Genomic DNA, 115343 nt, shown 5'->3' on the forward strand with positions numbered 1-115343 from the left:
AGCAGCACTCAGAGCATCCTCCCGGTTCATCTTGCGTGTATCCATTCCCGCTTCTCTAAGCACAGCTGACAAGGTAACTCCCCACTTGGGTGGCAAAGGCTCACTGCCATGCAGTGTAACCGGCAATCCGGCTGCAGCCAGCACAAATGCCACAGGATATGTGGCCATAAATGATTTCGTCCGCCCGTCGTAAGGCCCCGCACAATCCAAACTACCCTGAAATACAGAGAAACGCTCCGCACTATTCCGGCATGCATGAACAAAGGCCTCCAATTCTTCGACATTCTCCATCTTCATCCGCTCAGCCATAAGAAATGCAGCCGTCTGGGCAGGAGAAACTTGCTGTTTCAATATATTTTCAGCTACAGCCAGTGCCTCTCCATAATCCAGATCACGTGAACCTCGCTTCCCACGCCCAACCTCTCTGAGGATCTGAGTCATATCCATAGAGCATCCTCCTTCCAATTATGACTGGAGCAGTTGATGTGCTTTCACAATCGCTGTAGCTACATCAACCATCCGTTTACGTTCATCCATCGCTTTTTTACGTAACAGATCATATGCTTCCGATTCAGAAATTTGCTTCAGATCACACAAGATGGCCTTCGCCATATCAATCCACTTCCGATCCTCCAGTCTGGATTGCAATTGCTTCCGTTCTTGCTCCCACTGCTTGCGTTCCATATAACGCCGCGCAGCAAAGTGTAGTGTCCAGTGAATTTCCGGCCCAGCCATGGACGGTGTAAGAATGCCATCAAACGAGGTATCTACCTCGCAATCCTCGGCAGAGGATGAAGCTGTATCAGGAGCACACCACCAAAGCAGTGGAGTATCCGATTTCCCCTCTCCCAAGCGGTCCACCCAATGAGCCACTTCCGCAAGAGACAGGTGCAAGATGGAGGCATCTACCTCACGAGCGAGCTTCATCACCTCATCCTCACTGTTCGAGACCTGTACATGGTAACCAACCGTCCCCAGCAGCTCCTCTGGTGTCAAAGGGATTGCTTCGGACACGTCGGCCGGAATGGGTTGTACACGGATGACCAATATGGATCGCATGATGGATCAATCCCTCCTTATTTTAGTACACATACGTTTTCTCGCTTTTAACACTTTAACACACGAAAGCGATATATATATGTCATGTTACCTAACAAAAAAATAAGATATAAACATGTTTTTTTGAAATCCTGAAGTACTCGGAGTTTTTTTTGAGGAGGGTCTTCGCAGAGATGTTATTTCTCGTTATTTATCGTCCGACGTTATATGGATGAAAATGGATTAAACAATGAATGAGGGGTTTCGCCATGGCACCTTTCCTACATTATATTATGTTTTAAGTGCATTAAATGACGCAAATCACTTATTTATATGATGGATTACAACTTTTCCTCATTGCCGATTCAACTTTTCTTTAAACTCATGTAAACATAATTAACTTCAAATTTCAAATACTTTTTTATGTTAACTATATTGACATGAACAGATCGTTCTTTTATAGTTAAGCCATAAGAACTCCATAAACGAAGGATCACTCACAGTTACAATGGCGTAGCTGGTTGAAACGGCAATGAAGCCTGTTTTGCAAATTCGGAGCAAAGGGATGCGTACTTGTATACGCAGTCCTCCGAGGCATGACAGGCTTTTTCGATTTTTTAGGATAAGGCGAAGACAGAGCAAGGAGCAGAATACAGAAATGGATCTGAGGGGGCTAACCACAATGAGTACAACGAAAAAACTGGTGCTAGTCGGCAATGGGATGGCGGGAATCCGTACAATTGAGCATATTCTGAAGCTTGCTCCACATGCGTACGACATTACTGTCTTTGGCGCAGAGCCGCATCCAAACTACAACCGAATCATGCTGTCTTCTGTTCTGGCGGGCGGAACATCGATTGAAGATATCGTGATTAACGACTGGAGCTGGTACGAAGATAACGGTATCCATGTCTATCCGGGTGATTCTGTCGTGCAGATTAACACTGTACGCAAGGAAGTTGTATCGCAGAACGGGGTTCACGCCTCCTACGATGAGCTGATTATGGCGACAGGTTCACAAGCATTCATTCTGCCGCTTCCAGGTGCGAACAAAGAAGGGGTCATCGGTTTCCGTGACATCAAAGACTGTGAAACGATGATGGATGCCTCGAAAAAGTATCGCAAAGCAGCTGTAATCGGCGGCGGACTACTCGGTCTTGAAGCTGCTCGCGGACTATTGAATCTGGGCATGGACGTAACCGTTATTCATATTAACGGACACCTGATGGATCGAAATCTCGATCTCCCTGCAGGATTAATGCTTCAGCGTGAGCTGGAGGAGCAAGGCATGAAGTTCCTTTTGAACAAACATACGGAAGAGATTACAGGCAAAGGCCGGGTTAAGGCGCTGCGGTTCACCGATCAAACGGTGCTTGAGACAGACCTGGTTGTCATGGCGGTCGGTATTCGTCCACAGATTGAACTGGCTCGAAACAGCGGACTGGACGTTAATCGCGGGGTCATCGTAGATGACTATATGCGTACCAGCATTCCTGGCATCTCGGCTGTAGGAGAATGTGTGGAACATCGCGGTATTGCATATGGACTCGTTGCTCCGTTATATGAACAAGGTATGGTTCTGGCCAAAAGACTCGCGGGTGCAGCAACGGATGGATACGCAGGATCGGTCACTTCAACCAAGCTAAAGGTTTCGGGAGTCGATGTATTCTCAGCAGGACAATTCAAAGACTCGCCAGATACACGTAGCATTCGCATCCAGGATGATGTAGACGGTGTGTACAAAAAAATGGTGATCAAAGACGGTCAGCTCATTGGTGCTGTACTGTTCGGCGATACGAGCGATGGCGCATCCCTGTTCTCCTTGATTAAAAGCGGTGAGAATATCAGCGGTCGAGAAAAAGAAATTCTGCTCGGCGTGCCTTCTGGCGGTTCCGGTTCCGGCCCTTCTGTAGCCGAGCGCATGGCTGCCATGCCAGATGATGATATCATCTGTGGCTGTAACGGTGTAACGAAAGCTGCCATCGGTGATGCTGTTCTCAATAAAGGATGTAACACTGTCGGTGCTATCAAATCCTGCACGAAAGCTTCCGCTTCCTGTGGTGGATGTAAACCAATCGTGGAGTCGCTGCTCACCTATTATGCAGGGGACAATGTAGGCGAGCAAACCAAAGAAGGTATCTGCGGCTGTACTACGTATGACCGGGATGAAATTGTAGCACAAATCAAGGAGATGGGCCTGAAAACCGTCAAAGAAGTCATGAACGTGCTTGGCTGGGATGAGCCAGAAGGTTGCTCCAAATGCCGCCCTTCCCTTAACTACTACCTTGGCATGATCTGGCCTACGGAATATGAGGATGAGCGGGTATCCAAATTCACGAACGAACGTTACCATGCCAATATCCAGAAGGACGGCACGTATTCCGTTATTCCGCGGATTTACGGTGGCGTAACGTCCCCGGCAGAACTGATCAAGATCGCAACGGTTGCAGAGAAATATGACGTACCGATGGTCAAATTTACTGGCGGACAACGACTCGATTTGCTTGGCGTACAGAAGGAAAATCTGCCGAAGATTTGGGAAGAGCTCGATATGCCTTCCGGCTTCGGTTACGGTAAAGCTTTACGAACAGTAAAAACATGTGTCGGTAATACGTTCTGTCGTTTCGGTACACAGGATTCGATTGAGATGGGCATTCGTCTGGAGAAAAAACTCGACAAGATGGTCGCTCCAGCGAAAGTAAAACTGGCGGTCTCCGGATGCCCGCGGAACTGTGCAGAAGCCACCATTAAGGATCTTGGTGTCGTAGCCATTGATGGAGCTTGGGAGCTTCATGTCGGCGGCAATGGCGGTGTGAAGGTTCGGGCAGCCGAGCTGTTATGTACGGTGAAAACAGATGCTGAAGTCGAAGAGTGGACTTACGCTTACCTGCAATACTATAGAGAGAACGCAAGATGGAATGAGAGAACAGCGGCCTGGATTGAACGGATAGGTCTGGATCATGTGAAGGAGGCTCTGGCAGATCCAGATGTACGTCTCGCACTGGTTGAACGTCTGGAAGTGACACTGGGTCACACGGTAGATCCTTGGAAAGAGATTATTGAAGATGAGAAATTGCGTAAAAACTTCACCCCACTGTCCGGTGCAGAACCGGTAGCTCACTAGAAGAGGAGGATCAGCGATGAGTAAATTCCGAATTGGACATCTGGCTGATATTGATGAAAAAGGGGCTCGTACCTTTCTGGTCGAAGATACCGAAATTGCAGTCTTCAAACTGAGTGACGGCAGCCTGCATGCCGTGGAAAACCGCTGCCCTCACAAGGGCGGCAAGCTATCGGAGGGCATGGTCTGCGGTACAGCCGTTCACTGCCCGCTGCATGACTGGAAGATTGACTTACGAAGCGGTAAGGTACATGAACCGGACGATGGCTGCTTGAACACGTACAAAACGGAAGTGGACGGAGATAGCGGAGATATCTATATTACGATTGCAGGTTAACAAAATGGTTGGCGTGACAAGGAAATACGTACAGAAGGAGGGGGGCACGATGGATTTTGTTAAACCTGTAGAAGTATTGCAAGCCATGGTTGACGTTGGTGAACAGAAAGCCAAAATGAACCGGGTACAGATGTTGATCCGCGGTTTCTTGGCGGGGGCCATCCTTGCCTTTGCCACTACACTGGCGTACACTGCCGTGTCTCAAACTTCGCTTGGTTTGGCAGGTGCACTTATCTTCCCGGCAGGATTCGCCATCATTATTCTGCTCGGTCTTGAACTGGTGACAGGAAACTTTGCCCTGATTCCGCTCGCAGTGATGATGCGCAGAGTTAGGCTTGTTGATATGTTTCGTAATTACTTTTGGGTGATTATCGGTCACCTGATCGGATGTGCATTTTACGCGCTATTATACGGCCTGACGATTACCAAAATGGGAACGGATATGAGTCACCCACTGGTTCAGACACTGATTCAGACCAGTGAAACGAAAACACTGGGATATCAGCATCTCGGCGGAGCAGGGATTATGCTTGTCATCATTAAAGCCATTCTGTGTAACTGGATGGTTACACTCGGAGCTGTGATGGCGATGACATCCACGTCCACACTGGGTAAAATCGTGGCGATGTGGCTGCCCATTACGATCTTTTTTGCCCAAGGCTTTGAACACGCCGTTGTGAATATGTTTGTGATCCCGGCTGGTATGATGCTCGGTGCTCATGTCACTATTACAGACTGGTTGCTGTGGAATCAGATTCCGGTGCTGGCGGGCAACCTCTTGGGTGGCGCTGTATTTACGGGTTTCGGTTTGTATTTTGCACATCACTGGGGAAGCTCTCCGAAGCTCTCATCTGCACTCGCTACCATTCAGGGTGGTGGCTCCGGATTGATGAGTTCGGATGCTGCGCCAAAACTGGGGACACGGTCATGAGCCGGGGGATGGTAAGTATCATTGGTGCCGGCCCTGGCGATCCTGAACTGATCACAGTCAAAGCCCTGAAACGTATTCAGTCCGCTGATGTCATTATGTATGATCGACTTGTCACAGATGAATTACTTGCCGAGGCGCGGGATAGCGCTCTCCGCATTTACTGTGGCAAAGCTCCGGGTCTTCACTCCATGAGCCAGGAGATGATTGGACGTATGCTCGCATCACATGCGGCAGAAGGCAAGCAAGTCGTTCGCCTCAAAGGCGGTGACCCATTCATCTTCGGCCGCGGCGGTGAGGAAGCGCTGGTGCTGGCAGAGTCAGGCATTCCGTATGAGATCATCCCGGGTATCACTTCGGCAGTAGGCACCTCTGCTTCTTCGCTCATTCCACTAACCCATCGCGGGGTCGCTTCTTCTTTTGCCTGCGTAACGGGAACTGGCAGTGATGGAGGTGTATCCTCTGTTCGCTGGGACCTGCTTGCACATAGTGTAGATACGCTGGTGATCTACATGGGAATCAGTCAGTTGCCACAGATTCAGCAGGAGTTACTTCGTCACGGCAAAGCCGAACATACACCGGCAGCCCTGATTGAGCGTGGAACAACAAGTGAAGAACGGATTGTTACAGGCACTCTTGCCGAATTGCAGACACTAGCTGTTATGCATCATATCTGTAATCCAGCTTTAATTATGATTGGAGAGTCCGTGCTAATCCGTGAACAACTGCTCCAGTTGCAGCACGCTTCATCTGCTTCAATGACCGGTTAACCTTGAATTGTACGTAGACTAAAGCGAAGGAATTCTCCTAGGACAGAATCGATTCACAGCACACGCATCCTTTAGTCCAACAGTATACGCTCATTCATGTCCGACCCTTCTGCCCAGGTTCAATTAGCAGACGGGTCGGTTTGATGTTAATAAGAGCTGTCAGCTGTTCCCCCATATAATGTGCGGAATATTTGAACCCTACTTCTGCCCAATGCATAATTACCCCCACGGTTGCTGATACGAGATAACTTAACATAATGTCATAATTGACCACTTGCTCACTATCTTCAGTGACCAAAATGAATTCCTGAGTAAGATAATTTCGGAATACATTATTGATCCTCAGCGCCATATTCCCATGCATGGTCATCAATGCCTTGAATTGATCCTGGTGATTTTCAATATATTCAAACACAGGCATAGTTGACGGTAACAGTCCGGTCATATCCACTTCTGTAAGGTTAGCATAAGGTGAGGCGTAAGCCTGTCCTAATCCTTGCAGGAAATCTTCCAGAAGGAATTGCAGTAGCTCCGGTTTGCCAGGAAAATGCAAATAAAAGGTCCCCCGATTATAATCGGCTCGTTCCGTGATATCCCGGATCGTCAGGGCGTCAGCCCCTTTTTCCAATATTAAAGACACCGCCGCAGCGATGATTGCATCCTGCGTTCTTCGTGCTCTCCGATCCTGAGGATGTTCGATAATCAACATTTCCGCCTCCTTTGTCTATTATTGTAGCCTAAATGAACAACGCTTACATCTATGTTCAATAGCTGACATTTACACTGTCAATGATTATTGTCACATGTTTATGTATATCTTAACATTAAGACAGGAACTAAAAACGACAGGTTTTCATCTTTGGAAGATTACCTGCCCATTATATATGATAAGGAGACGATTCAATCATGAGTACATCCTATACACAAACCGCTGTCATTACAGGTGCTGCCGGAGGTATTGGTAAAGAGCTTGCACGTCGCCTGGCCGAACGTAAAATCAATCTGGTATTAGTGGATTTGAACGAAGAAGCAATCACCAAAACGATTGCTGAATTAAACCTCGATCAGGAGCATGTCATTGCAGTTAAAGCCAATGTATCTGATGAAGCTGATGTTAAAAATTATGTGCAAAAAGCGCTGGATGCGTTTGGACGTATCGATTATTTTGCCAATAATGCCGGTATTGAAGGGCCTACAGGTCTGATAGAAGACCTTAGCGTCGAAGCACTCGACACCGTATACAACGTGAACATTCGCGGGGTATTCCTCGGCCTGCAAAACGTCATTCCTGTGATGAAAAAACAAAAATCCGGTGCGATTCTAAATACCTCTTCCCTTGCTGGTCTGATGGGCGCTCCGGCGGTATCCCCATATATTATGTCCAAACACGCCGTTGTTGGTCTCACACGTACCGCTGCGAATGAGCTGGCACCGTTCAACATCCGGGTAAACGCCGTATTGCCAGGTACCATCAACACCCGTATGATGCGTCAGATCGAAGCTAACTCTGGGAACGTAGAAGATTATCAATCCGCTACAGTATCTGCCATTCCAATGGGCCGTTACGGTGAACCAGAAGAAGTCGCAGCTGTGATGAACTTCCTGTTGTCTGAGGAAGCATCGTACGTTACTGCATCCCTCTACACTGTAGACGGCGGTATGATGGGACAATAATTACGTAATTTGTAATTGGTAATTGGTAACACCGACATCATTGGCATATGAATGGGCGTATAGTAGAACCTGCGAGAGTGTACTCTACGCGATGCCCTCGGGTGAGATGCCCTGTAGCGTGTAGCGAAATTTTACTGACATCCGGCCAAGCTGCAAGAGATTTTTTTACTGGCATACCGCTTGTTTGATGCTAAAAGACCTCGACACCACCATTAAGGGATTTCCCTTTGTGTGAAGTTGAGGTCTTATTCTTATATGCAATAGTTGCGCACTCGTCGGCACTCATCCACTACGCTAACGATCACCAGGAACCTTATTTCAGTAAAAACACCCTATTTTCATCAAAAATGACCCTCTACTCCGAAAATAACGTCTCTCCTGATCGTTAGGTTTAAAAAAATCCGAAAAACACCGAAATAGCGTCGCTGGTGATCGTTAGAATTTTGGTGCACGGTTAAAGACCTATTATTTCTAGTTTACTCCATCGTTCGTTCCTTAACCCAAAACGTTCGTTCCCTAACCCAAAACTTTACCTAATCCACGTAACCTGCATGACCCTTGTCCATCAAGTAATCCATTTCTGCATCCAAAATACTTTCAACGGTTAGCTCGTCGAGCTTCACATCTTTGCGGCTTAGAATGTAGTCAGACAGATCGTCTCCGTCAATATCAACGTCTTTACCTTTGGCATTCTCATGTGCCTTGTTGATGTAAGCCTGCTCATGTTTCAATACCAGCTCAATATTTGCCTTACTAGCCTTTGTTTTGTCCGCGATATATTGCATCATTTCCTGCTCATTAATTGCGTTGTTGTCTGCCACGTTTGTTCATCTCCTTGGTTATCCTTCTTGCTGTCATTGTAGCATAGGTTATCCCATTACGGGCAGAACTTATGCCCAGCCTTTTGCGGCACCTTTAGGACAGGCAAGGTGCTCATTATCGCCAGTCGCCACTTTAGCATCAGCCCTACGATAACCTCACGTAAAACGTAGCCCCCTCTCCCAAGACACTTTTGGCGTAAATCTCTCCCTTGTGCTGTTCCACAATAGATTTTGCAATGGCCAGACCTAGGCCATGTCCGCCGTGTTTACGCGCTCGGGATGCATCCGTGCGATAGAAACGGTCAAAAATTCGATCCAGATGCTCTGACGCAATCCCCTCCCCCGTATTGGATATGGTCAGCATGACATCATGGTTCTGCTTCTGGAGCGTAACGTTCACAGCTCCTTTGAGACCAGAATATTTCACGGCGTTATCGAGCAAGATCAGAACAACCTGTTTGATCTGCTCCGGGTTTCCATGAACCATCAGATCAGGATCAATGCTGTAATCCAGGGTAATATCTTTTTCAAAAATCACGGCTTCCATCGGCAAAATAATACTTTCCACCGCTTCACTCATATTAAACTTGGTATGGATGAGGGTTGAACGTGAGTCGTCCATCTGAGTCAGATACAGCAGATCATTCGTGAGTCCAGACATCCGCTCAGTTTCCGATTTGATATAGTGTAGCCATTTGGCCTGGCTTCCAATGGTCTCCTCCTGATTTGCGAGTAACACATCCGTATTCGTATTAATGGTTGCCAGAGGTGTTTTCAACTCATGGGAGGCGTCAGCGATAAACTGCTTCTGTTTCTCAAACGCTTCACGCACAGGAGCGATGGAGCGGTTAGCAAAATAACGGCTTAGGAAGTAAATGACGATCAACATCATCAGCCCAACCACCGTAAAGGTGTAAATCAAATTAGTCAGGATGCCCTGCTGCGCGGTCACATCCATGAACACAATCATATGCCCTTCGCCGCTTGGATCAACCACATAGGCCCAGTCCGTGCCATCCAGTGCAAATTGTCCAGTCCACCGATTACTGTCACCTTGGCCGGTTTTCTCGGGATCCACTTTTTGCAGAGCTTTTGTGTAAAAAGAGTCCTCCATATCAAACCGCGAATGTGTATCGGTAATATTCCATTGGTTATCGGTCTGAATCATAAAAGAAACCGACCGGGCAGGAGGTGCACTGAGATCTCCACCAGGCCCTCGATACCCACCAAAGTTACCACCGTTCATGCCGTTGTTGCCCCCGCCCCTACCCGGAGAAGAGGGTAAGTTTGCCGATCCTGAATTCGCTCCTTCGTCAGGATTGGAGCCAGAACCTGAACTAGAACTTGAATTAGAATCTGTATCCGTTTTTTCTCCCGACCCCGAGTTCATTCCCGCTCCATTCCCTGTCCCTGCTCCTGCTCCCCCAATTTGCCCTTCACCCCGTGACTGCTGAGCACCTAAGCCAAACGGGCTATGGTAGAAATCGGATACCTTGTACAGCTCCATATTCGTTTCGCGCTGCACATTCTGATACGTAATCGTGTAGATCGTTACAAAGGCCACCAGCATCATAATCGAGATTGACACCAGATTGACAATCAGGAACCGATTACGGAGTTTCTTGAACATCAGCTTGTCACCTCAAGTACATACCCCACGCCCCGAATCGTATTAATGCGAACAGCCGAATTCAGGAAGGTTAATTTTTTGCGTAAAAAAGAGATGTAAACCTCCACGTTGTTATACTCCACATCCGAATCGAATCCCCATAATTTCTCGATGATCTGCTCTTTGGAAGTGATTGCTTGTTTACGAGTAATCAGCAGTTCCAGCAGCTCGTTCTCCTTTAGATTTAATTTGATCTCCTTGCCCTGTGCACTCAGCTTCAACTGTGTGGTATTCAGTTCGATATCGCCAAACTTCACCCCATCCTCATGCATCACTTCCCCTTTGCGTCTCAAGGCTGCCCGAATCCGAGCAAGCAGTTCTTCCGTGGCAAAAGGCTTCGCAATATAATCATCTGCACCGTAATCGAGGCCGGATACTTTGTCCGACAGTTCTCCTTTTGCTGTCAGCAATATAACGGGCGTATGATTCCCCTCGCTGCGCAGCGTTTGAAGCACTTTGATGCCGTCCATTTCTGGCATCATGATGTCCAGCAGTAATAGATCGTAGATGCCGCTCTGCGCATAGTCCAGTCCTGATCTACCGTCGTGGACCATGTCCACGGAGTAGTTGTTTTTTTTCAAAATCTGCGATACGGCCTCCGCCAAATGAACCTCATCTTCCGCTATCAAAATTCTCATGATCTATTCATCCTCTGCTCAGGTTATTCTCCGTGGTGAAACTTCTCTTTCCCATATCTTGCAGCCGTTTTCCTTCTGCATTGTTACGTTCGTTCTTTGCACGTTGTAACGTTKGACTGGGATGTTCTTATTCTATCAAGTAAACCTTGAATCAACCTTAAGAATTGGAACTCTGTCGCAATTAGAGGAAGGCAAAGAAATGTTAACGCAATGTAAAACCATTTAAGATTCATTCAAGGTTGCTTCGCTAAGATACAGACATGACAGCAACACACAACAAACCAAACATAATCAAAACATACAACAACTTATCCATACCCGAAAGGACTGAACCATCATGGCGATTGAAGTATTCAACCGATATGAGAGCAAGTACCTGCTGACCGATGAGCAATATCAGCATTTTTACAACGATCTTCTCCACTATATGGAACTAGACGCCTACAACAAAAAACATGAGTTTTACTCCATTAGCAATCTGTACTTCGATACACCGCAGGATTCACTGATTCGAGCGAGCCTATCCAAACCGAAATACAAGGAAAAACTACGCTTACGAGCCTACGGTATACCTGAAGAGAATGCGAAAGTATATCTGGAGATCAAGAAGAAAGTGTTCGGTCTCGTCAACAAACGTAGAACAGCGCTGAAGCTGGATGAGGCTTATGATTTTGTCCGCTCGGGACAAGCGCCAGAGCTGGCAGACTACATGAACGCACAAGTGCTGGAAGAGATCAAATATTTTCTCCGGCTCTACGATCTCGAACCTAAAGTGTATCTGGCCTACGAACGCAAGGCGTTGTTTGACAAGAACAGCCGCGATCTTCGCATCACGTTTGATACCAACATTCGCAGCCGTAGATACGACCTGAAGCTGGAACAAGGAGATTACGGTGAACCGCTCGTGAAGGACGGGCGCTGGCTCATGGAAGTCAAAGCCGAGAAAACCGTTCCGATGTGGCTGTCCCAATTACTGTCGGAGCACGGGTTGTACCGAACCGGATTTTCCAAATACGGCAATGAATACAGACATCTGGTGAGAACCACCAATCTGAATTATCAGAACGATCGCCAGCTTATCCCGGGTACTGATTTCAATCCTAACGATGTAGTCCCGGTTGCTTCACAAGAAAAATTAATTAGAGAAAGAGAGCGTGCACTCTATGCTTGATACCCTTTTCAGCTCCGTTCTAGATGATTCAACCTTGAGTTTCAGCAGTGCTGTCATCACGATCGGACTTGCCATCCTTCTGGGACTGATCATCAGCCTTACCTATATGAAAACCAATCAAGCCACTTACTCACAAAGTTTTACGTTGACTATGGTTGTGCTGCCCGTGATCGTTGCCATCATCATTCTGCTGATCGGCAGCAATATTGCCCGGGCATTCAGCTTGGCGGGAGCCTTCTCCATCATCCGTTTCCGCAGCGCACCCGGTGATCCGAAAGACATTGCTTACGTTTTGTTCACGATGGCATCCGGTCTAGCTTGTGGTGTAGGCGCTTTTGGTTACGCCATTCTGTTCACCGTTATCCTGTGTGTGCTGATGTTTGTACTGAACCGATTTAATTTTGGCGGGAAAAAGAGCAAGCAGAAGACACTCAAGGTTACCATTCCCGAGAATTTGAGTTACGAAGAAGCGCTGAACGAAGTATTCCATCATTTTAAAGTCCCATTTGATCTAAAAAAAATCAGAACGACCGAACTCGGCAGTCTGTACGAACTGGTCTATAACGTCACGATTCACGAGAGCGTGAATCAGAAACAATTTCTGGATGCCATCCGTACTCGGAACGGCAACCTGGATATCTCGTTAACGATGAGTCCAACGACAGAATATTAACATGGAAAATCGACCTGTTCGATTGTTCGATTGAACCAATTATGATGTGGAGAGGAACGATATATATGAAGAAGAAAAATTCTCAGAAACGACAAAACATCATTACAGGCAGCAAACTGTGGTCCATCGCCATGATTACTAGCTTGCTCGCAGCATGCAGTGCTCCGGCAACGACAAGCAACACAGCAAATGCAGCCGTCTCCACAATAGGAACAACCAAAATCGTATCCGTCAGCGAGTCCGCGTCCGTAAAGTATGCCGATCTGGTCTCACTCGATGTAGAAGATACGAATGTTAGCTGGACTGAAGCCGATTCGACCATGATCAAGCTGAACGGTACGTCAGCAAACGTAACCGGGTCCGGTGCAAAGGCAGCGAGCGGTTCAGTGACCATCTCGGAAGCCGGCACTTATGTGCTGAGCGGTGAGCTAACAGACGGCCAAATCGTTGTCAATATCGCTGATAAAGGCGTGGTACATCTCGTGTTAAACGGCGCAACCATTCATGACAATGACAGTGCAGGAATTTATATTCAAAAGGCAGGCAAAGCGGTGATCACGCTAGAAAAAGGAACCCAAAACGCCGTTTCCGATGGCAAAACATACGTGTATGCTGACAGCAGCACCGATGAGCCAGATGCGGCCATCTTTAGCAAAGCCGATCTTACGTTTAACGGTGCAGGTCAGTTGACCGTCACAGGCAACTATAATGAAGGGATTACAAGCAAGGATGATCTGAAAATCATCAGCGGCTCCATTAACGTCAAGGCGGCCGATGATGGCATCAAAGGTAAAGATATGGTTGCCATTCAGTCAGGCACCATTACGGTTGATGCAACGGGGGACGGCATTAAATCGACCAACGATACGGATGCCAGCAAAGGGTTTGTCGCTATTGCAGACGGTACCTTCAACATTCAGAGCGGCAGTGACGCCATTCAGGCAGAAACCACACTGGTTACGGATGGCGGGACGTATAACATCGTGACAGCTGGCGGAAGCGCGAATGCACCAGCCAAGGTCGAAGAAGGCCCCGGCGGAGGCATGGGCTTTGGAGGAGGTCGCGGTGGCTTCGGTGGCGATGGTGCGATGAATGGCAGTACACCTCCAACCGATATGGGCACACCACCAGATGGTGAACCCCCTGCCGACATGCCAGCAATGCCAAATAACAATGGCAAATCGTCTGATTCCAACGCCGATGCAGACAATGCATCGACAACAACAGAGGGAGAGTCTACGAGCGCCAAAGCGCTTAAAGCAGGAACCGATCTCACGGTGAATGGCGGAACATACACCATTGATTCTATGGATGATTCCCTCCATAGCAACAGCAATGTGACGGTGAACGACGGAACCTTCAACATACAGTCCGGAGATGATGGCATTCATGCTGATCAGGCGCTGACCATTAACGGTGGAACGATTAAGATCACGAAGAGTTATGAAGGACTTGAAGGAGCGATTATCACCCTGAATGACGGAGATGTGGACGTAACGGCGTCAGATGATGGGGTGAACGCAGCTGGCGATGAGGCAACAACGATTAGCACAACAGCAACTACAACGGGAAAAGCTACAAATAATAGCAGTTCTGCTATCGACACAAACAAATCAGCAGATACAGACACAAACTCTGCTAACTCCACTGGAACGACGGGTACCACATCCACGTCAGATCAATCGGCACAAGATACAGATACAAGTCAGCAGAACCGTGGTCCTGGCGGTATGCCAAGTGAATCATCAGGCAATAACGAGCTTCACATCAACGGCGGAACCCTTACTGTAAATGCCGGTGGTGATGGTCTGGATTCCAATGGTTCCATTATGATGACGGGCGGAACGGTTATCGTAAATGGCCCAACGAATAACGGTAACGGTGCATTGGATTATGACGGCACATTTGTAATCAGCGGCGGATATTTGGTGGCAGCGGGAAGCTCTGGCATGGCGCAAGGTACTTCCGATGCTTCAACGCAAAATACAATCGTGATGACCTTCCCTGAGACACAAAAAGCCGGAACACTGGTTCATGTTCAGGATAACAAAGGCAACAATATCCTGACGTTTGCACCAGCAAAAAATTACCAAAATGTAGTTGTTAGCTCACCTGATCTCGCAAAAGATGGATCTTACGTCATCTTCTCTGGCGGGACATCGACAGGCAAAGCGGTGGACGGACTCTACACTGGCGGTACCTATAGCGGCGGAACCCAAATCGTTGCCTTCCAATCCACAAGCAATGTGACCTGGGTGAATGACTCAGGCGTAACGTCAGCACGCTCAGGCATGGGTGGTTTTGGAGGCAGCAATGGAGGCGGACAAGGCGGATTCAGCGGTGGGAGAAATCGTTCACAATCCGGTACATCTGCGGACACAACGGGTACAACTGGAAAAACTGGAACGACGGATTTGTAACTGAAATGAATGAGCTGAGTGTTCAAGGCATATCTTGCCATGAAACACTCAGCTTAAAAAAATTACCCGGTGACTTTATAAGTCAATTGGGGCTGGTTTGTTAGCTATGAAGGTATTGTATGCAATCTACTTCACTCTATCGAAGCATCACGTCAAATTAAGTATTAACTGAATAAGTTAAATAGATTGGACAGCGCATGCCAGGTTGTGACAACGGATTGCCACATTCCCGGAAAGAAATTAAGAACACTATGTATTGGATGAAAGAGAAGGCCAAATATACACCCAACAAACAACATAATGAAAGCCATACCTAACCCTACAACAGTATGTAAAATATCCCAAACAATGAAGACCCACGTCACGAGCTTTCCATGCAGTTGGTTTAATTTGCTTCCACTCATAAACACTTTATCTAAAGTAAAGTTTAGCTTTATATTATGTATTAATTTCGAAGGTGTATTAATCATATAAGAGTAGTTGTACAAAATATTCGTCGAGAAATCAAGTGTGGTTGGAACAAAATTACCCGATGCGAACTTCAGATGGTAACGCAGATCATTTTCTCCAAATGCTGTTGATAGTATTCTTTTTTCTTTAGCTTCTGACTTTTTTAATGAAGGCTGTACAGTTTCGACTAGTGCAACAACGTTTGCGCCACTATTTGTTATATCATTTTCTTGTAGATCTAACAGAGTGTCTGACTTGATGTTTAAACCCTCAACCTCATAGGCTGCCAGCACAACCTTCATGTTATACACATCTTTATAATCACTTGCAACTGCCTGCCATCCGAATAAAACCACGATAGCAATGATCCAAAATCCCCAAAATTTCTCACTCATTATCTTAAAATCCCCCATCTCATATGATCAACTTGTCCTACTTCATATGTAAGATCTAGTCTATGTTTCCGTGAAAGAAAAGTCCAGAATATAATCCCTATTCAATTTTCACAATTCAGAAAACGAGTTCAATATAAAGTGTATATCTTGGGAACAAAGTACAAAGCTTGAAAAATATTATCAGATCTCTATTGTTTTTAGTTAAGTAAAGGGATAATATGAAAACAACTATGTCTTTTTTACTAAAATATAGTAAATTAAAGGGATATAGACCCAAGACATATGGACTATACATTTAGATTTCAGAAAGAAACTCTTAGATTTATCCAATTAATTTATTGAAGAAGGAGTACATGTAATGAGGAAAACATTTTCAAAAAAAATGGTTGGCACAGGTCTGGTTATCGCTATGCTTTTGACAAGCGCAGTACCTGCTTTTGGTGCTACAAACAGTAATTTGCCTGGAGAAACCACAACTACATTGAAAGACATTTCAGGGCACTGGGGTCAACAGGCTATTGAAGAGTGGAACGATTATGGCATTATCCAAGGGTACAACAGTAATTTCAGACCCAACGCACCAGTGACAAGAGCCGAGTTCTCCAAGATGATCGACAGTATTATGAAATACATAGAACCAGGTAGCAATAATTTCTTGGATTTAAATGCAGAACAATGGTATTACGATGCGATGCTTAAGCTGAATAAAGCAGGCGTATTGAAAGGGATTGATGGAAAGGCATTACCTAATCAAACGATTACACGCCAAGAAGCCGCGGTACTCATAGTAGGTGCTTTCCAAACGAAAGATAGTCAAAACCCTGTCACGTTTGACGATAGTGACAAGATTGCTGATTGGGCAAAAGATGCAGTACAAAAATTAGTATCCGTATCCGTCATTAGTGGAAGACCTGACGGTTCATTCAATCCACAAGCGAGTCTTACTCGCGCGGAAGCTGTTACTTTGTTTGATCGCCTGATCCAAACCCTTATTACTGCAAAGGGAACTTATACAGAAGATGTGCAAGGTAACGTTGTGGTTAATACGCCTGATGTAACACTGAAAGATATGACGATCTCCGGCGACTTATATGTGACCCAAGGTGTCGGGGAAGGTGAAGTCACTTTGGATAATGTGAAAATTAAAGGAAACGTCCATGTCCAAGGTGGTGGCGAACATTCCATTATCTTTAATAATGTAGACGTACAAGGAGCACTTGTTGTTAATAAATACAATGGACGAGTACGTATATTGGCAACAGGCAGCACATCCGTTGCTTTAACTTTCCTGGAAAGTGGTGCATTAGTTGTTACAAAAGATCTTACAGGCGGAGGCTTTGAAACTATCGAAATCCCGGCTAGTCTTTTGGCAGGCCAAGAAATTAAACTGGATGGAAATTTTAAAAAAGTCGTAAATCATGCTCCAAATGTTCAAATTACAGCAACTGGATCAATCAAAGAATTTGCTGCTGAAGCAGACACAAAGATCACGGGTAATGTCAGCATTGATAAAGCCTCCGGTCAATCCAGTGTATTAGTTAATGGTACATCACCTACAGCACCTGTCGGTACAACGACACCCAGTACAGGTACAAGTTCAGGATCAACAGGCAGTGGAAATCCACCCTCTAGTGATAATTCAGGCAATTCGGGCAATACAGGTGGAGGAAATTCAGGGGGATCTACACCAGGTAGTGGCAACCATACTATTGCTGTGACAGGTGTCAGCGTTTCCCCGGCTGATGTTTCTTTAGTAACTGGTCAAACTCAGCAGCTTTCTGCAACAGTAACACCACAGAATGCTACCAACTCCAAAGTTATTTGGAAAATTGCAGGGGATCGTTCTGATGTTGTCAGTGTATCTGATACTGGTTTAGTTACCGCTCTGCGAGCGGGGGAAGCAACCATTATCGCCACTACAGTTGACGGAGGATTCACTTCCGCTTCTACCGTCACCGTTACAAAACCAACTCTAGGCATCCAACTGTCTAAATACGATCAACTAACGGCTGATGATGACACCGAAATGGATGATGAAACAAAGGAAAATAGCGAAAACATCTCCATTGTAAATGCAGGCAGATCGATGATTAAAACTCATCACTATGACTTTGCCATAACTGCTTCGCAAGCTTTGCAAGGAACTTCGACCTCTCCTGTGTATACTGTAGTTTCATTAGTTGATGAAAGTGGCCACCCACTAACTAATGTTTCCGATGTACAAGTAAAACTGGATGGTCAGATGTACATTCCTGAGTTTGGAGTCGGGCTTAAGCAAGCGAACGAAAACAGCTTTCTGTTGAAGCTGAACGTGAGTCAACCTGAACGTATTGAAAAACATAATTTAATTATCTCGCAAGAGGGCTATTCGGATACGTCAATGACAGTGACATATCGACCTAACGGGACAGTTACCGTGAACTCTATTGGAAACATAACAGGAGATATTACCATTGGATCTGAGCTGACTACAGGAACAGTTGAATATGCAGGCTCACCTGATAATGAAGAAATTTCTTATCAATGGTATCAGTCTGATCATGAAAACGGACCGTATAATGCAATTAACGAGGCGACATCGGCTACTTATACTCTAACGGAAGCCAACAGCGGTAAATATATTCGGGTGTACGTTTCCGCGGATGAAATTCAAGTGAGCGGTTCTGCACTCAGTGCAGCTTTCGGACCTGTTCAGAAACTGGTAAGCGCAGAAGAAGTCTTTGCCGAACTGGAAAAGATCTTGCTAGGATCGAATTTGAACAAGAACAATATTGTAGGGAACTTGTCATTACCCTCTGCTCTTGATGCCTATCCCGGGGTTTCCATTAACTGGTCAACAAATGATGAAACCATAATTACAAACAGTGGCGAAGTTAAAAGAAACGAAAATGAAGATAAATTTGTGAAATTGAAGGCAGTACTTAGCGGTAATGCTGTAGGCACACATGAATACGATTTAACAGTCAGAGCAATCGGAACAGATCAGGTGAGCATTGACGGATTCATTGATCCATATTTCGTAGATGGATATCCACAAGCTTACATTAAAGATGGAAAAATTCATATTAAATACGCTCTTAAATCACCTGCCGAAGTTTATATGGTTGTCAATGTGGTCAACGGATCATGGAAATCTGATGTAAAATCGGTTATCGAGGGACATTCTGGCGAAAATAATATTGTTTATGTGAATTCATGGCCATACTTCCAATTGGATGCGGATCAAGTCAATGAAGTACAGGATTTTGATACCGGGGTCAACATTGCTAATACCAACAAATCAGAGGCAAAGGTAGAATTCGCAATTGTGGATTCAACTAAAAATTATACCTCTAAGGCTGTAACCAGAATTCAATTTGATAAAGCTGTTCTGGACAGTTTGGATACTCAACCACCTGTAGTTTCTAGCAAGTACATTAATGATGCACTGGATTCCATCTATATCTATTACAATGAGAAACTCGACCCTAACAGTGTTCCTGCTGCACAAGATTTTTCATTAAGTAAAGGTCAGGTACAGTCCGTAAGCATAGTTAACTCTACTAAAGCATCGGGAATGCAGCCATCTTACGTGAAACTTAGTGTCAGTGGTATTACCGAAGGTGACTTGGCTAGCCTAAAGGTAAGTTATAACGGCTCAGCCATACAGGATATGAGCGATGCCAGAAATAAAGCTTCAGAGTACAATAGTAACTCTATTGTATCACGTAGTCCAAAATTCACTTCGGTCACATTAAGTTCAGATCGCCGCACACTATTGGCGAAACTTGAACCGGGCTGGGATCCCCACGAGAATCCTAGTATTAACTTCGATACGTTAAAGTCTCGTTTTACGGTTCAAATTGCAAATGAGAATCACAACCCGGACATGGTTAGATACAGCTACGGTTCAACTGAGATGACGTATACCCTTAAATTTAACACTCCACTCGCCGAGGGGGACAGTGAACTTAAGTTTGATACGAATGGAATAACAGATTGGGCAAAGGACGCCTATCCAGCAGAGTTGTTATACGGATCAATCGCTCAGCTTCCTGATTCAGGAACTCCAACAGCAAGTTATTCTCAATCGAGCGGTAAACTTCTTTTATCCTTTGCAAATGGTTTCCAATTGGACTATTCAGCCTCTGCAGCTGCTGGTTTGACACTGAATGTGGACGGCGAAGAATTTAAACTTCGTGGTTATATCCTAACGAATTCAGAGAATCAAGTCACTATTAATCTCACGGATAAATACTCTTGGAAATTCAAACAAGCTGTAGACAAAGGGAATAATATCCAGATAAAATATGTGAAATTGTATCAAGATAATCACGCGCAAATAACGGATAAAGCTGGTGCGTTGATACCAGACTTTGATTATATTCAAGTAACGAAGCAACCCTAAGAACTAAAAGAAAGAAGCGACGAGTTAGTATTATCCCCTCATGGTAGACAGTGAAAAAAGAGGACATGTTACAATGAACTCAAACACTAGATCCCGGAGGGGATTTTTGTTATGTCAGCGAAGAGAGGCCACACCTTTAATCGGCATAGCGGAGAAACGAAGAAAGAAGTTGTTCGCCTGCGAGTGGAAAAAGGCGGGCGTACAGTCGGATCAAGAAGAAATTTGGGATTAAAAGCGAGAGCTAGATTATCACATGGGTTCGTAAAAGCCAGAATGGAGAGGGTTTTGAGGATTACCATGGACGTTGGACGAAGAAGCATTTCAGTAGTGCAGAAGAAGAAAATGCTTATTTGAAAGCACAGGTAGAATATCTAAAAAAGCTCATTCCAAATTCGCACGGATAGGAAAGTTGGATTTCGAAGCCCGGTGCTAATCCGTTCGAGAAATAAGCAAGTGGGCAACTGTGGTTTGGCTGTGTAAAATTGCCGAACTTTCGCAGGCAGGTTACTACAACGGGAAGAAAAATACTGCCCCAGAGAGAAACGGGCAGATCGGGATGCAGCTCTACGACTCAAGGATGAAATCAGGATATCAATAGCAGCGAAAGCTCAGGTTGACGTCTGATTTAATTTGTAACGATCACTATGGAGCTTATTTGGCAGTAAAACTCCTTTTTCAAATTCTAACGATCACTACGAAGCTTATTTCCAAGAAACATACCACAAAATGGCCAAAAGACAGCTTTTCTATTGAAATAGCGTTACTGGTGATCGTTAGAATTTTAGTATGGTTAAATCCAGCCAAATAACGTCTCTGGTGATCGTTAGAAGTTAGTTAACATGAAATCAAGATACAGGGGGAACATATCTATGTCATATCCATTCGACTGTATTACAGCGTTTATGTTTTTTGAAACAAAAATAGAAACCGCTGATGTGATCTTGATTCCAGGAGGAAGCCATCCGCAATTAATGGAAAGTGCCGCTGAGCTATATCATCTAGGACTTGCACCGTATATCCTTCCCTCAGGCGGATCAACACCGAATGTAGAAACGACAGAATGGGAATTCCTTCATAACATTGGAATAGAACTAGGTGTACCCGAAACAGCCATTTTGCGTGAGGATCAGGCCACAAACACCTTTGAAAACTCAAAATTTTCGAAGCATGTCCTTCACCAAAAGGGGATCGATCCGGCTAAGGCAATATTAGTTTGTAAATCGGTTCATGCTCGCCGTGCCTTACTGACGTATCAGACTGTTTTTAATGAGACGACTTTCTATGTGAAACCTGTAACCGATAAAAGTGGGATTACCAAAGATAACTGGTATCTTGATGATATGAAAATTGCTCCCGTGATGAAAGAGCTAACCAAGGTAGGACAATACTTTGCCCATCATATCCCGAATTGGGTCAATCGTCCAAACTAGCTGTACATACTCATTAAGCTGTTGCGATAGCACAACGTCCCGTGGTCGATTTTTGAAAATTCCAACCTGTCCGTTCTCTCAAAAAGCATACACATACACCTTGGTTCGCAACGCATCGCGACAGGTGATGGTACGTAACGGTTCTTTGCCTGGCAATGCAAAGCAGACGCTAATGACCTTCGCCCCCGGCGGCAGTTCCCGTTGGAACTTGTCCACGAGCCGAGTCATTGCACCTGGAAACAGGTAACAAATTACACAGTCAGCATGCGCATAGGAACAAGTGTAAATGTTACCGCGAATGAAGCGCAGACGCCCCCTCAACGAATGCTGCTGCCCTCCCGCTCGGCGGAGCCATATACTGAGCCATGTCAGCCATTGAGAAGTCCATAGTGGGATGGGTGAATTTTCAATGCCCGTCAATCTTTTGCCAGGACAATGCTTTACTACATCCATACCAAGTGTTCCCCAACCGGAGCCAGCTTCCATGATGTCACCATAACCCGATATACGATTGACCTCCTGAATCACCATCTGCCTGACCCGGCGGGACGTGGGCATGGGTGAGATTCCATTTTTCCAGCTTACGATCACGATCCATACAACAGCGATCAGCGTTAACACAGCGATGAGCCATGGCATCAATTGAATAATCATCATGACCTCATCATAACAAAGGGAAGCTTCGGCGGTCTATGATCGCGCAGAAGCTTCCCCTTGTTATGTCTATATTCTTTTAGAAGGCCTTATCATTATTACTTGGCAGTACTGTTTAGAGGTTGTAATGCAACTATTCACCAGTTTCCCCGACATGAGACTTCATGTATACCCCTTTTTTGTACACGGATTTAATCGTAAAATGAATGCCCAGCTTGCGATTCGTGCGGTAAATCAACGAGTTAATCTCGTCGATACCCACCGGATCACTCTCCAGCATACTTCGTTCTGGCCATACCTGAGCTATGATCTGCTCTCTGGTTACAAAATGATCCAGTTCACTGTACAGCAGCTTGAACAGTTGATACTCCTTTTTGGATAATGGAATCTCATCCTCGTTCACCTGCACCGTCTGCAAATGATCTTGTAAACGCACACCCTCACCGAGTAGATCAGATAGACGATACTCTCTCGTTTCTCCGAGGTCACCTTCCACGCGGAGGTGGATCAAGCCGTTGACCAGTGTCAGGCTGTCCCCTTCGCCAAACGGATATTTCTCATATGGAACGAGGCGTTGCCCGTTGAGTTCGGTTCCATTTTTGCTATCCAAATCCTCGATCCAGAGCTGTTCTTTCGTGTCATAATGAATGCGGCAATGCCGCTTCGAAATCATCTGATTATAGATGGACAAGTCCAGTTCACTGACACCTGTGTAACGCCCCACCGTAATTGAGCGGCCCTGGCTCACATAGGCGAATGAACCGTCACTCTCCTGCCCCGGCGTACGAATGACGATTTTTGCCGTCTCCCGCATGTTATTCCCCACCTTTAATGTCACTCAATCTCTATCTTTGTATTCGAGTACTGATAAATTCATCAGATTTGCTCCATTGTTTGCATGTCTGCCATTTCATATAGTGATATACAGGAACACCATAGACTTCAACAGACTTAAATACACATTACTCATTCTATTACTATACCAGACGTTGTGCTTTTTTTCTCATAACGGCCTGACGGACGGCTTTAGCTTATTTAACAAGAGAGGTATTTCTTATGAAGAAAAAAACCATTTTGATATACGTACTGCTTGCCTTCGCTTTATCCATCACTCTAACCGTACTATCTCGTGTGAGTGACGATAGCGGTGTATCACCAGAGGGGACATCGGCCTCCGAGATCTCTTGGTTACGAATGAAAAATCAGCCCTAAAGCGGCCGCTACTCTATTATAAACGTGACTCACGTGCAAAACGTTTCACGAATGTCATCTATACGAAACATTTCCAAGTACGTCCTTCATTTCAGATTAAGGGGAGGAATTACGGTGAAAAGAAATATCATTCATGCTATCACATGCGCTCTTTTTACCGCTTTGATTCTCAGCAGCTGTCAAAACTCTGATCAGACCAATCAAGCGGAAATCAATAAAACACCAAGAGAACTCGAGTCCTTCTTTCCAGGCAACATCAATGAAGCGGATTCAATCGAAATCATGAGTGGTAGTGATGGTTCTAGAAAAATGACTACCGATCCCCAACTAATTCAGGACTGGATTGAAAAGGTACGGCATTTAAAAATCGTCCTGAATCCACTTCAGGAAGATACAACAGGGGTTCTGTTTCATGTGACGTTGTTTAAACAAGAGGAGGTTCTATTTTATATGGTACCTACTAATATAAATCATCATCCAATCGAGCCACATAGCGAACTGGCGAACCTGATGACTGAGCTGTACAAAACACTGAAATAACTTTTAGCATATGTAAAACGACTTCCATAAGAAAGACTCTGAAATTGCCTCAATTCCAGAGTCTCCTACAACATTTAACGAAGTATATAGTTTACTAAGCACAGCCTTCTTCTAACATAAGTTATTACGACAGTCGCTATAGGCTTACATCAGTGCTTCTCCTCGTCCGACTCACCCTCGGCCTTCACTGCACTTTCCCTCGCCTGAATCTCCTCCATCCGGCTAGATACCTTCTGATATAGGTAAGAGATGCCCAACAGCAGCAGACCAAAGCTGAAATACGCAAAGATTTTGCTGCCTGCGGTCAGCAAACTCACATCGTAGAACACCATCTTGCCTGTGGCGAACAACGTCAGACCCAGACCGAGGCGCCGAATCATGACGTATTTTCGACGGAATCCATACGCGATATAGAGAATCGCCAGCACCAGATAGATCAAGCTGAACATCAGCCCCACGTCGCCCCACTGGAACTGAATGGTCAGGAACACGGTGATAACGCCGAGCAAGTAGATCGCCGCAATAACGGGATACCACTCGACACTTTTGAACTGACCACGTATTCCCGCGATTAGCAGGTCTCGCCCCGCGAAGAATACACCCACGTTGAAAATAATCAGGACAACCAGTCCGACAATCTCGGCCGCCGTATGCTGCTCCACACCTGGCTGCAATGCAGGCATCGTCAAGGTTACCGCCAGTGCAATACAGCACCCAACGCCATGCAGGAAGAGTGTATATCCCCGCAGGAACGGATCACGAAGCAACTTCACTTTGCCCAGTCCATACGCCAGAGCAATCGTTAGCGCCGCAAACATAAGCAGCTTGTAGAACATATATAACAGGAACGTTTCATCAAAAGCCCTGACATACAGTTCGTTCGATTCATAGAGCACATATAACCATACATTCACAAGGGTCACATACCTGAAACCTTCCAGGAAACTGCGCTCCCACGGGGCGTAGCTAAGTCTTCTTCCCATTCCTTCGGAGGCGTTTCCGCGCAGCGCCCAAGCATAATAAAGCGTAATGAGTAGGGTTCCCAGCGTAAGGCTGGAGTATTTTAACATGAAGTACGAGTGTTCCCCCACAAAGAACAACGACAACAGATCATACTGCACAAAGATTGTAATACATAGAAGCACGATGCCCCAGCCCGCACGCTCGACTGCCTTGAATTTTCTGAAATGTCCAAACGTCACGAGCAACACGCCTTCAATCAACCAGCCCATTGACAGCCATCTCGAACCAAACTGGAACGGGATGAGCAAAATCGTGAAGGTGAGCGACGTAAGATAGAACAGCAGAATCGTCTGTTTCTCCTGTGCCATATAACGCTGAACAAACCGCGCAAGTCCAAGATATACGAGTGCAAAAATAACAGCAAGCAATCCCTGCGCATCATTCCAGCCGGCTGCATCGAGCAGTACATACAAGACGAGACAGCTTAAGCTCGTATTCATGGCAAGTAAAGCAAAATCCCACCAGGTCAGCTTCACCCGATGTTTAAATGGATAGGCGAGTGTAATACCCAGGTACAAGGCAAATGTCACGACAGAATACAACATGCCCACCTGCTCACTTGGCGATAACCAAAGTAGAATCAGCATCGACGGCGCATGGAAAAGGAAGCTAATATAGTGCACTATCGGCCAGCGCTGCCCAAAGGAAATGAATACAATGATGCCATTTAGCAACAACAGGTAAATCATCGCGGTATAGACCGCTGTGCCCTCGAACCCAAACGTGAATAGGTATGAGAAGAATGGTAAATATCCACCCACTAGACCAAAGGAACAGATTGTCTTGGACTGATAACGCAACGACAACAACACGGATACAGCCGACACCAGAACGGATAGACCCAGGCCTGTATATAACCCGATAATATGCAACAGGAAGTAACTATAGAAAATCGAACCAAACAGTACGGAGATTCCTCCCCCCAGCAGTCCCATTGCAAATGTTTTTTGTTTCCGGCGGAACAGCCACTCCCCACCAGCTAACATCAGCGCACCGAGTAGAAAGAAACCCGCACCTTTCATCTCGTCGCTAAACCATGTTGAATAGGAGTATCTGAAGGCTGCACCCACCCCCAGGATGAGAAGCAGGATGGCTACTTTGTTAATCCAACTGAGACCAATGCGCATCTCCATCCGATTCTGCTTGATCCGGCGCTGAATGGTTTCCTCACTCAGTTCCTCCTCTGCCATATGGTCATAGCCATGTTGCATCTGTCCGCGCACAGCCTCGGCTCTCTCCCACACAGCCTGCTTGTGCGATTCAATCCGAGATTTCACCTCCGTTGCCAGGTAGGCAATACGTTCCTTCATTTCAGTCGCATCCTCCTGCAGATGCTGGGAAGCCTCATTGAAGAGAGTATTCAGATTAGATTTGGTGCGATACTCTAAATCACTGATATGGTCATTATGTACTGCTGTTTTTCCTTGAAAATACGTCTCCATTTTCTCCCGGGATACCCTTATCAGATTCAGCTTCTCGTCCAGCATCTGTTCGGACAAGGCCGTGCGAAGGCGTGCATTTTCCTCTTCCATCTGGCGTGCACGATGCTCCAGTTGTTGTAGCCTAAGCTGCTGAGCTTGCGTCTGTTCCAGCAACTGTTCATTACGAACCGTGAGGTCATCGGATTGATACTCCTGAAGCAGGGCCTGATAGTCCTTGGCGAGCTGCCTTTGCTGCTCCTGAACCTGCCTAAGCCGATCCTTAAATTCCTTCATGGACTTCCTCCATTGGTTGTCATAAGATGTTTTCCTATATTTTACTATACTTATGTCATAAATTGACGTTTTCATGATAACTTTCCACCTGATACAGTTCTAAACCGCTACAAAAAAAAACACCAGCACTCCAGGTCTGCGATATCACAGATGTCAGAAGATGCTGATGCTTAATTTATAAAAGTAAGGTGGAGATATCAAAAAAACGATCGAACTATACTATAGAAGGTAATTATAGAACGCCATTATGATTAAACGACTCAATGGGTCGGTTTAGGGATGGGGTTTTTCAAAAATACACCGTAGGACAATGCACCCAGAAGCAGCAAACCTGCGCCCAGCAAAAATACATTATTAAAGCTGCCTGTCGTGTCCAAGATGTATCCGGTTACAACAGGAGCAAGCGCAGCACCAAGGAATCCTCCAAAGTTCTGTATTGCACCCAAGGAGGCTACTTGTTCACCTGGAGCAATGTCTGCAGCCAGTGTCCATATGACACCTGATGGCAGTTGCGAAGCAAAGTAACCAACAGACAATAAAACGATGCTCACAACCGTACTGTCGATGAATGGGATAGGTGCTACCGACGCTGCGGCCAGAATAGCTCCACCAACGATAGGAACCTTACGTGAGGTCACTACATTTACTCCTTTTCGAATGAAAAAGTCCGAGATTAATCCGCCCAGTAACACGCCGATAATTCCGGCTACAAACGGAATCGAGGCAATCCAGCCCGTCTCCTTCAGCGTAAAGCCCTGCTCCTTCTCCAGATAGCTTGGAAGCCATGTCAGGTATACCCAGATCGTAAACATAATACCGAAGTTTCCGATGATCATAAACCAGGTGCTTTTATGTTTGAACAAAGAACCCCAGTTTGCTTTGGGAGCATCAGCAGTTTTTGCTTTTTCCGTACTTGTGCTCTGTTCAGCCGAAGCCTCCGGCCCTTTGATCAGCTGTTTTTCGGCAAATGTCGGATCACGATACACTTTGAGCCAGATCAGCATAATAATCAGACCAATGACACCGACAAAAATAAACATCCCTCTCCACGTCATCGTTAACATGAGAACCGTCAAAAGCGGCGGTGCGATCGCATTCGCAATCTGTGAACCCGTGTTAATAATCGAGGTAGGCAGTCCCCGCTCACTCTTGGCAAACCAGCGCTCGGTTACCTTCAGACCGGAGGTGAAGAAAGGAGATTCAGATACACCAAGCAGCATACGCATCGCGTATAACAGGGAGTACGTATTGGTAAAAGCACTCAATATGGTGGCCGTAGACCACAGTCCAGACGCCCAGGTAAACATCTTTTTAGGTCCAAATTTGTCCACGAGCCAGCCGGCTGGCAGATTCGCCAATGCATAAGGCCATAAAAAGGCGGATAACAGCAAACCCATCTGTGTGGAAGACAGCCCGAATTCCGCTGCTATCGTTGTATTTGCAATACTTAGATTGGATCTGTCCAAATAGTTTACAACCGCACCTAGGAGCAATAATAAAATGATGCCCCATCTCAAACCTACTTTCGGCGCTTGAGTTACCGAAGCAGGGGATGGTGATGGTTTTAATGTTGCCATGGAAGTCACTCTCCTCAACATACATAAATATTAAATTACTCAAATTATATATAATGAATAAATATGGAAATTAAAGGTTTGAACAAGCCCTACTCTTCCCCTATTAAGGAGAAGATTTTACTGAAGTATACGTTTTCATAACTGGGTAAAAACGCTCTATATCTCTACGGTTGTCCCAACATACTCCAGACCTTTGTCCCCCTGCATACTCACAACGACCAGCGTAGTGCAAAGCCCTGGTCGCTGTGAACTCCATTTACATATGCATGGGTTACCCGATCTGCTTGGGTTAATTAACGCGCAGCAGCTACCGCCTGCAGAAACTCTTCAGCAGCCTTCGTTACTCGTCCATAATCACCTGAATCCTTGGCTGCTTTGGTGATATAACTGCCGACACCAACGCCAACACAACCAGCCGCAAGCCACTCATTCACATTTTGCGGCGTAACTCCACCCGTAGGCGCAATTGCAGCTTGAGGCAGAGGCGCAGACATCGCTTTTACATACTGCGGTCCTACAGCTTCTGCCGGGAACAGCTTCACGATATCCGCTCCCGCTTCAAGCGTCTCTACAATCTCCTTGGCAGTGAACGCCCCGCTAACGGTTACTGCCTGGTAACGGTTAGCCACCTTGATCATATCAGGGTTGAGTTGAGGACTCACCAGCATCTCTGCTCCAGCCAGTATAGCAGCTCGTGCCGTTTCCCCATCGAGAATTGTACCTGCACCGATCAAAATACCTTGGGAAGCATATTTACGTGATAAAACCTTAATAACATCGAGTGCTCCCGGTACGCTCATCGTAATTTCAAGTGCCCGGATCCCTCCTGCAATTGCAGCTTCTGCAACGGATAGTGCCTCTTCTTCACTTTCTGATCGAATAATCAGTACAATGCCGGTTTCGGCAATGGTGTTCAAGTTCTCCAGCTTACGCCACATATCTGTATCCCCCTTAACTCATATGTCTATATAAGTTGACTAAAGACTTTACACAATCCACTCCGATGACAGAATAACCTGGAGAGTAGCGGTTATCCCCAGATTTTTTGATTCCCTTTCCAAAGGGGAAAATCCGGTGAACAGCGTATGCTTCCGATGCAGCTTTCTTGCAGAAAGCTTTCAGGCGACCGCTACGCTTTTTCAGGTTTTTTCTATCCTCTCCGTTAACCTGTAAATGAATAGTTCAACTTATATAGTTTCTTTGTCCTTCGCTTCACATCGGCTTACTCCTGTCTATGCGGATACAAGCGATCACCGCTGTAGCCCAGTTGACCTGAGAGCTTCCATGCTGCTTCTTTAACCAGCTTTACAATGCTAGCCTCACGTTCCGGGGTCATGCCAGAATACATACTAGCCACGCTGATCGCAGCCACTGGCTCGTCCCACTGATCATAGACAGCAGACCCGATGCAGTACATCTCCAGATGATCCTCACGGTCATCGATAGAGTAACCGCGCTCACGAATCTCCTGCATGTCCTGCAAAATATCGGAAACCTTCACTTTGGAGTAAGATGTGCGCGAAGGGATCTCGCCTTCCCCCAAAATCTCCATCACCTTGCTAGTCGGAAGAGCTGCAAGCAACGCCTTGCCCAGTCCGGTAGTATGCATATATCGGCGAGAGCCTAGCTTGGCCGTTGGACGCATCACTGAATAACTCTCCGCTTTGTCCAGATATACAATTCTTCCCTTGTCTTCAATGCCAAGAAAAGCCGTACTGCCTGTCTGACGATTCAATTCCTGAAGCAAAGGCCGGGCCATATGGGGAACTCCCATATTGGACAAATAAGCCATACCTGTCTCAAACACCGCAATACCCAGGCGATATGTCTTGAGACGTGCATCGTCCATTTCGATAAACCCTTTGTGCAGCAGCGTCTGCACGAGTTCAAACCCGCTGCTCTTGGGCATGTTCATCTGTTTGCATATTTCATTCAGTGTTAACGGAGCGCCACTCTTGGCAAATAATACGAGTAAATCTGCTACACGCTCCGCAGATTTATTCATGCGAATATTGTCCATGTTATCTCCTTCAAATTCTTCGACGTCGAAGTTCGCATATGTGAACTTATTTCACATCACCGAACGATGCCCTCATTATAGATCAGCCACTCAAAAAATATCAACCGCTTTCCCGAAAATTTTTTCTGAAATCTTTTTCCCCAAAAGGGATTGTTTTTCCGCAAGAAACAGTTTACTCTAGAAGCAAATGTTCACCAACACGAATTAAGTTCGCATATATGAACTATAAGAAAAATGAAATCTATTCATGATCTATATGATCCTGATAATCTGTAGGGGGAAGCACATGAAACCTGTACTGATTTTTCTAATTGGCTCCGCTGGCTCAGGTAAATCAACCATTGGCAAAAGACTAGCCACCGAGCATCAGTTTTGTTACTTGGATAAAGATGTTTTGTGTAACACGTTTACAGGAAAACTTCTGGAAACGCAAGGGTATTCTCCTCATGATCGTGACGGCAACAGCTATTACCGCGATATCGTGATGGATCTAGAGTACGAAACGCTACTGAACGTAGCCAACGATAATCTGCAACTGGGCAGATCGGTTATTCTCGATGCGCCTTTTGTTGGTTATTTTCATAAAAGCGGTTACATTGATGAGTTGGTTCACAAATACGGGTGGGATCAAGTCTTTCCTGTTGTGCTCCGGGTCGATGTAAATATGGATGTGCTTGAACAGCGCTTGCGAATTCGAGGGTTGGAGAGGGACAGATGGAAGCTCGAGCATTGGGATACTTTTGTGCAAGGATTGAAATCCAACGTCTGTACGTGGAAAAATATACAGCTGATCTCTGTTGATAACACTTCAGAAAATTTGGATCTGGATCAGCTGACTTCACAGCTGCCCTTAGCTGTAACCTCACTTGGTTCTTGAGGGATTAATCTAGGCGAAACAAATGGTTTGACACCGGTATAAACGCCTATATCCATACCTATACGACAAGCAAAAAAAGTACACAGAGAGCAACTGCCCTGCTGTGTACTTTGGTGTTTTTTATTTTATCATCAGCAAAGTGCGGAGCCCCACTGCTCCACATCGCTGCAAACCTAGTTTTTATCTGCTTTATTGCTTTTTTCTACTGTGCCACTTTCATCCGTCGATTCCGGTTCAATCAATTGCGTTGTGTTAGGATCTAACCAGCTGGCAATCATACCTCGCACATAGGTCAGGTCTTCATCAGACAGATCGTAGTACCACGTACCGCTGCGCATCGCTCCGTCGCCTTTCAGCATATAGTTGCTGATGGTTGGAATGCTGTCTTTCATATATAAAGCTTCGGCAAAATTTACGATAAAATCTGATTTCATATTCGTTGTAAAATTGGACCCGGCAATAGTAATGACGTCCGGAATTTTGGTCAGATTTTTGACCTCCAGCGCACGATTCATGAACGCACTCAGAAATATCCGATGACGCATCGTGCGGTTAAAATCAGAATCCTCGCGATAACGCACATATGCAAGTGCCTCTTCGCCGTTATAGATCGGTTTGTTAGCCTCTACGAATAACTTCTCATGGATCTTAAGTTTGTTCTCTATGTTTTTCTTGATCGGCAACTCAACGCCGCCAACCGCGTCTACGATGTCCTTCAACCCGTGAAAGTTAATCGCCGCATAGAAATCTACTTTGTTCTCCAGCAGCTTCTCCACCGTATCAATGGCCATCTTGGCTTCGCCGTGAGCATAGGCCGAGTTAATTTTAGATTTCACATCACGACCCACAATTTCGGTGTAGGAGTCACGTGGGATAGAAAGCAGCAGCACCTTATTATCCTTTGGACGCACGACAGAATAGATAATGGTGTCTGAACGGCTTGGTTCATTATCGCGCTGATCGATACCCAGTAGCAGTATTGAGAACGGGTCGGTATGCTCCACGATTTGAGCCTCTTCGTTACCAACAGCTTTATACGATTTGTCCAATGCTTCCTTTACCGTACCCGAGGCGAACATATTAAAGGCCAACCTCACAACTTCCTTTTGAAAAATAAACCCGAGTCCTCCCAGCACAATTAGTATGCTAAGAGTTATGATGAGTGGCTTTTTCCAACTTTTCTTCGGTTTCTTCGGCTTCCGTCTGGTTAAATGTGCAGCACTGTTTTCCATCATATCTCCTTTAATTGCGGTTTCTTCATTCATTTAACTATATTAATAACACGTTTTCAATAGATTACGTTATAATCGGCTATACAAATACTGGACATAGAAGGAGCGATGAGAGATGGAATATCGACGTTTAGGCAACAGCGGTCTGCGTGTATCGGCACTGGGACTGGGCACAAATGCTTTTGGCAAAAGAGCAGATCAGGCTACTTCGACCCGCATTCTTCATGCAGCACTGGACCATGGCATCAACTTTATTGACACCGCCAACATCTATGCTGGCACCGAATCAGAACGAATTATCGGACAGGCACTGACCGGTCGGCGGGAAAACGCGGTGCTTGCTACCAAAGCCGGCTTGCCCCGGCATGATGGTCCGCATGGGCGCGGTTCCTCGCGCTACCATCTGCAGCAAGAGCTGGAACATAGCCTGCGGCGTCTGCAAACGGACTATGTTGATCTGTACCAGATCCATACCTTTGACCCGCATACCCCGCTGGATGAAACGCTGCGCACGCTGGACGATATGATCACGTCCGGCAAAGTGCGCTACATCGGCGCCTCCAACTACGCCGCCTGGGAGCTGATGAAAGCCCTCGGCATCAGCGAGATGCGCGGATATGCGCAGTATATATCCACGCAAACCAGCTACTCGCTCGCCGACCGCACACCTGAGAACGAACTCGTTCCGATGTGTCTCGATCAAGGTGTCGGCATTATCCCGTATTTCCCACTGGCTGGCGGTATCCTGACGGGTAAATACAATGGACAAGCCAGTATACCTTCTGGCTCCAGAGCAGATACAGACCCGTCGTTCAACCGCTTCTTGCTGGAGCACAATATCCAGCTGAGCGAGCAGGTAAGTGCCACGGCTGAGGTTGCCGGTTGCTCTCCAAGTACACTGTCACTCGCCTGGCTGCTAACTCGTCCGGCAGTATCAACTGTAATCGTGGGAGCAACGCAGACAGAGCAACTGGAGCACAATCTGGCTAGCCTTGATCTAAAGCTTTCAGAAGAATTGCTGACTGAACTGGATCAGCTCAGCGAGAATTTCCGTCATGGCCAGCCATTCGCATCCTACAGACTGGATTAGATTCCAATGACAAATAAACCTTCCAACCTTACACGGTTAGGGAGGTTTATCCATTTTTCGTCATTTTTCGCGCAAGATATATGATGAATTCACTTCATGCAAACGGAAGCCGCTGATGAATCACAGTAGTATTTCGTATTAATGATCCATTCTTTTCCGAATAAATTCCTGCATGATTTCCATATAACCATCTTTACGATCCGCGAGAAGCTCGAAAAAGTTTTTATCTGATTCCTCCACGAGATTCATTCCCTCAATCGCCAGCTTTGTTCCTTCCGGCGTTGTCGTAATGATGTTCGCCCGTGTATCCGTCTGATGACGCTCACGCTTAACGTAACCTCTTTTTTCAAGGGCTCGCAGCACTTGGGAAGTAACATTAACATCTACATTGGCAAAATGAGCAATCTGTACCTGGGTGACTCCCTTGCCTTCCGAGTCACGTTCATTAAGCCATAGACATGTATGCAATAAAATAAATTGCGGCTGTGTCAGATCAAGCGGTTCTAACACCCTGCGTACTTCCTTCTGCCACATCGTTGTTACTTGCCATAACAGGTACCCTGGACTATCTTGCGGATTCGAGTATCGTGAGCTTTTCATTGTTCTACCTCCGTGATGTACGATCTAGTGCAGCAGAGATGTATGTATCATCTGGCGTATAATGAAACTGTTATAATAACGCTTCGAAACACACATCCGTTGCATCTTTAATTTCATATATGAAAAATTAATTTTATTTATCGTGTGGGAATAAACTGTTTCACCCAATGTCCAAATCCCTGTGGATTTCGACTCTGGATCAAGATCGTGCCCTCTCCGCGGAAACGACAGACCAACCCTTCGCCACTTGTCACACTGGACAACCAGCCTTGGGATGCTTTTTCGATGCGATAATCGACGTAATGAGGCCAAGCTACCAGATGAGCATTGTCCACAATGATCTCTTCGCCAGCGGCCAGCTGTATCGGATGTATCGCACCATATGAGGATAGAAACACCGTGCCTCGTCCACTGATCTCAATAATAAAGAAGCCTTCTCCGGAAAAGAGGCCCTTTTTCAGATTCTGCATTTTGGTATTCACCTGAATACCTTCTGTTCCTGCCAGGAATCCGTCTTTCTGCACATAGAGAGAGTACGATCCATCTAGTTCTACAGCCTCTACACTGCCCAAGGTCGTTGGAGATAATAGAATCTCAGCGCTTCCCCCAGCTGCCGTTAATTCCTGAAAGAAAAATTTCTCTCCACTCAGCATACGGCCAAATCCAGCAAACATACCGCCTTCTGCTGACCCTTTGAGTTCGACAGTAGGTGACATGGACACCATGGCTCCACTTTCAGCCTTGAAACGTTCCCCACGCTGTAACTCTACCTTGAGCATAGCAAATGCACCATCGTATAGAATTTCGTATTTCACGGTTTCATCAGCTCCCTGTCATTGTCAGTAGTAAAGTCGTTAAGTCCGTTATCTTCCAGCATGGCTGCTTTGTCGCCGTATTCCTTGATGATGTGCTGGTCACCCCAATTACATAGTGCGGTCAGAATCGGTTCCAGACTCCGCCCGTATTCACTTAATTCATACTCTACCTTGGGTGGCACCTGATTGTATACAATTCGTTTTACAATACCGTCATTCTCCAGCTCCCGTAACTGCTGAGTCAACATTTTCTGGGTGATTGCGGGCATAATACGCTTGAGATCACTAGTTCGTTTCTTTCCATGTGTCAGGTGACAAAGAATAACACATTTCCATTTGCCGCCAATAACCTCCAGCGTTGCTTCGACCGAGATATTATATTTTTTGCGCTCCATGATTGTCTTCCTCCCTGACGCATCTATGATTTGCTTCCGTTCATGCTAAAGTATAGGCACCAAAAAGTACGTAGGGTACTAAAAAGTACGTACTGTTCATGTTATACCGAATAATTCATAATAGCATTTGCCGGTAAGCAAATCTACATTCTAGGAGTTGAACAGGACATGCATCATGAGACAAAACACAGCACTTGGGCGCTACTGGCATTAGCCATCAGCGCTTTTGCCATCGGTACAACAGAGTTTATCAGTGTAGGACTCTTGCCCTTGATCGCAAATGATCTTCATATCAGTGTATCTTCAGCGGGGCTGACCGTTACCATATATGCTCTGGGTGTCATGTTCGGCGCACCGATCCTGACATCACTGACGTCTGCTATATCACGCAAAACATTGCTGCTCRCCATCATGATGGTTTTTATAGCCGGCAATACCCTGGCATCCTTATCCACCGGGATTACTGTGCTTCTTATCGCACGGGTGATATCCGCTCTCGCACATGGCTTGTTCATGTCGATTGGCTCTACCATAGCAGCTGACTTGGTACCCGCTGACCGCAGAGCAAGTGCTATTGCCACGATGTTCTCGGGTCTGACCATTGCAACGGTAACGGGTGTGCCTATTGGTACATTCGTAGGCCAACATGTTGGCTGGCGTGCTGCCTTTATCCTGATTGCAGCTGTTGGCATTCTTGCCTTGATCGCTAACCTCTTGCTTGTGCCCTCAACGTTACAACGTGGCATACGTACAGCCTTTCGAGATCAGGTGAAACTCGTAACGGGCGGCCGTTTGATGCTTGCTTTTATCATCACAGCTGTAGGATACGGAGGCACATTTGTTGTGTTCACATACTTGTCTCCGCTATTGCACGACATTAGCGGTTATTCGGATCAAACGATTGCTTTCATTCTGCTGTTGTACGGTGTGGCCATTGCCATTGGTAACATGATCGGCGGTAAAGCAGCCAACCGCAATCCATTGAAGTCGCTTCTTGTCATGTTCGTTGTGCAAACGATCATTCTTGGTATCCTGTATTTTACCGTTCCATTCAAATGGGCCGCACTCGTGACCATTATGGGCATGGGGTTGCTCGCTTTCATGAATGTACCTGGCCTTCAAGTGGTTGTGGTTACACTTGCAGAAAGGTTTGCACCACAAGCCAAAGATGTCGCGTCTGCCTTCAACATCGCCGCGTTTAACGGAGGTATTGCTATAGGTGCCTATCTGGGCGGCGTCGTGAATGACTCCATCGGTTTGATTCACACCACCTGGGTCGGTGCATTAATGGTGCTCATTGCGGCAATCCTGACGATATGGGCGCAACATCTTGAACAGCAAGTTGCCACAAACTCAGACAGGTTGGATACAAACGTTGTTAAGGTGTAATCTAGAAGAAAAGTCCTTCCTCGTTATAGATCGTAGACCGTTAAGATCCATCTCTGGTCTCATATTATATATCGTCAGACTATATACGTAACTATATAGGTTGGACGTTATTTGAACTAGTGTGATTTAATTTTGCATCATGAATTGTTGGCAATTTCACTTTTAATGTAAATATATACAACTCTCAAGGGGGATTTCACATGAAAATAGCAAAAAACTTACAATCGACAACTACATTGCATAACGGTGTTCACATGCCTTGGTTTGGCCTAGGCGTATTCAAAGTCGAAGAAGGATCCGAACTGATCCAAGCGGTAAAAAGTGCGATCAAGCACGGTTACCGCAGTATCGACACAGCAGCAATCTATGGTAATGAAGCAGGAGTAGGACAAGCCATTGCGGAAGCGCTACAGGAAAACGAATTAAAGCGCGAAGACCTGTTTATCACCTCCAAAGTTTGGAATGCAGACCTCGGATATACTGAGACATTGGCCGCATTTGATACAACGATGAACAAACTTGGACTGGATGTCCTAGATCTGTACCTGATTCACTGGCCCAAAGCCGGCAAGTACAAAGGTGCATGGAAGGCCATGGAAGAATTGTACGCAGCAGGCCGGGTTCGTGCAATTGGCGTGAGCAACTTTCAGATTCATCACCTGCAAGATTTGATGCAGGATGCACAAGTGAAACCGATGGTCAACCAGGTTGAGTACCACCCGCGTCTAACGCAAGAAGATCTAAAAGCATTTTGTAAGCAGCATGGCATTCAGCTTGAAGCCTGGTCACCGCTAATGCAGGGTGAACTGCTGGACAATCCCGTATTGGCAGAGATCGCTGCATCCAAAAGCAAATCGGTCGCTCAGGTTATCCTGCGCTGGGATCTGCAAAATGGTGTTGTGACCATCCCGAAATCGACCAAGGAACCGCGAATTATCGAAAATGCAGATATCTTTAACTTTGAGTTGTCTACGGAAGAGATGCAACGTATTAACTCTTTGAACGAAAATGTACGTGTTGGCCCTGACCCGGACAACTTTGATTTTTGATTCGATAGTATCAAATAACATCACTAACCGACCAAACAAAGCCGATTTCTCAACGATCGGCTTTGTTTCTGGTCTCTTGTTTATTGTTAAACTGGTTAATTAGTTTATCCAGAATTACCGACTGTTCGATGACTTCAGGATGTAGAAACCCGTTACTCCTTCGCAAGTTCGTACAAGCGACTTCTGGCTTGCTCCAATTTCAACTGTATAAGCAGGCTTCTCCTCATCAAAATCAGCCCCCTATAATATTTTAGAGTTTGATGTCAGATTATAGAATAATAATTTAAAGGCACAAAATGAGGTGTATTCAGATTTAAAATAAGCGCTTCTCTAATTAGGAAACGCTTTGATTGGACTGTAATCTTTAAATAACTTTATTTTCTATACTATTCGTAGCTTTATGGATCTCTGAATGCTCTCTGATTTTTTCAAAAATAGCCAAACAGGAATTAATAATTCGACTACTCCCCATTGCTATTGATAGATTCAAACCTTCTAACATAAGCTCTGTAGCAGAATGGAAATCCTTACCCTCATTGAAACGATAAACGGCCAAATCACCTAAAAACTGAATGTATTTTTCTTTTATTATATTCGGTTTATACTCGCCAAACTCAGCTTCTCCCGATTGATAGGGTATATATCCTGCAAAGCGTTCCAAGACGTTGTCAATATTGATATGATATATATTCGCAGCTCGGATCATATGCCACAGAGCGATGAATATTTCACCTTCACGGGTTGCTATATAATCAGCATATTCATCTAACACGTGCACTTCTCCTGACATCAGACGATACAGATAAGTATTGGCAGCAGCCCACTCCGAAAATTGTCCGATAATCTGCTCAGCTTCCTCGTCTTTCTCTCGAATCCAGCGTTCACCATGGTCATACAAACCTACAATTTCCAGTGCTCGTTTGAAATCACCGCACTTTTCACTTGCTGTAGCTTGAGCCAAATATGCATATAAAATATAGTAATAAATCGGTCGTTCCGTTCCCTTCTTTACTTCTGATGGACGAGCAGAACGGTAGCACAATTCATATTGTATCGTTGCAATTCGATGCAGCTCTTTGGCTAAAGTATCAACCTTGTCCCACTTATGAGCCATTCCGAAAACATGCATCAAATGCTTTAATGCTGCTAGTTGATCCGTTTCATCCAGACGATTCACGTATGTCTCAAACTGAGTTGCAGCTCGTACATTTTTATCAATGTCATCCCCTAAATCAATCAAAAACAAACGATAGTGGCAATGTGCAAGACGTTCAGAATGCTGATACTTTTCCGCTTCACACACTCCTCTGTATAAAATCTCTGCAGCTGCATGCTTGTCCGTGTTGAACAATTCTTCAGCTATATCAAATAATACTGGAACATAAGAAAGATCTTCTAATATACGATTCGTGACTTGTTGAATACAACCAAGCCGATTGAAATCAGCACAACGAAATATAAACGGCCGTATGCGCCTGATGGAAATTGAAAATGAAAAACACTCGTTTATATAATCATCAAAAAAGTAATCTTCAGGCAATCCCATCCCAGCGGTAATTGCTATAAGTTGCTTCATAGATATAGGTTTATTCCCTTGTAATATTCGGCTGAGCGTTCCTGAATTTATACCTGATGCCACAGCAAAGTGGGAATGTTTGATCCGATTATCCTTTAAATGCTGCATCAACTTTTCTCGAATTGAATTAGTCCAATCCATCATGCTCACCCCACAAACATACAAATAATAGGATAAATCCTATATAACGATACTAGTTAACACTCAACTTTTGGTCAACAGCAAGATGTGTTCTACTAAGAAATCTTCAAAAATGAGGTGCCACATAAATGGATAGGTCTACCTGTTGAGTTATACTGCATCTTGGGGAAAAAACCACTCAATATTTTCGCTAGCAAGCACCAAAGAGGCTGTGTTTAAATTCCTGATCGAATTTAGACACAGCCTCTGCTCAATTTGCCAAAATAGCTTCGTTGCCCCCACTTATTCACATGGATTCCAGCCATCCTCCCCCGACAGAACGAGGGACAACGTATACTCGGTTGCTTCTTCTTCCGTCAGTATGTGAGACCAGGGCACGCGCACATCTGCACGTCCGGCCCCAGGCCCGGCACTTTTATATTCTGCATAATTAACCGTGGTTTCCGCTTCAACCTTGTTCCAGTTATGCCAGCCTTCCTGTTTCACATGCGCACCGAGCCAGCAGTTCAGGAAACAGACTTTGGAATGATTTCGCCACGGCCTGCCCAGATACACCGATTGCGGAGGGGCATTGCTGGTCAGATCACATTCGATAAACACATAACCGTAACGAACATCTTCTGGTGTAGAGGCCGCCGTAATCCAGCCATTCACATGTCCTTCCGCAACCTCAGCTTCTGTCAGGCGACTCTTCGTGAAGATCTCACAACCCTTGAACACAACCGTAGCCGAGCCAAAAATAAAGTCGATATCCCCTTCGATATAACAATCCTCGAAGTACTGTCTTAACTTCCTGCGCTCAGCACCGTCACGCGGCCCGCCGAAATAACTGCGATCCAGCGGTTGCTCCGGCAGCGGTCCAGTAAAGATCGTATCCTGATGACCGATAAAACGGCATCCGCGGAACACAGCACGATCCCCATCAACATATATCGCTAGCGCCTGTCCTACCTCGTTGCCTGGCCCAGCCGAATTCACGAAAGAGATACCTTCTGCCTTGAAATCATCAGCCCCGACAAACGCCGTGTACGAATGGAATGTATGATACTGTGAACCGTCGGGAAATCGTTTGAGTGCATGGTCATCATAGGTGATGATCGTCTGCTCGGCGCCCTCACCAATCAGATGGATGCCCGGCTTATCCATGTGCAGCTTCTCATAATACACGCCTGCCTTCACTCGAATCGGAAGGCCGCGAGTACCATGATCTGGATGATTATCCACTGCCGCCTGAATAGTTGTATAATCTCCTGACCCGTCAGAAGCAACCGTAATACAGGGAGCAGATGACTCCAACACGAGATCCGCCGCCGAGCGCTGCTCCGTCATGGCAAACGCTCCATTTCCAGTGCGGCCAGCAACAACGGAGCAACACCCATAAAGGAATCGCTTACAATTGCCTCGCTGACATAGTAGCCGTACGAGCCATCACGATCCAGACTCAATCCTGCTCCGTGACAGATGCCGTTCAATCTCACACCTTCCGTAGTCTCCTCCATCAACTTGGACGTAAGTCCTTGCCACCCTTTTTCGGCCGCAGTTCTGAAGTGAGGTTCCAGATAACGCAATCGCACGCCCTTGGCAATTGCGTAGACAAACATACTTGAGCCCGAAGCTTCCAAGTAGTTTCCTTTGCGGAATCCTTGATCCAGCACCTGGAACCATAGTCCGCTCTCCTGCTCCTGTACACGTACCAAGGCGTTACACATCCGCTCAAATATACCAATGATCGTGCCCCGTTTAGGGTGATTTAGCGGGAAATGCTCCACACTATCCACGATTGCCATGGCGTACCAGCCCATCGCCCGGCTCCAGAAATGTGGTGAGCATCCGGTCAGGGAATCTGCCCAGATCTGCTCCTTTGATTCGTCCCATCCATGGTACAGCAATCCGGTACGCGGATCACGTGTCTGGCGCTCGACCAACAAAATTTGATGAGCTACCTCATCAAATAACTCTGGACGCTGGAACGCCTTCGCATATTGGGAGAGAAATGGTGAAGACATGTACAGTCCATCCAGCCACATCTGAAACGGATAGATTTTTTTGTGCCAGAATCCGCCCTCGGATGTACGAGGCTGCCCTGCAAGCTGCGCTGCGAGCAGATGAGCAGCTTCTGCGTAGCGCCCATCCTTGGCATCATCCAGTAATGCAAACAGGTTCTTCCCTTGGTTAATCTGATCCAGATTATATTCTTCCAGAGAATACGTACCGATGGAGCCGTCTGGCTGCACATACAGATCCATATGTCTTTTCATAAAATCGATATATTCCTGCTTGCCGTATTCTTCTCCTGTTCGTGCCATAGCCATTAACGTCATGCCCTCTACATATGCCCATCGTCCCGAAGGGAACGCATGAAAGCCATCCTCGTTACATTGCTGCATAATCGTAGCTGCAATTCGCTCAGACCAGGATAACTGCGTCTGTACCTGCATCGCGGTACCTCCTAGAAGTTTGTATTGGTTTATTTTCTATCTGCGCTTCTATTGTTACTCGCTACACTCGCTTTTCTATTAAAGCCGGCATTACTGCCGGCACGTTGCTGTTGAATTACGCAGATTCAGCTTCGGCTGGATAATTACCGGCACATCCACTTGCTCGTCACGAATCAGGGATACGATGAGCTCTGCCGCCTGAGCGGCCAGTTCATCCAGCGGTGGACCAATGGTGGTCAATGCCACTTCGGCATATTGCATATCCGGCAGATCGTCATAACCGATAATCGAGATATCACGCGGTACGCTGTAGCCCGCTTCGAGCAACGCCCGAAGTGCTCCCCGTGTTACGAGGTTGTTCAGGCCGATAAATGCCGTGGGAGACTCCGCGCCAAACGTATAGTTCCGAATCGCGAAATATCCGTCTTCCCACGAAGAATGCGCGGGTAACACATCGTCCTCATTAAAGGTCAGTCCTGTGCGCTGCAATGCTTCCCGATAACCTTCCAGCTTCACATGCTGTGAGTTACCGATGAATCCAATTCGGCTGTGACCGAGGGATTTCAGATGTTCCACAGCCTTGTACAGCCCCTCCTTACGATCAATCTTGATGTAAGGAGAGTTCGGCGCTTCATCTGTACCGAGTACAAAACATGGCATGTTCAGGGTCGCAAATTTTTTCCAAAATGCATCCCGATTGTCCAGCGCATAGTCCCACAGGATACAACCATCGACACGCAGCTGGCTGAACACGTCCACCCCGTCATCGGCCACAACCAGAATCATCTGATATCCTCGCTTCTTCAGCTCGGTATGCAGGCTGCCCGATATATTGGAGAACAATGGATTGCTCAGTTCGTCCAGCACAAAACCGATGATATTGCTTCTGCCGGTGGAGAGCTGCCGGGCCAGCATATTTTTCCGGTATTGGTGTTTTTCCGCTACCGCGAGCACCTTCTGCTTGGTCGCCGGTTTGATCCGGGGATCATCATTCAGTGCTTTCGATACCGTGCTATAGCTCACCCCAGCCAGCTTGGCAATATCTTTAATGGTAATCAAATTGAATCAACACCTCTCATATGCCTGAAACCTGTCTCTTATTTCTGTGCAGCTTTATAGCGATCGTATTGTGCTTGTCTGCCTGCGATCACCTGTTCAACATTCATGCTTTTTAGTGTCTCGATGTACTTGTCGAACTGATCGAGACTTGCATCACCACTAATAAACTTGAAGTTCATCTCTTCCACATACGTGGTGATGTCAGGCATGGACATGCTCTCTACGCTCGCTTCATCCGGCAAAGCATACACAAACGGGAACGGCTCACGCACATATTTCTCTAATTCTTTGTCCAGCTTCGCATGCCATGGTGCAACGATCGAATCCGCTGAATCCGTAGACTGGATGTTTGGCAAGTTAACTGGGCCAATTCCGAGCTTTTGGATATATTCATTGTCTTTACCTTTATCCGTGAATTTCTTCACGCCATTCTCTTCTGTATACGTATCATCCTTGATGCCCCAAGTGTAATATGTCTGTGCTTCGTCACTCACTGCATAATCCAGGAAACGGAAAGCCAGTTCCGGATTTTTGCTATCCTTACTGATACCGAAGATACCACTAACCGGTGTACGTCCGATGTAGAATTGATCTCCGTGCGGCCCTTTTAATGGCAGAATGCCTTTGATGATGGGCTCTTCCGGCTTGTAATCCTTGAAGAGTGGGCTGTACACCATCGACATATACCAACTGAAATTAAACGTCGCTCCGGTTACGTCTTGCGAGATCCGTGAAGTAACCTGATCACTTGTGGTACTAGCATAGTCCACTCCAAGCAGACCTTCCTTGTACAGACCATTCAAGTAAGTCAGGTATTCCTTGTAAGCAGGCTCATAATAGCTGAAGTGCACTTTGCCTTGATCATCTGCATAGAAATTGTTCGATAGATCAAGTCCAAAGGCTGGACCGAAGGCCATAGGGATAAACTTTGATTCCATGGACAATGGAATCTCATCGGCTTTGCCGTTGCCGTTCGGGTCATCTGTCTTAAATTTGCGCAGCATGGCTGTGAACTCATCCAGCGTGGTTGGCTCAGATAATCCCAGCTTTTTGAGCCAACGTTCATTCACCATGAATACAGGCATGTAGTTACGCGTCAGCGTCTGCTGGGGAACATAATACATTTTACCATCTGGCGTAGTTAAACTGGCTTTCACTGATGGCGACTTTTCATATATTTTTTTGAGATTAACGCCATATTTCTCTACCAGATCATTGATTGGAATGAACAGACCGCTGTTAATGTACTTCATTAATTGATCCTGATCCGGCAGGTACACAATATCCGGTAGTCCTGTACCCGCAGCCAGTCTTGGATTCACAGCATCCGCATAGTTCTGAGGAGGGATCAGATCCCAATCCACTTTTACACCTGCATTACTCTCAATTTTCTTAACGATGGCTGCCGTTGATAAGTCCACGTTCGTGGTCCATGCATTGGTTGCCAAGACAGACAGTTTGGCATCCGGTTGATCCGTTACCGGCCCAGCGCCGGTATAATTGAAGGCTTTTTCTGTGCTCTCAGGTGTTTTCCCTGCATCGGTTCCTGCACCTGTTCCCCCGCTGCAACCCGCCAAACTGATCGCAAGTATCGCTGCAATTACACTTTTTCTTCCTGCCCCTTTGACTTTCATCCATCATTCCTCCTTGGTATGAACCCTTTTGAACTCCCTTGAATGACTTGCTTGAATGACCGTGGTGCTTGGTAATGCAATCTATCCTTTCACGGCTCCGAGAGTAATACCCTTAACGAAGTACCGTTGGATAAACGGGTAGATCATTACGATCGGCAAAATGCTGACCACAATAGATACATAACGAACTTGCAGCGATGAAACCGCCAGTGCGCCGGATGTCATCGTACCACCCATCTTCTGCATAACCTCTGGCGAAGCCATGATCAGCACCCTTCGCAGGAACATCTGTAGCGGCTGCATATCCTGTTTCCCCAGATATAACAGGGCCGAGAAAAAATTGTTCCAATGGAATACGGCGTAGTACAGTGTCAGTACGGCTAGTGTAGGCTTGATAATCGGCACAGCCAGGCGGTACAGCATCGTCATCTCATTGGCTCCATCGATGCTTGCGCTTTCAAAGATTTCATTCGGAATGCCTTCAAAGGCCGAGCGGCAGATCATCACGTTAAATGTGATTACCAGTACAGGCAGCACCATCACCCAGCGGGTATTGTACAGACCGAGCGATGTAATCAGCATGTAGACCGGAATGAGTCCACCTGAAAAATACATGGTGAAAGCGATAAAAAAGTTCAGCTTGCGCCGTAGAAAAAACTGCTGTCTCGACAAGGGAAATGCGGCCAGGCATGTTGCTACAATGTTCAGTAGCGTACCCACAACGGTATACCAGACCGTGTTATAGAAGGAAACCCACAGTTCCTTATACTGAAGCACCATCTTATATCCTGAGAGTGTAAACCCTACAGGCCAGAGCACCACTTTTTGTTTATCGATGGCATCCACCGAACTGAAAGATATGCTTACCACGTAAAGGAATGGATATAAGGTGACTACAACCGCCAGAATGGTCAGCAGGTAGACGAAGACATAGAATAATCGGTCACTTCTCGATTTTTGCATACAGGCTCTCCTTTGGATCAGTGTGTGTCTTACCAGAGTGACATTTTGGTCAGGCGTCGAGTCAAGGTATTAGCTGCAAAAACAAGGACAAAGGTGATGATCGAGTTAAATAGTCCAATAGCTGTAGCGAAGCCATAGTTCTGACCCTCAATCCCCATACGGTATACATAAGTGGACAGTACATCTGCCGTTTCATAGGTGGCTCCGTTATAGAGCAGGTATACTTTCTCGAAGCCTACGCTCATAATTCCGCCGAGCGACAGTAGCAACAGAATAACAATGGTTGGTTTGATGCTTGGCAGAGTTAGATGCCACAATTCCTGGAATTTGTTCACGCCATCGATTTTGCCGGAGTCATACATCTCGGGATCAATGCCCATAATGGCTGCGATGTAGATGATGGAGCTAAAACCAAAGCTCTGCCAGATGTCTGAACTTGTGAAGATGGTGCGGAACCAGCTGGCATCCATCATGAAGTTTATTTTTTCCATACCGAGTTTTGCGATCAGGGTGTTGATAATACCATCTGTTGGTGATAGGAAGTTGATAATAATGCCGGCCACCACAACGGTGGAGATAAAGTGAGGAAGATAGGTTACGGTTTGCGCGAAGCGTTTAAAGGTTCGGTTCTTAATCTCTACGATGCATACTGCAAATAGAATGGGGATGGAGAAACCGAATAAGAGCGGCAGAAAGGCCAGTAAAAAAGTATTACGCAACAGCCGCCAGAAGTAAATCGAGTTGACGAACTGCTCAAACCAGCGTAGACCCACCCACTCGCCGCTGAACATGCCTTGACCGGGTATAAAATTACGGAATGCAAGCAGTATACCTGGCATCGGCAGATACATGAAGATGAGATAATACAGAAAGATTGGTGAGAACATTAGCAGCAAATACTTATCCCGCCGGATCAGACTGAACAGCGTGGACATGCGTTTTTTCAACATAAACACTCCCCTTCATTTCATAATTACAACGTTTGAATTTTTTAATAAAAAAAATATTCACTTTACCGATTCATCTGTTGTTGATCCAATTTCCAATTTGGTAATAACCTATACTATATCTCTTATTTACAAGGAATAGTGGGTTGATACACTCTTTCTCGAACCTCAGTTAAGTCTGTTCAGCACTTGCCGCCCCCATAATTACAACGTTGTAATTTTAGTTTAAATGTATACGCTTTCATAAACTTTTTCTCATCTTAGCAGAGTCTTTCATGTTTAGCAACAATAAAATATTTAAGGTTGTCCACTCCGTCCGGAATTCAACATTGAATCTGACCGAATTCTGTGCCTACAATGGAGATATCCAATCAAAATGAGATTTAACTCCATTGGGTCACGGAAGAGAGGAAGCTGAGAATGATCATTGATGTACGGCATGTCACTTGGAAAAGAGAACATCTCACCCTGCTGCATGATGTCAGCTGGCGTGTAAACAAAGGCGAACACTGGGCGTTGCTTGGCCTGAACGGCTCCGGCAAAACAACGCTCCTCAATATGATCACCGGCTACCTGTGGCCTACGGAAGGTAGCATTTCGGTACTCGGCCATGAATATGGCCATGTAGACCTGAGAGAGCTTCGGAAGTCCATTGGCTGGGTAAGTTCCTCCTTGCAGGAGAAACTGCACGCTTCCGACCGCACACAATATGTCGTGATTAGCGGGAAACATGCCACGATCGGCTTGTATGACAAACTTGCGGACGAAGATCTGAAACAGGCCAGACACTGGATGGAGACGCTAGGCTGCCAGCATCTGTGGGACCGCGAATACCGTACCTGCTCCCAGGGGGAGAAGCAGAAACTTCTCATTGCCCGCGCCCTGATGGCGAATCCGCAGCTGCTTATTCTGGACGAGCCCTGTAATGGTCTCGATCTATTCTCCAGAGAACGTCTGCTGGACAGTATCCGTGAACTGACGGAGCGTGCCGACACCCCTTCGCTGATCTACGTTACGCACCATACCGAGGAAATCCTGCCTGTTTTCCAACATAGCCTTCTGCTGCGCCGGGGTGAAGTTTTCGGGAGTGGATTAACCACTGATCTCATGACACGGGGTGTATTAAGTGAATTCTTTGAAGCCCCAGTAGAAGTAGATCAGCATGGTGAACGAGTTTATGTACGAGCAGCGACAACTAAGGGTTAGAAACAACATTATTGAAGATACAAAACACAGAACAAAGGAGAGCAAAAATACAGACAAAGCCCAAAGACTTATCCACATGTGGATAGTTTTTGGGCTTTTCACTCCTATATCTTGTGTTATCCACGGTTTTCTGTGTAGAACTTTCGCCAATCTGAGTATAACTTCACTTCTACGCACTAACCAAATCGCTCCGTTTTGTACCATTTGCTCTCCCGTTTGCGGATCTTGTCCATCAACAGATTGTAAAAGGCGCGGATTGAGATCAGAATGAAGAGCTGTGCATACGTGAAATACGATACGCAAGCATAGATAAAGTTGCGGGTGTTGCTCTGCCCGATATCGGCTGCCAGTGCCAGATTGATCTGCAGCACATAGATAAAGTACATCAGCGCCCAGCCAATAACCAGGTAGACGTATGCGTCCCCGGCAAACTGGAAGGGAGAACTGACCTCCGGTTTAAATATCGCGATAACCTGGTAAACGAGGTTGACCACAAAGATGATATCCGACACAATAATGGCCAGCATGAACCATAAGTAACTGACTGCGTAGTAGAGAACAAGCAACTTGTTGCGCCAGCTGGAACGGTTAAACAGATTATGAATGTTGTCCAGCACGACCTGGTAGTTCCCCTTGGCCCAGCGCTCCCGCTGTTTCATGTATACACCAAGCTTTTCCGGCTCCTGCTGATACGCCTCCGCTTGCGGGGCAAGAGCAACCAACTGGCCACGGTTCATAATCTCAAACGACAACGCCGTATCTTCCGTAATAGCGGTCACATCCCAGCCTCCGATTTCACGGATAAGCTTGCTTTTGATAATATAATTCGTACCCGGTATGGTCCCCAGCTTGAACAGCTCCCACAGCCCGGTGTGGTAGACACGCTGAGACGTAATTATTTCGAGATTAATGCATTTGGAGAGGAAGTTTTGCCCCCGGTTACGCGCTTTGTTCCGCCCAAACACGACACCATACTGCTCCGGGTTTTCCAACGATTTTTGCGCGAGAAACATGAGTGAATTCCTCTCCGGCGCAGCGTCTGCATCGAATATGCAGATCCAATCCCCTGTAGCCATCTCCAGCCCATCGTTCAATGCACCGGATTTGCCACCCGTCCCTTTACGTTCTAGCACGGTGACGTTACGGTGCACATAACTGGTCTGTGCGAGAAATGATTTTAGCCGATCCGCAGTATCATCCGTACAATTATCCGCAATGACAATCACCTGCACCTTATCCTTCGGATAGTTCAGACGCAATATATGCTCTACTGTTGCCACAATAACCAGACCTTCGTTATGAGCAGGTACCATAACCGTGACGGTCGGGTAATGATCCATATTTTCTGGAATCTGGATGCCCTTCTTCTCCTGCTTGTGTATAAAACGAATGGCCCCGGCCATAATGACGATGGATTCGAATACAGCAATCCAGATACTGAATATCGACAAGATCAGAATGAAATCAGCCATCCGTTTTCCTCCGATCATACCTTCGAATCACCCTGGAGCGAAATCGCAGCGTTGCAATTGTTAATCCAATCGTAAACACCACAAAAATACAACTGACAGCAATACAGATCGGGATGAACCAGGACATATAATCCATCAGCCTCGCTCCTTCCTGTTAGATATATTCCCCGATTAAATCCGTTTCCGTATTTCGTTCTAATGCAGCAAGTACAGCTTCAAGATTATCATACTTACTGAATTGTTCCTTCTGAAACACCAGTGCGCCTGATTTGATAATGGTCTGGAGTTGGTTCCCCTTTCTATCCAGCACATCCAAATCCATAATGCCTTTTTTGATCCTCCGGGTTAGCATCGGCAGATAATCCACATTGACCATTGGGCACAAAATGACAAATCGGCCGCGGTCTACAAAAAATTTGTGATCCTCAAATCGAATTTGTTTCTGAATAGACTGTGAGATTTCAAGCAAAAATTGTGAATACCTCACTGAACCGAGTGATTCCAGCACAAGCGGCAGAAACTCAATCTTAAACATCACGATGCTGAACCCATAACAATCCGAATAACGGCGAGCAAGGTTGCTCTGTTTGATTAATGTATCTTCAAATGCTTCCTTATTGCCCAGTGTCGTATCCAGATCAATCTCCGGATTACGATCCTTCATCTGTTCCAGACGTTCAATCACCCGTGCACTTCTCACAAGTCTTCTCTTAATCAGTGCTGCAATTGCCGTATTCGCCGGAATCAGCAGCCACCAGGAAAACGCGAGCGCATTCGGTTCTGCGAAAGTCACGAGCCACACAAAATAAGTGACCGCATAAACAAATATCAACACAACGGTTACACCAACAGGAAGCAACAGGCCCGCGGCTAGCGCCCCTAGTGATACTGTGCTAAATACAACATCCAGCTTGGTATAGCTTTGATCCATATACAAGTGGAGATATACAAAGAACTGCTGTACGATGGCGAGACTAATCAAGATTGCATAACCCCAGGCTAGACGCCTGGTAGGTGCGATATTTCTCATAGTCCTCCTTCTTTATGCTGAGAAAATTACTTTTTAAGAAAATGATACAAATATGTTTCACCCAACAACGGGAACAAATTATCAAACAGATGCGTGTTTCCTTCAAATACATAACCACCCGGATAACGTGTGTCCCGCCCTCTGAAGGTAATCATATGTTTATACAATTGCTTCGCCCAAGCTGAATCTTCTGAACGAACCGCAAGCAAGATGGCCAAGCCATAGACGGATGCGGATTCGTATTCTACAGCGGGAGTTCGTGTTATACGGTCATACTGACCGGGGAGCTTGCCCCGGGCGTGGAACTCTTTTTTCAGAAAAGCAATCAGCTTGTCCGGTCTGCGCTCTGTCTCCATGACGTGATTCGCCACGATGAGCTGATCAATCAGGTTGATCTTATCATCATAGGTATAAGCTTTGGTGTTTACATCGATCCTCTTCGGATAGAATAATCCATCGTCTGGCATTTTATGCAATACATCTTCGTACCTGGCATAGGCCTTCTTCTCCAGCATCTTGTGATCCCTCATCGCTTGCAAGGCGAGCAAATCCACATAGACCAGACTCAACGTATCCGTGGAATGTCCGCTTTTGAAATCATAAAAATCAACCATGTACCCCTGCTTCTCTGTTCGCTGAGTTAATGTTCGAGAGAGAGCCGATGCTGTCGCCAGCTTATCTGCCCTACCCTGTTCCCATCGATCTGCTGCTTGCAGCAGTGCTCCCATAATTCGCAGATCGTCACCCAGCGCGTTGGTTCCCACATGGGCTTTCCCCTGCGGATCGAGCTTCCAAGCAATATAGATGTCGGGTCTAATCACATAATACGTCTGGAGCTGCTTGTAAGCCTGCTCGAACAACATCTCGTTATCACTCGCCAAAGCATATTGCATCCACAGCCCCACTGATTCCGACAATGCCTCTCGCCCTGCAACGATGTCCGCTCTCTCGGAAGGTGCATCCTGCAGATAAGTTGCAAGCGTGCCATTCGCATTGGTCATATGTTCTTCAACAAAGGCGGCCGTAGGCGATACCTTTTCCATCATAAACCGCTCCCTCCATAGCAACAGGATCGCTACAGATGCAACAATCAGAAGTAGTATGTACCATGACCGCTGGTTCCGAAAAATAAACTTCACACCATTCCTCCTGACGGGAATATATGACGGGGTAACCAAGCCATTTCTGATACTTCTGGTGAATGAAGATGGCCTTATCCAAAGTGTGCGCTTATTCATGGTTATCCATGTATGGGCGACGGCCGCCCTTTTTAACAAATTTCCAATCCACCTCAATATTGTGTCTCATTTTTCTCAGCAGTTGTATTGCAGTTTGGATCTCTTCCTCTGACAGGCCGTTCAGCGTTACCTGATCCGAATGTACACCTTCTTTGCGAATAAACTCCCATGCTTCAAGCCCTGCGTCTGTTGGATAGAGTACCTTATTCTTCTTATTACCCAATGCTGGCTGTTTGACAATAAAACCGTCTGATTCCAGCTTGCTAATTGCTCGGGCTGCTGTTGTACGATCCACCTTGATCAGTTCAGCCAGTTGATTCGGAATGATGCCAGGGTTCTCACAGATGCGATACAAATACAAATATTGTCCACGAGACAGGTTCAGATGCTGGAACTCCACATTGCTGATGGAATCCAGACAGCGAGCAATCATGCCAATTTCACGTAGCACCTCTCTTGCTTCGTTTTGTTCATACGTCTCACACGCTCCGTGTGGTTCATGTGTCTTATGCACTCCGCTCAGCTCGTTGGGTTCTTTAGGTTCATTCACAGAGTTCACATCCCTATAAAATTGTTGCATTCGCAACATAATTAATGATATAACTACACTAGTTTAGTGTATCACTTTCTATTCCATTCCGATATTTAATTCCAAGCATACAAAGGAGAACGAATTCATGAATATAACTATTGTTGAAGCGAACACCCAAGAACTGCTCGATGCATGCTTTGCCATTCGTATGGCCATTTTTGTAGAGGAGCAAGGCGTACCTGCATCTGATGAGTTTGATGCATTTGATACGCTAGGCACGGAAGCACGCCATATCTTGCTCTATGTGGAGGGTGTACCTGCCGCCTCTTCCAGACTGCGCATCGTGGAGCAAGTTGCCAAACTGGAGCGTATCTGTGTGATGCTGGATTACCGTAAGCACGGCCTTGGCCGTGTATTAATCAGCAAACTGGAGGAAATGGCTATAAAGGACGGACTGCAGAAGGCCAAGCTGCACGCTCAGGTCCAAGCCTCCGGCTTCTATGAACGTCTTGGTTATGCTCCTGCGTCAGATGTATTCATGGAGGATGGCATCCCCCATCTGCTGATGACGAAAAACCTAATATAGCTTACTACTTAGGCCGAATTGGCTCCCAACTTAAAATTAGCCTGTAACGCAAATAACGCCTCTATCTTCACTTTTTCCGTGATTAGATAAAGGCGTTTATTGTTTTCATTCGACTCGGGCACACTTTACAACTTAGGCAAGAAAACATTAGCCCAACCGTGACCCTGTCCCCCATGCGCATTTTATGAGCTGCGCTACGCTACGTTATGGGTTGCGTACCTTATCCCATCGCCAAACGGCTTGCATCTGGTTTCGCAAGTGGTTGCTCGTCTGCTTTGGCTTCCGCGCTATTTTTCATCTGTTTGCTGCGTAATTGCCCGCAGGCGGCATCGATATCCGACCCATGCTCCATCCGTACGGTAGAGTTGATGTTGTTCTTTTTCAACGTATCATAGAAACCCAAGATGGACTCCTCCGTACTACGCTGATACTGGCTATGCTCATCCACCGGATTATATGGAATCAGATTCACGCTGACCATGCTCTTGCGACTGGACAACAGTTCAGCCAATTCCGCAGCATGTTCGCGCTGATCGTTCACATCCCGAAGCAGAATGTATTCAAACATAATACGTTTGTTTGTTTTATCCAGATAATAATCTACCGCATCCATCAATTGTTCAATCGGAAAAGCACGGTTGATCTTCATGATGTGTGTACGCAGAGCGTTATTCGGCGCATGAAGCGAAATCGCAAGGTTTACCTGCAGACTGCTGTCTGCAAATTCCTTGATTTTATCCGGCAATCCGCTTGTGGACACCGTGATTCGCTTGGCAGCGAGAGCTAGCCCTTTGCGATCCTTGACCACTTCGATAAAATTGCTCATATGCTCGAAGTTATCAAACGGTTCGCCAATGCCCATCACTACAACGTTTGTGACACGCTCGCCTTGACCCGCTGCATCCAGATGCCGCTGTACATGCATGATCTGTTCTACAATCTCTCCAGCGGAGAGATCACGGCTTTTCTTGATCAGCCCGCTGGCACAGAAACTGCAGCCGATATTACATCCAACTTGTGTGGTTACACAGACGGTCAAACCGTACTTTTGCCGCATTAGCACAGTCTCGATCAAGTTGCCGTCCTGCAGTCGGAGCAGAAATTTCACCGTGCCGTCTGCCGACTCCTGCTTCACATGTTCACTCAGTGAATTCATCGTAAAGTGCTCAGTAAGTACATCCAAACATTCCTGACGAACATCGGACATGCCACCAAAATCATGGACTCGCTCTTGGTATAACCACTCCCAAATGCGGGAAGCACGGGATTTCTTCTGCCCATGCTCGGGCAGCCAGGCACGTAATTGCTCTAATGTTAATCCATAAATGGATGATTTAATCATGGTATAAACCTCTTTTCGCAAAAAGCATATGGCTCATCGGTCGTCTTACCCAAAAAACCTCTACTCTGTATTGTCCCAAAATTAACAAGGGAACACAAGGCCTTTTGCATTTCTTCCAAGAGGTTTTATGCTTGGTAAATCTGCGCAGGCAGCCTAGAAGTGAATAATGCCAGACGTATGCAGCAGAACGAGCAGAACCAGAATAGGTGCAACATAACGAAGCATAAAGAGCCAGATGCGGAACCAACCGGAGCTTAGACCAGCTGCCTCAGCAGCCGTTTTCCAAAAGTACCCCGCAAAGATCGTAACTAACAATCCACCTACAGGCAAGAGAATGTTGGACGCCATAAAGTCCATCCAGTCGAACACACTCTTCGATCCAATCTTCCACTCCGGAAACAGTCCGAGCGACAGTACGGAAGGCAGCCCTACGATAAAGACAGCGAGAGAGATGCTCCATACGGCACGGTTACGACTCCAGGAAAGACGCTCCATGAAGTATTTTACAGGTACCTCCAGCAGTGAAACCGCTGATGTCAATGCTGCAATCGCCAGCAACACAAAGAATAATCCAGCAAACAGGAATCCCATCGGCATCGCCGAGAATGCTGCTGGCAGCGCAATGAAGATCAGGGATGGCCCCTGGTCAGGCGCGATACCAAACGAGAAGGTCGTAGGGAAGATAATCAGACCCGCGATAAAGGCATAGAGCAAGTCACCTGCACCTACTGCTACCGTTGCTGCACCAAGGGACTGGCTTTTATCCACATACGAACCATACGTTACGAGAATACCCATACCAAGCGACAGCGAGAAGAAGGCATGTCCAAGCGCAACCAGTGCCGACTCCGTTGTGAGCTGAGAGAAGTCCGGATTCAAGAAAAAGGATACCCCGGCACCTGATCCCGGCAGTGTAACAGCACGTATCATCAGTACAATTAACAGAACCAGCATAGCTGGGATCAGAATTTTGTTAAACTTCTCAATTCCGTTCGATACACCCTTCGCAACAATCCAGCCTGTGATCAGGACAGAAACCAGTTGCCATACAATCGGCATATAACCRCCGACAAAACTGTCGAATTGTGCGCCATAATCCGGATTGTTAAACAATGTGCCACTAAACGAAGTTACGGCATATTGCAATGTCCAACCCGCAATGATGACGTAGAAGGACAGAATGATAAACGGCGTTAATACTTGCAGTAAACCAGCTGCTAACCATCCTTTGTGTCCACCTGCTTTAATAAATGCAGTTGCCGCGCTCCCCCGTCCACTTCGTCCAATAGCCAGCTCGGCAAGCAGCACAGGCAGACCGATCAGCAAAAGACAGACAATAAAGAGCAGGAAAAAAGCTGCCCCCCCATTTTCACCCGTGATATAAGGAAATTTCCACATGTTACCGAGACCAACTGAACTACCGATGGCCGCCAAAATAAAACCGGCACGCGAGAAACGTTCCCCTTTGCCAGCGTTGTTTGGGTCCAGATCAGACTTACTCAAATTCATTGTATCTACTCCATCACTTTAAAGTTTTCCCGTAATTATATACTACTCCGCTTGTCAGGTCATTCAAAAATCAAAATTTGTCGAAAATCACCATATTGAGGGCTAATTCCAGTATGGGTCAATTGGATATGACTTAACCATGCACTTACTTATAAAGCATAAAAAAGAGACGATCCAGACAGCCAATGGCACGGCTTCTGGAGCATCTCTTTAATAAAAATTCTATTGTGCTGCATATAGAGTGTAGTTCGCCACTCTACATATGCGCTTCGCCTTCGTTCGATGCTGTCTATACTTTAATTTCAAGCAATTCGTATTTGATTACACCCATCGGAGCATTGACATGGATCACACTGCCCACTTCTTTGCCCATCAACTCTTTGCCCAGTGGACTCTCGTAGGAAATTTTGTTGTTGGATACATCCGCTTCTGCTGGACCCACCAGTTGATATTCAATCTTTTCGGCAAACTCAAGGTCGTTCAACAACACTGTGGAACCAATGCTCACCTTGTTAGAGTCAATATTGTCAGAGTTGATTACTCTCGCTTTAGTCAGCATTTTCTCGAGAATCAGAATGCGGGTCTCCATAAATGCCTGATCATCTTTGGCTGAATGATACTCACTGTTCTCCTTCAGGTCCCCGTAACTGATCGCAAGCTTCAAACGTTCTGCCAGTTCCTTGCGTTTCACCGTTTTCAGTTCCTTCAGTTCTTCCTCCAGCTTTTCCAAGCCTTCCTGTGTCAAAATCACTTCATCATTAGCCATGTTTTCCATCTCCTAATCCTGCTATCTATCTATATTCTAACCTATTTCCACTCCGAACGGTTAACATACCCCGGAAAAAGAAACCAAACTCTCACTTGTCGAAATATGTATGTACTATAAACCATATATCCTCTATACATTTTATTACCATACCAACTGTACCGGTACAATTAGACTAAACACAGGTGTGCATTTCAGACGTTCGCTTTTACAATGAATTCAGGGTAGCAGCTTTCAAGAAATTCCACATGCAGCCCACGATATGACAAGAGGTGATCGAGATGAATATTACATTGACTCCATCTGAAATACACGCCTATCTGAAACGAATAGGCATTAATAAAATCAAGAACCCTACTTTGGAATTCCTTTCCGAAGTTCAGCAGGCACATATCCACCATTTATCTTGGCAAACGGTCGATATCTTTGCTGGCCGACCCGCAGGCATCGATCTTCAGGAATCAGTCGGACTCATCCTTCAAGGACGCAGCGGTTACTGTTTCCATCTGAATGGTGCCTTCAGTGTTTTGCTCCAGTCGCTGGGATACAAGGTGCATTGGCACCGCGCGGGCGTTCAGCCCCATGGAGAGCAGCCACGTGTGAACTCGTTCCATCTCGGACTGTCCGTCTCTTTGCCGGATGAGGATCCGACTGTGGAACGTTGGATTGTGGATGTGGGTCTGGGCGGCATGCCTTTTGAACCGATCCCTCTTCGTTACGGAGCCTATGGACCTGCGCCGTTCACTTATACATTAATGTCTTCTTCCGTTGTCCCCGGTGGTTGGAGGCTTGAATACGAGCCTAACGGACCAAGTAAGGGAGTGGACTATGATCCCGAAGAACTCACAACTCTGGAAGAGTTTAATCCAAAGCATGAATTTTACAGTCAATCCGTTGATTCACCTTGGCATAATGCATTTTTGCTCCGTCAAAGGGATGCAGGCCACAGCTATGAGCTCAGGGGATGTATGCTTCGCACGCATGGAATTGAAGGCATAAGTAAAACGGAGATTCAAACCTATAACGAATGGAAAGACGTACTGGCTAAGCAATTCTATGAACCGTTGGTGAATTATACGGAACAAGAACGCCGAGAGATGTGGGATCGAATACAGATTGCGCATGAAGAATGGAAAAAAACACAACTAAACTGATCCACTGGGGAAAACGCGAGATAAGGAAAAATATAGAGGAAAGCCTGTCATCCGTGCCGAATACAACGTCAGGTGATAAATAATGATAACTATACAAGTACTGCAAGTACCCTCTGTGATACCCGAAGTATATTGGGATGTTTTTCTGGCATCCGTATCTGAGGAACGCCGGGCACAGGCTTCTCGTTTTATACATCAAGCGGATGCCTATCGGTCAGTACTAGGTGAAGTGCTGACCCGTGTAACTTTAAGCGAATTAACTGGAATAGGGGCAGACAAGCTTTCCTTTTCCCGCAACATCTATGGTAAACCCTGCCTCGCTCAATACCCTGACAGGCCATTTAATGTCTCTCACTCCGGGGACTGGGTTGCTCTAATCTCCGGAGGGACAGACGAACTCGGTGTAGATGTGGAAAAAATAAGTCCGATCGACCTGCAGATCGCGGAGCGTTTCTTCTCGCCACAAGAGAATACGTATCTGGCAACACAGCCTGTCGATCAACAGTTAAATACCTTTTATCGTCTGTGGACGCTAAAGGAGAGTTACATTAAAGCTATAGGCATGGGCTTGTCCATGCCACTGAGCGCCTTTGCTATTCTTCCAATTATGCAGGAACAAGGTCTCGAATGTGGGCTGATTTGGCGTTGTAGACAAGATGATTACAAAATCCAATTGAAGCAAGAAGACCAACAGGCGAGAGATCTGCACGACTCGAAAAGTCCGAAAAAACCAAATGTTGATGATGTTAAACATCCGAATGCTCTAAACAACCAACTCACGCATCATCATTTCTACAGCCAGTCACTTGATTCTCAGCACATGCTGGCCGCTTGCTCTGCTGGCGATGAACTGCCAAGTGAGCCGCAAACGGTCACGCTGGAGCAGCTCTATAATGACTTGATTAATCGTTGAAAGCGAGGATGGGTTTAAAGACCCGACCTCGCTTTTTTATTCTTAAAAAAAGGTTGTCAGAGCCGTTCTGGAGAGCAACCAAATTATCGCGAGAGTTGCATAGAAACCTTAAAAGTAGCTTTATATTTTTAGTAACATCAATTTTAACTGTATAGATGTAGCACATATCCATATGTTGAAACGATTAAAGCCCCGAGCATTTACATACGCCGGGGCTTTTTATGATTCAAAAAGTACAAACCACTGAGTTACTTAAAGATATATTTTTTGTATTATGCCTAACTTGCTTTAGTCCCGGCTCCGCAATTTGCTAAGGAGGCGAAGTATCTCGATGTACAGCCATACCAGCGTTACCATCAATCCAAAAGCTCCGTACCATTCCATATACTTGGGCGCTCCCTGATCCGCGCCGCCTTCAATAAAGTCAAAATCCAATACGAGATTAAGAGCAGCAACAATGACAATCACAACAGAGATGCCAATACCAATCAGACTATTTTCATGTAGATATGGAACCGTGATGCCAAATAGGCCGAGCACAAAGCTGAGCAAATACATAATCATGATGCCACCCGTTGCTGCCACCACACCCAGCTTAAAGTTCTCTGTTGCTTTGATCAGTCTCGTTTTATACGCCGTTAACAGAGCAACGAATACCGCCATAGTCAGCAAAGCTGCTTGCAGAGTAATTCCGTTATACAAGGACTCATAACTTGCTGAAAGTGCTCCCAGGAACATGCCCTCCGCTACCGCATAGATCGGAACGAGGTAAGGAGATACCACAGGTTTAAACGAGATAATCAATGCCAAAATAAAACCGACAATCAATCCGCCATAAGCAAGCGGCATCACTTCTTGTCCTTTAAAGAACATCATCCAGGTTGCAAATGCACTACCCAGCAGAATAATCAACGTGATGAATGCTTTGTTCACCGTGCCGTTAATCGTCATGTAATTCTGGTAGCGATCCTCTTCATACCCTCTGTTCTCAAACGTGCTGTCTTTAAGTGTAGGGTTACCGCTACGACCGATCAACACAATCACCTCTTCTTATGTATTTGATAAATCTGTAAAGCCCTTGCCTAGTGCTACTTCCTTAACAATTTGATTTCTTCAGCCTCTTCACAAACTATGTGGAACTAATTTTGCTTATTAAATGGAACCGGATGCGATGCAAAGACCGCACCCTGCACATCTACACAATTATCTAGGACATATGTCCTGATATCTCCCGACATTGTGCTTGCATTTTTTGCTTTACATCTCTGTAAATTCGCTACCTAGTTACTTATACAACACCTTATCAACATTATACTTCGCACGCATCGTGTTGATGATATAGGTTTCGTAAATTTCACGATCTACCGGGTCTTCTACTAGGCACACTTCAATCGTTGTTACTTCCTCGCGGTGATCTTTCATCGGGGATACCGTATCTTCAAAATGCTTTTTGATTCGCGGTCTTAATTTTCGCGCTTTCCCGACAAATAACAACTCACCATCACTATTATAAAACATGAAAATCCCGCCTTGTTCCCGCGTAATCAGGTGAAAATCAGTAAATCCGTAAATGTGGCTTAACTGTGGATTTACCTGCTTTGTAATGGTCACATCCGGAGTTGGAACAGTAATTTGAATCATCATTTTCACTTCCTCAATATTCTATAGAAGTTCATCCTAACACATATCATAATCCGACACCATTTTGAGTTAAAAGAAGTACAATTCACGGAATTTTCGCTTTTGCGACAAATATTTCAAAAAAAAGGTTAACTTCCCTGATTCAAAGTGGTACTATAGGGGTATGAGGAAGATTCTGGGCACTAAGACACATGTCTTTGTATCCACGCCCGTCTTATAGGGCTTACCATGTTTTATCTTTTTCATACTGAATTCGGTGACGTGCACACGAGAAGAGTACAGTTAGCAAGAACCGTAGCTTTGAAGTAGATTGTAGATCCACCATCTATACGAAAACCAATTGCAGCAAGCAATGAATGGCAATTATTAGCCTTTAAGATTTCTTTTTATTACAGCATCCAGTTCATCATCTAGAATTAGAATGATTTAAATAGCCTAACCTCATCAGAGTATGTAGATACACGAGAAGGAAGAGATAGATAACCATTTTAGAGACTAGTCAGAACATGTCATAGTAGTTAGACAGGATAGCATTACACCCTTAGAATCGAATAAGCTTTACCATCCAGCCCGGCATATGAGCCAGGGCTTTTTCCCGTTGTTCGTACGCCCAGGCCACCTTAGCAGTGAAACAGAGCTATCGTGGTTCTTTCTGCTGGGTTTATAATATGGCAAGATACCAGTAGAGGGAGTGATGGGATGTATTCCGATCTGCAATTGACGGAGGACCGCCCTGTATATATACAAGTCAAAGATTATTTGAAGCGATTAATGTTAAAAGGCGGTTTACAGCCTAATCAGAAGTTACCTTCAACCCGTGAGCTTGGCACACTCATGAAGGTAAGTCGCAGCACTATTCTGCTCGCCTATGCCGAACTTGAAGAGGAAGGCCTGATCTATGCAGTCAAAGGTAAAGGCAATTACGTCAGTACGCTCATTGAAACGCCGAAGGCCACAACGCACTGGCAACTGGACTGGACAGCAGAGGTCAGCGACTATGCGATTCAGGCAGAACAATATGATCTGATGAAACACGGTTCGGGAGCAGAGCGCGGCGAAATTTCGTTTACCAGCATTGCGCCGGATGAAAAACTGTTTGATCTGCACAATGTGAAGCGGGCTTTTCTGGATCGGATGTCACTTGAAGGGGAAGTTTTGCTTAATTACGGTTACGCGCAAGGATATAAACCGCTCATGAATTATTTACTGCGCTATATGGAGAACAAAGGGGTAGACCTTACCGGCAAGGATATTCTGATTACGAACGGATTTACGGAGGGTTTTGATCTGGTGCTTGGGGCATTGCGCAAAAAGAGTGGTAAAGCGCTCTGTGAGAATCCCACACATCACACAGCAATCAAAAACCTGAAGCTGCACCAGTTCCAGCTGACCGGTATCCATATGGAACCGGATGGACTCGACCTGAAGCAGCTGGAGCAAGAGCTGGCTGACAGTGCGTATGATCTGGCCTATCTTGTGCCCTCTTATCACAATCCAACCGGAATCGTGACTTCCCCCGCCAAACGAATTGAAATCATACGTTTGATGAATGAATATCAAGTTCCGATCATCGAGGATGGATTCAATGAAGAGCTTCGTTATTCCGGCTCCCATGTCTCGCCCCTCATCGCAAGTATGGGCAACGGGAATGGCCTGGTGTATCTGGGCAGCTTCTCCAAGATATTGTTCCCTGGGCTTCGTGTAGGCTGGATTATTGCGGATGCTGCGTTGATCGATTACTTGGAAAGCATGAAGCGAGCTCGCAGTATTCATACGTCTACTCTGGATCAATCTCTGTTATATCAATATCTGAGCAACGGTAATTTTGAAAAGTATCTGAAACGAGCTCGTACAGAGTACAAGCGAAAATATGAACTCGTTGTGCATTGCCTGAAACGTCATTTGCCGATGTGTCAAATATCCGGTTCAGGCGGCCTGCATCTGTTCGTGCAATTTCCACCGGAGGTGCGAACAAGAGAGTTGCTTGCTGACTGCAAGGTAAAAGGAGTGACCTTTACCCCTGGCGATACCTTTTATCTGGAGCCTGGTCAAGGGCTTCACACCATGCGGCTTGGCTTCTCCAGAGTCAGCGATGAAGACATCCGCAAAGGCATTCGTATCATCGGGGAGACCGTTGCGAGCATGTTGTAAGGTATTTTAAAATATTAGGGAGGATTTTCACATGAAAGTCGGCGTTATTATGGGCGGTACATCTTCAGAGCGAGATATATCCCTGCTCACTGGACAGGAGATGATTGCGAATCTGGACAGAAGCAAATATGAGGTCGTGCCAATTGAGCTGAATTCCAAACGGGATTTAATCGACAAGTCAGATGGAATTGATGTGGCCTTGCTGGCCCTGCACGGAAAATACGGAGAAGACGGTACAGTGCAAGGCACACTTGAATCGCTCGGTATCCCCTATACGGGCTGCGGTGTACTTGCAAGCAGTGTATGCATGGATAAGGACATGTCCAAACAGCTCATGCGGCAAGCAGGAGTACTTACAGGCGATTGGCTTCAAGTGAATCAAATGCAAGATTTGTCCTCGCTGGCTGTCCAGCACTTAACGTACCCGGTGGTCGTCAAGCCCAATTCCGGCGGCTCCAGCATTGGCACGCAGATCGTCTATGAGCCAGACGCCTTGGCTGCGGCGGTAGAAGCTGCTCTTGCTTGGGACGACAGTGTGATGATCGAGCAATACATTGAAGGAGAAGAGATTACCTGTGCCATTGTCGATGGCAAAATGCTGCCCGTGATCTCCATCCGTGCCAATGCAGCCTTTTTCGATTATGCTGCTAAATACGATGATAACGGTGCGGATGAGCAGGTCGTACAACTACCTTCTGATTTACAGCAGCGCGTGGAAGCCACAGCGTTAACCTGTTATAACGTACTCAAATGCAGTGTCTACGCCAGGGTGGATATGCTCATACGGGAAGGTGTGCCTTATGTGCTGGAGGTTAACACCTTACCAGGCCTTACGCGAAACAGTCTGCTGCCCAAAAGTGCAGCCGCTGCAGGGATTTCTTTTGCCGAACTGCTCGACACAATTATCGATCYGTCTCTCAAAGAACGTTCTGGGGAGGTATCCCGCGTATGAGCCCGGATGTACACATTCGACATAGCACCGGTCAGGATTTGCAGGACATGGTTATTCTCATGGATCAACTTGGATATCCAACAACTTACGCCGAGATGCAGGAAAGATATACTCACATCACCGCCGATGCCAATTTTACAACGTTGGTAGCCGAGATGCGCGGACGTGTAGTTGGACTGATTGGTATGCAGACGTCTTATTCATATGAAAAGAACGGAAGACATTGCCGTATCATGGCACTGGTTGTTCATGAGCATTACCGTGGCTCCGGTATCGGCCGTCAACTTCTGCTTGCTGCTGAACAGTGGGCAGCAGAACAGCAAGTGGACTCTATATCGCTAAACAGCGGTAATCGTGCGGATCGTGAAGCAGCGCATGCATTTTATCAAGGGATGGGTTATACCGCTGGCAGCACCGGATTCAGCAAAAACCACAGCTACTGCAACACACGTAACAGAAATCAGACGATGTAATAAGATACACGATTTTACTGCCCATCGTAATTAAAACTCAGTACGAGGCTCACTGAATCTCAAAACAACAAAACATGCCCTCCCAAGCGTTGATGCGGCTCGGAAGGGCATGTTTCATGTTTACAGTTAGCTTTTAGCTTCATTCGCTTATCTGTATTTACTTCGTACTTGGCGATTGCGTAACGTCGGATTGATCTGGTATCAACTCAACGATTATTCAGCCTCTCATATGCCTCAAATAACTGCTCAATGGAAACTCCATTGATCTTCATTCCCTTCACCTGGCATGCCTCAAGATCAACACCTGATAGATCACAATCGGTAAATTGACTCCCACTCAGGTCACAATGCTTCCACTGCATTGCTACACGGTCTGCACCAAGATGTGTATCCTGAAACTGAACCCCGTCCAGCGCACAGAATTCAAACTTGGTATTTGTTAAGCGTAAATCCGCCAGCAGCATTTCCGTCATATTCAGGTTCGTTAATTTGCTTCCGCTCAGATTACAATCGGTGATGCGGCTGTTCTTCATTGTGCTGGAACTGTACCATATCGAATCCAAATTGGCTTGAACATGTTCATGTTCTATCACTGGATCATACTGCCCGCTCCCGGCATCGATCTTCTTCTCATAACCGTACTCTGCATCGGAGGCATATATACGAACATAACCGAGCTTTTCATAAAAATGATGATTACTTGTCTGCCGACCAGAAGTCTCCAGCCTCCAGTGCAGAATATGTGGATACGCAGCCTCAATCTGCCTGATCACTTGTGAGCCTACTCCGCGCCCTTGGCAGACAGGATCGATATAGATTTTGTCCAATCTTGCAATTCCATGCCCAAGCACATTCACGCTTACCCCGCCAATGGCACAGCCATCCGCTTCCACCACATAATAGTCCCACTCGCGAATCACATATTCATGTAAACGAACAGCGTTATATCCCGGAGGACAAAGATTGCTATCCAATTTCTGTCCGTTCGCCCAGACGTGCATGGCATGATCAAAAGCACGAGTGCAGATTTCTGTCAGCACAACGGCATCTTCGTGTTCTGCTCGGCGCAGGTTTATCGATAATGGTTTGGATGTAATCTGCTCAGTGGCTATCCCATCGGAATGGGTGCTGTGAAGTTCAAAATAATCGTAGACCTCTCCGTCAGACAGACGTCTCCGATTCACATACTGGAAGCCTGTATGCTCCAGCACTTTACGAGAAGCCGGGTTGTACGTCTTCACAATGCCCACAATCCGGTTTAAGGAGGTATGTTCGAATAGATACGCTATCAACGCCCCAACCGCTTCTGTGATATAACCTTTGTTGCGGTGATCACGTGAGATGGCATACGCCACTTCATAATCAGACGGATCAAGCATATCGTTCGGAAACACACCACACCAACCGATCAATTGCTGACTTTCCTGATGAATTACCGCAAGCAACATCCGCACATCCTGCGGGTCAAATTGCTCATAACTACCTACAACGAACCGTAAAAACTCACTTAGTTGCTCTTCTGTCATCTTCCAATCGGGCAACATGTCTGTAATTTCAGGCTGTTGAGTCAAGACAGCCAGAGTGGCCTGATCTTGCAAGGTAAAAGGGCGTAACATCACTGCACTCGCAACAATCGAAAATCCATGATTCATATAGAACACCTCTTAGGGATTATTTTGCGATGACACGACAAAAAGGAGCACCTCCAATAGAGGTACTCCCGTATCGTTTCATCTTTTCAGATCAAACGCCGTAGATCCTCGTAATGGGTCAAAAAGGACAGACGTATCCCGTGTTGGTCTAACGGAATTTTTGCGCCTTGTTCTTTTCTACATCATTACGAGAAATCTGGCATTCTCTGAAATCCCCTTCCAATTCACGCATCATTTTCAACTAAATAGATTATATTATGGGCGGTCAATAAAAATCCAGCCTGTATCTTGTTCTTTCTCCACTGTGGCTCCTAGTGATTCAGCCATAAAACGCAGCGGCACATAGGTTTTGCCGTTTTTGCCAACAAAGGCAGACTCCACCATCGTGACTTCTTGGCCTGCAACTGTTGCTTTCGAAGAACCTAACGTCAGCACAATCTCGTCTCCTGTCATATCGTCAATGACAGTAATCTGTTTCGAGCCTTTAGTCCACTTCACTTCTGCATCTAATTGCTCAGACAGATAACGTAGTGGCACAAAGGTTGTATTTTTCACCGTGACTGCACCATTTTCTTCACTCGGATGGAGGAAGATGCTTTTTGTTGAAATTTTCATCTCATTCTTTAGGAATTGGTAGACGAAAGAATTCGAATCAAAATTACGAAGCACCTGACCAGGTGTAACTTCCCCTTCTGCGAGCTCCATCACACCACGGGAAGCATCTACTTCATCCACCGTGACAGCACCGCCGATATTCCACAGCTCACTGTCTGCACTGATCGTTACAGCACGAACCGGCAGGTCTTCCGAAGCAGGAACAGCCACCTTCAACGACATATTCTGTTTACGAATATCCAGCTTGCTATCCACGAAGAAGTCCATATTCAATTTGGTTTCCGGGCCAAATACCGTTTTCAGTTCCGGTGTATCTTTCAGCAGGTTGTTCAGTTCCTCATCATAGTTCACCAGAATGCTGTCCAAGCCTTCTTTAATCATGTCATATATGGATGTGACTGCTTCTTCCTTCGAATTAGGCACGATAGAAGTGATTCCTTCGTTTTCCATGCCTTCCAGACCCATATAGCTTTCAAATACAGGGTACAGTACATCATACAGGTCTCCAATCAACTGCTTGAGACCTTGCTCATCTTTGGCAATACTCGTCAGGAATGGCTTAACCATGGCAAGCAACTCTTCACCGTTAATCTCCATATGCAGCTTGTTAAGAGACAACGTTTCACCATTTACGGCTTCCTGAACAGGAGTTACCGATATATTTTTCGGGTTAGACAGATGTTTCATGACAAAAGTTAATACCTTTGGAGAAAGCTCCTGCATCTGTTTCTCCAGTTCTTTTGTATCTATAGGAAGAAGCATGGTCTCTGCTCCCCCAAGTGTGTCGAGTGATATGTAAACCGGTTTCTGCGCACCATCAATATCGATGGTCATCCCCGACTTGTCCACGGACAGATGGAAAGGCAGTTTTGTTCCATCCATGCTCAGTGATCCTTTGACCGATGCCGTGTCAGTGTCTTTCATTTTGGCATGGTCGATATTCAGTGAGATCGAATTGATTCGTTTGATCATTTCGAGAGCTTCATCGGTTGCAAGTTGTTTGTCCGGCTCTATGTTAATGTGCATGGATTGTTTAGATTCACCGGATTTTACTTTTGTGTTATTGACTATGGCTTGGCTAACATCAACGCCACCTACGGCCTGACACCCTGTAAGAACAACCATTAACAGGACAAGCGGTACTGCCATCCATTGGTACAACTTTCGGCTTTTAATTGGGATCTCCCCCTTAGCAAAATATGGTTCACTCCATATTATGAGGGCAGGTTGAATCAATGTAAACGGATACGTATAAAAATAGGCCAAATAGGCCGGAACACATCCGGCCTTCTGGTTCTTCTATCCTTCATATGTCATAACATGCGCGTGGAAACGTGCTGTTTCATGTAATATTTTCAGACTATTCCTGCTCCTGATCTTCCGCAGCTTCTTTATCCTTCACTTCATCTGCCGGCGTCACAGGTGTCTCAAATTGATCCGGTTCATCATCTTGAATCGCTTTGTTCTCTTCATTCTGATTTTGTGTCATATTGGCTCTCCCTCTCTTCGGCGAAATCATCAAGGCACTGCCTTGTGAGTATCAATAACCGGATGGCCGACGAATCAAACATCGTCCCAAACCATGATGGTGACAGATTGGAATCCCCCATTTAAAAAGAGGCATCTAAAAAACATAAAAGATAACCCCGTTGCCGTTCTCTACGGTGACTTGAAACAAAGCCTGGATTTGATCAATCGTTTGCACGATCTCCCGAAAAAGCTCCTCTTCATCCCAGCCTTCCATTACAGGATATACCCCTTCAGCAAGCATCTTATCCAAGCTGAAACGCATCTGTACATCCTCAGGAGTAAGCTGCTCCAATGCCATATAAGCCTCAAGAACCTGATTCTTATCAATTAAGAACAAATCCATATCCGAATAGTTCCCCAGATATTGCTGACTGGCGAGCGGCACAACGTATCCAAGTGGAGGTTGTCCATCCACCAGATTACCGTTCAACGTGAACTGCAGCATCTGCCACATTTTATCAATATCCAGATCGACCTGACAATCATGCACACTAACCTCTCCTGAACGAATGGCATTCACCAATTCATCGGTTACCACAACATATCTGCCCGACATACCCATCGCGTTATCCCTCCTGACATTTCCTTCTATTGTTCCCCATTAACCGTGCATGTTACATCAGAATCGGGGTAAAAAAGAAAAAGAGCACATGAACGTTACCCTACGATGTGCAAGTGGATGCAAACGCGAATGTTTTTCCAAGGAGGATAACCGGATGAAAAAATTCGATTACAGTCTCAATTACGAGGAGCTTGATCTGCGCAAGCAACCTGAATTATATACCGTTGGCAGGGGCGAGCAGGGTGTACTCATGGTGGAACCGTACAAAAGTGAGATTTTGCCGCACTGGCGGTTCAAGACACCCGAGATCGCGAAAGAGTCTGCCGAGAAGATCTATGAACTATTTTTGGCGTATAAGAAAAAGAAAGATTTCGTTGGCATGGATATGGCTCGCAAGTTTTTACAGATGGGCTATACTCGGGCCAGACGTTATACCAATCATAAAGGCGGACGTAAATATTCGAAGGAGGATGGCTCGATCTTACCTTATCAGAACGACCCCATGAAGGCGGAAGCTGCTGCCATTTTCAAAGCGCAATGGGAGGTAGCGAAGATGGACCCAGACTATGTGAACATGATGAAGCAGCATCGGGAAAAGTACGAGTCAGAGGGCGACTAGGCGCATCACTGATATCATTGACTTGTGGAAACATTTGGTTCAGAATCTATCTTGTTACTGTTCACTTTCCACCATATTTGGGAGAAAAGAGGCACACTAAACTATGACAGATTCTTTCATACCCTTGAACACAGGCCAGAATATCAACATTAACGATTGCGTTCAACTTCAGGTGACCATAAAGTGTACATCTGCCCCTTCTGCCTTGGATGTTAGCTGTTTTATGGTTAACGAAGAAGGATCCGTTCCCTCCGACGACTATTTTGTATTTTATAATCAGAAGGCCGATCCTCATCATAGCGTAATTCTGCAACAGGTGGAGGATTGGCAATCCACTTTTGTACTGGATACAAATAAATTACGGCAGGTCTCTGTGGAAAAATGTGTGTTCACAGCTACACTGGATGCGGGATATACATTCGCTGATGTTCAGACATGTCAGGCGATTGTACAAGCGGATTCTCAGCAGATCACCTATGAGATTACTCAGGCCACCGCGGAAACAGCACTTATTTTCATTGAAATCTATAAGTATCGTACCGGATTCAAAGTTCGTGCGATTGGACGTGGCTTCTTTGGCGGATTGCAGCCGCTGGCAGAGTCATTTGGTGTGGAAATTGAGAGCAATGACAACTCGGAAGTCGAACAGGTTCTTCTCACGGCGGCGGCTGAAGTTGCTACAACCTCTCCCAAAGCTCCAGCACCTGCCGCTGAACCCCTCCCGAATCCTCCAACATTAAACCTAAGCAAGATCGATCTGCTCAAGCGTAAAGTAACACTGTCTCTGCAAAAGAAAAAAATAGAACCTATACAGGCACGTGTTGCCGTCGTATTCGATGCATCAGGTTCCATGTACCATCTGTATCGTAAAGGCATCGTTCAAGAAGCCTTTGAACGCATACTGGCGATCGCATCATCTTTTGACGATGACGGAGAGCTGGATGTATGGTTCTTCGCCAAAGATTTCTTGCGTGCGCCTAGCGTCACCGCCAGCGATTTCGAGAATTATATCGAGCGTACATATAAGCTGGGAAGCAAGGGTGGAACTAACAACGAACCTCCTGTGATGCAGGATGTCATTCGTAAATATACGATTGAAGAACCCAATGTAAAGATTCCAACGTATATTATCTTTTTTAGCGATGGTGGAGTAAGTCAAAAAGGGAAAATTATGCGGCTGATTACTGAAAGCTCAACCCAAAATCTGTTCTGGCAATTCGTTGGGCTGGGAAAAGCCAATTACGGCATTCTGGAGAATCTCGATGAGATGACGGGCAGGTTCATCGATAATGCTAACTTTTTCGCGCTAGACGACATCTCCAAGATCAGCGATGAAGAATTGTATGATCGTCTACTCAACGAATTTCCTGATTGGATTAAGGAAGCTCGGGCCAAAGGCATACTTGCGTAGACTGTTCATCCCTTATAGTTAATTCAGGGTTGTAGCTTCTGCTTTGCCACCTTTGGAACGTGGTCGTAGCATGCTTCCTACAATTCGTAACATGAACTTGCGTGGCATGAGGCGGGAGAACTGTGCTGTCCAGTAATTTCTGGTCCGCGGCACAGCATAAGGCTTGCCTGACTCCAGCGCCCTCATGGCCACTGCCACGACATGCTCAGGTGTATCACGTTTGCCGACAGAGGCTTCATCAGCACCCACCACATCAAAGAACGAAGTTTCGGTTGAACCCGGACATAATGCTAGAAACTGAACTCCACGCTTCCTGTTCTCCTCATATAACGCCTCGGTAAAAGAAAGCACATATGCCTTCGTTGCTCCATATACAGCCATATAGGGATCTGGTTGAAAGGCAGCCGTCGAAGATATATTAATGATGGCGCCATTCTCCTTCTGTAACATGTCTGGCAAGAAAAGATGCGTCATGTTTGTTAGGGCCAGCACGTTCAACATAATCTCATCCTGCTGCCGGGATCGATCTACTTGTTCAAACCATCCATGAGTAGCGAATCCAGCATTATTGATCAATATATCAATCTCTATTCCCCGATTCTGGCATTCCTCATATACCTTCTGTGGCGCGTCTTCTTCAGAGAGATCCGATACGATCACCTCAGCCCTTACCTGATATGTACGTTCTATTCGTTCTGACAATTGATCCAGTTTGGACTCTGTTCTGGCCACCAGCACAACATTTTTACCCTTGGAAGCCATCTCAAGTGCAAAAATCTCCCCGATACCCGAAGATGCTCCTGTGATGAGTACCCATTGATATTGATTTTTTATCATTTTTTATCACCCTCCAGACATACTTAGAACAATTGATTCCATTCAGAAACAATGTTTCTGAATGGAATCATCGTAACCAAAAATCGAGATTCTGTCAAATTACATTTGTTAAATCATCTTTTAAAGTGACTTTAGAACGTAGTGCTATCATTCTAAACTTATATTAAATTGACGTTATCTGGCGTAAAACAGTAGAATGACCATAGGAAAAAGAAATGTAATTTCTTTTAGAACAACAATACGGTTACGAGGATGAAATCAATGAAGGATATGAATTCGGGTTCCACGGAATCTGCACATACGGTAACAACCTTCCAAGAAGCCAGACTCCAGCACTCGGATAATCTGCGGCAAAATATTGTACATGCTGCCGCTGCGTTACTGCAAGAGCATGGCCCTGAAGCCGTCACGGTACGCCGTGTAGCTGAACGCATGGAGTGTTCCACCAAAATCATATATAACCTTTTTGGAAAAAAAGAAGGGTTAGCCAAACATCTATACTTAGAGGGATGTTCCCTTATGGCCAAGCGTTTTGAAGCCATGCCCCGGCAGGCATCGTTCGAACAATATTTCCGTGATCTGGCTTACGTCTACTGGGACTTCGGTATTTCTCAATCCAGCTTCTATCAGCTGATGTTTGGGGGTTCCTTTTCCGAATTCAAGCCGGACGGAGAGACGTTACAGGGAACCGCAACTGCACTGAAGCAAGTGTCTGCTTTAGTTGAGGTGGCAATTGAACAAGGCATGATTCAGGTGCAAGACCCCTTGCTTGCGGTGCGCATGATCTGGGCTCCCTTACACGGTGTGATTCATCTGTACCTGGGAGGACATATTGAAAACGAAGAAGCTGCCAAAGCCCTCTATGATCATACGTTGTCCATGGTTATAAACTCTCTTGTGAATCCATCTGCGAATGGGTAAACATGGGATTTGTACATTTAGAAAGAATTAAATATAAACGTAAAAGGAGCATATCCGTTGGCGTAATACGCTTAGGACATGCTCCTTTTTCTTCGCTACTATTTCTGTGTACATGAGTAGATCAATGTAGATCATTTTATCAACTACAGCCGGCTTAGCGCGCCTCTTGATTCTCCGCTTCCCAGCGTGCAATTTCCTCACGGACTTTTGGCGCTACTTCTTTGCCGAGTAGTTCGATCGCGTGCATAACCTCATCATGCGGCTGTGTGCCGAGTGGAGTGTGCAGCATGAAACGGGTGATGCCTACCTCTTTGCGCAGATAGATGATTTTCTCAGCGACGGTGTCCACATCCCCTACGTAAAGCGCACCTTCCAGGCTACGTGCCGCATCAAATGTTTCACGCCCGTAATGTCCCCATCCACGTTCACGTCCCAGCTGGTTCATTACTGCTTGTGCAGGCCGGAAAAACTTTTCTACCGCATCATCGGTTGTATCGGCAACAAAGCCATGAGAGTGGGAAGCAACGGTTAACTTGGAAGCGTCGTGTCCGGCATGTGCGGCTGCTTTTTTGTACAGCTCCACCAGAGGTGCGAATTGTTTTGGACGACCACCGATAATGGCAAGCACCAGCGGCAATCCGAGCAGACCTGCACGAACAACCGATTCCTGATTACCGCCACTGCCAATCCAGACTGGGAGCTTCTCCTGTACCGGGCGCGGATAGATGCCAAGGTTGTTGAAGGAAGGGCGGTGTTTGCCCGACCATGTTACTTTTTCCGACTCCGTCAGTTTCAGAAGCAGATCCAATTTCTCATCAAACAACTCATCATAGTCGCCCAGATCATAGCCGAACAATGGGAAGGACTCAATAAATGAGCCACGCCCTGCCATAATCTCTGCACGTCCATTCGAAATGCCGTCCAATGTCGCAAAGTCCTGAAACACACGTACTGGATCGTCCGACGACAATACCGTTACCGCACTGGTCAAGCGAATGTTCTTCGTCTGCGAAGCTGCTGCCGCCAAAATGACTGCCGGGGATGAAGCTGCATAATCCGAACGATGATGTTCCCCTACGCCGTATACATCCAGCCCCACCTGATCTGCCAAAACAATCTCTTCCACCACATCACGAATACGCTGTGCGTGGCTAATCACTTCTCCTGTATTTACATCTGGATTTGTTTCTACAAATGTACTGATTCCGATTTCCATGATATGTTCCTCCTGTGTATGAAGCGATCCGTCGTTCATCTAACCTATTGTAAGTAGATCACCTTTTGTTATTTACCTTTATATTGGACTATTTTGAGCAAAAACACAAGTACCCTCTGTTTCCAGAGGGCACTTTTCTTCTATAACTTCCTTCCGATATACAACAGATGGGACGAGATTCCCAGAATGGAAGGATCTTTGGCCGCCTCAATCAAGTATTGAAGCAGTTCTTGCTCTTCACCGCGTTCCCTCCAATATTGCTGCTGCTCGTCCGTAATCATCGCTTTGAGGCTGGAGGAACCGATCAATTGAACAGTCCCGAAGCCATGCTGCTCCATGAACGGCACAACATCCTGCACATGAAAATAGTATGCTCCCGTAAAACGCCCTTGATCCTGATGATCAAACGTGCCTCTTTCGACAAAAGACTGGATCGCGTCCATACTGTCATTGGGTCTCCAATGCTGCGGTGATTGCAGTGAGTTGATGCTCATCCGCATCCGGGTCTGTACTGCCACAAACACAACGCCTCCCGGCTTCGTTACCCGATAGAGTTCACGCACTGCCGCCATCCGCGCTTCTTCCTTCTGCAGATGATACAGCGGTCCAAGCATCAGCGCTGCATCATAGGTCTCATCCGCAATCCCGTTCAGGCAAGTTGCATCCAGTACATGAAATCCGTTAAATTGCTGAGTCAGCCCCAATGCTTCGGCTTTCTCCTGCGCCAGTGCTACGGATGAAGGTGTAAGATCCGATAACGTAACCTGGTATCCCTGTTTGGCGAGTTCCATCGCATATTTTCCTGGTCCAGCACCGTTATCCAGAATCAGACCGCCTGGAGGAAGATACTCCCGAATGTAATTCATATTAATGATAAACTCGATGGGTTCACGCTCCAGCCTGCCCCACTCATCAAAACCGGAATAATATTGAATAATGCGCTCTCGATCTCTGTCCATCTCTTGTACACCTACCTTTTCTCTGGATTATGGCCCTACAGAACATCAAAAAAGACCTGCCGCCTCAGCTAAGAGGCGACAGGTCTGACCTTCGCGGTACCACTCTTTTTGTTCATGGAAAGGGTTTATACCAACCTATCTTTCCATAACATCTCGGGACCTGATGACGGAGGTTACCCGTCAGGATCTACGTGAATTCAGTTCATCATATCCACCATTTCATTCAGTCCTTCGTTCGCTGAACCAATGAAGACACTTCTACAACTGTTCTTCGATCCTGCTGCTCACAGGTGAGTTGGGGACAGGCTGGACTGTCTCGCACCGAATCGACAGTTCTCTGAACCACGCCATATACCTTAATACTCCTGATCATTGCGTTTGTTATTTTGATTTTACCAAGTATAGTTCTCCTAAATATTTACTGTCAACTCTAAATTCACAATCAACCAGAGTAGCTCACTCACTTATAAAATACAGACCTTATTACTTCAATTCTTCTTATTTTTTCTTCTCTTCCACTAATGGTACAGCTATTTTAGCTTCAGGTTCTTCTGTACTATACATCCACGGATATACAACGGCCGTATCCGATGTATACTTCTCATACCGGTCAATACCCTGGTTGTCCCCATTACCCGCAAACTGGCTCTTGGTAGGCATACCATAACTTCGTTCACCCTTTAAGAGCATAAAGGTCTGATTCATCCCTCCAAAATGCGGATCATCACTATACCTCTCCACGTACAAATCCCCGTCCTTAAGGTAATATGTCCAATGGATTGTAAAACCGTCCAGGTTTGAATCCACAACTTGTGGCTTCTCACCAATTGCAGGTAAAGTAACCGGTTCAAACTCACCCTCAATATATTGGACTTGATGATGGGCATACAAAGTCATTGGGGTATCCGGATTGATCTTCAGCCCTGGATTTACTTCAAAGCGCAATTCCGTCTGCTTTGAATTATCTGACGGCCATACAGCACCCTTCAACCGGGTACCATTCACATCCAGATCATATTTCAAATAAGGCAGTTGCAAGATGTCACGATCATGAGCAAGAATCACCCGGATTTGTGTCGGTGTAATGATGGCCTCCTTAACGAGTATTCCACCTGCTTGCTGGTCTAGAGGGAGGTTTAGTATTCTTCTACTCGTCCCACTAAGCATTTCTGTTTTATCTAATCGTATACCGATATTCAGGGGCTGATCCATTCTACCTTCTTCTTTATGATACGCGAGTACATAAGATGAGGCTTGCTGCTTTAACATGTCCAGGTTATAGAACTGTTCTGATATATACTCACCATGCGCTCCTGGCGTACCGCTTATACTCGGTGCAACCCACTCTAATGTCTGTCCTTTCTGATCATAAATCTTTAAATAAGGAGAAGCATAATTACGAACCTCAGACTGGTCAAAAGTTAACGATGTAGACAGCATCACTTGATTATCTTTCTCGTTGAATACACTCACTGCAAGTTTACCCAAGCCGTCTTGATGGATATCGAACCCTTGTGACTGCCGCTGGGAAAGATCCAGGTTAATTGCCTGTTCCTCGGGAGCCAACACCTGGATTCCATTTACTGTGAAATCAACATTGGCCTCTTTTCCTGACGGTGTCCACTCCGTTTCAAAATAACCTTTGTACACTCCGTTTCCCTGATCAAAATCATGATAATACCTGCCTTCAATTTGCTTCCCAGTCTCATCCCGCAGGCCAATCGAAGGGAATCTTACTGTATCCCCTTTGTACTTTCCGGGGTTCAAGGTGTACAAAATAACGGTACGATTATCATCAGAAAAAGCAGTATCCAATGTTAATGTTACCCCGCCGACTGTCACAGATTGATTCAGTTTCTGTCCAAGTCCATTTTGCAACGCATTCTGGATACCACTCCGGTGATCCAACAGGTCAAACCAGTCATAGTGGACTGCTGCATATACAGGTGTCGCCATAAGAATAACGGCTGCTGTTCCGATCAGTGTAGTTTTTTTCCATCTCAGGCTCCGCCGTACATTTTCTTTCCTCGCTACAGCATGAAGTTCAGGGCAACGTTCTTGATCCTTTTGGATCTGATCCCACATGGCATTAAAATCGGGATAATGGATATCCGTATCATTTTTCAGATGATGAGACAACCTTTTTTCCGTATGTTTCACTATACATCTCCCCTTTCTGATGTTGTTTACTGGTCTTCTCCCATTTTTTCCTCAGCAAACGAATTCCCTTATATATTCTTGACTTCACCGTGCCTAGCGGAACATCTAGCACCTCTGCAATTTCAGATAAACTGAATTCGTTCATATAGCGTAGCAGAATGGCTGAACGCATCTTATCCGGCAGTTCCTGAACCCATTGTTCCCATAGTTCCGATTCCTCCGCATGCTGAGCCACCTGATCAACCGGAGCTTCCGTTCGCTGCGGCGTAAGCATAAAAAGCCTTTTTTCCCGTTGCTTGGATGCATGCTCTCTTTTCATAAAATTAAGGCAGTGATTCACTGTGATTTTCATCAGCCATGTTTTCATGTACTCTACCTTCCTCCAATCCTGACGGAAGACGGTAATAAAAACGTCGTGGCAGACATCTTCTGCATTCTGCGCATGATGGAGCATGTAGTAACAAGTTCGATACACATCCTTGCTGTAAATTTCAAACAATTCCTTTTCACTCAAATCTTTTACCTCCTTTCTCTGCATCAGCCTTTTCAAATCTATAGACAAAGCTAATTCTTAAAAGGTTCATTCATTGAACTTGAGTACAGCCAAAAAAGAACGTTCACTTCCACAGCAATGCAGAAATGAACGCTCTTTATGGATTAATTCATGCAGGCAGGCTCAAGTATGCTAGTTACGAGTCAGCCTAGATCTTTTTCACAAACTCGGACTTCAACTTCATCGCACCCAAGCTATCGATCTTGCAATCAATATCGTGGTCCCCATCAATCAGACGGATGTTCTTCACCTTGGTACCTTGTTTCACGACGAGGGAGCTGCCCTTCACCTTGAGGTCTTTGATGACCGTAACCGTGTCACCATCATTCAGTACATTCCCATTGGCATCACGCACAACTTTGGATTCCTCAGCATCACCTTGCTCTGCTTCCAGAGACCATTCATGCGCACATTCCGGGCAGATCAACAACAGGCCATCCTCGTACGTATACTCCGAATTACATTTCGGACAATTAGGCAAATTAGACATATGTATTAAACTCTCCATTCTGCATTTTCGCTATCTCGCTAGTATAAGGGATTTCTGCAATATGTTCCATACGATGGCGCACTGCATTCCTGATTTGACTTATTTTTAAACAAAATTTAAAGGAAGATGTTCTTCACTTTAAGGAAAGGCCATTATGATAAAAAAACAACGTATCCGCTTAATGTTGATTACAAGAAAATTTTCACAGCACCAATGATGGATTACCTTTGATAAAAAACGATACATGATTCTATAACAATTAATCTTTCACCCCAAAGGAGTTTCGCCTTATGTCATCCTATGTTTTCCCTATTCAGACCGCGTTTATTATCTTTGTCATTGCTTCCCTATTCCTGCTGGTGCCGTGGTTAATCTATGGTTATCGCAAAGATGGCTTCTTCAGCTGGTCACGGTTTGCTGTCAGCTTTTCTTTTATTTTCTTCCTGTTAGCCGCCTACTGTCTGGTCATTCTGCCGCTTCCGACGACTCGAAACACCTGTGCGGGGCACGCTGCTAATGCCGTCTATTACAACCTGACACCCTTTATGTTTGTAAAAGACATTTTGAAGGAAACCCCCATCATCTGGTCTCAACCCTCTACGTGGATCAACATGATTAAGGGCCGAGCTTTCCTGCAAGTGCTGTTCAATGTATTACTGCTCATGCCACTGGGGGTATATATCCGGTATTTCTGGCAAAAGAGAGCTTTTTGGAAGCACGCCTTGGTGGCTGGCTTCGGGCTTTCCTTATTTTTCGAAGTCACCCAACTCACGGGGTTGTACGGATATTACAGCTGTCCTTACCGGCTATTCGATGTGGATGATCTGATGCTGAACACCTCCGGTGCAGTGATTGGTTTCTTCGCAGCCCCGTTGCTGCTGGCTTTATTCCCGTCACGTGCGAGTATTCAGGCCAAGAGCGAGCAGATTGTGGAGCAGAACCGCGTCTATCCTGTACCACAGCTACTTGCACTGCTTATCGATGGTATTGTCGTGACGATCATCGACATAATCATGTCCATCTTCACAGCATCCAATGACATCCAAGATGCTATAAATACATCCACGGCGATGGTTATCGTTCTGTTCTTTATACCGTGGGTTCGAAACGGAGTTACACCAGGCTCTGCCGTTCTAAGATTCCGATATGTGAATCGTCAAAGTGGTGTACCTACGCTTCCAACGCTATTGAAACGATTTATCGCCATCTATGCTCCGTGGCTTCTGATAACGATTATTCAACTGGTAAGCAACTATGCATACCCTAACTATCAGGATGATGTGCTTAATTCTTATCTGGTCTGGATTTTCCTGAGTTTAAATCTGATGTCCTTCCTCGTGTATATCATCCTGTTCATCCATGTGGTGGTCGTGATATTCTCGGGTGGAAAACGTTCCTTCTACTTCGACGAGGTCTCTCGTACACGAGCCTCGCGTAAATAATAAATCCAGTGTACTCTCCATTACAGGGAGCATCACATAGCCAAAAAAGGCGGCCTCTCATGGTTAATCCATGAGGCCGCCTTTTTTATTTTCAGATACCTAATTATAAAATCGTTGAAACCTCATAATGTCCTCTGCTTTGAAACGAAGGAAAGGATAACCTTACTTAACACCTAGTAGTTCTCGTTTGGAAGCCTCTGGATCACGAACAACCTCAATCTCATGGTTGAAGATCAGTGTCGCCCGATCCTGACGGTATTCCGACCATTCGATTCCTGCTGTCTCCGGTTTACCATTCTTCGCAAAAGAAATCCAGGCATCCTGCACCTTGAGTGCGAGCGCTTTGGCAGCTTCATCCGGTTCAGCCTTCATGAATTTCAGCGCATCCAGCGTGTTAAATACAAAGAACATCTCAATGCTGTGAATCGCTCTTTTCAGAAGTGGATGTTCCGGCATCACCCAGTCAAAACGGTACATCCACACCGGGGCATGCTTCTGCTGTGCAGATGCATACTGTAGTGCTGACCGCCAGAAGAACATATCCGTCATAACCTGAGCTTGTCCATCTGCTGTTTTCGGATAACTATCCGCGATAGCGACGCGATTCTCCAGATCTGGTGTCATGAAATCAACACCCTGCACCATATCAATTTCGTTTGAAAATGGCACATGCGGCTGAATAAACAGCGCTCCTTCATGCTTCGTTGTACCGATAAGTACCGGAACGCCCTCTGCCGAGCCTTCGTTTACGGCTTGAAGCGGGATTTGCGGCAGTGTCTCACCATCGAGCACAGGTTGGAACAACAAGGCCATGCCTGCTCCGCTCTGCTGCTTCACCGTTTCTGCTGCCGCCATAATCTGTTCTACCGGAATGCTGTTCAGCTTAGCCAGGCTATCTCGGTCTACACCAAGAACCTTCAACATACCTTCACGCAAAGCCGAAGCTTGCTCAGACGGCATGAACTGCGAAGCACCACTCTCCATAATGGCACGTTGGAACAGCCCTTTGGCTGCTGGCATCGCCATCAATGCAGCAATACTCATACTGCCTGCTGATTCGCCGAACACCGTAACCTGACCCGGATCACCACCAAAGGCAGTAATGTTATCTTTTACCCATTGTAGCGCAGCTACCTGATCCAGCAACCCTGCATTGGATACGTAGGAATCACCTAACGGAGCCATGTGCAGGAATCCTAGCGGCCCAAGTCGATAGTTGATGGTCACCACGATAACATCGCCACGAACGGCTAGCTGTGTGCMATCATATACAGGCAGACTGCCTGATCCGGTGACAAATGATCCCCCGTGAATCCAGACCATGACGGGAAGGGGATGACTGCTTTCTTTTTCGGGTGCCCAGATGTTCAGATACAGGCTGTCTTCCGACTCCGGCGGCTTCTGCCCGCCCATCCACTCTGAATCATGACGCGGTTGTATATTCTCAGGCCCGAATTCGGTAGCCTGTCTGATTCCTTCCCATGACTCGGGTTGTACTGGAGCTCGGAAACGCAACTCTCCTACTGGCGGCTTTGCATAAGGAATACCCTTCCATACACTTGCACCATGTAAAAGCTCGCCTTGAACGGTACCATATTTCGTTTGAATCTGTAGTTCTCGCATTCCGCTTCTACATCCTCTCCGTGAATTAAATGTACTCATTGTTCATTATGATTAGAGCTTGATAAGGACTAACCATGTGTATCTATTTGAGTATAAATCGTTGTCATACCCATTTACAACTTTGCCCAGATTGACACTTCCGTGTAATGTTAGACAGTGGCCCCATTAGAGTCATGGTTATTCTGAGGTTAAGATACAAAGAAGGCTACCCGCTTTCGCAAGTAGCCCCGCTCTAAGATTTAGCTTCAACTATTTCCCAATTCAGTTGTGAAGATATTTATTTACTATACTCAACAAAAACATGCATATACTTATCCATTCCTGGAAGACCTGTTGTTTCTTTAATGTTCAAGAAACTAAGTTGTTCTTGCCAACTTAACCTTTCCTGATCAGTGTCATCAGCAGCTACCTCGAAAATGTATGCTAAAGTAAATGCATCAAAGCATGAGACTCCTTTGTTTAGTTTTACCCAATCTTCTGGGACAACGACTTGGTTCTTGCCTGTTGAGATTGGTTTGCCAGAAAAATTGAGAATTAATTCATGACCTTCGTTTTTGATGGTCGTAATTTTCTTCTTTTTATCCCATTGAATCGTTGCTCCGGAAGCTTTAAAAATATCCTTTACCGGAATATAAACCGAGTTATACATGGTAGTAGTTAATTTATCGTTTTTTGTAATATTTAGTTCTACCTTTTTAAGCGAAGGATTGTAAGTGTTCGCTGCACGCTCCTTAAAAGTTTGATCCACAGACGTTAGGTCCTTAGCAGATGCAACGGAAGCTACACTAACTACTAAAGTTAACATCAACAATAATAACAAAAATCGCTTCATTCAGATTCCTCCTTGGAAATTATTATTTACAATAACCCAAACGATAAATGTTCAGAAAATGTTACTTTAGAATTAGACAACCCTATAAATATTGTAAGTATGTATGCAATCAATCACTATAACTATTAGTGACACTTTGTGTTTCTCCGCTAACGGACTATAACCCTAAATATGTATATTTACGAAAATTGTCTTGTAAGTCCTGTTATCCTCTACTTTTGTTTCTTTATTCGGATACCAAAAGCTGCAGCCAGCATAAAAAGTACACCTGAAATACTGAGAATAATCATAGTAATGTTAACAAAAGGGTCTTTATCATTCAAAAAATGAGGAAATAAGCGATTAAGTAATACGAGGGAGAAAACGAAGATTGTTAGCGCATCATTCCCGATATATATTTAACAATTTATGCTAGAAAAATGTATCGATTAAACTACCTATCTTGTATCCTAGACTGTAAGATTTTTCAGCAAGAGTAACCGTACTTTTTAGGAGAAGATTAAAAGTATTAAAAATAATAACTCCTAGAACAGGTATAATTACAGGTAACATCGATTTTCCAAACCAATTCCAGTTTATATTTCTCAAGGAGAGAACATCCTTTCACAAAAAATGGGTGAATTGAGAACAGTGTACAACATCTAATATTATATTCATATATCAAATATTGGAAATTATTGCAGTCGTAAAATTTTACATAGTTAGCTTGATTGAAAGTTTTAAGGTTTCGCCTAATCTAGTACGACTTAAGCAATCTGACATGGAGAGGAATAGTAAATATATCATGGAAAATAAAAAGACTCAGATCTTAGTAAAGTTGCTAACCACCTTGAATTTCTCCTTCTTAATTAGCCTATACTTTTTGAAACCAGCCAGTTTTTTGCTAATCTCAGGATTAGTTATTACTCAATTCTTTTTTCATATAGTTATTTCAAACTTAAACGAAAGTTAACCATTCCGATGATGTTGGTTTACTTGGTTTATTCATTGTCTGGCATTGTAGATGCTACATTGGATGGAGGACTCTCTCAAGGTAATTCGATAATAAATGCTGCACTATTCATAGGAGGAAACATTGTGGTACTCTCCGTTGGATATTATACATATAGAAATTGGATAAAGGGGAAATGGTGAGCATAGAGTAGGTACAACACATGGCTATTAGGGACAAAAGAAAATAAAAACAGAGAAAGGATCGAGTAGTTCTGAAGGATCGGGACTCCACTACCGGGGAGTGGATTGAAGATGGTTTCGTCTTCAGTTCTATCCGAACATACAACTGCACAAGAACGGGAAGAGGCATTGCGAGATTTGCACAAGCTCCAGCATGCAGAGCAATACTATGTCTGGCTTCAAGGATTCGTGGATCAGCTACGAGAGGGTAAGCTGTATGAACAAAAAGCTGAAATTCCGGAACAGCAGGTCAGGTCAGCCCTGCTGAGCATAGACTTAAAGATGTCGGATCTTAGCAGAGCATTTTTAGCAAGCAGCAGCAGATATGAGATTGAGATCAATCCACTATAAAATAAGCATATACAACAAAGAGCTGTACCCAGCCGACAAATGGCTTGGGGGCAGCTCTTTTGAAACCTACACCGCGATGAGCACCATAATAGAAACAGATTTATTGAACTTCATCCTCTCACCTCTCAAGCTCATTTACGTTATAGTATACTGTGAAAACATTATTCATAATTTACATAATCCCTATACTGCTTCAATCTCAATAGATAAACAAAAAACCACCCCCTCGGGTGGTTTTCTGCTTCCATCTTTTTAGTTAAAAAGACTACTTCTGTGCTGCAGCTTCAATATCTGAATAGGCCCAGTGTGTTGCAGGCACGTCGCTAAAGGATGGTGTTGCCACTCCTGTCAGCGGCGTACGTTTGAACAAAACGTTCAGTACTTTTACCGCTTCCGCACGAGTCAGCTTGTTATCCGGTTTGAATGTACCATCGCTGTATCCAGCCATCAAACCTGTGGATTGCACATAGGCAATCGCATCGGCTGCCCACAGATCAGCCGCCACATCCGTAAAGGAAGATACTTCTGGTGCTGTTACTGTGGTATCAGCTGTTGTTACAGCGTTCGTTTGTTGCTTCTGCAACCAGCGGTACGCGATTGTTGCCATCTGTGCACGCGTAATCGAACCTTCTGGTGCAAACGCTGTGCCACTCAGACCATTCATAATACCTGCGGCTTGTGCTTGTTGAATCTCACTTGTTGCCCAATGTGTTGCGGCTACATCGGCAAAGGTTGTACCTGCCACCGTAGCTGTTGCTGTTTCATCCGGCAGATTACGAGCCAGCATTGCAGCCATCTGAGCACGTGTAACAAATGCATCTGGACGGAAATCTGCACCGAAACCTTGGATGTACGGGTGATTTGTCTTTTGAGTAGCTTTCAGTCCATCCACGACAACCAGTGTAAACGTACTGAACTTGGTTACCGTAAACTCAATGCCTTCGCTGTTATTAGCCAGTTTCACGAGCTTGCCTTGTACCAGTTCTTTCGTGCCATCACTGTGTTCAATGTACACAGCCAGGTTATCCAAAATCTGCTGACGAGCTGCAGTATCCGTTGGCAGGCTGTTACCTAGCGGCAAAGTCAGTGTCACTTCACGGCTCTGCATATTCGTTTCGATCTCAACTGGACGAGCCAGTACACGCACATTGGTATTCGGAGCAACTTGCTGAATCACTTGCTCTTTCTTCGCCCGCTCTTCCAAGTCTTTGCGCTCAGATTCCTTTTTGAGTGGAACCACGCGGAAATACAAGTCTTGATCGAATCCGGCGATAGATTGGGTCGGAATCGAAATGACTGCATTCTCTGTCGAGATTTCCAGTTTCATCGAACCGTCACTCAAATCTTTTACAGCTGTTTTAGGAATTTCAACCCGTGTCTCGGACACAGCATCTTTCGTATCTGGAATCACAATGCGTGCCGTATTGCTACCCAATTGTTTCGCTTTTTCAACCGATTCCTTGGCAATCGCATCTGTCATTTTCACCAAATCTTTAACCGTACCGTTGGTTTCAGTTGTACGTGTGATTGGGGTCTTGGTCAGGTTCGTGCCGTTAACGCCATTCACATCCACCACGATCTGCTCTTGCTTGGTCGTTGGTGCATTCGTTACTGGTGTAGAGGTTACTGGTGCAGTTGATCCACCGCCACCGTTACCACTACCGCTGCTTGAGTTACCCCCAGTATTACTGCCACCTCCTGTTGAAGAGTCAGGGTCTGTGGGAGTGATTACAGGACCGAAGTAACTGTTAAATGCCTTCTGAATTTGTTCATAACTCTGATATCCTTCAACCGGTTTCTTGTCAAGCATCCATTGAGCGAGCTGTCCCATTTTGATCTCATCATTTGCAAAACTGGACATCTTGCTGAAATCCAGAGGAAAATTCTTTGTTGAGTGCATTTCCTCTGTCAACTGCTGAAAATTGTGAACAAACATCAATGCTTTTACCATTCCAATAATGCCATCCGAACTGTTAACGGGTGAATATTGCATTAGCAGCATAATGAAAAAATTATAAGAGTTCTTCGTAAGAATATCCTTATCGTTCGTGAAGCGCTGAGCAATATTAAACAATAATTGTTTATCAACATCGGACAAAGAGATATATTTCTGGCCCAATTGCTCTACTGATTGGTACTGAGGAAGAGATGTGTACGATGAAACCTTACTCAGAAGAATATAAAAGGAATCCAAGTGCTGGGCAAACGACTTTTGATCTGTTTGCAGGAATACCAAGAGGCTTTCATATCCCACATTTAATGCAAATTGCACTTCACCATTTGACATGTATTTGTTATTTCCAGGTATAAAATTCTTCACCGCACGAGCAACAGTTAACTGATCATCTGGATGGAGATTTTTAAACCCTTCTGGAAGCTCCAACCAATCTGGGCTTTTAATGATGGCAAGGATTTCTGCTTCGCTTTTGCTTACACGAGCCTCATTCAACTCTTCGAGCGGATCCAACGGATTAAAGAAACGGTCAWACGTTTTTTGTACCGCCTGGTAATTTGCGTACCCCTCTGCTGGGCGCTTGTCTATCATCCATTGTGCGAGTTCTCGATAAGCTGAGTAATTAAGTGTATCAATCTTATCTAAAATAAGCGAAAACGGCATCATTGTTTCTACTGTATTAGGATCATTGTTATATACAGTAGACTCTTTCTGCATTAAACGAAGACGAACCAATGCATTATACATGTTCGTTTTATTAGTTGTACTGTTAATAGGATAGTATGTGGACAGTGTAGCCGATAGTTGATTACTGTATTCAGATGGAGCAATTCCATCTCTCTTTGTATAAAAGGCTATACGATAAGCGTATATTTTTTTATCAATAGATGATAAATCGCCATACTTTTTCCCTATCTTGTACACATCTTGAATACTCATATCCATGTTCTCACTAAATACTACAGGTAAGTTGGTCAATTTTCCAAAATAAGCAGTAATCTTTTCCTCGATACCTGTCAAATCTTTCGAAACGAAGAGGTTTCGCGGCTCATTAGCCATATCTACTATATACTGCACTTGTTCTTTACTAACGTAATTCTTTGCACCATTAATTAGAGTAACAAATTCAGCTACAGATTCTTTTTCATCATTCGTCCAAAGATTAAAGTCTTCAGGAAGCTGTATTCCCAATGTTGGATCTTGAAGTGCAACGAGCACCGCAGCGACTTCTTGATTTCTTTTTGCTAAATTCAATGCATCGAGCGGATTTACTTCCTCGTTGGACGAGTTATTATTTTCCGAGTTGGAGTTATTGTTACTGCCAGTACCCTCGTTATTCTCAGGGTTAGTGTTCGTATTTGTGTTGCTTGTGTTGCTTGTGTTGCTTGTGTTGCTTGTGTTGCTTGTGTTGCCCGTGTTCTCATTATTATTCGTACTCTCTGTATTTGAACCGCCGCTGCTGTTTTGTTCCGTATTGCTGTTATTATCTGATACTTCGTTGCTAGTGCTTGTCGACGTATTACTCGATGGATCGGATGATTCCGTATCGACGGGTGGATTCGTGCTTGTTGTAGAGGTTGAATTACTGTCAACCGGTGTCGCCCCCGCAGGACCAGCCCCAGTTAGCGCCCCCTGTAGCAGCATGAGTGAAACGACGAATAAACTAAATGATTTTCGGATCTTGCCCATTTTTATCCTCCTCAGATGTTCTCATTCTAAAATACTTGCTCTATCTTTCTGTCAAATAGATAGGCCTATTGTAGTACACAACTCTGAACGGATTCTGAACAAAAGGGTAAAAATCAGGTGATAAAACCATTTTCAGCAGATAAAACGAACTATTTTTTCATCTTTTTCGCCAAATTTCAACATTTCTACTGTTTAAAACATTATTCAAGACCTATATAACCTTATAGCCGTCCAATCTCAAAAGACAAACAAAAGAAACCACCCCCACGGGTGGTTTCTTCTTTATTTATCTCCAGACAGAAACAAGGCTGTTAATGAATACACTTTGTTTTTCCTTTACCTAACTTGACTGCCTCAACTGGATGAATTCCCCGACATCTTTGCCAAAGTTATATATAAGTAAAGCCCCACTGGCAGCAAAAAAAATCAGAAGAACAAGACCTATAAAAGGATTCTTACCAACATAATCGCTTAAATTCGAATAAAACATTTTCACTTTATTCATCATTAGTCCCCCATCAAACAAATTCATTCGACCTACTGTTGGACAGAATTTCGGACCAACATTTATTAAGTTTAATCTTCCCCGTCCTGAACCTCCGGTTTATACTCCCGTAATCTTCCCTCATAAACCAGCTTCAACTGCTCACACTGGCGAAAATCATCCGGAGTCACAAGTGCAGGCAGTTTGTTCCATAGCTTGATGCCTGAGCGTTGCAATATCTCGGCTACAAACTGTGAGCAAAAATAAGAATTGCTGAACTCCACCGGTTCCTTGAGCGTAATGCCAAGAACGCCGAGCAGGTTATACATATATTTCTGGCGACTGCGTATGAAAATGTGCAGCACCCGCTTCATTTTTTCCACTTCACGTTCCGATACTTGAAGCTCGTAGATGACACATGTCGTATTCGGATATTTACTGTACGTCCCTGTCTGGATATCCTCCTTCACAAACCCACCGTTCAACGGATTGCTCGGATGTTTGCGGCCGAAGCTGTACAATTCCGTTAATTCCCGGTCAAACGAGATGGAAGCATGGTTGTACGGTGCTTTGGTGTAAGTCTGAATAACTCTTGTGAACAACGTACCTGTATTCGTCAGCAAAATATAAATCGAACGTTCATCGGTCATCCTCATATTTCCCCTTATCAAGTTGGCACTATTCCTTCATAATAACATAGGTACCCTATAATGGAATCTCATATTGAATAAGCAGGTGATCTTCGTACATGAACAGCTCTCTATTCACATTAACCCTGATTTTTGCAGCCTTACTCGTTATACATATTGTGTACAAAGTAATTGCTAAACTGCAGCTGGACAAGGATTATTCGGGCATTGGAACGAAAATCAAAACCTGGTGGGGCATGCTGGCCATCTTTTGCCTCGCCACCCTGTTTAATCCCATCGTCTCGCTGATCTCGCTCATGGTGCTTGCATTTTTCTCGCTCAAAGAATACTTCTCCATGATTCGCAACACCCGCAAAGCCGACCGCCGTCTGTTTCTTTGGGCATATCTCGCGATCCCGGTGCAGTTTTACTGGATATACATTGGCTGGTATGGCATGTTTATTATCTTTATTCCGCTCTATGTATTTCTTGTCTTGCCCATGCCACGTCTGATCAACAAGGGAACGATCGGGTTCCTGCGCAGTGTCAGTTCCACTCAGTGGGGACTCATGCTGATGGTATTTGGGTTAAGTCATCTGGCTTATTTCCCGTTTGCCTCACCCGAGTACGGATCAAAACTGGTCCTCTTCCTTGTGGTGTTAACACAGCTTAATGATGTGGTGCACTATCTCGTATCTCTATATTTGGGCAAACGAAAAGTGGTGCCTACAGCGAATCCTTTTATCACTTGGGAAGGGTTTGTGTGTGCATTCCTGGTCACGACGGCAACCTCCTATTTCATCCATCCCTATCTTACACCATTTGATTGGCAATTCTCCTTGTTCATCGGGGCGCTGATCGGGCTCGCCGGATTCTTCGGCAGCCTCACCGTATCCGTGTTGAAGCGTGATTTGCTGATCGGGGATGACAACAAGTCCGACGCGCTCAAAAAGAGTTATCTCAGCCGGGTCGACAGTCTCACCTACACCTCGCCGGTCATGTTCCACGTCGTTCGGTATTTCTTTGAATTCATGTAGAAACGGTCTGTTACTAATCGTATAAATACAACTTCTAAGCAAACGATGATGAACATCAAAAAAAGCAGCCATAGGGCTGCTTTTCCCGTTTTATTTTTATCTTTATCCGTACAATGATTTATGTTTCTCCGTCTCCTGGGCTTTCTTTGCTTACTTCAACTGAATCTCCTTCTCGGACATCAGCATGTTACCCTCATCATTGGTAAATACAAATGTGGCTTTTCCGCGTTCACCCTTCATCTCGTCCGAATAGATGAAGCCTGAGAACTGTCCATTACCGCTAAAATAAAAGCCGTCCTCTCCGTTCCCGCCATGCTCAATCGCTTCCTGCATCGTATTCACAATCGTTACCGTGTTGGATGTCCAGCGCATTTCCGTTAGACTGTAACCTTTGGGCACTTGTTTGATCGCAAAATCAAAGCTGTTGCCCTCCATCGGTTTATCCGATTGATCAATGACAATGTCGATCTCCTCTGATGTCGCCGCAGCGTCAGATTGCGTCTGCATCTTGCTCTCTTCGCCTTTTGCTTTATTCTGATCGTTGTTATTTTTGGCATCCGCATTAGGTATAGAGCTTTGTCCAGCCTCCTCGATCGGTTGCTTGGACTGCGGGTAAGCGTGCTCTTGTACAGACTCTTTATTATTTTTCGCGCCACAGGCGCTAACGACAATGACCATACATAACACCGCTGTATACATTGCAGATCTCTTAATCGTCAGTTTCATACTTCATCTTCTCCCTTCCATTCTTCTTGCATCCTTCTCACACAGATTAGAACGTGAACCTTATTCATCACTACACCATATCGTCCCTCATGAAGCTCCATAATATGTAAATGATTTAAAAATTCAGACTGCAACTGTTCTTTCGTAGTGATGAACGTATGAGTTATTAGCCAAGAAGTTGGGAAGCAGAATTATGCTATCTCTTATGTTTAGTGACGAAATTGCGGTAAATACAGAACTTGCCCCGTTTGAATGGTTCCGTGTGTCAATTGGTTTGTATTTTTAAGCGCTTCGACATAAATCCGAGTATCCATCTGCTCTGGTTTGTTCGCAAGGGATATACTCCACAGTGTATCCCCTGAAGATACAACGATCTGCTGATTCAGCAGTACCGGCTGATCCCCAGCTGAAGCCTTGAACACTACACTGCAACCAGCAATAAATACAGTGATGGTAATGAGAAATTTAATCATTGCTCGGCGTGTTATCTGGTCTCGTAAGGAAAACATAGAATTATGCTTTTCATAAGTAAACTCTGGCTTTGCCATCAGAACCTGTTCATGTTTGTGAATGCTTTTATACGTAGAATATCTCATCTTGATCTGACCCCCGATTCTTATCTTCCCTTTTTCGTCAATCTCCGCATGATTTCTCTATATCTTTTCATTTAAAAACAAATTTTTCCTATCTCACTAAACTTGAAGTAGGTACATATTACTACCTTTTAACCAAACACATAGGTCAATGTTATCACTTCATTCTAAACAAATTCTGAACAATTCGTGGTTTGAGATAAACAAGCGATTTCTAATCCAGAATTGATGCCTGATTTTCGGTGATGGGAGATGTGATCCTGCCCTATAATTAAGGAAAAGATTACGATTCTAGTGAAGTGAGGAAGTGCGGTTCAATGATCTCTGCCGATCTGAAGGAAAAGTATTATCAGGCACTGGTTGCCAAAGACTCCGAATATGAAGGTTTATTTTATGTCGGGGTTAAAACAACGGGTGTTTTCTGTCGCCCTACCTGCCCTGCGCGGAAACCGAAGTTTGAGAACTGCGAGTTTTATGAAACGGCCCAGCAAGCCCTGCTTGCGTCATTCCGTCCGTGCCAGCGTTGTAAGCCTTTATCTCATCCCAATCATGTTTCGGATGTGGTTCGCATGCTGATCGAAGCTGTAGAGAAGGAGCCGGAGAAACGCTGGAAGGGACAGGATTTTAAAGCATTGTCCATGGATGAATCTACAGCCCGCCGTCAGTTCAAAAAAAGATTCGGGATGACCTTTGTCGAATATGCACGGGCTCGACGTATGGGACTGGCGCTGAAGCATATTCGCTCAGGACGTACCGTCATCGATAGCCAGCTCTCTACTGGATATGAGTCGAGCAGCGGGTTTCGGGATGCCTTTTCGCGAATTATGGGAGCTGCACCTACACATGTAGATGAGGATCGGATATTGAAAGCAGCCTGGATCGATACCCGTCTCGGCCCTATGATGGCTGTGGCGGATGAGCAGGCTTTATATTTGCTTGAATTCATTGATCGCCGAGGGCTGGAACGCGAGGTAGAACGTCTGCGCAAGCGTACTAAATCTGCGATAGTGCCGGGCACAACAGCACCTATCCAATCCATTGAAAGGGAATTAAATGATTATTTCGACGGCAAAAGGACAGCGTTCGACACAGCGTTGTTCTGTTTAGGAACACCATTTCAAAAACAAGTCTGGGAAGTGTTATTAGCTATCCCAGCCGGGGAAACGAGATCCTATCAGGAGATCGCAAATGCCGTTGGGAAACCATCTGCTTGTCGAGCAGTAGCACAGGCCAATGGTGCTAATCAGCTAGCAATTGTTATTCCATGCCATCGTGTCATTAATACAAGCGGAGAACTGGGCGGTTATGGAGGAGGACTGACACGTAAAAGCTGGCTGCTCCATCATGAGAAACAGGGGTTATTACAGTGAGCATCAACGTCACATTTATATCATTGATAAAGGAGTGATTCGAGATGAAAGCCGATAACCACACGATAAAAGAAAAAGCTGAGCAATTTCATCAATATCACGTAAAAGGGGAGCCACTCATACTGGTGAACGTATGGGATGCTGGAAGTGCCCGGACCATTCAATTTACAGGAGCAGCAGCCATTGCTACCGGAAGCTGGTCTGTTGCAGCAGCCCACGGTGAGCAGGATGGAGAAGCTCTACCCTTCCCATTGGTGCTTGCGAATCTCGCTCGCATTACAAAGAGCGTAGATTTGCCTGTAACCATCGATATAGAGGGAGGGTATGGCAGGTCTGTGTCAGAATTGAAGCATAATGTATCACAAATTATCGAAATTGGAGCGGTAGGCATTAACATTGAAGATCAGCTTCCACAAGGTGAGGGATTATACACTGTTACAGAACAATGTTTAAGGTTATCCGCGGCTCGCGAGGCCGCAGAGCAGGCAGGCATTCCCCTTTTTATCAATGCACGCACAGATTTATTTCTACAACAAGTTCCTGAGAAACATAATGAAACGTTAGTTAACGAAGCAATTGCACGGTCCGAGGCATATGCGGAAGCAGGGGCAAGCGGTTTATTCGTTCCAGGTTTACAGGATCAGCAATGGATTCAGGAACTATGTGACCGTTCGCCAATCCCGGTCAACGTGATGGTAACCTCCAACGAACCTTCACCCAGACAACTGGCAACACTAGGGGTAGCACGAATCAGCTACGGGCCTTATCCTTATCTGCAGGTCATGGAGAACCTTAAAGCACTTGGGGAACGTATTTTAACAGGAGTATAAGGATTATACTGATGAGGTGTGTTCATACCACAGTCCCTCTTGTACAAAGGATAGGATGTTTCCAGCCTTCACCTGTGGTATAATCCCACTACCTAACAGTAACAGGAGGCACATATGCTTAACGTTGAACAAAAGCTTGAAATTCTGGAGTCGTACCCACAGCTGCAGCGCAAAAATGTTTCTCTGGGGCGTGTGAATTTCCACTATGAGGACAGTGCCTACGAAAAAAAGATTGTAGCACTCCATATTCACCCGAACGGTAATGGTTATATCTATGCAGGGTTATTGCCGAACTACGAGACGGATGCCAAAGGGTTCGTCAATGTCCGTGATTACTCCGAAGCGGATCTACGCACATTGCTGGATGCAACGCTCAAAGCGATGTCTCATAATCCAGACGCAGTTGAAGTGACTGAGAACGTACCATCCCCTAAAGAATCTGCCCCGGTTATCTTGTCATCAGGCGGTGGTATCTGGATCAATGAAGAGGGACACACACTTACGTTAAAATATGACAATGACATGTGGTGTGTATATGCTGGTCAGGAGCTGGAGATGGCTTTTGAATCACGCGGTGAAGCTGGCGAGTATCTTGAAGAGGAAGGTTTCAAACCACAACCTCAAGCTTAGACTAAAGTACAACCCATGTGAGAAAATAAAGAAAACACGAGGCGAGCATACGTCCTCGTGTTTTTTTATCCCTCGTGCCTGATTACTGGTGTAATTAATTACTGAACGTCCGCATTTTCGTTCCCCTAACGGTTTAAACTCTGTAATTCATCAAAGTTAGTCTTTGCTGCCTTTGCGTACCAGCGGAGCATGCTTCATCATGGGATAGGTCGACAGAAGCAGCACGCCACCGATTACACCCAGCACCGTGAATACGAGCATTCGATTTTGATAGGCAATCCAGAGCGTGAATTGTCTCATATCTCCAAATGCAACCACTAGCGACATCACCAAGCCCAAGCCAAACAACACAAACAGAAAGTTGCGCATCCCCAGTCGAATCCAGCAAACGGTCAGGAAAACGGAAAGACCGAGTACTAAAAATCCAAGCATCAAGTCAATCCACAGATAAGGTAATACAAGATAATCAGAAGAGTAGAGCATACCCGGTTGGAATAACGTGACCTGTAGCCCTCCTCCTATATTCAGCAAATGCACAACCAAATAAATTAAATGCAGAAAGACCATTGTGCCAGCAACCATGCAGGCTCCCATCAGATAGAATGACTTCATGAATTGAATCCGTGTGCTGCCCATGCCAATAGCTACCGGATAGAGCGTGATCAGACCTGCAATGGCAAAAGTACAAATCCCTCCATACATCGGCCCGAATAACTGCGAGGAATAACTGACGTCAAACAGAAAACCTATAGCGATATAAATGGCTGTCAGTCCAAGAGCAATGGAAGTAAAGATGATTAGATATAAACGCATATCGTCCAAAATCAGTCGATTGGTTCCTTTTACTGCATTCATGCTCTCACCTCCTCCTGCTTGCGGGTTACATTCACCAGATAATCCTGGAGTGCTGCCTTTTCAATGGACAGCCCATGTTGCTCGGCCCTGGCGATCCATCCCTTGGAATACACGTCATCAATCATCACTTTTCCGGTTGTGCCCATACGGGCAGAATCGATAATCGTGGAACCTTGAGACGCCGCTTCCACATCTCGAATTAACCCTGTTAGCAGAATCCCGCGTTCGCGTATCTCCTCCATAGAATGATGGTATAACACATTTCCTTGATGGACGACAATCAGCGTTTCACACAGAGGCTGTACCTCTTCAATATGGTGCGTCGAGATGAGAATCAGGCGAGGGTTATCTTCATACGTTTCCAACAATGCCTCATAGAACAGTTTCCGTTTCTCGGCATCCAACCCGTTGGTAGGCTCATCCATAATCGTTACACTTGCATTACTGCACAGACCCAGAATAATTTGAGCGGCTGTCTTCATGCCCTTTGAAAATTTACTAATCTTCTGTTTAGCCGGTAGTTCAAACACATCGATAAGCCGTGTGCCAAGCCGCTGATTCCAGCGGGAATGAAAATGCGAGCCAATCTTGACCAGATCATCCATCGTCCAGTTTTTACCGAGCGGATGATTCTCCTGGATATAACATAAATGCCCTTGAGCTGACAGATTATTATAAGGGTTCTGGCCCATAATCTGAATCGTTCCACTGTCCGGGCGGTTGTGCCCAGCAAGCAGGCTCATTAGCGTAGTTTTGCCAGCACCGTTCCTTCCCCAGATCGCCCCAATCACAGGCTCACTCTCATGTAAGGTGACGTTGTTCAGTATAGGGGGTCTATTCTTCTGATAGCTGTAACATACCTGCTCCATCTGGATCATACTTCACTCTCCTTATCCTTCTTGCCTCGAATCAGATCAATAATCATGTCCTCATCCATACGAATACGCCTGGCTTCTTCAAGTAAAGGCTTGATATATTCTTCGTAAAAATGCTCTTTCCGTTCAACAAGCAAAGCTTCCCTCGCTCCCTTGGCAACAAACATACCCACACCTCGCTGCTTGTATATAATGCCTTTGTCTACTAGCTCCTGCAGCCCCTTTCTTGCCGTAGCCGGATTAATATTGTAGAAGCGGGACAATTCATTCGTTGAAGGAACCTGCTCCTCCACCCTTAATCTGCCTTCTACAATATCATCCATGATCATCATAGCGATCTGATGAAAAATAGGCTGAGATTCATCCAAAGTCGATTTCATCTGTTTCCAACTTTCATACATAATAATAATCCAACTTAGTCGGTTAGTTACTCATGTAACTAACTATAGTATACAAAATCCTCTTTGTAAATAGGCCATGGTTAATTCAACAGTTTCTCCACACGGATTCGGTTATATTGGTTTAGGAGGGCATCAAGTACTACGGATTGTCTGATCACTTCAGGATGAAGCAGACTGCCGTATTGCAAGTGTATCTGATGCAGCTGTTGCCTCGCGTCTTCGATCTGTGATTTTAATTCCATATGATCCATAGTCCCCCCTCCTTTTGTCATATTTTAGCGCATTATGCCAATCGATAGTTGAATGAAGATATGACAGATGTGCTCACAAAAAAGAACGCCTCTGAACTAAATCAGAAGCGTTCTGTGGCTCAGGCTTATGTCCCTAAACCGTGATCATTCGTTCGGTAGATTGGAGGAGTAGTATCTTCCTTGACTGGGGAAGACCCAGCAACGGTCGGCAAAATGCTCACCACGACACTACAAGTAACTATCAGCAAAGCCAGCTTTTTCTTCATTGATTTTCTGCACCTCACCAATCAAGATTTTGTATTGCTGTATAGCTGTATCGGACGCATAATCCCTGTACTGCTCAAACAGTCCGACACTTCTAAGCATACCTCGTCCATCACAAATTTCAATAGCAAATCTTAAGCTATCCAGAATAAAATTTAAACCTTGTGCAAACCTATCCCTCTTAAGACAATACTTGCCCAACCCAGCCAACAGACGGACGTAACGATCATCTGTAACCTGCTTGCTAACCTTCCCAATTCGGTTCTTTTGCTCCTGATAAGTAAAGTGCGGTGCGTACTGCTCTAACACGTCATCGATATCCATATCGTATCGATTCGCGGCAGAAACAATGTCGCATAAAGCAGGAAATATCTCGTTCTCTTTCGTTGAAATGTAGGCCAGATACTGAGGAAGGATTTCAAACTGTCCGGCCATTAATTGATATATATAACGATTCCCTTCAGCCCATTCCTGAAATTGTTGAATAACAACCATTTCTTCATGATCGGGGTTGTTCACCCAAGAGGAATCAGAATATAACGCGACATATTTAAGAGCTATTTCATAGTTGTCTAAATGGAAGTAAGCACTTCCCGCTGCCAAATACGCATACATGATATAAAAAATGATAGGCCGTTTTGTTTCCTCTGCTTTCCTTCTTCCATTCAATTCATAGTGAATGGTAGCCTTCACTCGCAGTTTCTCGGATAACTCCTGTACCTTACTCCATCTGTGAAGTGAGGCAAATGCATTGATCAGTTCATTCAGTGCATCCAGTTGATAGCGTTCATCCAACCGATCCACATAATATTCAAATTGAGCTGCAATAATGACATTCCTCTGCTGGTCATTCGTCAGCCCCAGCTTGAATAACCGGTACTGACAGAGTGCAAGCCGCTCCGAATGCTGCATCTTCTCGCTTTCAGCGATCGTTTCATATAGGAGAGTTGCCGGCTTCCATTTACCAGCGTGGTAGAATTCCTCCGCCACATCAAATAACAACGGGATATACGACAAGTTATCCATCATTAGACGAACGACCTCTTCGATACAGTCCAGCTTATCCAGTTCAGCACATCGATGAAGAAAAGGCCCTAATCTCCGCCAATCCGGGGTAGCGTGCACAAAGCACTCATCAATATACAACTCATAGAAATGGCCTGCCGCAAGCTTCATTGCCGCCGTAATACGGTCCAGTTGCTGCATGGAGATCGGCCGATTTTTATTCAAAATGTTGCTGAGTGTGCCAGAATTAATTCCGGACAACTCTGAAAAAAGACTAATCGACATCTGTTCACGCTTCAGATAACGTTCTAAATGATCGCGTATCGTGGTTGTCGGCTCCAAGGGAACACCACCCTCCAAAATAAAAACGCCAAAAACGAGATTGTTGGTATGCAAAAGTAATTATATGTAATATGTACGTGCTTTTCAATAAAATAATTTCAACTAATTTGTATTAATTACATTTTAACCCTTTTAAACGGTAAAGTATGTATCTATATTTTATATCGAAATGGTCTGTTCTTCCAAGCCCCAGTATATAAAAAAACACGAGCCGGGCGGGCTCGTGTTGATCTACCGTTGATCAGTGTACATTTGCAGTATACTCCATGTCATTCGTACTCAAAGTGCCTGACTTAAGGCAGCACATTACCTGCAGCGCGGTAAATTTCATACCATTCTGGACGAGTAAGGTGAACTTCGCTTGCTTTCACACAATCTTGCAGACGTTCAATATTCATCGTACCGGTCACAGGTTGCATCTGTGCAGGGTGACGAAGCAGCCACGCAATCGCAATCGTTGTATTGCTTACGCCATACTTCGCAGCAATCTCATCGATCTTGGCGTTCAACTCCGGGAATTTCTCATTACCCAGGAAGACACCCTCGAAGAATCCGTATTGGAATGGAGACCACGGCTGAATGGTGATGTCATGCAGACGGCAGTAATCCAGAATGCCGCCATCTCTGTTTACCGCAGCATCATTCTCCATATTGACGTTGATGCCGCTGTCGATCATGGTGGTATTGGTAATGCTCATCTGAAGCTGGTTGGCTACCAGCGGCTGTTTGACGTATTTTTTGAGCAAAGCAATCTGATTCGGATTCTGGTTCGATACCCCAAAGTGGCGAACCTTCCCTTCACGCTCCAAGTGATCGAATGCTTCAGCCACTTCCTCCGGCTCAACAAGTGCATCCGGGCGGTGCAAAAGCAGCACGTCCAAATATTCAGTTCTCAGGCGTTGCAGAATACCATCTACCGAATTGAGGATATGCTCTTTGGAGAAATCAAACATACCTTTGCGAATGCCGCATTTGGATTGAAGAATCAAATTTTCACGAACTTGGGGATTCATCTGCACAGCATCGGCAAAAATCTCCTCACATGTTCCTGTACCGTAAATATCGGCGTGATCGAAGAAATTCGCTCCTATTTCCATGGCAGAACGTACAAAATGCTCCGCGTCCTTACTGTCCAATGAATTGATTCGCATACAACCTACAGCAACTACAGGCACATCGAGTGCACTGCTGCCCAGTTTCATGGTTCTCAAGATGTTTCCCCTCCATATTCAATAAAATAGTGTGTTTCATGAGACACTGGTACATATACGTCATATCTATATATGTCCATGCCTGTCTTCCGTCTATGATTGTGACACATATCTGCAATCGGTTTCAATAGACTTTCCCCACATTTATATGGAGAAATGATTTGATTTGAACAAGACTGCCCGGCCATGGGCGGATTTCATTAACTTTTTTCTGGTACGATGACCTGCATATAGCCAGACAGAACCCGAATATCAATCGGTAAAGCAGGACCTTCCTCTCCATCGACATTTGTACGAATGTTTTCGTCTGAGTGAACATGCACCTCTTTGGCTGTAAAATAGTCCACATCTTTATGCTCCTTCAGATTGCCGAAGAACAACGAAGTACCTAGCGTCAGGCTGTTGAACACACCGATGTTCCGGATCACAAAGCAATGGATCAATCCATCATCGACCTCTGCATCCGGTGACAGCTTCTCGAACCCTCCGACCGAGTTGGTGAGCGCTGCCAGAAAGAGTGGGGACTCTCCCTCCCAGAACTGCCCGTCATATTCGATCTTCAGAGCGTTCGCTGGTGTGTTCACCAAATCCTTCAATCCTTCCTTCAAATAAGCAAACGAGCCCAGCTTTGATTTTTCCTCTGCCGAAACAGAGAACAGTGCCTCCGCCAGCGATCCGGCAGCCACCACATTGGCAAAAAGCCGCCCATTCACCATGCCGAGATCTACCAACCGGGTCTGTTCCGACCGAAGTTGCTCGATTGCTTCATCCGGGTCAAGAGAGATATGTAATGCCCGCGCAAAATCATTCACCGTTCCGAGTGGAACAATCCCGAGAAGAGGACGATGCTCCTGATCCAGCATACCGTTGATGGTTTCATGTAATGTACCGTCTCCCCCGATGGAGATCACCAGATCACACCCGTCCTTGCAGGCATTCAGACCGTAATGAGCAGCATCCCCCTCCCCGGCCGTTTCGTTAACGACCACGGCGTACTGCTTGGCTTCCAGAATAGCCTGAACCTGGGACACGTACTGCTCCGCTTTTTCCTTGCCTGACGACGGGTTGCTAATGATCATCGCTTTCTTCATCAATATCTCCCTCTCCACATATGGCATCTGTACATCTTTACCCTTTTCATAAAGGAGTTGAATACAGCCCGATGCAAATATGTCTAACGCGATGTAAATATCTTTAATTTGGACAAAGTTATGCCAAAGAAGTGCAGGGCATAGCCCGTATCATATAGAATAAAAGTATAGATAGATACACGTTACAAAATCACTGTTCCTATTTCCCCAAGATGGGTTAATAACTAGAGACGTTATGATTTGGAGGGAAGGCATGTAATGAAGAGAATCACACTGTTATTGTTGATATGTATTCTAAGTATAGGTACTGCGGGGCAAGCAATGGCCTATACTGCCTCTGAGACGGAAAATCCCCTCATCAAAGATCCTGCACTGGAAGACGGACTTAAGCTGATTTTGAATATTCCTGTAGGTGAATCCCTGACGTCCACAGATTTGAAGCAGCTTCGTGTGGTGGATCTGAGTAATGCCGGTATTCAGAACCTGTCCGGGCTGGAGCATGCCGTGAATCTGACACACTTGCGTCTATATGGCAACGAAGTTACGGATCTCACACCGCTGGAACACCTGACTGAGCTTCGCGAAATTGACGTACGTAACAATTACATTACATCCATTCAGCCTCTTGCTGCATTACAGCAACTGGGACGACTATATATCAGCAACAATTCAATAACCTCCATTGACGTTGTGCGGGAATTCCCCAGATTACATACACTGCATGCCAGCGGCAATCAGATCTCAAGTCTGGACGCTCTATCCGAACTGCGTTCGCTGAAATGGCTTGAAATCTCAAACAATTACATTACAGATCTCACCCCACTTGCAGAACAGACAGGGCTAACACAGTTAAATGTCGCTAATAATCATATTTCGGCACTTGATGCACTCTCTGATCTGCCGAATACACTGCGAGAGCTAAATGTAGCAGGCAATTATATATCCAGCATTACACCTCTGAGCCACATGACACAACTTCGATCACTGGATATCTCGAGTAATCAAATTCAACAACTGAGCGACATTGCGGTATTAACAAACTTAACCGAGTTAAATGCGGATTCGAATCAGATCTACGATCTGGAGCCTCTGCGCAAGCTAACCAAACTGAACACATTAAAGCTATCGGGCAACCGGATATGGGATCTGGCACCGATCTCTGAATTATCTCTAACACCTAACAATTCGGGGCTTCCGAGTGTAGATCATATCTCCGCTTCCTCCTCTATGTCCTCAAGCGCACAGAATGCGCTGACAGAGACAGAGGCCGCTGGACTGACTGTACAGAACAATTATCTGGATGTGACCAACGGCAGTCATACGATGCATCTGCTCAACCAGATGAATGTCAGAGAGCAGAAACGCACGCCACAGGGGCGTTTCCAACGCCTGATTGAAGGCTCTACTACGGCATACGTTGGCGACCGTGCTTACATACTGGATGCGGCCCCTTTTATCCATCAAGGCCGGACATATGTGCCTCTGCGCTTTGTATCTGAACAGTTAAATGCTCGTGTGAATTGGAACAGCGGTACGCGTGAAGCTGTGATTACACAGGAGGATCAAACGATTCGCTGGAGCGTGGGCAATAAACAGGTAGCAATCAATGATGAACCCATCATGAATGATGCTCCTCTGTTGATGAAGGATGGTAATGCTTATGTTCCGGTTCGATTTATTTCAGAGCAGCTTCATACTACTGTTGGGTATATGGCCAATAGTAAAACGATTCTGATCTTTGAAAATAAACCGCAGCCTGAGCCTGAGGAGGGCACGCCCCGGTCTTAATGATGAACAACGCCGTAACCGTGAGTACAGCTCACTCAGACAGATGTACAAACGTCAACAAAATCGGTAAACAGGATCAGTCTATACCCCATCCATATCGTGTAGTTAGAAAATTTCATTCATTATAAATAGCGTGACTACATCCCCGCATAAATTTCAAGCGGGGATTTTCTATTTTTTAATTCGTCAGGATTAGGGTATATGGTGCCACGACACTAGTCATTTAATCATTATTTCAGCTAACCATGTTTGCTATGTGTGGATTGACCCTTTCTTCCCCGTTCCATACGTGCTTTGTTAAGCTCCCACCTTGGATTAGGGTAAATATTACACGGTTTAGCACATCTTCTTTTGCAGGTAAAGTTGGTATACTGAACGTAATCAAGAGGCTTACTCACCAGCTTACGAGGAGGATCATCATATGACATTTACGTTTAACGGATATTCCACTACACCTACAGAACCGTGGAACGAGTTATCTTTTTCAGTCACTAATGAAAGCGCTAACTTAAAATTAACCGGTGAACAGCATCAGCTTGTTGAAGGATTCGGTGGATGCTTCAACGAGCTGGGCTATCTGGCTCTGGCTCATTTAAGTGACGAGCAACGGCACGAAGTCATGCACTCCCTGTTCCATCCGGAAGGGGAGCATCGGTTTACAATCTGTCGTCTGCCGATTGGCGCGAGTGATTATGCAGAGCAGTGGTACAGCCACAACGAAGTAGACGACGATCTGGCCATGGACCATTTTTCCATCGAACGAGATTTCAAATATCTCATCCCTTATATCAAGGAAGCTTTGAGTTATAACCCGGATTTGCAGTTATTCGCATCCCCATGGAGTCCACCAACCTGGATGAAATTTCCCAAAGCCTACAACTACGGCACACTGCGCTGGGAAAAGGAAATTCTCGAAGCCTACGCTCTGTATTTTGTGAAGTTTGTTGAAGCCTATCGTGAAGCTGGCATTACAATTCATCAGGTGCATGTGCAGAATGAAGTGATTGCGGACCAGAAGTTCCCGTCCTGTATGTGGACAGGCGAGCAACTGCGTGAATTTATCGCGGATTACCTGGGGCCTGCTTTTGAGAAGCATGGTCTGGATACGGAAATCTGGCTTGGAACCATTAATGCGCCTGATCCGTGGGAAGAACTGATGAAAAAGAAAACAACCGGATTTGATGAATATGCCGGGCTGGTGCTCAGTGATCCCAAAGCTTACTCCTATATCAAAGGGGTCGGATATCAATGGGCAGGCAAACACGCCATACAACGTACCGTAGCGAGTTACCCAGAGCTCCGTTACATGCAAACCGAGAATGAATGTGGAGATGGTAACAACTCGTGGAATTATGCCAAGCACGTATATAACCTCTATCAGCATTATTTCAGTAACGGCGTCAACGCCTATATCTATTGGAATATGGTGCTGGAGCCTAGAGGACGCAGTACCTGGGGCTGGGAACAGAACTCAATGATTACAGTTGATCCCGCAACCAAGGATGTTACTCGTAATCCGGAGTATTATGTGATGAAGCATTTTGCGCACCATGTCGTTAACGGCGCTCGCCGGCTGGGTCTCTCCGGCGCATGGAGCGGCAAAGCCGTTGCCTTCCGCAACCCGGATAACAGTCTCGTCATCGTAGTTAACAATCCTTTCCCGGATCGCCGTGATCTGCACCTGATGTTGGGCGAAGGACAGACCATTCATGTTCAGCTTGCAGCCGATTCATTCAATAGTATGGTAATTACAGCGAATTAACACACCATGTAGAATGGCAAGAAACGCAAACATGGCATGATGCTGCTGCAAGCCAAAGAGCCTGTCCCATATCGCAACGGGACAGGCTCTTTTTTGAGGGGGATAATACAAGTTAACTGATTTCAAATGGGTAGAGTGAATCCGATCTGCTTTTACTAATACTAAGATTTATACAAAAGCCAGTCAGTTCCAAAGCCTGTTCCTGGGCTTAAGGATTGTTCGCCAGGTAGTTTTTCAGCCACTGCATTGCAGGACGCTCTGTGCCGTTGCTTCTTACCAGGTGAGAGCCACTAACCCAAGTTTGGTTTTCGTTATAACCCCACAGCGTAACACCTTTAACAGCCGGGTGCTTCCACAGTACCGGGAACTTTTGTTGGTAACGTTGCAACTGGGTATTGTCATCGCCAGTCATATCCAGCTCGGATACATATACTGGAAGACCTGTTGCTTGCAGTTTGTTCAGAACGATGTTCATCGTGTTCACAGATACGTTGTCCATATTAAAGTGATGCGCTTGAATACCGATGCCATCAACGAGGCCTCTGTTTTTCAAAAGGTTGATGATTTGGATATATTGATCTGCTTTGGCAGGATCACCGATAATGCCATATTCATTGATCAGCAATTTGGAATTCGGGAAGGCTTGTCTTGCTTGCTGGAAAGACCAGATGACCCAATCCCAGCCCGTCTGTCCATCTCCACCAATCGCATTGCGGAAGGCTGGCTTCGCATGCAACGGCTCATTGACTACGTCAACATACTCCGATTGGGAATAACGCTGTCCTGCAGCTCTGATCCATTGAAGCACTTCGTTTCTCTGATCTGTTGCAGAAAGGCCATTGATCCAGTTAGGTGCCTGGCTACCCCACACAAGGGTATGAAATTTGAAAGGCATATTATTATTTTTCGCATAGTTGTAAGCCATATCTGCCTGGCCCCAGTTCATCACATTACGTGTACCTTCTACCGCTCCCCACTTCGTGGAGTTCTCCGGCGTTACCTGATTCCAGTATGGACTGAAATTGTTTGGTACCTGGCTAGCTATAATATTCCCCAGGAATTTACTGCCTTTAGCCAATCCGGCACTGACACTGCCCACCGCGACTGACGCGGCCAGCACACCTGCAAGAGCAAGCGTACCTACCGTCTTAAACCATTTGGACTTCAACATAATATTCCTCCTTGGTTTGGTATATTTTATAAAGCGCTTACAATGACATCATAATGGATAATTTTGGTTTTATACACATATAAATCATACTATTTACTTTGAAAAGTATACTTCATCTTGCTTTATTTTTTCCCTTGCTTTACTCAACTGTATCGAACATATATGTTACATGAGCGTTTACATTACGTTAATGTTTCTCTAGTATGGATGGATAGATATCATTACACACACTAAGAACACAAGGGAGATTACACATGCGCACACACGGTTTGAAACGTTTCGCCAGTTGGTCATTATCCATTTTGTTAGGCTCTTCCCTGCTGCTCACACCACTTGCCTCAGAGAGCGCTCATGCTGCTGAAGCAGATCAGGAAACCAAAATCACCTTGCTTGGCACATCCGATATTCATGGTCGATTTATGCCATGGGACTATGCACTGGATGGCCCCAACCCTGCTGGGAGCATGACACAGCTCTATACGATGGTGAAAAAGGTTCGTACTGAGAATCCCAACACCATCCTGCTGGATGCGGGAGATATGATTCAGGACAATTCAGCCGAGCTGTTCAATGACCAACCCAAGTCTCCGATGATGGTTGCGATGAATGAGATGAATTATGACGCCTGGGTTATGGGGAATCATGAATTTAACTTCGGCTTAGATGTACTGGAGAAAATATCCTCGCAATTCAAAGGCCAGGCACTCGTAGGGAACATTTTCAAAGAAAACGGCGACCGTTACATGCCTGCATATACGATTATTGAGCGCGACGGAATCAAAGTAGGCGTAATTGGTATGAACACCCCGATGATCACCGAATTTGAAAAGGGAACCGATCACCTGGATGGTGTTATTGTGAAAGATCCTGTCGAGGAGACTCGCAAAGCCATTGCCGAGCTGAAAGGCAAAGTCGATGTGATGGTTGGCCTCATGCATATGGGACTGGATAATGAGAACGGAAAACCGGGAACCGGCGTCACGGACATTGCCAATGCCAACCCGGAGCTAACTGCTATTTTTGCCGGACACATGCATCAGCTGATTGAATCACAGACGGTGAACGGCGTGTTGATCTCCGAGCCCAACAAATATGGTACACACATGTCACGTATTGACCTGACGTTTGCCAAAGAGGACGGCAAGGTTGTGTTGAAGAGCAAGGAAGCCAAGGCACTCGCTGTCAAAAAAGCAGACGGCACTTATGAAGTTTCCGATCCTTCTCTGGAAAAAACACTGCATCCGTTCCACGAGTTCGCTCGTGCCGATGCTAATATCGTGGTCGCTGAGTTAAAAGGAACGAATCTGGTGCCGGCAGATGAGATCAAAGGCATACCTGCTGTACAGATTCAGGAAACGCCGCTGTCTGATTTTTTCACCGAAGTGATGCTCCATTACAGTGATGCGGATGTTGTTGCGCATCAGATCGATAATGACAAAGCCAAGCTGGACGTTGGCCCGATCAAGAAAAAGGATATTGCATTCAACTATCAGTACACGTTTGGTGAAGTAACGGTATATGAAGTGACTGGACGCGATCTGAAGGATTACATGGAATGGTCTGCGGGATACTTCAACTCTACTCGTCCCGGGGATGTAACCATCAGCTTTGATGCGAAGCGACGTGCTTCCAAATATAGCACCGACGATTTCTTTGGTGGTGTGACCTATGAGATCGATCTGACGAAGCCATATGGCAGCCGAATTACGAATTTGAAGTATAGTAATGGAAAATCTGTTCAGGTCAATGATACGCTCAAGCTCGGTTTGAATGCTTATCGGATGGAAGCACTCATTGCCAAAGGCGGAGCGCTTGAAGGACGTAAGTTCAAGCAACTCTGGTCCTCCAAGGATGCTTCGGCTTTTGGTGAGATTCAAGGTACTATCCGCAATCTGTCTATCGCATATCTGAAAGACGTGATGAAAGGTGTCTACGAACCGAAGATACAGCATAATTGGAAAATCACTGGTGTAGACCTGACTGCACCGGAACGTGCAGATGTCGTAGAACTCATTAATGCCGGCATTATGACCGTTCCGACTACGGAAGACGGCAAATATACGAACATTGCCTCCATTAACATTTTGGACACGGTAACAGCGGATGAGATTAAAGCCCTCTCTTCCAAAGCAGGGGTAGATGCAGCACAATTCAAAGACGTAAAAACAAAAGGCGCGTTCTATCAGCAGTTGAACAAGGCTCGCAAAGCAGTAGAAGGTAAAGACAATGACGGGACTTCAACACCCCCTTCAACTGAGACACCGGTAGCTCCTACACCGGAAAAACCAGGTAATTCAGCGAAACCAAAACCAACTCCGGTTCCTACACCTGGAGCGCCAAAACCAGGCACTCAAAAACCAGGTAAACCACCTGTGTCTTCAGACAACGGCAAGCCAAGTGTCGCAGTTCCAGGCAAACAAGCCAAGGTTACGGCTGCTCATCTGAATGTACGTGCGGGTGCATCCTCCAAATCTAAAGTGATTACTTCTGTGCCACAAGGTACGATGCTTGAAGTAGTTAGCACAGGCCACGCCTATGGCTGGGTCAAAGTGAAGCTGAACGGACAGATGGCATACGTTTACGGCAAGTATATAAGTGTTATAAAATAAACAATATGTATCAAGGGCGATACCCCCATGTGGTTATGGGAAGGTATCGCCCTTTTTTCTAATCATTAGTTCTCTATAGGTATAGAATCACTGCGAAATGCTACAAATCGTTTCACGTGGAACGTTGCACGGTGCTAGGTTCTACAATGTACCTCGCTCTACATACAATTGTTACCTGAGACCTGTGAACCGGAAGCAGCCCACCAGCAGTGGAGAAAAGGGCCATGCTGGTCTCACAACGAGTTCACAAATGTATTTCAAACTCACACCGCTTGTGTTTTCTTGATGTGTCATGATTTTGATTTTTGGAAAGACCAGAATGATCTGTCTCCCCAAATACTTCTAACGTCATTGCCTTCGGCTCCCTGTAAATGAGTTTGGCACATCATGATGCTCCGTCGTGCAGCTTGGCTTGCGTGTCCTCGATCCAGAGTTTCTTCGCCATCCGTTTCTTCGATATTCTTCATATTTCTTTGAATTTTATTTGATTTTTTCGATGTTTCCTTGATGTTCCCTCTACCTAGAGCCCCTCTTCCCCAGATTTGAGACGACATTTCGTCTAACGATCTCCACAGACGTTATTTAGACGCTTTTCTGCATTTTTATTTTCTAACGATCTCAGGAAACCTTATTTGGGGAAAATGATGTAAAATCGGGCGTTTTTATCGTGTTTTCAGCGAAATAAGCTCTCTGCTGATCGTTAGAATTTCAGAAAGCGCTACATGGCACAAATAAGCTCATCTGAGATCGTTAGAATAATACGAGGCTATGATCATAACCACCTTGCCACCGTAACTTACAACGTTCACTTATCCAGCCAAATTAAGCTACAAGAAACACCGGAAACAGGCTCAAGCAACTCTTCAATACACAGCTTGCAAGAAGTGCTGGATAAGCAAAGTGTAGACTTTATCGCCTCAAGCCTACACCATTAATTAGACTTTCTGTCGAACCATAAGGTAGACTATCAATCACACTTTGAATCATATTACCAATCACACTTGAATCAGACTATGATTCGCACCTGTGAATTAGCCCCTCATCTGATTATCAATCAAACCTTCATTTGATTCTCAATCAGGTTATTAACCAGACCCTCAATCGAAATCTTCAGCTCCACATCCCCAGCCAACGCCGCTCCTTAATGGATTGTCAATAATGGATGGGCTAACGGGGTAATGCTCTCCTTCTGGATTGACCCAAACTACGATTCTGATTAGAAAGTCCGACAGGTATTGTCCAGTTTGGAGGAGGTTAACCCATATCAGTAGGAGAGTCTCTTTATTTGCCACGCGCTTTTCGTGCACATAGAGTATAATAGGCAGGTATATGTTACATGTACGGTGCAATGCTGGTAAGTAAGGTCAAGTAATAAGATCATGGACATGTTGATGAACCAACATAACGTAAGCACACTGCATTCCAAACTAAAACGAAAAAGAGGTAAACGATGAGTAAGCAACATTTTAAAGATTATGGCCTGGGAGAAGAAATCGTCAAAGCACTGGACAGCCTGGGTTACGAGAACCCTACTGAAGTTCAGAGCCGGGTTATTCCCGTCGCACTGGAGAATCAGGACCTTGTGGTGAAATCACAGACGGGCAGTGGCAAAACAGCCGCATACGGTATTCCGCTCTGCGAACTGGTGGACTGGAACGAAAATAAACCGCAAGCTCTGATTCTGACTCCAACACGAGAGCTGGCCTTGCAGGTCAATGAGGACATTACCAACATCGGGCGCTTTAAGCGTATTAAAGCAACCGCACTGTATGGACAATCCCCTTTTCATATTCAAAAAGCCGAGCTGAAACAACGAACCCATGTGGCCGTAGGCACACCGGGCCGGGTACTGGATCATATTGAACGGGGCACGCTACCGCTAGATCGCATCGCATATCTGGTCATTGATGAAGCAGATGAGATGCTGAACATGGGATTTATCGAGACAGTACAAGCGATTATTCAGTCATTGCCACAGGCACGGACAACCATGCTGTTCTCCGCAACGTTCCCGGAAGATGTAGCGAAGCTGTCACGGCAATATATGAATACACCTGTAGAGATTGAGATTAAGGCTAGCGGACTGACCACAGCCACCATCGAACATGCCGTGGTCCACACATCGGAAGTGAACAAAACCGCACTGCTACAGGACTTGTTGATTACCGAAAATCCGGATAGCTGCATTGTATTCTGTCGTACACAAGAGAATGTTGATAAACTGTTCCGGGTCATGGCTGATCTGGACTATCCGGCTGACCGCATCCACGGCGGCATGGAACAGGATGAACGAATTGAAGTCATGAATGCCTTCAGACGTGGACAATTCCGTTATCTGATTGCTACCGACGTTGCGGCACGTGGGATTGATATCACAAACATCACCCATGTCATCAATTATGATATCCCGCTTGAAAAAGAAAGCTACGTGCACCGCACAGGTCGTACGGGTCGTGCAGGTAAAACAGGCAGAGCCTTCACTTTGGTAACCCCGAAGGACGGCAGACGTCTTGCGGAGATTGAATCCTATATTGGATTTGAGATCCCGGTTATGAAAGCTCCTTCCGAGGATGCGGTTGATCGCCGCAGAGAAGAATTCGAGAAGCGCCTCAAGATCGTGCCTGAACGTAAAAAGGACAAGCGTGAGCAGTTGAACCAGCAGATCATGAAGCTGAACTTCAACGGAGGTAAGAAGAAGAAACTTCGTGCGGTTGATTTTGTAGGAACGATTGCCAAAATTGAAGGGGTTAGCGCGGACGATATCGGGATTATTACCATTCTGGATAACGTAACGGATGTGGAAATCCTGAACGGCAAAGGGCCGCTTGTCCTGGAAGTTATGCAACATACGACGATCAAACGCATGCAGCTCAAGGTACGTAAAGGTCATAAATAGACCGATCACAGGATCACATATAACGAGGGATAACGGAGAATTGCCAAGATCCGTTATCCTTTTTTATCTCTTTACGTTGAGAATCATTATCAATATAATAAAAAGAAACGCCCACGCACGGCAGGAGGTTCGTRCGAATGACAATAACACTAGATGATCATATCCGAGTATGGAATTATTCTTCGGTCAGAGTCATGGATATTCGCCTTGCCGTGCTGGAACCGGGAGAACGCGTGCAGCGATACCAACTGCCCGCACATTCATTCATATACGTGCTGGACGGACATGCTCAAGTACGCCTGGATCAATCGCAATATAACATGAGTCGATTTCATATCCTGCATGGAGGGCGCGGCGCGTTCATCGATATTGTCGCAGAGGATCGATTGGAATATTATTTGATTCTTTACAAAGCCGTGATGATGTTACCCACTTCTCATCCACTGCTTAAGTACTCTGGAGTCGATTCTTCCTTTAGATATCAATATGCTTTCGTCCCGGGTCATCCAGCCTCTTTGCTGTTGAAGCTGGATGATATGTACGAAAATTGGACGACTCCCGATATGCTCCATCAATTTCAGGCTCGAACACTGTTCTACCAGTTTGTGCATTCACTTCTTTTACAGATGAAACAGCAAGGAATTGAACCCATGGCCCCAGATTTGCTCTCACAGGCGTTGCATTACATACAGGAACATTATATGGAACCCATCACACTTAAATCTCTGGCAGAACTGTTCGATTGCAGTGTCAGCTATCTGACCAAACTGTTCAAGTCTCGTCTGAATGACAGCCCCATACGGCTGTTAGCCAAAGTTCGTGTACAGGCGGCTGCCAAGATACTGGCACGCAGAGGAACCTCCCTTCAAGAAATTGCCGAACTCGTTGGGTACCCGGATGCACACACCTTAAGCCGCAGTTTCAAAAAAGTATACGGTATAACCCCTGCTCAGTACCGGGCAGCCGTTTCCCAGACGGGGAACCCGATACCGGAAATGCCCAAGCTGCGTACCCGATCTGCCCTTGTTGTGACTGAACCTCAATGCTATAGTTTCAATGATTACGATTCTCATTTACATTTAAGCGGAGGTTTATCCATGGTTAAGACAAGCAGATCATCATCCATTGCCACAGCGGCATTGCTCTTGTGTTTTATCTTAATTCTCTCGGCATGTGCCGGTGGATCAACAGCACCCCCTACTACAGCATCCGGAAAAGGGACTGTAGCCGAATCTGCAATAGGTCAACAGAAACCAGCTTCTACATCCGGGACATCAACATCAGCTACCCAGACATACACCGACAGCAAGGGAACGATCACCATTCCGGCTCATCCCGAGCGGATTGTTGATCTGACCGGCAGCGCAATTGGTAACTTGTTAGCACTTGGTGTAAAACCTGTGGCAGCAACCTATGACGCTATGCGAAGTCCTTATCATAAAGGCATGCTGGAAGGCATCGTTAATTTGGGAGAAGGAAACAACGCTGAAGCCATACTGAATCTGGAACCCGATCTGATCATCACGTATGACTATCTGGAGGATACGCAGTATGAAGCATTGTCTCAGATTGCTCCCGTGGTGAGATTGAAGTATGGCGGCGCAACTCCGCAAGATCTACTGCTGGAATTCGGCAAAATAACGGGCAAAGTGCAAGAAGCTCAGGCCTGGGTTGATCAATGGAATGCCAAAATTGCAGAGGTTAAACCACAGATTCAAGCTATCGTGGGGGATCAAACGGTTTCTATACTTCAGCCCTATGCCAAAGGCATCTACGCGTGGGGAAACAAGGGCGCACGAGGAGGAGAGATTTTATATCGAGATCTCGGTCTGAAAGCCCCGGCTCTAATCCAGAAGGATCTGATTGACGGAGAAGGCGCAGGTGCGAATCTGTCATTGGAGCAGCTGCATGATTATGCGGGTGATTACATTTTCACAAGCAATTGGGGCTGGGACGACGGCAACCCCGATGTTGTATATGAGAGCAAGGTGTGGAAGGGACTGCCGGCGGTGCAAAAGAAACATGTCTATTTCATCAATGTGGATGGCTCGTATTATAATGACCCTATCTCTTTGGAGGCACAGCTCCAATTCATTGTAGATAGCTTCTTGAACCAATCTTAATAGAGTCAGAGTTACTGCTTTGACAACAAACAAGCTGACAACTCAGGCAAAATCCCCTCCTTACAACACACGGAACAGGAGGGGATTTTTCTTCGGATATCGATTTTTTTGATTTCGAATTTTCTGTTTCATTTCTATCTCTATCTCTATCTCTATTTTCACTTCTTCTTTTTCCGTACTACACCTCCTGCTACCGTATAAAAGAACAGCTCATCCTCCGCGCTACCTTCATCATCCGTCACTTGAAAGGTCTCAGAATCCGCCGTCTTGTATACCCCTCCTGTCACAAAACTGAACACAGCCTGATTATCCTTGCCCCAATACCGATTTAACATTAAAAAAGATGCTCCATCAATGCCTTTTACGGTACGTTTGCCATTCGCATTATACAGACTATTTCGATCCTTGGCCCAACTCTGGGGATCAGCGTCGAGCAGATGAGTAAAGCTGGTACGATCTATCTTTTTATTGGCTATGCCCCAGAGATATACCTGATTCGCATCTACAGCCCAACTACCGGATGGGGTAAGTAGCTCGAAGGTAACCGCGTCCGCTCCCTTAATTCGTTGAAGCACATCGTCAGGATGGCCGAAAGGCTGACTGGTACGCGCATACTTCGCATGATATACATGGTTCTGATCTCTGGATAAACCCAGATGATCCGTACAGCCTAACACTTCAAAGGTGGATACATCAGCTCCCTCAACACGATAACCATTATAATACACATACTGTTTATCCCGGCCAAACGCCCCTCCCAGTGACTCGAAGTTGTCGGGGTCAGCTCCTCTGACCGTCCGCCACTGAGAATAAACCCGATCTCCATCACGCGCATGCTGTTCATCTAGCGGTTCAAATGAACTCCGATCCGCGCCGCGAACCAGATTGAAAGTTTCTTTAGCATCTCGCCTGTACCCACCGCCAGACTCTGCCCGATAGAATACGGAGGTATCCGTGGCATACCAATTCCACGCAAGCTGCACTGCATCATCTGCATGATGAGCATAGCCAGCCTGCCACCAGCCAGGTATGTCTGGATAATGCTCCTGCAACCAATCTACCATCTCATGTTTATATTCATTGGCATAACGAAGGCCGCTGGACAGATGGAACAAATGATCCAAATCCGTACAGTAATCATGCTGTGCAATGGCTAGACTTGTATCAATTTCATCGAATACATGAAAATGCTGGCTGTCTTTGACGTATAGCTGACGTTTATCCCTCGCAAAATAGGGCGTCCCTGGCAGCAGCTCAAAGCTGCCTGGATCAGATGGGGAAACGGGCTTGTCCTCCAGATACACATGCTGTAAATCACAGCTGTAATCCTCGTATACGACTCGGAAGAATTCGGTATCCTGAGTAAACAGCGTTGCTTTGTTTGCCCTGGCATTGAACCACCATATGCCTTGATGATCCTGTAAATAGGCAAATGTGAGCCAGCCCTTCGTAYAGGTCGACAAAACCCTAAAACCTTCGGCAGTCAATCCGCCTTTGACCACCACCGTTTCGCCCTCCTCATTCTTCAAGACCACTTGGGCATTCCCATCGATGACAAAGCTATCCATAACCATCCCCTCCAATCCTCAAGTACACTTCCTATCCTATAGATGCGATCCTCCACTATCATCCAGACACGGTCATGGTATCAGCAGCTATCTGCCAAAATACGAGTGACATGCACAATCTTGCTCTCTTAATGAAGCGAAAATTGAGTTACCTGTACAGCCCCAATCGGTGATGAAGCTGCTCTCGAATCTCTGTCTGATTGCTCACTTTAACGATCAGCGAAGGTGCGTAGTGTTGCTGTATGATTTCATAAGAAAACTCCGGATTGGATGATGAGAAAACCGTCTGAAACAACTGATAGAAATATAGGCCATACGGTTCGTCTGAACCTCTATACTTATACGGTGCCTGATAAATCAGGTAAGGAAATTGGGCCAGACCAGGGTTAGATGATCTCTTTTTATCGTTATCGGAGAACAGATTTATCCATCGCGGGTCATCGGCCATGTCCTCAATCAAGTTATAACGAGATGACTTCATTTTCCCATACTCCAACATTAATTCGGTCACATCGACTGTACTCTCTCTCGCAAAACCATATACGTAACCTGCCTGACTCGGCTCCTCGCTATGATCGGTGCGGTCCAAACAGGCAAAATACAACGCGCGTAGCGGAGACGCTGTAAGTTCCAGCAGATTCGTAGGCAGACCCTCATGGTGACACCAGGCCAGCACATGCTGGCGCTCCCACTCTCCCGCTTGATCTGTCATATCTCGGACAAAATCGTTTACTGTATCCATGTAATATTCCGGGTTATCTCGAAGCAATCGTGCTATTCCTGATCGAAGTAAGGACGAGGATTGAGTGGCATATCGCCTGTTTTCTCCGCGATAATAATACCCATCCTGACCATTCGGTAACTCTTTGATAATCGATATGTAGTCTTCAACAGAGCTTATCTCGTAATTCAACGGATTTTTCGTCGTATTCATCTCATCCAGTACCTCCAGTGCTTATATCTAATTCCTGATCACTTTTTTGAAAAACTCTCTAACCGTTACATACGCCATAACCCTCTAATTAGCTCCATATCCAATCACATATTTCGGAGTGGATCGATGCTACCGTCGCTTATCCCACTAAGATACTGCTTTGTTCAGCAATGATTGAATTGTTCACTTGCTAAATATTGTAAATCAACTAAAATAGATTTGAAAGCGCTTGATTAATCTCTAATCTCTATGGAGGTGTACGTAATGGGAAAACGTACGACGGTCTGGCTTCTGGTTTTTACACTCGCATTAACCTTGTTTGGCCTGCATCCTCAACGGACCAGCGCGGCAAGTGTGGCAATCACCAATGGCACCGATTGGCTTGATACGGCTGGCAATCCCATTCACGCCAACAGCGGTAATATCCTGCAGGTCGGTTCAACGTATTATCTGTATGGAGAACATGCGGTAGGCGGCAAATTTGAAAGTGTAAACGTCTACACCTCAACGGATCTGAAAAATTGGACTTTTAGCAATGCCATCCTGACCAAAGGCTCCGCGACAGAACTCGCCTCCAGCAAGATTGAACGTCCTAAAGTAATTTATAACACCTCCACCAAGCAGTATGTGCTCTGGGCTCACTATGAGAACGGGACAGACTACAACCTCGGCCGCGTTGCGGTAGCCACAAGCAGTACACCGAACGGCAAATTTACGTATGAAGGCAGCTTCCGCCCACTTGACTATGAATCCCGTGACATGACTGTTTTTGTGGATACGGACGGAACGGGTTATCTGGTTACTGCTTCTCGCAAAAACGGCGGTGCGAATGATACGATGGCTGTTTTTAAAATGAATGCAAGCTACACAGGGGTACAATCTTTCGAAGGATGGTTGTTCGAGAATGCATACCGTGAAGCCCCTGCTGTTGTGAAAAAAGGAAATCGCTACTACCTCTTTACCTCCCAGGCGGCTGGCTGGTATCCGAACCAAGGTGCTTACGCTACAGCTACTTCGATGACAGGGCCATGGACTGCACTTACGCCTTATGGCAATCCATCAGCCTTTGGCTCTCAGATTCATGATATTGCCACGATCCAGGGCAGTAGCACCACTTCCTATATCTATATGGCGGATCGCTGGAATCCGATGAACCTTGGGGAGCACAAACACATCTGGTTGCCCCTCACGTTGAATGATGGCAATGGAACGGCCTCACTGGAATGGTATACGACATGGAATATTGACGCAGCAACAGGACAAATCACACTGCCTGCACTCGTGAATCACGCCCAAGGTAAAACAGCTTCCGCCAGCTCCACTGCCTCTGGCTCATCTGCTTCTCTAGTCAATGACGGTAACTACCAGACCTCATGGGTGGCATCTTCCAATAGCTGGCCTGCGTGGTGGCAGGTAGACTTTGGAGCACCCAAGACCATTACAGAGATCGATACTTCATGGTTTATGTATAAAGGT

General features: G+C 45.6%; 100 protein-coding genes (2 of these 100 cut by a window edge). 39 read left to right on the top strand and 61 right to left on the bottom strand.

Annotated features, from left to right (window positions below):
- Nucleotides 1-447, bottom strand: partial view of an anthranilate phosphoribosyltransferase gene (locus AB4Z30_RS07795; protein ID WP_441924969.1) — the 5' portion only. The gene continues 630 nt to the left of window position 1, outside the view; 447 of the gene's 1077 nt are visible here — the first part of the coding sequence; the start codon lies at nt 445-447; its stop codon lies beyond the left edge, outside the window.
- An 18-nt stretch (nt 448-465) separates the two neighbouring features.
- A complete protein-coding gene (locus AB4Z30_RS07800; RefSeq protein WP_441924971.1) occupies nt 466-1059 on the bottom strand; it encodes an ANTAR domain-containing response regulator in 594 nt (197 codons plus the stop codon).
- A gap of 661 nt (nt 1060-1720) precedes the next feature.
- On the opposite strand from AB4Z30_RS07800, the gene nirB reads away from it, so the two are divergent.
- From nirB to cobA, 4 genes are read left to right on the top strand one after another with little or no spacing between them, the layout of a single operon-like run.
- A complete protein-coding gene (gene nirB / locus AB4Z30_RS07805) occupies nt 1721-4162 on the top strand; it encodes a nitrite reductase large subunit NirB (RefSeq protein WP_441924973.1) in 2442 nt (813 codons plus the stop codon).
- Nucleotides 4163-4178: 16 nt separating this feature from the next.
- Nucleotides 4179-4496, top strand: a complete 318-nt coding sequence (nirD, locus tag AB4Z30_RS07810) for a nitrite reductase small subunit NirD (RefSeq protein ID WP_123063985.1) — start codon at nt 4179-4181, stop codon at nt 4494-4496.
- A gap of 49 nt (nt 4497-4545) precedes the next feature.
- Nucleotides 4546-5427 (top strand): formate/nitrite transporter family protein, encoded by an 882-nt coding sequence (locus tag AB4Z30_RS07815; RefSeq protein ID WP_441924975.1) that lies wholly within the window; start codon nt 4546-4548, stop codon nt 5425-5427.
- Nucleotides 5424-6194 (top strand): uroporphyrinogen-III C-methyltransferase, encoded by a 771-nt coding sequence (gene cobA / locus AB4Z30_RS07820; RefSeq protein WP_441924978.1) that lies wholly within the window; start codon nt 5424-5426, stop codon nt 6192-6194. The genes AB4Z30_RS07815 and cobA overlap by 4 nt, the downstream gene beginning before the upstream one ends.
- 94 nt (nt 6195-6288) lie before the next feature.
- Here the strand turns inward: cobA and AB4Z30_RS07825 are convergent, their stop codons facing one another.
- On the bottom strand, nt 6289-6903 hold the full coding sequence (locus AB4Z30_RS07825) for a TetR/AcrR family transcriptional regulator (protein WP_441924980.1): 615 nt from the start codon (nt 6901-6903) through the stop codon (nt 6289-6291).
- 197 nt (nt 6904-7100) lie between these two features.
- On the opposite strand from AB4Z30_RS07825, the gene AB4Z30_RS07830 reads away from it, so the two are divergent.
- On the top strand, nt 7101-7868 hold the full coding sequence (locus AB4Z30_RS07830; RefSeq protein WP_441924982.1) for an SDR family NAD(P)-dependent oxidoreductase: 768 nt from the start codon (nt 7101-7103) through the stop codon (nt 7866-7868).
- 533 nt (nt 7869-8401) lie between these two features.
- Here AB4Z30_RS07830 and AB4Z30_RS07835 read toward each other — a convergent pair.
- The 3 genes from AB4Z30_RS07835 to AB4Z30_RS07845 form a co-directional block, all read right to left on the bottom strand.
- Nucleotides 8402-8656, bottom strand: a complete 255-nt coding sequence (locus AB4Z30_RS07835) for a hypothetical protein (RefSeq protein ID WP_145333845.1) — start codon at nt 8654-8656, stop codon at nt 8402-8404.
- A gap of 178 nt (nt 8657-8834) precedes the next feature.
- A complete protein-coding gene (locus AB4Z30_RS07840) occupies nt 8835-10319 on the bottom strand; it encodes a sensor histidine kinase (protein ID WP_441924984.1) in 1485 nt (494 codons plus the stop codon).
- Nucleotides 10319-10996 (bottom strand): response regulator transcription factor, encoded by a 678-nt coding sequence (locus AB4Z30_RS07845; RefSeq protein ID WP_441924986.1) that lies wholly within the window; start codon nt 10994-10996, stop codon nt 10319-10321. Before AB4Z30_RS07845 ends, AB4Z30_RS07840 begins: the two co-directional genes overlap by 1 nt.
- 337 nt (nt 10997-11333) lie before the next feature.
- On the opposite strand from AB4Z30_RS07845, the gene AB4Z30_RS07850 reads away from it, so the two are divergent.
- From AB4Z30_RS07850 to AB4Z30_RS07860, 3 genes are all read left to right on the top strand, one after another.
- Entirely contained in the window at nt 11334-12167 is an 834-nt protein-coding gene (locus tag AB4Z30_RS07850; RefSeq protein WP_441924988.1) for a polyphosphate polymerase domain-containing protein, read from the top strand.
- A complete protein-coding gene (locus AB4Z30_RS07855; protein WP_441924990.1) occupies nt 12160-12840 on the top strand; it encodes a DUF4956 domain-containing protein in 681 nt (226 codons plus the stop codon). The genes AB4Z30_RS07850 and AB4Z30_RS07855 overlap by 8 nt, the downstream gene beginning before the upstream one ends.
- Before the next feature lie 65 nt (nt 12841-12905).
- Nucleotides 12906-15260 (top strand): carbohydrate-binding domain-containing protein, encoded by a 2355-nt coding sequence (locus AB4Z30_RS07860; RefSeq protein WP_441924992.1) that lies wholly within the window; start codon nt 12906-12908, stop codon nt 15258-15260.
- A 164-nt stretch (nt 15261-15424) separates the two neighbouring features.
- Here the strand turns inward: AB4Z30_RS07860 and AB4Z30_RS07865 are convergent, their stop codons facing one another.
- Nucleotides 15425-16105 (bottom strand): hypothetical protein, encoded by a 681-nt coding sequence (locus AB4Z30_RS07865; protein WP_441924994.1) that lies wholly within the window; start codon nt 16103-16105, stop codon nt 15425-15427.
- A 358-nt stretch (nt 16106-16463) separates the two neighbouring features.
- Here AB4Z30_RS07865 and AB4Z30_RS07870 point away from each other — a divergent pair, with 358 nt between their 5' ends.
- The 3 genes from AB4Z30_RS07870 to AB4Z30_RS07880 all read left to right on the top strand — a co-directional run bounded on the left by AB4Z30_RS07870 (nt 16464) and on the right by AB4Z30_RS07880 (nt 21922).
- Nucleotides 16464-20492: an S-layer homology domain-containing protein gene (locus AB4Z30_RS07870; protein ID WP_441924996.1), complete on the top strand. Its 4029-nt coding sequence runs from the start codon at nt 16464-16466 to the stop codon at nt 20490-20492.
- A 111-nt stretch (nt 20493-20603) separates the two neighbouring features.
- Nucleotides 20604-20846 (top strand): hypothetical protein, encoded by a 243-nt coding sequence (locus AB4Z30_RS07875; protein WP_441924998.1) that lies wholly within the window; start codon nt 20604-20606, stop codon nt 20844-20846.
- A gap of 515 nt (nt 20847-21361) precedes the next feature.
- Nucleotides 21362-21922, top strand: a complete 561-nt coding sequence (locus AB4Z30_RS07880; RefSeq protein WP_441925000.1) for a YdcF family protein — start codon at nt 21362-21364, stop codon at nt 21920-21922.
- 78 nt (nt 21923-22000) lie between these two features.
- Here AB4Z30_RS07880 and AB4Z30_RS07885 read toward each other — a convergent pair whose 3' ends face one another.
- On the bottom strand, nt 22001-22579 hold the full coding sequence (locus AB4Z30_RS07885; protein WP_441925002.1) for a class I SAM-dependent methyltransferase: 579 nt from the start codon (nt 22577-22579) through the stop codon (nt 22001-22003).
- Between the two features lie 130 nt (nt 22580-22709).
- On the bottom strand, nt 22710-23390 hold the full coding sequence (locus tag AB4Z30_RS07890) for an FHA domain-containing protein (protein WP_441925004.1): 681 nt from the start codon (nt 23388-23390) through the stop codon (nt 22710-22712).
- A gap of 242 nt (nt 23391-23632) precedes the next feature.
- Between AB4Z30_RS07890 and AB4Z30_RS07895 the strand changes: the two genes are divergently transcribed.
- Together AB4Z30_RS07895 and AB4Z30_RS07900 are read left to right on the top strand one after the other, a co-directional pair.
- Nucleotides 23633-23788 (top strand): hypothetical protein, encoded by a 156-nt coding sequence (locus AB4Z30_RS07895; protein ID WP_441925006.1) that lies wholly within the window; start codon nt 23633-23635, stop codon nt 23786-23788.
- A 114-nt stretch (nt 23789-23902) separates the two neighbouring features.
- Nucleotides 23903-24328, top strand: coding sequence for a hypothetical protein (locus tag AB4Z30_RS07900; RefSeq protein WP_441925008.1), 426 nt, complete (start codon nt 23903-23905; stop codon nt 24326-24328).
- 149 nt (nt 24329-24477) lie between these two features.
- Here AB4Z30_RS07900 and AB4Z30_RS07905 read toward each other — a convergent pair whose 3' ends face one another.
- The 4 genes from AB4Z30_RS07905 to AB4Z30_RS07920 all read right to left on the bottom strand — a co-directional run bounded on the left by AB4Z30_RS07905 (nt 24478) and on the right by AB4Z30_RS07920 (nt 30663).
- Nucleotides 24478-27066, bottom strand: coding sequence for a DUF2339 domain-containing protein (locus AB4Z30_RS07905; RefSeq protein WP_441925010.1), 2589 nt, complete (start codon nt 27064-27066; stop codon nt 24478-24480).
- A gap of 260 nt (nt 27067-27326) precedes the next feature.
- A complete protein-coding gene (locus tag AB4Z30_RS07910; RefSeq protein ID WP_441925012.1) occupies nt 27327-28643 on the bottom strand; it encodes an MFS transporter in 1317 nt (438 codons plus the stop codon).
- Between the two features lie 293 nt (nt 28644-28936).
- Entirely contained in the window at nt 28937-29581 is a 645-nt protein-coding gene (locus tag AB4Z30_RS07915) for a bifunctional 2-keto-4-hydroxyglutarate aldolase/2-keto-3-deoxy-6-phosphogluconate aldolase (RefSeq protein WP_441925014.1), read from the bottom strand.
- A gap of 284 nt (nt 29582-29865) precedes the next feature.
- Nucleotides 29866-30663: an IclR family transcriptional regulator gene (locus tag AB4Z30_RS07920; RefSeq protein ID WP_441925016.1), complete on the bottom strand. Its 798-nt coding sequence runs from the start codon at nt 30661-30663 to the stop codon at nt 29866-29868.
- 286 nt (nt 30664-30949) lie between these two features.
- Here AB4Z30_RS07920 and AB4Z30_RS07925 point away from each other — a divergent pair, with 286 nt between their 5' ends.
- On the top strand, nt 30950-31540 hold the full coding sequence (locus tag AB4Z30_RS07925; protein ID WP_441925018.1) for an AAA family ATPase: 591 nt from the start codon (nt 30950-30952) through the stop codon (nt 31538-31540).
- Between the two features lie 173 nt (nt 31541-31713).
- Here AB4Z30_RS07925 and AB4Z30_RS07930 read toward each other — a convergent pair whose 3' ends face one another.
- Entirely contained in the window at nt 31714-32775 is a 1062-nt protein-coding gene (locus AB4Z30_RS07930) for an LCP family protein (RefSeq protein ID WP_441925020.1), read from the bottom strand.
- A 112-nt stretch (nt 32776-32887) separates the two neighbouring features.
- On the opposite strand from AB4Z30_RS07930, the gene AB4Z30_RS07935 reads away from it, so the two are divergent.
- Nucleotides 32888-33862 (top strand): aldo/keto reductase, encoded by a 975-nt coding sequence (locus AB4Z30_RS07935; RefSeq protein ID WP_441925022.1) that lies wholly within the window; start codon nt 32888-32890, stop codon nt 33860-33862.
- 138 nt (nt 33863-34000) lie between these two features.
- Here the strand turns inward: AB4Z30_RS07935 and AB4Z30_RS07940 are convergent, their stop codons facing one another.
- The 3 genes from AB4Z30_RS07940 to AB4Z30_RS07950 all read right to left on the bottom strand — a co-directional run bounded on the left by AB4Z30_RS07940 (nt 34001) and on the right by AB4Z30_RS07950 (nt 35672).
- Nucleotides 34001-34462 carry a MarR family winged helix-turn-helix transcriptional regulator gene (locus AB4Z30_RS07940; protein ID WP_441925024.1) on the bottom strand — a complete coding sequence of 154 codons (462 nt, stop codon included), beginning with the start codon at nt 34460-34462 and terminating at the stop codon, nt 34001-34003.
- Between the two features lie 137 nt (nt 34463-34599).
- The gene (locus AB4Z30_RS07945) at nt 34600-35277 is read right to left on the bottom strand and encodes a TIGR00266 family protein (protein WP_441925026.1); all 678 of its coding nucleotides are present in this window, start codon (nt 35275-35277) and stop codon (nt 34600-34602) included.
- Nucleotides 35274-35672, bottom strand: a complete 399-nt coding sequence (locus AB4Z30_RS07950; RefSeq protein ID WP_145333715.1) for a winged helix-turn-helix transcriptional regulator — start codon at nt 35670-35672, stop codon at nt 35274-35276. The genes AB4Z30_RS07945 and AB4Z30_RS07950 overlap by 4 nt, the downstream gene beginning before the upstream one ends.
- Nucleotides 35673-35840: 168 nt before the next feature.
- Here AB4Z30_RS07950 and AB4Z30_RS07955 point away from each other — a divergent pair, with 168 nt between their 5' ends.
- Together AB4Z30_RS07955 and AB4Z30_RS07960 are read left to right on the top strand one after the other, a co-directional pair.
- On the top strand, nt 35841-37061 hold the full coding sequence (locus tag AB4Z30_RS07955) for an MFS transporter (protein ID WP_441925028.1): 1221 nt from the start codon (nt 35841-35843) through the stop codon (nt 37059-37061).
- 206 nt (nt 37062-37267) lie between these two features.
- Nucleotides 37268-38110 (top strand): aldo/keto reductase, encoded by an 843-nt coding sequence (locus AB4Z30_RS07960; RefSeq protein WP_441925360.1) that lies wholly within the window; start codon nt 37268-37270, stop codon nt 38108-38110.
- Nucleotides 38111-38159: 49 nt separating this feature from the next.
- Here AB4Z30_RS07960 and AB4Z30_RS07965 read toward each other — a convergent pair whose 3' ends face one another.
- The 8 genes from AB4Z30_RS07965 to AB4Z30_RS08000 all read right to left on the bottom strand — a co-directional run bounded on the left by AB4Z30_RS07965 (nt 38160) and on the right by AB4Z30_RS08000 (nt 46871).
- Complete coding sequence (locus AB4Z30_RS07965) at nt 38160-38276, bottom strand: aspartyl-phosphate phosphatase Spo0E family protein (RefSeq protein WP_441925030.1); 117 nt, start codon at nt 38274-38276, stop codon at nt 38160-38162.
- Nucleotides 38277-38474: 198 nt separating this feature from the next.
- Entirely contained in the window at nt 38475-39830 is a 1356-nt protein-coding gene (locus AB4Z30_RS07970; RefSeq protein WP_441925032.1) for a helix-turn-helix domain-containing protein, read from the bottom strand.
- A gap of 279 nt (nt 39831-40109) precedes the next feature.
- Nucleotides 40110-41156 (bottom strand): pectinesterase family protein, encoded by a 1047-nt coding sequence (locus AB4Z30_RS07975; protein ID WP_441925034.1) that lies wholly within the window; start codon nt 41154-41156, stop codon nt 40110-40112.
- On the bottom strand, nt 41153-42265 hold the full coding sequence (locus tag AB4Z30_RS07980) for a glycoside hydrolase family 88/105 protein (RefSeq protein ID WP_441925036.1): 1113 nt from the start codon (nt 42263-42265) through the stop codon (nt 41153-41155). Before AB4Z30_RS07980 ends, AB4Z30_RS07975 begins: the two co-directional genes overlap by 4 nt.
- A 90-nt stretch (nt 42266-42355) precedes the next feature.
- The gene (locus AB4Z30_RS07985; RefSeq protein ID WP_145415292.1) at nt 42356-43324 is read right to left on the bottom strand and encodes a LacI family DNA-binding transcriptional regulator; all 969 of its coding nucleotides are present in this window, start codon (nt 43322-43324) and stop codon (nt 42356-42358) included.
- A gap of 38 nt (nt 43325-43362) precedes the next feature.
- Nucleotides 43363-44958 carry an extracellular solute-binding protein gene (locus tag AB4Z30_RS07990; RefSeq protein WP_090921452.1) on the bottom strand — a complete coding sequence of 532 codons (1596 nt, stop codon included), beginning with the start codon at nt 44956-44958 and terminating at the stop codon, nt 43363-43365.
- Nucleotides 44959-45039: 81 nt separating this feature from the next.
- A complete protein-coding gene (locus AB4Z30_RS07995; protein ID WP_090921438.1) occupies nt 45040-45921 on the bottom strand; it encodes a carbohydrate ABC transporter permease in 882 nt (293 codons plus the stop codon).
- Nucleotides 45922-45950: 29 nt separating this feature from the next.
- A complete protein-coding gene (locus AB4Z30_RS08000) occupies nt 45951-46871 on the bottom strand; it encodes an ABC transporter permease (protein ID WP_441925039.1) in 921 nt (306 codons plus the stop codon).
- A 411-nt stretch (nt 46872-47282) separates the two neighbouring features.
- Here AB4Z30_RS08000 and AB4Z30_RS08005 point away from each other — a divergent pair, with 411 nt between their 5' ends.
- Entirely contained in the window at nt 47283-48074 is a 792-nt protein-coding gene (locus tag AB4Z30_RS08005) for an ABC transporter ATP-binding protein (protein WP_441925362.1), read from the top strand.
- Between the two features lie 176 nt (nt 48075-48250).
- On the opposite strand, the gene AB4Z30_RS08010 is transcribed toward AB4Z30_RS08005, so the two are convergent.
- The 5 genes from AB4Z30_RS08010 to AB4Z30_RS08030 form a co-directional block, all read right to left on the bottom strand.
- Nucleotides 48251-49546: a glycosyltransferase family 2 protein gene (locus AB4Z30_RS08010; RefSeq protein WP_441925041.1), complete on the bottom strand. Its 1296-nt coding sequence runs from the start codon at nt 49544-49546 to the stop codon at nt 48251-48253.
- Complete coding sequence (locus tag AB4Z30_RS08015) at nt 49539-49682, bottom strand: hypothetical protein (protein WP_167375743.1); 144 nt, start codon at nt 49680-49682, stop codon at nt 49539-49541. Before AB4Z30_RS08015 ends, AB4Z30_RS08010 begins: the two co-directional genes overlap by 8 nt.
- An 18-nt stretch (nt 49683-49700) precedes the next feature.
- On the bottom strand, nt 49701-50576 hold the full coding sequence (locus AB4Z30_RS08020; RefSeq protein WP_441925044.1) for a diguanylate cyclase domain-containing protein: 876 nt from the start codon (nt 50574-50576) through the stop codon (nt 49701-49703).
- Nucleotides 50577-50602: 26 nt separating this feature from the next.
- Nucleotides 50603-51715 (bottom strand): glycosyl hydrolase, encoded by a 1113-nt coding sequence (locus tag AB4Z30_RS08025; RefSeq protein WP_441925046.1) that lies wholly within the window; start codon nt 51713-51715, stop codon nt 50603-50605.
- 91 nt (nt 51716-51806) lie between these two features.
- On the bottom strand, nt 51807-52247 hold the full coding sequence (locus AB4Z30_RS08030) for a MarR family winged helix-turn-helix transcriptional regulator (protein WP_441925364.1): 441 nt from the start codon (nt 52245-52247) through the stop codon (nt 51807-51809).
- Nucleotides 52248-52491: 244 nt separating this feature from the next.
- Here AB4Z30_RS08030 and AB4Z30_RS08035 point away from each other — a divergent pair, with 244 nt between their 5' ends.
- On the top strand, nt 52492-52932 hold the full coding sequence (locus tag AB4Z30_RS08035; RefSeq protein WP_441925048.1) for a GNAT family N-acetyltransferase: 441 nt from the start codon (nt 52492-52494) through the stop codon (nt 52930-52932).
- A 220-nt stretch (nt 52933-53152) separates the two neighbouring features.
- Here AB4Z30_RS08035 and rlmN read toward each other — a convergent pair whose 3' ends face one another.
- From rlmN to greA, 3 genes are all read right to left on the bottom strand, one after another.
- The gene (rlmN, locus tag AB4Z30_RS08040) at nt 53153-54274 is read right to left on the bottom strand and encodes a 23S rRNA (adenine(2503)-C(2))-methyltransferase RlmN (protein ID WP_441925050.1); all 1122 of its coding nucleotides are present in this window, start codon (nt 54272-54274) and stop codon (nt 53153-53155) included.
- Between the two features lie 153 nt (nt 54275-54427).
- On the bottom strand, nt 54428-55783 hold the full coding sequence (locus AB4Z30_RS08045; RefSeq protein WP_441925052.1) for a sodium-dependent transporter: 1356 nt from the start codon (nt 55781-55783) through the stop codon (nt 54428-54430).
- A 289-nt stretch (nt 55784-56072) separates the two neighbouring features.
- Nucleotides 56073-56549, bottom strand: coding sequence for a transcription elongation factor GreA (greA, locus tag AB4Z30_RS08050; RefSeq protein WP_441925054.1), 477 nt, complete (start codon nt 56547-56549; stop codon nt 56073-56075).
- A 281-nt stretch (nt 56550-56830) separates the two neighbouring features.
- Here greA and AB4Z30_RS08055 point away from each other — a divergent pair, with 281 nt between their 5' ends.
- On the top strand, nt 56831-57703 hold the full coding sequence (locus AB4Z30_RS08055) for an arylamine N-acetyltransferase family protein (protein ID WP_441925056.1): 873 nt from the start codon (nt 56831-56833) through the stop codon (nt 57701-57703).
- Nucleotides 57704-57785: 82 nt separating this feature from the next.
- Entirely contained in the window at nt 57786-58616 is an 831-nt protein-coding gene (locus tag AB4Z30_RS08060) for a 4'-phosphopantetheinyl transferase family protein (protein WP_441925058.1), read from the top strand.
- Between the two features lie 288 nt (nt 58617-58904).
- Here AB4Z30_RS08060 and AB4Z30_RS08065 read toward each other — a convergent pair whose 3' ends face one another.
- A complete protein-coding gene (locus AB4Z30_RS08065; RefSeq protein WP_441925366.1) occupies nt 58905-59651 on the bottom strand; it encodes a Bax inhibitor-1/YccA family protein in 747 nt (248 codons plus the stop codon).
- Nucleotides 59652-59900: 249 nt separating this feature from the next.
- On the bottom strand, nt 59901-60257 hold the full coding sequence (locus AB4Z30_RS08070; RefSeq protein WP_441925368.1) for a nucleotide excision repair endonuclease: 357 nt from the start codon (nt 60255-60257) through the stop codon (nt 59901-59903).
- 699 nt (nt 60258-60956) lie between these two features.
- Between AB4Z30_RS08070 and pdxR the strand changes: the two genes are divergently transcribed.
- From pdxR to AB4Z30_RS08085, 3 genes are read left to right on the top strand one after another with little or no spacing between them, the layout of a single operon-like run.
- A complete protein-coding gene (pdxR, locus tag AB4Z30_RS08075) occupies nt 60957-62408 on the top strand; it encodes a MocR-like pyridoxine biosynthesis transcription factor PdxR (RefSeq protein WP_441925060.1) in 1452 nt (483 codons plus the stop codon).
- A gap of 31 nt (nt 62409-62439) precedes the next feature.
- The gene (locus AB4Z30_RS08080; protein ID WP_441925062.1) at nt 62440-63360 is read left to right on the top strand and encodes a D-alanine--D-alanine ligase; all 921 of its coding nucleotides are present in this window, start codon (nt 62440-62442) and stop codon (nt 63358-63360) included.
- On the top strand, nt 63357-63833 hold the full coding sequence (locus tag AB4Z30_RS08085; protein ID WP_441925064.1) for a GNAT family N-acetyltransferase: 477 nt from the start codon (nt 63357-63359) through the stop codon (nt 63831-63833). The genes AB4Z30_RS08080 and AB4Z30_RS08085 overlap by 4 nt, the downstream gene beginning before the upstream one ends.
- A gap of 206 nt (nt 63834-64039) precedes the next feature.
- Here AB4Z30_RS08085 and AB4Z30_RS08090 read toward each other — a convergent pair whose 3' ends face one another.
- The 4 genes from AB4Z30_RS08090 to AB4Z30_RS08105 all read right to left on the bottom strand — a co-directional run bounded on the left by AB4Z30_RS08090 (nt 64040) and on the right by AB4Z30_RS08105 (nt 68192).
- On the bottom strand, nt 64040-65485 hold the full coding sequence (locus AB4Z30_RS08090; protein WP_441925066.1) for a GNAT family N-acetyltransferase: 1446 nt from the start codon (nt 65483-65485) through the stop codon (nt 64040-64042).
- 255 nt (nt 65486-65740) lie between these two features.
- Complete coding sequence (locus tag AB4Z30_RS08095; protein ID WP_441925068.1) at nt 65741-67249, bottom strand: copper amine oxidase N-terminal domain-containing protein; 1509 nt, start codon at nt 67247-67249, stop codon at nt 65741-65743.
- Nucleotides 67250-67460: 211 nt separating this feature from the next.
- Nucleotides 67461-67589: a hypothetical protein gene (locus AB4Z30_RS08100; protein WP_441925070.1), complete on the bottom strand. Its 129-nt coding sequence runs from the start codon at nt 67587-67589 to the stop codon at nt 67461-67463.
- Nucleotides 67590-67724: 135 nt separating this feature from the next.
- On the bottom strand, nt 67725-68192 hold the full coding sequence (locus AB4Z30_RS08105) for a DUF1877 family protein (protein WP_441925072.1): 468 nt from the start codon (nt 68190-68192) through the stop codon (nt 67725-67727).
- Nucleotides 68193-68346: 154 nt separating this feature from the next.
- Here AB4Z30_RS08105 and AB4Z30_RS08110 point away from each other — a divergent pair, with 154 nt between their 5' ends.
- Nucleotides 68347-68811, top strand: a complete 465-nt coding sequence (locus AB4Z30_RS08110) for a DUF4385 domain-containing protein (protein ID WP_441925074.1) — start codon at nt 68347-68349, stop codon at nt 68809-68811.
- Between the two features lie 103 nt (nt 68812-68914).
- Nucleotides 68915-70222 carry a VWA domain-containing protein gene (locus AB4Z30_RS08115; RefSeq protein WP_441925076.1) on the top strand — a complete coding sequence of 436 codons (1308 nt, stop codon included), beginning with the start codon at nt 68915-68917 and terminating at the stop codon, nt 70220-70222.
- 18 nt (nt 70223-70240) lie between these two features.
- Here the strand turns inward: AB4Z30_RS08115 and AB4Z30_RS08120 are convergent, their stop codons facing one another.
- Nucleotides 70241-71059, bottom strand: coding sequence for an SDR family NAD(P)-dependent oxidoreductase (locus AB4Z30_RS08120; RefSeq protein WP_441925078.1), 819 nt, complete (start codon nt 71057-71059; stop codon nt 70241-70243).
- A gap of 261 nt (nt 71060-71320) precedes the next feature.
- Here AB4Z30_RS08120 and AB4Z30_RS08125 point away from each other — a divergent pair, with 261 nt between their 5' ends.
- Nucleotides 71321-71980: a TetR/AcrR family transcriptional regulator gene (locus AB4Z30_RS08125; RefSeq protein WP_441925080.1), complete on the top strand. Its 660-nt coding sequence runs from the start codon at nt 71321-71323 to the stop codon at nt 71978-71980.
- 154 nt (nt 71981-72134) lie between these two features.
- Here AB4Z30_RS08125 and AB4Z30_RS08130 read toward each other — a convergent pair whose 3' ends face one another.
- From AB4Z30_RS08130 to AB4Z30_RS08150, 5 genes are all read right to left on the bottom strand, one after another.
- Nucleotides 72135-73196, bottom strand: coding sequence for an LLM class flavin-dependent oxidoreductase (locus tag AB4Z30_RS08130; protein ID WP_090921199.1), 1062 nt, complete (start codon nt 73194-73196; stop codon nt 72135-72137).
- A 140-nt stretch (nt 73197-73336) separates the two neighbouring features.
- Entirely contained in the window at nt 73337-74155 is an 819-nt protein-coding gene (locus AB4Z30_RS08135; protein ID WP_441925083.1) for a class I SAM-dependent methyltransferase, read from the bottom strand.
- Nucleotides 74156-74653: 498 nt separating this feature from the next.
- Entirely contained in the window at nt 74654-76315 is a 1662-nt protein-coding gene (locus AB4Z30_RS08140) for a DUF4179 domain-containing protein (protein WP_441925085.1), read from the bottom strand.
- Nucleotides 76272-76829, bottom strand: a complete 558-nt coding sequence (locus AB4Z30_RS08145; protein WP_441925087.1) for an RNA polymerase sigma factor — start codon at nt 76827-76829, stop codon at nt 76272-76274. Before AB4Z30_RS08145 ends, AB4Z30_RS08140 begins: the two co-directional genes overlap by 44 nt.
- Before the next feature lie 187 nt (nt 76830-77016).
- Entirely contained in the window at nt 77017-77358 is a 342-nt protein-coding gene (locus AB4Z30_RS08150) for a zinc ribbon domain-containing protein YjdM (protein ID WP_434748816.1), read from the bottom strand.
- A gap of 290 nt (nt 77359-77648) precedes the next feature.
- On the opposite strand from AB4Z30_RS08150, the gene AB4Z30_RS08155 reads away from it, so the two are divergent.
- Entirely contained in the window at nt 77649-78800 is a 1152-nt protein-coding gene (locus tag AB4Z30_RS08155; RefSeq protein WP_441925089.1) for a VanZ family protein, read from the top strand.
- A 162-nt stretch (nt 78801-78962) separates the two neighbouring features.
- On the opposite strand, the gene AB4Z30_RS08160 is transcribed toward AB4Z30_RS08155, so the two are convergent.
- Entirely contained in the window at nt 78963-80423 is a 1461-nt protein-coding gene (locus AB4Z30_RS08160) for a carboxylesterase/lipase family protein (protein ID WP_441925091.1), read from the bottom strand.
- A gap of 277 nt (nt 80424-80700) precedes the next feature.
- The gene (locus tag AB4Z30_RS08165; protein WP_441925093.1) at nt 80701-81255 is read right to left on the bottom strand and encodes a stalk domain-containing protein; all 555 of its coding nucleotides are present in this window, start codon (nt 81253-81255) and stop codon (nt 80701-80703) included.
- 1245 nt (nt 81256-82500) lie between these two features.
- Here AB4Z30_RS08165 and AB4Z30_RS08170 point away from each other — a divergent pair.
- Complete coding sequence (locus AB4Z30_RS08170) at nt 82501-82779, top strand: hypothetical protein (RefSeq protein ID WP_441925095.1); 279 nt, start codon at nt 82501-82503, stop codon at nt 82777-82779.
- A gap of 265 nt (nt 82780-83044) precedes the next feature.
- Here AB4Z30_RS08170 and AB4Z30_RS08175 read toward each other — a convergent pair whose 3' ends face one another.
- Together AB4Z30_RS08175 and AB4Z30_RS08180 are read right to left on the bottom strand one after the other, a co-directional pair.
- Complete coding sequence (locus AB4Z30_RS08175) at nt 83045-86422, bottom strand: S-layer homology domain-containing protein (RefSeq protein WP_441925097.1); 3378 nt, start codon at nt 86420-86422, stop codon at nt 83045-83047.
- 576 nt (nt 86423-86998) lie between these two features.
- Nucleotides 86999-87556 carry a hypothetical protein gene (locus AB4Z30_RS08180; protein ID WP_441925099.1) on the bottom strand — a complete coding sequence of 186 codons (558 nt, stop codon included), beginning with the start codon at nt 87554-87556 and terminating at the stop codon, nt 86999-87001.
- Nucleotides 87557-87654: 98 nt separating this feature from the next.
- Between AB4Z30_RS08180 and AB4Z30_RS08185 the strand changes: the two genes are divergently transcribed.
- The gene (locus AB4Z30_RS08185; protein WP_441925101.1) at nt 87655-88572 is read left to right on the top strand and encodes a phosphatidate cytidylyltransferase; all 918 of its coding nucleotides are present in this window, start codon (nt 87655-87657) and stop codon (nt 88570-88572) included.
- A gap of 150 nt (nt 88573-88722) precedes the next feature.
- On the opposite strand, the gene AB4Z30_RS08190 is transcribed toward AB4Z30_RS08185, so the two are convergent.
- A complete protein-coding gene (locus AB4Z30_RS08190; RefSeq protein ID WP_441925103.1) occupies nt 88723-89298 on the bottom strand; it encodes a hypothetical protein in 576 nt (191 codons plus the stop codon).
- A 209-nt stretch (nt 89299-89507) separates the two neighbouring features.
- A complete protein-coding gene (locus tag AB4Z30_RS08195; RefSeq protein ID WP_441925105.1) occupies nt 89508-89894 on the bottom strand; it encodes a LysM peptidoglycan-binding domain-containing protein in 387 nt (128 codons plus the stop codon).
- A 314-nt stretch (nt 89895-90208) separates the two neighbouring features.
- On the opposite strand from AB4Z30_RS08195, the gene AB4Z30_RS08200 reads away from it, so the two are divergent.
- The 3 genes from AB4Z30_RS08200 to AB4Z30_RS08210 all read left to right on the top strand — a co-directional run bounded on the left by AB4Z30_RS08200 (nt 90209) and on the right by AB4Z30_RS08210 (nt 92721).
- Nucleotides 90209-91261 (top strand): bifunctional transcriptional activator/DNA repair enzyme AdaA, encoded by a 1053-nt coding sequence (locus AB4Z30_RS08200; protein WP_441925107.1) that lies wholly within the window; start codon nt 90209-90211, stop codon nt 91259-91261.
- Nucleotides 91262-91305: 44 nt separating this feature from the next.
- On the top strand, nt 91306-92091 hold the full coding sequence (locus AB4Z30_RS08205) for an isocitrate lyase/PEP mutase family protein (RefSeq protein ID WP_441925109.1): 786 nt from the start codon (nt 91306-91308) through the stop codon (nt 92089-92091).
- A gap of 114 nt (nt 92092-92205) precedes the next feature.
- The gene (locus tag AB4Z30_RS08210) at nt 92206-92721 is read left to right on the top strand and encodes a hypothetical protein (RefSeq protein ID WP_441925111.1); all 516 of its coding nucleotides are present in this window, start codon (nt 92206-92208) and stop codon (nt 92719-92721) included.
- Between the two features lie 156 nt (nt 92722-92877).
- On the opposite strand, the gene AB4Z30_RS08215 is transcribed toward AB4Z30_RS08210, so the two are convergent.
- The 7 genes from AB4Z30_RS08215 to AB4Z30_RS08245 all read right to left on the bottom strand — a co-directional run bounded on the left by AB4Z30_RS08215 (nt 92878) and on the right by AB4Z30_RS08245 (nt 99016).
- Nucleotides 92878-93576 (bottom strand): hypothetical protein, encoded by a 699-nt coding sequence (locus AB4Z30_RS08215; protein ID WP_441925113.1) that lies wholly within the window; start codon nt 93574-93576, stop codon nt 92878-92880.
- Nucleotides 93573-94454 carry an ATP-binding cassette domain-containing protein gene (locus AB4Z30_RS08220; RefSeq protein WP_441925115.1) on the bottom strand — a complete coding sequence of 294 codons (882 nt, stop codon included), beginning with the start codon at nt 94452-94454 and terminating at the stop codon, nt 93573-93575. The genes AB4Z30_RS08215 and AB4Z30_RS08220 overlap by 4 nt, the downstream gene beginning before the upstream one ends.
- Nucleotides 94451-94831 carry a GntR family transcriptional regulator gene (locus AB4Z30_RS08225; protein ID WP_441925370.1) on the bottom strand — a complete coding sequence of 127 codons (381 nt, stop codon included), beginning with the start codon at nt 94829-94831 and terminating at the stop codon, nt 94451-94453. The genes AB4Z30_RS08220 and AB4Z30_RS08225 overlap by 4 nt, the downstream gene beginning before the upstream one ends.
- Before the next feature lie 101 nt (nt 94832-94932).
- Nucleotides 94933-95103: an aspartyl-phosphate phosphatase Spo0E family protein gene (locus tag AB4Z30_RS08230; protein WP_441925117.1), complete on the bottom strand. Its 171-nt coding sequence runs from the start codon at nt 95101-95103 to the stop codon at nt 94933-94935.
- Nucleotides 95104-95331: 228 nt separating this feature from the next.
- Nucleotides 95332-96714, bottom strand: coding sequence for a helix-turn-helix domain-containing protein (locus tag AB4Z30_RS08235; RefSeq protein ID WP_441925119.1), 1383 nt, complete (start codon nt 96712-96714; stop codon nt 95332-95334).
- Nucleotides 96715-97007: 293 nt separating this feature from the next.
- Nucleotides 97008-97925: an aldo/keto reductase gene (locus AB4Z30_RS08240; protein ID WP_441925121.1), complete on the bottom strand. Its 918-nt coding sequence runs from the start codon at nt 97923-97925 to the stop codon at nt 97008-97010.
- A 200-nt stretch (nt 97926-98125) separates the two neighbouring features.
- Nucleotides 98126-99016 carry a diacylglycerol/lipid kinase family protein gene (locus tag AB4Z30_RS08245; RefSeq protein WP_441925123.1) on the bottom strand — a complete coding sequence of 297 codons (891 nt, stop codon included), beginning with the start codon at nt 99014-99016 and terminating at the stop codon, nt 98126-98128.
- A gap of 258 nt (nt 99017-99274) precedes the next feature.
- Here AB4Z30_RS08245 and AB4Z30_RS08250 point away from each other — a divergent pair, with 258 nt between their 5' ends.
- Nucleotides 99275-100804: a leucine-rich repeat domain-containing protein gene (locus AB4Z30_RS08250; protein ID WP_441925125.1), complete on the top strand. Its 1530-nt coding sequence runs from the start codon at nt 99275-99277 to the stop codon at nt 100802-100804.
- 421 nt (nt 100805-101225) lie between these two features.
- Nucleotides 101226-102566: a glycoside hydrolase family 30 protein gene (locus AB4Z30_RS08255; RefSeq protein WP_441925127.1), complete on the top strand. Its 1341-nt coding sequence runs from the start codon at nt 101226-101228 to the stop codon at nt 102564-102566.
- 208 nt (nt 102567-102774) lie between these two features.
- On the opposite strand, the gene AB4Z30_RS08260 is transcribed toward AB4Z30_RS08255, so the two are convergent.
- Entirely contained in the window at nt 102775-103737 is a 963-nt protein-coding gene (locus AB4Z30_RS08260; RefSeq protein ID WP_441925129.1) for an endo-1,4-beta-xylanase, read from the bottom strand.
- Between the two features lie 254 nt (nt 103738-103991).
- Here AB4Z30_RS08260 and AB4Z30_RS08265 point away from each other — a divergent pair, with 254 nt between their 5' ends.
- The 3 genes from AB4Z30_RS08265 (at nt 103992) to AB4Z30_RS08275 (ending at nt 111365) form a co-directional block, all read left to right on the top strand.
- Nucleotides 103992-106346: a 5'-nucleotidase C-terminal domain-containing protein gene (locus AB4Z30_RS08265; RefSeq protein WP_441925131.1), complete on the top strand. Its 2355-nt coding sequence runs from the start codon at nt 103992-103994 to the stop codon at nt 106344-106346.
- A gap of 1450 nt (nt 106347-107796) precedes the next feature.
- On the top strand, nt 107797-109242 hold the full coding sequence (locus AB4Z30_RS08270) for a DEAD/DEAH box helicase (RefSeq protein WP_441925133.1): 1446 nt from the start codon (nt 107797-107799) through the stop codon (nt 109240-109242).
- 137 nt (nt 109243-109379) lie between these two features.
- On the top strand, nt 109380-111365 hold the full coding sequence (locus AB4Z30_RS08275) for an AraC family transcriptional regulator (protein WP_441925135.1): 1986 nt from the start codon (nt 109380-109382) through the stop codon (nt 111363-111365).
- Between the two features lie 158 nt (nt 111366-111523).
- Here the strand turns inward: AB4Z30_RS08275 and AB4Z30_RS08280 are convergent, their stop codons facing one another.
- Nucleotides 111524-112933: a DKNYY domain-containing protein gene (locus AB4Z30_RS08280; RefSeq protein WP_441925137.1), complete on the bottom strand. Its 1410-nt coding sequence runs from the start codon at nt 112931-112933 to the stop codon at nt 111524-111526.
- Between the two features lie 148 nt (nt 112934-113081).
- On the bottom strand, nt 113082-113867 hold the full coding sequence (locus AB4Z30_RS08285) for an FRG domain-containing protein (protein ID WP_441925139.1): 786 nt from the start codon (nt 113865-113867) through the stop codon (nt 113082-113084).
- Nucleotides 113868-114131: 264 nt separating this feature from the next.
- Between AB4Z30_RS08285 and AB4Z30_RS08290 the strand changes: the two genes are divergently transcribed.
- Nucleotides 114132-115343, top strand: partial view of an AbfB domain-containing protein gene (locus AB4Z30_RS08290; protein WP_441925141.1) — the 5' portion only. 657 nt of this gene lie beyond the right edge of the window; the window shows 1212 of its 1869 coding nt (coding positions 1-1212); the start codon lies at nt 114132-114134; its stop codon lies beyond the right edge, outside the window.

This window comes from Paenibacillus sp. 2TAF8 (assembly GCF_052114825.1).
Taxonomy (GTDB): domain Bacteria; phylum Bacillota; class Bacilli; order Paenibacillales; family Paenibacillaceae; genus Paenibacillus.

Coding starts and splice junctions, on each gene's coding strand:
- AB4Z30_RS07950 (WP_145333715.1), bottom strand. CDS start 35,672: ATGGAGCGCAAAAAATATAATATCTCGGTCGAAGCAACGCTGGAGGTT.
- AB4Z30_RS08010 (WP_441925041.1), bottom strand. CDS start 49,546: ATGGCTGATTTCATTCTGATCTTGTCGATATTCAGTATCTGGATTGCT.
- AB4Z30_RS07855 (WP_441924990.1), top strand. CDS start 12,160: ATGCTTGATACCCTTTTCAGCTCCGTTCTAGATGATTCAACCTTGAGT.
- AB4Z30_RS08015 (WP_167375743.1), bottom strand. CDS start 49,682: ATGGATTATATGTCCTGGTTCATCCCGATCTGTATTGCTGTCAGTTGT.
- AB4Z30_RS08090 (WP_441925066.1), bottom strand. CDS start 65,485: ATGAATCATGGATTTTCGATTGTTGCGAGTGCAGTGATGTTACGCCCT.
- AB4Z30_RS07995 (WP_090921438.1), bottom strand. CDS start 45,921: ATGCAAAAATCGAGAAGTGACCGATTATTCTATGTCTTCGTCTACCTG.
- AB4Z30_RS08000 (WP_441925039.1), bottom strand. CDS start 46,871: ATGTTGAAAAAACGCATGTCCACGCTGTTCAGTCTGATCCGGCGGGAT.
- pdxR (WP_441925060.1), top strand. CDS start 60,957: ATGTATTCCGATCTGCAATTGACGGAGGACCGCCCTGTATATATACAA.
- AB4Z30_RS07980 (WP_441925036.1), bottom strand. CDS start 42,265: ATGCAGGTACAGACGCAGTTATCCTGGTCTGAGCGAATTGCAGCTACG.
- AB4Z30_RS07905 (WP_441925010.1), bottom strand. CDS start 27,066: ATGAAGGAATTTAAGGATCGGCTTAGGCAGGTTCAGGAGCAGCAAAGG.
- AB4Z30_RS07800 (WP_441924971.1), bottom strand. CDS start 1,059: ATGCGATCCATATTGGTCATCCGTGTACAACCCATTCCGGCCGACGTG.
- AB4Z30_RS08195 (WP_441925105.1), bottom strand. CDS start 89,894: ATGAGATATTCTACGTATAAAAGCATTCACAAACATGAACAGGTTCTG.
- AB4Z30_RS07845 (WP_441924986.1), bottom strand. CDS start 10,996: ATGAGAATTTTGATAGCGGAAGATGAGGTTCATTTGGCGGAGGCCGTA.
- AB4Z30_RS07850 (WP_441924988.1), top strand. CDS start 11,334: ATGGCGATTGAAGTATTCAACCGATATGAGAGCAAGTACCTGCTGACC.
- AB4Z30_RS08100 (WP_441925070.1), bottom strand. CDS start 67,589: ATGACACAAAATCAGAATGAAGAGAACAAAGCGATTCAAGATGATGAA.
- AB4Z30_RS08220 (WP_441925115.1), bottom strand. CDS start 94,454: ATGATCCAGATGGAGCAGGTATGTTACAGCTATCAGAAGAATAGACCC.
- AB4Z30_RS08265 (WP_441925131.1), top strand. CDS start 103,992: ATGCGCACACACGGTTTGAAACGTTTCGCCAGTTGGTCATTATCCATT.
- AB4Z30_RS08210 (WP_441925111.1), top strand. CDS start 92,206: ATGCTTAACGTTGAACAAAAGCTTGAAATTCTGGAGTCGTACCCACAG.
- AB4Z30_RS07920 (WP_441925016.1), bottom strand. CDS start 30,663: ATGGACAATATTCGCATGAATAAATCTGCGGAGCGTGTAGCAGATTTA.
- AB4Z30_RS07885 (WP_441925002.1), bottom strand. CDS start 22,579: ATGATGATTATTCAATTGATGCCATGGCTCATCGCTGTGTTAACGCTG.
- cobA (WP_441924978.1), top strand. CDS start 5,424: ATGAGCCGGGGGATGGTAAGTATCATTGGTGCCGGCCCTGGCGATCCT.
- AB4Z30_RS08055 (WP_441925056.1), top strand. CDS start 56,831: ATGAATATTACATTGACTCCATCTGAAATACACGCCTATCTGAAACGA.
- AB4Z30_RS08250 (WP_441925125.1), top strand. CDS start 99,275: ATGAAGAGAATCACACTGTTATTGTTGATATGTATTCTAAGTATAGGT.
- AB4Z30_RS08035 (WP_441925048.1), top strand. CDS start 52,492: ATGAATATAACTATTGTTGAAGCGAACACCCAAGAACTGCTCGATGCA.
- AB4Z30_RS07835 (WP_145333845.1), bottom strand. CDS start 8,656: ATGATGCAATATATCGCGGACAAAACAAAGGCTAGTAAGGCAAATATT.
- AB4Z30_RS08070 (WP_441925368.1), bottom strand. CDS start 60,257: ATGATTCAAATTACTGTTCCAACTCCGGATGTGACCATTACAAAGCAG.
- AB4Z30_RS07990 (WP_090921452.1), bottom strand. CDS start 44,958: ATGAAAGTCAAAGGGGCAGGAAGAAAAAGTGTAATTGCAGCGATACTT.
- AB4Z30_RS08200 (WP_441925107.1), top strand. CDS start 90,209: ATGATCTCTGCCGATCTGAAGGAAAAGTATTATCAGGCACTGGTTGCC.
- AB4Z30_RS08255 (WP_441925127.1), top strand. CDS start 101,226: ATGACATTTACGTTTAACGGATATTCCACTACACCTACAGAACCGTGG.
- AB4Z30_RS07830 (WP_441924982.1), top strand. CDS start 7,101: ATGAGTACATCCTATACACAAACCGCTGTCATTACAGGTGCTGCCGGA.
- AB4Z30_RS08130 (WP_090921199.1), bottom strand. CDS start 73,196: ATGGAAATCGGAATCAGTACATTTGTAGAAACAAATCCAGATGTAAAT.
- AB4Z30_RS07930 (WP_441925020.1), bottom strand. CDS start 32,775: ATGATGGAAAACAGTGCTGCACATTTAACCAGACGGAAGCCGAAGAAA.
- AB4Z30_RS07975 (WP_441925034.1), bottom strand. CDS start 41,156: ATGACGGAGCAGCGCTCGGCGGCGGATCTCGTGTTGGAGTCATCTGCT.
- greA (WP_441925054.1), bottom strand. CDS start 56,549: ATGGCTAATGATGAAGTGATTTTGACACAGGAAGGCTTGGAAAAGCTG.
- AB4Z30_RS07925 (WP_441925018.1), top strand. CDS start 30,950: ATGAAACCTGTACTGATTTTTCTAATTGGCTCCGCTGGCTCAGGTAAA.
- AB4Z30_RS08120 (WP_441925078.1), bottom strand. CDS start 71,059: ATGATAAAAAATCAATATCAATGGGTACTCATCACAGGAGCATCTTCG.
- AB4Z30_RS07940 (WP_441925024.1), bottom strand. CDS start 34,462: ATGAAAAGCTCACGATACTCGAATCCGCAAGATAGTCCAGGGTACCTG.
- rlmN (WP_441925050.1), bottom strand. CDS start 54,274: ATGATTAAATCATCCATTTATGGATTAACATTAGAGCAATTACGTGCC.
- AB4Z30_RS08205 (WP_441925109.1), top strand. CDS start 91,306: ATGAAAGCCGATAACCACACGATAAAAGAAAAAGCTGAGCAATTTCAT.
- AB4Z30_RS08260 (WP_441925129.1), bottom strand. CDS start 103,737: ATGTTGAAGTCCAAATGGTTTAAGACGGTAGGTACGCTTGCTCTTGCA.
- AB4Z30_RS07875 (WP_441924998.1), top strand. CDS start 20,604: ATGTCAGCGAAGAGAGGCCACACCTTTAATCGGCATAGCGGAGAAACG.
- AB4Z30_RS07860 (WP_441924992.1), top strand. CDS start 12,906: ATGAAGAAGAAAAATTCTCAGAAACGACAAAACATCATTACAGGCAGC.
- AB4Z30_RS08110 (WP_441925074.1), top strand. CDS start 68,347: ATGAAAAAATTCGATTACAGTCTCAATTACGAGGAGCTTGATCTGCGC.
- AB4Z30_RS08225 (WP_441925370.1), bottom strand. CDS start 94,831: ATGAAATCGACTTTGGATGAATCTCAGCCTATTTTTCATCAGATCGCT.
- nirD (WP_123063985.1), top strand. CDS start 4,179: ATGAGTAAATTCCGAATTGGACATCTGGCTGATATTGATGAAAAAGGG.
- AB4Z30_RS08020 (WP_441925044.1), bottom strand. CDS start 50,576: ATGAGAAATATCGCACCTACCAGGCGTCTAGCCTGGGGTTATGCAATC.
- AB4Z30_RS07870 (WP_441924996.1), top strand. CDS start 16,464: ATGAGGAAAACATTTTCAAAAAAAATGGTTGGCACAGGTCTGGTTATC.
- AB4Z30_RS07865 (WP_441924994.1), bottom strand. CDS start 16,105: ATGAGTGAGAAATTTTGGGGATTTTGGATCATTGCTATCGTGGTTTTA.
- AB4Z30_RS08230 (WP_441925117.1), bottom strand. CDS start 95,103: ATGGATCATATGGAATTAAAATCACAGATCGAAGACGCGAGGCAACAG.
- AB4Z30_RS07825 (WP_441924980.1), bottom strand. CDS start 6,903: ATGTTGATTATCGAACATCCTCAGGATCGGAGAGCACGAAGAACGCAG.
- AB4Z30_RS08275 (WP_441925135.1), top strand. CDS start 109,380: ATGACAATAACACTAGATGATCATATCCGAGTATGGAATTATTCTTCG.
- AB4Z30_RS08135 (WP_441925083.1), bottom strand. CDS start 74,155: ATGGACAGAGATCGAGAGCGCATTATTCAATATTATTCCGGTTTTGAT.
- AB4Z30_RS08115 (WP_441925076.1), top strand. CDS start 68,915: ATGACAGATTCTTTCATACCCTTGAACACAGGCCAGAATATCAACATT.
- AB4Z30_RS08030 (WP_441925364.1), bottom strand. CDS start 52,247: ATGATTGCTCGCTGTCTGGATTCCATCAGCAATGTGGAGTTCCAGCAT.
- AB4Z30_RS08165 (WP_441925093.1), bottom strand. CDS start 81,255: ATGAAGCGATTTTTGTTATTATTGTTGATGTTAACTTTAGTAGTTAGT.
- AB4Z30_RS07895 (WP_441925006.1), top strand. CDS start 23,633: ATGAAGAAAAAAACCATTTTGATATACGTACTGCTTGCCTTCGCTTTA.
- AB4Z30_RS07910 (WP_441925012.1), bottom strand. CDS start 28,643: ATGGCAACATTAAAACCATCACCATCCCCTGCTTCGGTAACTCAAGCG.
- AB4Z30_RS07935 (WP_441925022.1), top strand. CDS start 32,888: ATGGAATATCGACGTTTAGGCAACAGCGGTCTGCGTGTATCGGCACTG.
- nirB (WP_441924973.1), top strand. CDS start 1,721: ATGAGTACAACGAAAAAACTGGTGCTAGTCGGCAATGGGATGGCGGGA.
- AB4Z30_RS08245 (WP_441925123.1), bottom strand. CDS start 99,016: ATGAAGAAAGCGATGATCATTAGCAACCCGTCGTCAGGCAAGGAAAAA.
- AB4Z30_RS08060 (WP_441925058.1), top strand. CDS start 57,786: ATGATAACTATACAAGTACTGCAAGTACCCTCTGTGATACCCGAAGTA.
- AB4Z30_RS08190 (WP_441925103.1), bottom strand. CDS start 89,298: ATGAAACTGACGATTAAGAGATCTGCAATGTATACAGCGGTGTTATGT.
- AB4Z30_RS07970 (WP_441925032.1), bottom strand. CDS start 39,830: ATGATGGATTGGACTAATTCAATTCGAGAAAAGTTGATGCAGCATTTA.
- AB4Z30_RS08180 (WP_441925099.1), bottom strand. CDS start 87,556: ATGACCGATGAACGTTCGATTTATATTTTGCTGACGAATACAGGTACG.
- AB4Z30_RS08285 (WP_441925139.1), bottom strand. CDS start 113,867: ATGAATACGACGAAAAATCCGTTGAATTACGAGATAAGCTCTGTTGAA.
- AB4Z30_RS08150 (WP_434748816.1), bottom strand. CDS start 77,358: ATGTCTAATTTGCCTAATTGTCCGAAATGTAATTCGGAGTATACGTAC.
- AB4Z30_RS08125 (WP_441925080.1), top strand. CDS start 71,321: ATGAAGGATATGAATTCGGGTTCCACGGAATCTGCACATACGGTAACA.
- AB4Z30_RS08095 (WP_441925068.1), bottom strand. CDS start 67,249: ATGGCAGTACCGCTTGTCCTGTTAATGGTTGTTCTTACAGGGTGTCAG.
- AB4Z30_RS07890 (WP_441925004.1), bottom strand. CDS start 23,390: ATGCGGGAGACGGCAAAAATCGTCATTCGTACGCCGGGGCAGGAGAGT.
- AB4Z30_RS08215 (WP_441925113.1), bottom strand. CDS start 93,576: ATGAATGCAGTAAAAGGAACCAATCGACTGATTTTGGACGATATGCGT.
- AB4Z30_RS07880 (WP_441925000.1), top strand. CDS start 21,362: ATGTCATATCCATTCGACTGTATTACAGCGTTTATGTTTTTTGAAACA.
- AB4Z30_RS08085 (WP_441925064.1), top strand. CDS start 63,357: ATGAGCCCGGATGTACACATTCGACATAGCACCGGTCAGGATTTGCAG.
- AB4Z30_RS08270 (WP_441925133.1), top strand. CDS start 107,797: ATGAGTAAGCAACATTTTAAAGATTATGGCCTGGGAGAAGAAATCGTC.
- AB4Z30_RS07815 (WP_441924975.1), top strand. CDS start 4,546: ATGGATTTTGTTAAACCTGTAGAAGTATTGCAAGCCATGGTTGACGTT.
- AB4Z30_RS08185 (WP_441925101.1), top strand. CDS start 87,655: ATGAACAGCTCTCTATTCACATTAACCCTGATTTTTGCAGCCTTACTC.
- AB4Z30_RS08155 (WP_441925089.1), top strand. CDS start 77,649: ATGTCATCCTATGTTTTCCCTATTCAGACCGCGTTTATTATCTTTGTC.
- AB4Z30_RS08105 (WP_441925072.1), bottom strand. CDS start 68,192: ATGGGTATGTCGGGCAGATATGTTGTGGTAACCGATGAATTGGTGAAT.
- AB4Z30_RS07915 (WP_441925014.1), bottom strand. CDS start 29,581: ATGTGGCGTAAGCTGGAGAACTTGAACACCATTGCCGAAACCGGCATT.
- AB4Z30_RS08170 (WP_441925095.1), top strand. CDS start 82,501: ATGGTTTCGTCTTCAGTTCTATCCGAACATACAACTGCACAAGAACGG.
- AB4Z30_RS07840 (WP_441924984.1), bottom strand. CDS start 10,319: ATGTTCAAGAAACTCCGTAATCGGTTCCTGATTGTCAATCTGGTGTCA.